We start from the raw sequence: 115,343 nt of genomic DNA, 5'->3' as shown, positions 1-115,343 counted from the left end.
TGTGCCTGTTGCCAGATGGTTCCCGGGTCGAAATTCCTCACCGCTTGCGGGATATGGATCGCCAGGGGTGGCGCCAGTTGGCTGCGCGCCTGATGCTGTCTGTCGTTCGCGTGCCACACCATCATGCCCCCACGGCAATGCCCGTCCGGGCCTTGGCGTCTCATGGATTGGGACAGTGTTTTTATCTCGGGATGCCGGACGCCCCCGAGGCGTTGGTGCGTGTGGCGGTGATTGGCGACGATGGGGTTCTGTCCGCACTGGGTGGCGGACCGGCTCATCCGGACCTGAGGCTGCGGTATGACAGCGATTTTGGCTATCGCGTTGAAGAGCGGGAATAAGGATACGTCGTGACAAACCATTTCAATTTGATCGATGAACCGTGGATCCCGGTGGCTGGTGCCGGGCGGGTCAGCCTGCTGGCCTTGTTTTCCGATCCGGGGTTGGGGACAATCGGGGGAACTCCGATTGAGAAAATAGCCCTGTTCAAGCTGCTGATGGCGATTGCTCAGGCGGCCCAGACCCCCGCCGACGAAGCCGCCTGGCAGGGTCTGACGGCGGCAGGGCTGGCCGCGCAGTGCCGGGAGTATCTGGCGGCTCACCACGATGCCTTCTTTCTGTGCGGAGACCGGCCATTTTTGCAGATGCCGACCATCAAGGGGGCCGCGCTGCAACCATATGGTGCCATTCTTCCTGACGTTTCGACCGGGAACACCACCGTTCTGCTAGCAACACAGATCGAACGCCCACTGTCCGATGCGGAACGAGCGGTCTTGCTGATTACCCAGATGGGGTTCGCTCTGGGGGGAAAAAAGACCGACAACAGTGTGGTTCTGTCTGCGGGGTATCGGCGCAAGCAGAATGACAAGGGAAAACCTTCGACAGGAAAAGCAGGGCCAAGCGTTGAATTTCTGGGGGCTCTTCACTCGTTTATCGAGGGCCCGAGCCTTCAGGATACGGTGCTGCTGAACCTGATGACACATGATGGGATTGCGCGCAGTCAGATGTTCCCGAGGGGCGTGGGTGTCGCTCCGTGGGAAGCCATGCCAACCGGTGAAGATTGTGATGTGGCCCGTGGATTGGTGCAGTCCCTGATGGGGCGGCTGGTTCCGCTGTGCCGGTTTTGTCTGTTGACCGAAAATGGGCTGCATTACTCCGAAGGTGTTCTGCATCCGGGCTACAAGGATGGTGTGACTGATCCGACCACCACCGCGCTGTTGACAGGAAAAAAGCCTGCCATTCTGTGGGTTGATCCACAAAAAAGACCATGGCGCAGCGTGACGGCGTTGCTGGGGTTCATGAACGCCGGGGACGCCATGTTCTGCCGTCAGGTGCAGACCGGCATGGGGCGTGCCGTGCAAGCGGGGATACCAATCCGTTTGTGGTCTGGTGGATTGCGGGTCAGCAGCAATGCAGGCGAGCAGTATGTATCTGGCGCGGACGATTTTGTTGAAAGCGATGTAACCCTGCCGCCCAACGTAAATGATGACGTCGGATTCCAGGAACTGAAAGCCGAAATGGAAGCCCTGGATGCGGTCAGCCGGATTGTTTATTCGTCCGTATCCAGATATTGCACTGAATTGAAGGTTGATGGAAAAAGCCGGGCTGCCAAGGCTTCCGAGCTGTATTGGCAGTTGTGTGAAAGGCATTTTCAGGACTTGCTGTACGCCTGTTATGCGGGCGAAGAAAAAGCACAGGCTCTTTCCTCTCTCCACAGGGTCTTTACCGAATGCGCGCTGCAGTCTTTTGATGGCTTTTGCCCTCAGGACACAGCCCGACAGCTTGATGCATGGGCCAAGGCCCGTCCCAAAGCCCCCCTGTTCAATCGTGAAAAGGCTCGTAAAGGCCGGTGATGGCAAGGGTTGCCGCTACAATGTTGTTTTCTGAAGCTAAAGGGATAACGGGTATGGAACTCCCCCAGCAGCACACCAGTACCGGTGATCAGCCGGTGAAAGACCGCGACAGCAGTTTTGTGCAGGCGGTGTTTGATCTGCGTGCGACAAACAAGGGACTGGCCGCCCGGCTGCGGCGGGCAGACAACCCCGGAACGGAATACCAGTGCTGGGATTTTCTGGTCCGCTTTGGGTGTAATCTGGAACAGGACCGGGACCGTGCTCCTCTGGCCCTGATTGCGGCTGCCATCTGCAAAAGCGATCAGGCTGGAAACGGCAATGCCGGACTGGGGACGGCTTTGCTGTCCTGTTACGACAACGAGCCAGAGGGGGCAGGCAAAGCGCGCCTGCTGCGTTTGCTGTCCTGTGATTCCCTGATCGAGGTCTGCCGCGTTCTGCGCCCTGTTCTGGCCCTGATTGCCAGCAAGGGAGTGGCCCGGCTGGATTTTGCCACCCTGCTGCGGCAATTGCGGTGGTTCGAGGCAGATCGCCAGCGTATCCAGGCCCGCTGGGCGCAGGAATACTACCGGACTGTTCCGTCGGAGGCTGCAGTATGAGCATGATTGCTGCCGTTCTGCGGCTGGACCGCGCCGCTGTTCAGGCGCTGCGGATTACCGATCCCTATTCCTTGCACCGGGTGATTTACAGCCTGTTTCCGGATGTCCGTGATGATGCCGCCAAACAAGGCAGCACCCCCAGCGGTATTCTGTTTGCCGACAAGGGAGGGGACGCGCGGGGACGCAAGATCCTGATCCTGTCTGACCGTTCACCTCAGCCCGAAAAACTGGGCGAATGGGGCGAGCTGGACAGCAAGCCCGTTCCGGCAGGGTTTCTCAATCACTCCCGCTATCGTTTCGAGGTGGTGATCAACCCCACCCGCCGGGACAGTGCCAGTCGCAAACTGGTTCCAGTGCGCCAGCGCCACGACATTGCCGAGTGGTTTTGTCAGGCCGCTGCCCGGTCATGGGGATTTGCGGCGGACGCGGATGGCCTGACGGTCAGCACCGCCGATGTCTTGCAATTTCGAGGTAAGGGGCAGCAGCCAGTCACAATTGCCCGGGCGACCGTGCAGGGCACCTTGACGGTGACCGACGCTGATCTGTTCCAGCAAAGTTTCCAACGCGGAATTGGTCGGGGCCGAGCCTTTGGCTGCGGTCTTCTGCAACTGGTTCCGCTCGCCAACGATCTGTTTTCGTAATCAGGGGAAGCCTTATGGTGTCCAATCCGTATCAGAAAATCCGTATCGAGTACCATATTCTGCAATCATTCCCGGTGACCTGCCTGAACCGCGATGATGTCGGGGCACCCAAGACGGCGGTGGTCGGCGGCGTTACCCGCGCCCGGGTCAGCTCGCAATGCTGGAAACGGCAGGTCCGTCTGGCGCTGCAGGATTTTGGCGTCAAACTGGCCAGCCGCACCAAGCACGTTGCGCCGCTGTTCCGCACCGCCTGCGAACAGGCCGGAGCCTCTGCCGAGCAGGCCGAGGCTTGTGGTACGAAAATCGCTGACCTGCTCAGTGATGATACCCTGCTGTTCATCAGTGACAGCGAGGCCGCCAGTCTGGCAGCCTATGCTGCCGAGGTTGGCTTCGAGGCTGACAAGCTGAAGGATAAAGAGCTGGCCAAGCGGGCGAAAAAGGCGCTCACTCCCGCGACCGACGCACTTGATATCGCGCTGTTTGGCCGCATGGTGGCCAAAGCTGCCGATATGAACATCGAAGCGGCGGCCTGCTTCTCTCACGCCTTGTCGACCCACAAGGTCAGCAACGAAATCGACTTCTTCACCGCGCTGGATGATCAGGCCGAAGAGCCGGGCGCAGCGCACATGGGGACGCTGGAATTCAATTCGGCAACCTACTACCGCTATATCAGCCTTGATCTGGGGCAACTGGCGGCCAGCATGGAGCCGGATGATATCCGCACGGCCATTGCCGCCTTTACATACGCCCTGTATCAAGCCGTTCCGGCGGCTCGCCAGACCACCCAGTCCGGGGCAAGCCCGTGGGACTTTGCCCGTGTTCTGGTCCGGCGGGGGCAGCGTTTGCAGGTGCCGTTCGATGCGCCGGTGAAAGCCAAAGGCGACGGCTATGCCGCGCCCAGCATCGAAGCCCTGACAACCTATCTGGATAAAAAAGAACGCCTGTCCGGCTCGTTGTTTGGCAAGCTCGGCTGCTATGACTGGGGGCTGGATGAGACTTTCAGCATTGATGATCTGGTACAAGCCCTGCAAAACCACGTGCAGTGAAAGGTGACGTAATGGGGGATCCCTACCTTTTGCTATGGCTAGAGGCTCCGTTGCAGTCCTGGGGGCATGACTCCCGTTTCGGACGCCGGGACAGTCTCGACTTCCCGACCAAGTCTGGCGTGCTGGGTCTGCTGGCCTGCGCGCTGGGGGCTGGGGGGGCTCAAACCGAATGGTTGGCCCGCTGGGCAGACAAGGATTTACAGGTGCTGGCCTATACCCCCCGGGATTCCCGGGGGGCCGCGCGTCCCCGCTTGCCGCTGTTGTGTGATTTCCACATGGTCGGCAGCGGGTACGACGATCAAAACCCATGGCAGAACCTGCTGATTCCCAAGAAGAGTGATGGTGGTAAGGCTGTTGGTGGCGGGACCAAAATCACTTACCGCTATTATGTTCAGGACATGGCCTTTGCCGTGCTGCTGCAAGGAACGGCGGCGGATATCGCCGATGCCGCACAGGCCTTGCAGGATCCGGTGTGGGACTTGTATCTGGGGCGGAAAAACTGTCCTCCGACCGAATTCATCTATCAGGGTGTTTTTCCCGATGCCAAGGCTGCCCGCGATGCTGCCGAGGCGTTGGCCACCGACAGGCAACGGGCCTGCTCGTTCCGGGTCGAACAGGGTGAGCAGGAAGGGGATACGGTGATCCGCCTGAACGATGTGCCGCTGCAGTTCGGGCAACAAAAGCGGTACCGTGATCGTCTGGTGACCATTTTTGATCCGCGAGGAGAGGTCTGATGGCTGACGGGCAGCGTTTATTGCTCAAAATCACCCGGGAAACGCTGCCTCAGGTCAAGGACCGCTACCCCTTTCTGTATCTGGAGCGTGGCCGTCTGGAGGTGGATGACAGCAGCGTCAAATGGATTGATGCCACGGGACAGGTTTTGCCCCTGCCCGTGGCAACGCTGAATTGTCTGATGCTGGGGCCGGGAACATCGGTAACGCATGAAGCGGTCAAAACCACCGTGGCGGCGAACTGTTCCTTGAGCTGGGTTGGCGAAGACTGCCTGTTGTTTTATGCTGCAGGTCATTTGCCAACCGCAGACAGCCGGAATCTGAAACAACAGATAGCCCTTGCCAGCAATCCGGCAGATTCACTGGAGGTAGCGCGGGCCATGTACGCCACCCGGTTTCCCGATGCTGACCTTCAGGGGAAAACCCTGAAAGAGATGATGGGGATGGAGGGCTATCGAGTCAAACAACTGTACCAGGCCAAGGCCGAGGAATATAAGGTCGGGTGGGCAGGACGTAATTTCACACCCGGAAATTTCCAGCTGAGCGACGTCACCAACCAGATCCTGACCGCGACCAACGCGGCCCTGTATGGCATCCTGTGCGCTGTCGTTCACAGTATGGGGTACTCTCCCCATATCGGCTTTATCCACTCGGGCAGTCCGTTACCTTTCATTTATGACATGGCGGATTTGTATAAGGAGCATTTGTGCATAGATTTGGCATTCCAGCAAACCAGTGATCTGGCCGGACGGTATGACCGTGCCAAAGTATCTGCGGCGTTCCGCGAACGTGCTGTGGAAATGGACCTGCTGGCTGTTGTTTCCCGTGACATCACAACCTTGCTGTGGCTGGACAATGCTCGTCGTCGTCGCAAATAACCTGCCGCCAGCCGTGCGGGGGCGTATGAAGCTGTGGTTCATTGAACCTCGGGCCAATGTGTTTGTGTCGGGTGTCAAAGATGCCGTGGCACTGGAAATTCTGGACGATTTGTTCCGACATTGTCCACCAGAAGCAGGACTTCTGTGTTTCCGCTCCTTGCCGAAACCTCCGGGTTACGAAATTCGGACTTGGGGGGCGACCAGCAAGGATGTAACCCGACTGTCAGGGTTGCAGTTGGTCGTTGAAACAATATCTATCGACATTCTGCGGTGATGTGAGAAAAGCTGTCTCAGTTTTGCGATACTTTCGCCGTTTTATCCCCAGAAATGCAAAACCCTTGAATACCGGAAAACACAAAATATAGATTGACGTTCGTTGTTCTGACACATTTTATAGGTGTCTTCCCCACGCCCGTGGGGGTGTTTCCTCGATCCAGACCGAGCTAAAGGGTGCTGTCTCGTCTTCCCCACGCCCGTGGGGGTGTTTCTGTCTGCACCGCCGCCTTGGTGGTGGCAGGGGTGTCTTCCCCACGCCCGTGGGGGTGTTTCCAGGAATTGACGCCTCCAGCTCTGATACGGCACGTCTTCCCCACGCCCGTGGGGGTGTTTCCCGGTGTTGCGCAAGTGCGGTTCGATGGGGCCGGTCTTCCCCACGCCCGTGGGGGTGTTTCCCTCGTTCCGGTCGGCACCGATCTTTACACCGAGTCTTCCCCACGCCCGTGGGGGTGTTTCCCGTCGAGAGCAAAGCCGCGCTTGGTTTGTGCGGTCTTCCCCACGCCCGTGGGGGTGTTTCCGTGCCGTCTCTCGGTCGGCGGGTGGTGATCCAGTCTTCCCCACGCCCGTGGGGGTGTTTCCATTTTTCAGGCATCTTTCCCCAAGATGGCAGAGTCTTCCCCACGCCCGTGGGGGTGTTTCCAAGCGTGGGAGGAGGACGTGATGGACATCGAAGTCTTCCCCACGCCCGTGGGGGTGTTTCTAGTCAAAGCCCAGACGATAAAGTTGATGGGCGGTCTTCCCCACGCCCGTGGGGGTGTTTCCGGTACGGGCAGTGATGGAGCGGTCAGATTACAGTCTTCCCCACGCCCGTGGGGGTGTTTCCGGCTTGGCGGGAGCAAAGCGCCCTGGAGAGGGGTCTTCCCCACGCCCGTGGGGGTGTTTCCCGCCCGCTTGATGCCCTCGCCCCACTGATCAAGTCTTCCCCACGCCCGTGGGGGTGTTTCTCGCCGCAATGATCTTTTCCATCTTCTTGTCTTGTCTTCCCCACGCCCGTGGGGGTGTTTCTAGCCCGAGAGGTAGGAGGGGGCCTCCGCGACAGTCTTCCCCACGCCCGTGGGGGTGTTTCTGTTGCGTTGGATCAGCGCAATCAGTTCCTCTTGTCTTCCCCACGCCCGTGGGGGTGTTTCTATCCTCGACATCGGCCCCGCCCCGATCATCACGTCTTCCCCACGCCCGTGGGGGGTGTTTTTCCTGTAAGCCAGTCACGGCATCCTCGACCTTGGCCTTCCTCTCGCCCGTGCAGGCGTGTCTTTTTCTGCTCAGTTTTTTCATAACCCCACCCCCATCCCCTGCTCAGACCCACGCCCCTTTTGCTGCCCGGCTACCTTGCCAGCCCGGCCAGCGATAACCGCCTTCACCCCATCCATTGCCCCGCTCAAGGCTTTGGCCTTTGGCTCGGCGAGCTGGATGTCGGCTTTGGCCGGGACGTGGTGCAGGGTCTGTTTCAGGTCGCGCAGTGTGTACTTGCTGCCGCTGGTCAGAATCACGGCAGTGCTGGCGCGGTCCTCGGGCCTGAGCGTTTTCCAGTGCTCGGCGGCGGTGTGCAGGTCGTAGGCCACCACCACCGTCTTTGCCGTCCGGACGTCACCCAAAACCGCCAACATCGGCCTCTGGCCCTGCACGCGAAAATGGCCGATGCCGGTCATCAGGTTGAAGCCCTTCACCTCTCCCTTGCCGTCCCGCGTTGGCACGATGACGGCGGCGGCGCGGTCGCCGGTGGTGGACAGGTTGGCCAGCCGGATGTGCTCGGCTGCGGGCATGGTGCGCAGCTCGCCAAGGGACAGCGGGCCGATGCGGATGCTGTCCTTGTCGGTCGGGACGGCAGACAGCGGCGTTCCCTGCTCCCAGCCCTGCCGCAGGTCGGTGGCGTCGAGGCGGCGGCGGTCGGCGGCGTGCAGGGTGGCGCGGGGGCTGAGGGCCTGCGCGCTGGCCTCGGCATACAGGCGGCTGGTTTCGGCTTTCACGCTGGCATCGGCGATATCCTTGCCCATCACCGTCGCCACCAGTCGGCGGATGGAGCCGGTTTTTTGGTCCACCATGTCCAGCCAGCGCAGGCCGGTGCCGTTGGCGTCGGTCAGGATGGCGATGTGCGAGGTGGCGGCGCGGTAAATCCGTGCGCCAACGGTGGCGGTGCGCAGGGTCCAGCCGTGGCGCTCGCCAACGCTTTCCATCACCTTGCACGGGTCTACCAGATGCTCCGGCTTGACGGTTCTGGCGCGGTCGCGGCGGCTGGTGATCTGCCGCAACACCTCGCGGGCCTCGTCGCGGTCCTGACGGCGGAGCCAGTCTTCAAAGCTGGCCGGGAACGGGTTGGCCTGCTGCAAGGCCTCGCCGTCGCGGCGGGAGGCTTTGCGGATGGCCGCCCGCTGCGCCTTGGCCGTGCGGTCGGCCCGTGCCTCGGCCTGTCGGCGTTGTGCCGGCGTTTTCTGCCGGCTGGCCTGCTCGCGCTCGCCGGCCAGAGTGGCGTCAACCTCGGCCAATGCCTTGTCGCGGGCGGTGCGCAAGACAGCCATCTCCACCGCCAGTCTGGCCGAGTGGGCCTTTTTGTCGGCCTCGAACTCGGCGTGCAGGCTGGCCTTGCTGTGGGCGGGTTCCCAGTCCTGACGGGGGTCCGGTTGCTCCTTTGCACCGGAAGAGTTGGGAATATGGGGGCCTTTTTGCTTGGGGTTTGGTTTTACGGGTTTCGGTGGCTCTCGTTGGACCTGGGTCTGAAGAGGTTGCGGCTGGTGTGCTTCTTCAGCCAGCCCCAGCGAAGATGCTGCCGTTTTGGTCATTACCCGCGCCATCTGGCGGGCCATCTCGCGCCAGTCGGCGGCGGTTTCGCGGGCGGAGAAGATCACCGCCTCGTGCTTTTGCCGGGTCAGCGCCACATAGGCAGCCGCATCCTTGTTGGCGTTGGTGTGGTGGACATAGACCCGGTCGATGGTCGCGCCCTGGCTTTTGTAGGTGGTCCCGGCATAGCCAGCGGCAAAGCCGCCAAAGCGGGCCTTGCCGGTGAGCGGAATGGCAACGGTGGTGCCGTCCTTCAGGCGGGCATACATCCTGCCGCGTCCCCAGCCGGTCACCGTGCCCCGGCTGCCGTTGGCCACCCCCAGTGTCTTGTTGGTGGCGGTGAACAGAATGTCCGAGCCGATCCCCAGCGTCTGCTCGCCCCGGTCGGTAGCCAGCGGGCGGGCATCGGTTACCGCGCCGGTGCTGATCAGGTGGCGGGTGATCTCGTCGTTGAACCACGCCACATCGGCATTGGCGTAAGTGGCGATGAACTGGTCATGGTCGGGATGGGCGGCGCGGTCGCTCTTCCACCGCTCCAGCAGGGCTTCACGGGCCTCGGCATCGGTGCCGGTGATGTGCAGGCGGCCCGTCTCGGCATAAATCCTCATCCCTTGCTCGAATTCGCCACGGGAAAAGTGGGTGGCGGCCTTGTTCTGCCCGGCCTCTTTCTGGCGGGTGATGACGGTTAATTCACCAGCCGCGTACCGCTGCCCCAGATCGGCGAACAGGCCACCACGCTCGACGGCGGGCAACTGGCGGTCATCGCCGACCATCAGGATTTTCGCCCCGCGCTCGGCAGCAAGCTCCAGCAGGGTCTTCATCCGGTCGTTGGACACCATCCCGGCTTCGTCGAGAATCAAAACGGTGTTGGCGTCCCAGTCCAGCAGGCCCTTTTTGGCCGCATACAGGATGCTGTCCACCGTCTTGCCCTCGGTGAAGCCGTCGGCAATCATCGCCTGAGCCACAATATTGGTCGGAGCCAGCCCGATCACCCGGTGACCGCTGTCCCGGTGAGCCTCCATCCACGCGCTCATCATGTAGCTCTTGCCGGTCCCGGCGCGGCCTTGCACCACCCCGATACCGTTGGCCTGCAACCCGCGCCGGAAAGCGTCGAGCTGGTCCGGTCGCATGGTGCGCTTGGCAATCGCTGCCTCAATGGCGGCAGGGTCCAGCGGTTTGGCCGGTTGGTTGCGCAGCGCGGCGGCGGCGGTCTGGGCCTGCTCCTCTTCGGCCAGCACCTCGCGGCTCGTGAAGCGGGCCAGCGTGCGTTTCCCCGGCAGCCCTTCGGCCACCAGATGAACCGCCTGCCGGAACAGCTCGGTCTTGATCTGGTTCTGCTGGTCGGGAGGAACGTATTCCTTCAGGTAAGCATCAATGTCGCGCTCGGTGAACACTGCCTTGTCGCGGGTCAGCTCTTGCAGGATGGTGGCCACCTCCTGCGCCTGCGCACGGCTGTCCTCCTGATAGGGACCGAGGCGGCTGCTGGCTTCGGTTGCCGACAGGGTGAAGGAGGCTTTGGCGTGGGTGTCGCTGACCGTTTCGCTGATCACAAAGCCTTCGGTACGGCGCTCGGCAGGCTCAAGGCGCAGGCCGACCAGCCGCAGGGTGTCGTGGATCTCCTGCCAGCTTTTGGCCTGATCGAGCCTGTCCTTCAGGGCTTCGTTGTCGCGCAGGTAGCGTTCAAGGGAGACTTCGCCGGTGAAGCGCTCGACCTTTTTCGCGCCCTCGGACAGCGAGCGCAGGAGCTGGCGGTCCTTGACCTCAATGATGAACGCCTCTTCGTTGACGTACTCCACGACGTGCGGCCCACGGTCGTGGGTCCAGCCCTGAGCCAGCTCGATTTCGCGGCAGGTGCGGTCAAGGGTGTAGAAATCGCCGCGTGGGTGGTGGACGCGGAAGGTTTCGGGGTGAACGCGGTTGATCGCCACATGGACATGCATGTCCGGGGTATCGCCGTGGACGGCGGCAATATACTGGTGGCCCTCGAAGCCAAGGGCCTTGAGCTGGGCGCGGACGGCTTCCTCGGCCTGCTCCGGGGTGGGCTTCTCGAACTCCGGCCACGACAGGATCAAATGGTATAACGGGTCATTGGCCCGGCTGTTGACGTCGGCCACCGCCTGCATCTCTTCGGCAGCGGTTTCAAGCGTCGAGACACCGCCGAAGAAGGTGTGGACGGCTTTGTGGGCTTGCTCGATGTACTCTTGCAGGCCGACAAAGCCCCGGCCTCCGCCTTCCGGGGCCGGAACACGTTTGGCAATCATGGGGAATTCCGTTGGATGGTCGGGGGGAATGAAGGGGGTGCAATTTTTGCACCCCCTCTGCTGTTGAAAGGTGATGCCTTACAGCTCGCTTTCCAGCAGCGCCCGGACATGGGCGGCATAAGTCGGGTGGCGCTTGATCGCTGATGCCACGGTTTGATCATCAAGGCCTTGTTTGATCATGCGGATGGCAATGTCCCAATCCTTGCACTGCCGGTCAAAGTCGCGCAGTTCGTTTTGCAACTGGATGTGCTGGTGCTGAAGGTTCGCCAGTTCCTTCAGAAGTTTCTGCTCGCGCTCGCTGGGGCCCTGCTCCGGGCCAGCAGCATATTTCCCGGTCTTGCGGATGGTGGGCAGGACTTCGGATGTCACCCATTTCTTGAACCGCCGTGCCTCCGGCTTGCGACTGCGAAAGATGAGGCTGTAAAGACCGCTCTCGTTGATGATCGTGAGCTGCTGCACTTGGGGTGAAGCGATACCCTCCCTATTGGTTAGGGTATCCTTCTCATCCTCGTCCAGTCGCTCGGCCGCCTTGCTCGGATTGGAAAGTTCCAGTACGCGGCAGACATCGGCGAGGACAAACCATAGTTCCCCTTCCTGATCCAGAATGCGAACCGGGAAGCCTTCAAAATCAAACGGGGTCATGTCGCTCATCAATCTTCTCCTTGTGAGAAAGGTGCGCCAAGCCGCTCGGCCTGGCTGTTGAGGGTGGTGGTTGTCGCCTCCAGAGCGGCAAGGACATCACGCACGGAAGCCAGCTCGCTGCCCATCGGCACGCGGGCAATGGTCAGGTCCTGCCCCTTGCCCTGAAAAACACCGTCGCCAAACTCCATCCATGTTTTCAGCAGGTTGCCGAGGCGAGCGAGGTCGGCGCGGGTCTGTTTGACCTCGGCCAGAGCCTCGGCTGCTGCGCCAATCGCCACCACCGACGGCGGGCGCTTGCGGCGAAGAGCCGCCGTGCGCATCAGTCTGGGGAGTGTCATCCGGGCATTGGCCGATGCCGTGGGCGGGAGCCGCTCGTTCCACTGCTCGGCCTGTTCAGTCAGCGTCGCCCATTCTTCCGGGGACAACCGCACAGACACTTTGTGCGGTCGCGCCCGGCATCCAGAGCGGGGCTTGCCGTCTCCCTTTCGCGCCATGTTGCATCCCTTTTCCTGCCGTATCCAAAAAGCCCCCCGCAGGGGTAACGACAGGGGACGGACGCCAACGGGCCTACCCTGTCGTTATTTTGTTTGACGGCAGGAAGTATAAGGTAAGTAATTTCAGAAATCTCAGGCAAACTTAGGCAAACTCTGGCAAACATCAGCAGTATTAATTGATTTTTTAGACGGGAACTCAGGCAAACTCCGACAAACTTAGGCAAACTCAGACAAACTTAAGCAAACTTCGACAAACTCTGGCAAACTCTGGCACACGCAATAACTACTTGATCGTGGCACCAACTCCATGATCCCTTTAATGACACCATCATTGATATTGATCAGAGATAGACATGACATCCCCCACCATCCGCATTGCTGTGTATGCCCGCTACTCCTCCGACATTCAGTCTCCCACCAGCGTTGCCGACCAGATTGCAGCGTGCAGGGCGTTTATCGAGAGGATATTTCTTACGGAGGCTGTGGAAGTGACCGTGTTCGAGGATGCCGCCTTGTCCGGGGCAACCATGAACCAGCGGGCAGGCATCCAGAGCCTGATCCGTCACGTTCAGGCCGAGCAGATTGATGTGGTGGTGGCCGAGGGCATTGATCGCCTGTCGCGGTCGATTGCCGATATGGCGGCGCTGTTCGATTTGCTGGTACATTCTGGTACGCGCCTGATTACCATCCATGAGATGGAGGTGTCCGACCTGCATGTCGGAATGAAAGGCACGATGAACAAAATGTTTTTGAAAGACCTCAAGGCCCGCATTCGGCGAGGACAAGCCGCCCGCACAGAGCAGGGCCTGGTGATGGGGCCTGCGCCATTCGGCTATCGCGTGGTGAAAGTGGTCGGTGGTGAAGTGGTCAGCGGTGTTAAGGAGATTGACCCGGACGAGGCCGAAATCGTCCGGCACATTTATGAGCGCTTCACCTCTGGAAACACACTCGCCAGCATTGTCAGCGAGATGAATGAACGGAAAATCCCGCGCCGCCGCGCTACCAAATGGCTTGAATCGATGGTGCGGAAAATCCTGAGCGGCCCTATTTACAAGGGGGAGGTTATCTATCAACGCACCACCAAAAGCCGTGATCCCCTGACTGGCAAGCTGCATATCCAGCGGGTGCCCCGATCAGACTGGGTATCCAGCCAGAATGAACAGCTGCGCATCGTCAGCGATGAGCTGTGGCGTGATGCCCAGGTGCGGATGGTTGCGGGCAGAGAGAAGGCTGTCCGTCCTCTCAAGGAGATTGCCAGCCATCAGCGCGTGCTGACCGATTATGTCTTCTGCGGTGCCTGCGGGGCGGTCAAGCATGTCGCCCATGAGGGGCGCTATACCTGCTCCGGCAATCGCTATTATCGGAGCTGCAAGAACGCACGCGGCACCAAGGAGGACGCTGCCCGCGAAGCCCTGTTCGCGGCTTTGGAAAAGACCGTGAAGCGCCTGCCGCCCCTGCGTCCTTCGGTCCTGCAGATCTATGATGCCGATATTCGGCGGCGGCATGATCTCGACCGACGGCGAGCCGAAGTTGCCGACCGCATTGACCGCCTGATGCAAGCCATCGAAGACGGCGTTGATGTTGCTGCTGCGGTCGAGCGCATCAAGGCGCTTCAGTTGGAGCAAACGAAGCTCGCCAAGACGATCAATTTCGAGCAAATCCCGCACATTGGGACTGATCTGGAAATCCGTGATGGCCTGCTGCTCGGTCTCGACCGGCTCCGCTCTGAAATCGAGCGCGAGCCGGTGCGGGAGATGCTGTCGATCCTCAAGCCGCGCATCGTGATGACCCCGATCAGTGGCCAGTATCGGGGCGAGACGATCTCGATTGAGGTGTCAAAAGAGGTCGATCCATGGGCGCGGCTGTGGGTGCAGCTCCAGAAGGGATAACGGACCAGGTGACAGAGCCGGGGAGCAGGCGTACTCCGGCTCTGTCACCTTTCCCCCTGTTTCAATAAGCCTATGTACCCATTATGAGGTACAGTATCCCACAAGAGGAATGGCGTTAGGCCGACAACGCCCTCAGGACGGCGTTTGGATCTTTTTCAATCACCTTCAGTAGAACCCGCGCCGGACCTTCCGGGTGCCGGTGTCCCTGTTCCCAGTTGCGGATGGTTGCGGCAGAAAAGCCGAACTGAGCAGCAAAAGCCTGCTGGCTAAGGCCCAAACGTTCCCGAATGGCCTTCACGTCCACCTCAGCGGGGGTCTTGATGACCGTTTCCCGCACATCCACCGTTTCGCCTCGGGCGTAAGAAACCGCCTCACGCATTCCGGCCAAAATCTTTGATCCAGACATAAGTTACCTCGCTTGTGGACTGGAAACACAGGCATGACAGAGGATTACCCCCCAAAAGCTGCCACATATTCATGAACAAGGCTGCGGAGTTCTTTCTTCTCGTCTTCCGACAGGTCGATTTTCTCGCCTTTGGCATAAATCGCCAGCAAGGCCAGTGGTATTTTTGGGTTGTGAAAATAGTAAATGACCCGCGCGCCACCTCTTTTTCCTTTGCCCTTTTTCTCAAGGCCCACCCGGAGCTTCCTGATCCCACCGGTTCCGGGAATGCGGTCGCCAGCTTCCGGGTTCAGCGCGAGGAAAGATCGCAGGTCGTCAAGCTCTTCTCTGGTAAACAGCTTGTCTGCATCGCTGGCAAAGGCTGGAAACTCCAGGATACTTATCGCTGAGTCTGTACTGAAGAGAGGCATAAGCTGATATCCGCAGAGGAGGCTGATATGGAGAATATACGTCAATGACGCATATTTGGCAAGGCACAATTGCGTCAATGACGTATATAGTCAATGGAAGCTCCACCTTCAGTGCGCAGTTAAGGATTCACCCACACGTCAGCCCCATGCCACGCAAGATATACACCCATGAGAGTTGATGTAATTGATATTACAATCATGAATAATAGCCTCTTGATGGCGGATTTATTGAACGGAGTGTAGCGATAATGGCAAGCGATCATGATTGTGATAAATGCGATGAGCAAAAATATGCAGGAGGAAAGCATGTAACAGAAGAAGAGAAAATTATTTCTGGCTTCAATATCAATTAATTCTGCGACCTGAAGTCGGGCTCGATGCTCTTCCTGCCAGGCAAAAAAGCCAGGAATGAACGCCAGTGCGGCACTGGCGGAGATGGCTGCAATCAGCAGTGCGGCAGAGCTTGTCTTGTTTTTCATGGCTGTTCTCCGGTTTCTTTTGTGTCCAGTGTCCAGTCACCATTGAGCCTGATGGTGACAACGGTTTCCGGCTTGATGGTTTCCATCGGCAGTCCAATGGTTCCCCTGGCGTCGGCAATGGAGCCAAGGCAATGCAGCCCGTTCCTGTCCATAAACGCATTTTTATTCATGGCGAGGGCTACGAATGGCTGAACTCTGGTGACGCAGATCTCTTGCCGCATTGCATCCGGTCTGCTCGGAAAGGCAGTGGCAGAGACAAGGCTGTTAAACGGGAGCCTGATCAGATTGTCCGGGGAACTGACGGTATTGAGTGTCCGCAAGGTCACCTGATTACCCTTAACCGTCTCGATAACGGCAAAGACCTGAGAGGATGCCGGGATCAGGGTACGCCAGCGATCCAGATCACTCTCTCGCCAGGCAAGAGCAATCGGCCCGAGCAGGATCACTCCGACCATGGCCGCCACGCCTGACAGCCGCAGCCCCTTCGCAACACGCTGTCTCGTCATGGCTTCTCTCCCCACAGTCTTTGCACAGCCTGCGAGACGCCTTCACCCTCCTGCAGGGCGGCGAGGATATCTTCGAGTGACGGCGCGGCAGGTTCGGCCTGCTCGCCCCATGCCGCCTTGAAAGCCTCCACTGACACAGCCCCGGACAGCCACCGCTCGGGGTCGGCAATCCGCAGGCGTGGCCCGTCCTTCAGTCCATCGGGCAGGCACAGGGCTTGCCTGATGGTGATCAGGGCGCAAGTGCGCCCGTCGTGGACGGCATGCACGGATGGGCCACGGGTCTTCGACGCATGCACCAGGGCAACCGACGCTCCGGCCCGAAAGTACAGGTCGAAAGCCGCCGCAAGATCGCAGGGTCGGCTGTGATGAGGACGCCAGACATGGACGATATCCCCACGCGGCTGCATGTCCGGCAGCCCGAGAGCGACGAGGAGCTGATCCACCTTGGCCGTAGAAAGAGCGGCGTGCCCCGACAGCCAGCGGCTGAGGTTGCTTGCGTCAACATCAAAGCCAGACTGACGGGCCTGACGGACAAATGGCCGGATACCGCCGAACAGGCCGCACGCAGCCCGCAAGGCATGCCGCCTAGCTCCGGCAATATCCGCGTCCAGCAGGGTGCCACGAGACAGCGCAAGGCGGACCAGCTCGATGAGCTGGGCCTTGCTGAGAGAAGTGAGGTCAAGCATCAAACCTCCCGATCATTTCAGGGCGGGTGTTTGCCGCCACCGCTTGATCCAGACGCACGTTCGCGCCTGCGGCATAGCCAGCATCAAGCGCCCGATGGTCATCCGGCCTGATAGTGTCCGTGCGGGTGACAAGGGCCAGCTCTCCCAAGGCCGGATAACGGCTCTTGATCCAAGCCGTGATGTCTGCCTGACGGTCCTGCCCGGCAAACGACATCACCTTTTCCGAGGCCGAGGCAACCCAGGCCTCTGCAAACAAATCTCCGCGCCGTATCTTGGTGGCACGTTTCAGGTTCTTCGGCAGGGCTGCGACATAGGCGGCTCGTTGAGCCGCTAGCTGCCTCAGCAACACCTGGAATGCATAGCTGGCAATGTCAGGAATGGGGGAGGCGGCAATAAAATGCCACTCTCCCTTCGCACGGCGATAGCCATAGCCCCTCGGCTCATATCCTCCACTGAAGAAAATGGTTTTGCAGCCAAAGGCCCGTGCGACAAGGTCAACAAGATCGCTCTCCCAGCGGTTCGGGCGGTCGGCGACCGATGCTTTGCCCTTTGCTTCAGTGATGTCAGCCAGGCGAATGGCAGTGTCGGAAATTGAATGCTTTTCCATCAGCTCTTTGGCCTTGGAAAGCGCCGCCGCTGCTTCGGCCTCGTTCGGGGAGGCCGCCAGCGCCAGCAGCTTTTTGATTTTGGCAACCATGCGGTCAGTGTCGGACATCATCGCCTCCCACCATCCGGTCGAAGGCAGCATTGAGCGCATCAACCACGGTGTCCCGTTGCTCTCTCAGCCTTTGCCATTCTGCGAACAGACGTTCTTCCTTGTTCATCGCCCTTTTCCATGTTTGCGGGTTGACGTTAGGTTTTCTCGACAGCGCCTCGACCAGCTCGGAAGCGCGGCTGCACGCGAGCCAGGCACGATCCATCCGGCCACGCAGCACCGCTGCCCGCACATCAAGCAAATCCCATTCGGTGATCAGCCGGGCGATGCTCTCATCACACGCCAACAGCTTGCGCACCAACATGGCCAATTCTTCCTTCGACAGGTCTTCGATGGTGATCATCGCTCTTGCTCCTTACGGGCACTTTCCGGGGTGATGTCCTCGACATCACCCGCTGCCGTAGGCATCGGTGGGGAGGGGCGGTCAATGGGCAGGGGCCGGGCGGGGTAGCTCCCGAAAATCGCCAGATTTTTGGGGCATCCCGGCCCCTGACGGCGCTTGCGCCGCTTGCCATTGACGGCACCGGGGCGAAGCCCCTTTCTGTCCGCGAATGCGGGCAGAGCTTTCCCCCATTTCCAGTGATGACACGCGGTTCTGCATTGCAGGGAGATTGCACAATCCATCTCGTCCTCCCTATGCGGCATGCCGGGTGACAGCAGGGTGATGCCCCCTGAAAACAACTTTGGCTCCGGGGCCGACAAGCTGCGTTGCCGCCCGGCTGAATGGCCCGGCAAACCTCTGCTCGATCCAGTCGCAGTGCATGCGACTTGGGGCGGTAACGATGATCCGGTTGTCCGCCTGCGTGACCGAGGTCAGGGTTTCGACCCACAGACGGATGGCCGTCTCGTCCATCTCCAACCCCAGTACATCCCGCAAGGCATCCTTCAGGTCTGTCTGCCCTGACCCTGAGGCTGGCGCGGCCTCCGCCTCGCGTGCGGGCGCGTTAGGTTTGTTTATTTTTTTCTTCTCTAAGTTCGGTGGACAGTTTTGACCGCCTTCCGGGGACAGGTTTGTCCCCCTTTGCGGACAATTCTGACCGCCTTTCTCCGGGCGAAGGGGGACAACCTTGTCCGCCTTCTCGCGAGCTTCGATTGCCCGCGTGATGGATGATTCGGTGGGGGAGTAAACGGTGTTGTGCCTCACCCCGTTCCCGCGCTGCACGTCGAACCAGCCGCGTTCCTCAAGCTCACGCACGGCGCGCTGGATGGTCTTCACGCTTTTGCCGGTCGCATCGGCAATGGTTTGATAGGACGGCCATGCCTGTTCGGTGTGGCCGTTCATGTGGGTGGTGACGATGTACAGGGCGATGGTCTTTGCGCAATCGCTCAGGCTGCCATCGCAGCTCAACGCTTGCAGCCATTGCAGCTTCACTTCCCGGAAGGGGCGACGGTCGCTCATGGCCGACCTCCCATCGGGAGGGAAGCCCGTAATGGTTGAATTTCTTTTTTTTGCGGGAAAATCAGCGTCGAAAGGCCGGGCGTACTTTTTTGAAAAAAGAGCCCTTTCGATTCGCATTTCACCGGGCAACGGATTGCCTGCCCGGATAAATTGCCAATCAGGGACATAACCCCCGAAGATACATAGAGAAATCCCTGTTTCAGGGTTTCGCGACCAACCCCGGTGCTGGTCGATGACAAGTAAACAGCCCCGATCCGAGACTGTATTACAACGCGGTGTAATACAAAAATAGACATGGCAGCCCTCCTTGCGGATGGTTGCGAGGTCAGAAAAAGGCAGCAGAAACCCGTGCGGAAACTTTCATTTCCGTTGACTTGGGCGTCAGTGGCCGGTACAAAAGACTTGCTTATGGTTCTTTTGTTTCCGGCCGCTTTCTTTCGGGAGAGCGGCCTTTTTTATGCCCCGTAACTACTCCTGGGTAGGCTACACCCTATTGCACTGTGCTGAGTGGTGTGGTACCACAATGCTGGATTCGGGGAAAATCCAGCGCACAATGCTCTAAAGCAGTGAGCGCAAACGTGGGCACCGGTTTTGCGCATCATCACTGCGGCAGAACAAAACACGAGAGCTGTGAGCGTCAAGGCTCACAGCCCGAGGGTATCGCCTCTGGCGCGACGGGCGCGCCAGTCATGCTGTCCCATGGTTGGGGTGCGAGAGGTGGCGACTTTACTCTGCCTGATCACGGTACAAAAGGGGAAAAGGCATCAGATCAGCGTGCGTTACATGTGACGCAGTCACGCTGGTCTACCCTTTTGATCTGTCGCAGTGATAGCGCGTAAAACCGGAACCACTTGTGCGCTCACACCTCTAGGCCAGCACCGACACCGAGGTGGGAGCCGACAGGCTGAGGCCGCCAGCCCGGCTGAGGGTGATCTGCTGTCCCAGCGAGTCGAGGGCAGAGGCGGTATGGGCCTGCGAAACGGCGAATTCGCTTTCCAGTTGGTCCATTTCGCGTTTTTTGTCTTCGCTCTGATCCTGCTCTTCGGTAGTTTTGACCGCATGGCGGAACCGTTCGTCGAGGGTGCCGCTGAGCGACTTCATGTCTACCAGCGTCTGATGATCGTCGGCGGCGCTAGACGAGGCCATCGCATAGGCCTGCATCTGCTTTTGCCGGGTACTCGACTCGTTTTGCGCCTGTTCGGCAAGTTTTTTCGCCGCTTTGCTGGCGTCTTCGGTGGTACGGGTGGACGTTGAAGCATCGGTTGCGGGGCTGCTGGTCGCCGTTGCATCACTGGTGCTACTGTTGACGATCGCCTGCAGGTCGGCATTGACCGACAGTTCGGTCAGTGAGGTCGCATCGCCGGACAGTTTGGCCAGCGTCTGGGTGCCGTCGCTGTACGCACCGGCGGCATGTTCCAGCTTTTTGCCCATTTCTGCATACATGCGGGCCGCGCCTTCCGGGTTTACCAGTTCCAGCACGGCCATGTCGGCCATTTGCTGTTTCAGGCGCAGAACATCGTCGAGGGCATCCTGCTTTTTCCGCTGCGCCATGCTGCTCTGAATCTTGTCGGCAATCGACCGGTTGTCACTGTCGTCAGGGGTCGAGGACGCACTGGTGCTGTTGGCTGTATCGTCGGCCTTGCTGCTGCCGGTCCGCGCGGTCAGCGCCGAAAGGTACGACGGACGGCTCGACGAGCCGCTGGATAAAAGACTGCTGACCATGGCTGGTCTCCTGCTTGTGCCAACCCACCAATGCCAGAATACCCGAACCACGGGGGCAGAGAAAGGGTGTACGACCGGCGGGCGCATGGATCAGACGGATGAGGGCATTGCCTTACAACATATCACTTGAGCCGCTGTCCGGCTGTCGCTACGCTTTCCGTTAACGTCAGCTTTATATTCATAAGAACAGGAAACGTCCGGCCATGAATGCTTCGGTGAACGCGCGCGCAACCCATCTGGAAGATTTCAGCCTCGGGCCGTGGTTTACCACCGACCCGATCGAGGTCGATGAACAGGCGATTGTTGACTACGCCCGCCAGTTCGATCCGCAGCCCTTTCATCTGGGCCACGACAGCGCCGCCGGGACCTTTTTTGGCAGTCTGGCCGCCAGCGGCTGGCACACCGCCAGTCTGACCATGCGGCTGATGGTCGGCAGCGGCCATGCCCCCGGCTGGGGCTTTGTCGGGCGGGCGATTGAAAGTCTGGAATGGCCGCGTCCGACCCGCCCCGGTGACCGCCTGCATCTGGAAGCCGAAGTGATCGAAATCCGCCCCTCGCGCAGCCGTCCCGATCTGGGGATGTTGCGGGTGAAGATGATCACCCGCAACCAGAACGGCGACCCGGCGCAGGTGATGACCTGTGCCATCGTGGTGCCGACCCGCAGCGGGGCGTTGCAGACGACGGAAGGCAGTGGGGAATAAGGCCTTACCGTCCGGCCAATTGCCGCATGATGAAGGTTTCAACGGCACCGGTATAGGCGTTGCTTTCGCCGAGGGTGTCGTTGATTTCGGCGTGCGACAGGTTTTGCGGCGAGACGATCATTTCGCGCCCGGCATGGGCGGCCTGCTTCTGGAACTCCTGCGCTTCGGAGCAGGGCTTGTCCGGGCGCTTGCTGGAACAGACCAGCATCATCGGCACCGCCTTGGCAGTCCACTGGTTCATCGGCGAGGCCTTGGTCCAATAGCCGGGATCGCTGCCAAAGGCGGCATCGTAAAAGGGCAGGTGGCTTTTGCGCATCTTTGAGGGGATGTGCAGGGCTGCAGTATCCAGAGCCACCGTTCCGGCCCACGGCTTGCCGACCATCGACGGTTTCGACGACAGCAGGGCCACCAGATGGCCGCCGGAAGAGTGCCCCATCAGGATGATCTTGTCCGATCGGCCACCCCAGTTGCGGGCGTGGCCTTGAATCCATTTCATCGCTTTGGCGAGGTCTTCGGCCTGTTCATAGGCCATCGCCTGCGGCAGCAGGCGGGTGTTGACGCTGATGACGATAAAGCCCTGCGGCAGCCAGCGTTTCAGCTTGTTGACCACCACATGCGGCTCGCCCTTGTCGCCTTCCTTCCAGCCGCCGCCATGGACCATCACCAGAATCGGGGCATCGGTGGCATGGGGGGGAAGGTAAACATCCAGCGCCTGCAACGGGTCTTCGCCATAGGATTCGGTCAGGCGGCGGCTGCCGGGAACCAGCGTTTCCACCTGCACCCGGTGATCTTCCGGCGGTGAGGTCAGCAGGTTGGCAACGCCCTGTTGCAAACGGTCACTCAGCCCGCCCGCCTGAACGGTGAGCGGGACCGAGACGACCGCAAACGTCACCAGCAGCAGGGTAATCCGGGGGGCAGACATCATGCGCATGGTGAGTCCTTTGACGTGATCCGGTGCAAGGAAATCTGGACCAGTGTGCGTTATATCTGAGGCCACAGTGCACGACAGTCGGGCTTAAAGAACGGGCTGCCGCCCGAACCTGCTCGGGGCCTGAGGCCCCGAACCCCCATTTTTTCTTTTATGATCAAAGAAATGGGGGCTGGGGCCAACTGGCCCCAGCGAGGTGTGGAGCAGCGCTCCACGTCCTTGCTTTCCTACTGTCGTGTACTGTGGCGTCACGTTTAACGCTCACGGCTCCGACCCTTGATTGTGCCGCAGTTGCAGCAAAAGAAAAGCCACTTCCGCGCGAGCAGGAAGTGGCTTTCACACCGGACCATCCCGCAAGGATGATCAGGCACTGGCTTTTTCCGGTTCACCCCCGGCGACCTCACCGCTGGCTTCACCCTCGGCGGCCTTGGTGGTGCGGCGGCGGCGCGGCTTTTTCGGGGCCTCTTCGCTGCTGCTGTCGGCGGCGGCCTCAACCACCGGGGCCGGGGCAGCGTCTTCTGCCGGGGCGACCGGCTTGGTGGTGCGGGTGCGGGTGCGCTTCGGCTTGGCATCGGCCACCGGCTCGCTGCTGGCGGGGGCTTCGCTGATCACCGGGGCTGGGGCCGTGATCGGGACCACAACCGGGGCAGCCTGTACGGCGGCCTCGACCGGCACAGCAACGGGAGCAACCTCAACCACCGCAACCGTTACCGGAGCGGCGCTGGTCTGCGGCGCGCTGGTCACGTCAGCGGGGCTATCGCCGTTCTCGTTCCGCTCGTCGGCGCGATCAAACTCGGCACCGTCACGGTTGCGGCCCGAACGGGCCCGGCGGCGCTGGCGGCCACGGCCTCCATCGCGGTCCTGAGCCTGGAAGCGATCCTGCTGATCGCCCCGGTCCTGACGTTCGCCGCGGTCCTGACGTTCGCCGCGATCCGGCCGTTCGACGCGGTCCTGACGCTCGACGCGGTCCGGCCGCTCACCCCGGTCCCGACGGTCGCCCCGATCCTGCCGGTCACCCCGATCAGAACGGTCGCTGCGCTCCTGCCGGTCGTAGCGGTTCTGGCGCTCGTACTGGCGTTCCTGCCGTTCGGCTTCATAGCCGATCGGTTCGACCGTCGCACCGTCCAGATCGTCGATGTCGTCATCATAGCCCTCGCCATCATCAAGATAGTCTTCGGGGCCTTCGGGGTTCAGGGCGTTACCCTGGTCCAAACGGGGCATCCGCACCGGGCTGTGCAGGTTCTGCACCAGAATGATGCGGTAGTAATGTTCGGCGTGCTGAAGATAGTTTTCCATCAGCACACGATCACCAACCGCCGCCGCATCGCGGGCCAGCGCCTGGTATTTTTCGACAACCTGATGGGCGTTGCCACGCACCCGGATGCCGGGGCCGTTGCTGTCATAGGTCTGGTTCCGCGACGGTCCCTTGCCCTTGTTAGGGGATTGGTTGCGTCCGCGCGGCCGACCCTTTCCGTTTGAACCTTGCTTCATGATTCCGTCAACAAACCATTACGGTAAATAACCGGGATGAACCCCGGACGCGGCGAAAACCACCGCATCCCCACACGTCAGTCGTCTTTGGGACCGGCTCAGGCGTACCGGTGGCGCTGTTTCCAGCGTCGGTACGGCCTGGGTGGCCACAAGACGGCTCAGACAATCCATGGTGCATAGTCAGCCAGGGGTGGGAGGGATCGTGTTCGCGCCTTCGCACCAGCGGCAACCGATCAACGGGCTACATCACCCCGGCGCTTCAGCGCCCTCGGCTCAACCCTATGCGGGCCGGGGCTGTGATCCAAGCCTTTTTTGCAATCCGTTACGCTTTTTTATCGTTTTTTTCCGGGTGGTGGCTTTCGGCAACCACGCAACGGGCGATCCCGCCCAGATCCTGCCGGGCCCACGGGGCGTCAAAGCCACTGGCCACCAACAGCGCACTGACCGCTTCTGCCTGTGTATGGCCGACTTCAAGGGCCACCAGACCGCCGGGAGCCAGCAACGCGGGCAGGGCGGGAATCAGGCGCTGATAGTCTTCGAGGCCGCTGGGGCCGCTGACCAGCGCCCGTAGTGGATCATAGCGGGTGACTTCCGGTTCCAGCCCGGCCATTTCGGCATCGGTGATATAAGGCGGATTGGAGACGATCACATCGAACGGGCCGCTCAGGCCCTCGGCCCAGTTGCCACACTGGAATCTGGCCCGCTGGTCCAGCCCGTTACGGCGGGCATTGGCCTCGGCGGCGGCGACCGCGCCGGGGGCAATGTCGATCCCCAGCCCCTGCGCGGCGGGATACTCACTGAGCAGGGCCAGCAGGATGCAGCCGCTGCCGGTGCCAAAGTCGAGCATCCGCAACGGGGCTTGTCGGTCCGGGCGGGCGGCAAGGACAGCTTCGACCAGCGTTTCGGTATCCGGGCGCGGGTCGAGGGTGTCCGGCGTCAGGGTCAGGTCGAGGGTCCAGAACCCCCGCGAGCCGATGATGCGCGACACCGGTTCGCGGGCACAGCGGCGGGTGGCCACCGCTTCCAGCGCCACCAGATCGGCAGAACCGAGGCGGCGGTCGCCGTCGATCAGCAGCCGTTGCGGGTCCAGCCCGAGCGCATGGGCCACCAGCAGGCGGGCATCGCGGCGGGCGTCGGCAATTCCGGCGGCGCTCAGGCGGGCGGCCAGCCAGCGGCAGGCCGAGTCCAGAGTGTCGGGCTGCTGGCTCATTCCAGTTCGGCCAGCAGGGCGGCCTGATCTTCGGCGGTCAGGGCGTCAACCACCTCATCCAGCGCCTCGCCCTGCATCATCCGTTCCAGCGCGTAGAGGGTCAGGTTGATGCGGTGATCGGTGACACGCCCTTGCGGGAAGTTGTAGGTACGGATGCGTTCCGAGCGGTCGCCGGAGCCAACCTGACTCTTGCGGGCAGCGGCGCGTTCGGCATCGGCGGTGCGGCGTTGTTCGTCGTAAATCTTGGCGCGCAGCATGGCCATCGCCTTGGCCTTGTTCTTGTGCTGCGACTTTTCTTCCTGGCAGGCAGCGACCACCCCGGTGGGAATGTGGGTGATGCGCACCGCCGAGTCGGTGGTGTTGACGTGCTGACCACCGGCACCCTGCGACCGGTAGGTGTCGATGCGCAGGTCTTTTTCCTCAATGTGGACATCGACCTCTTCGGCCTCGGGCAACACGGCAACGGTGGCCGCCGAGGTGTGGATGCGGCCACCGCTTTCGGTTTCCGGCACCCGCTGGACGCGGTGAACGCCCGATTCGTACTTCAGCCGTCCGAACACGTTGCGGCCACTGATGCGGGCCGAGGCCTCCTTGTAGCCGCCAATGCCGGTTTCGTTGAGGTCCATCGTCTCGAACCGCCAGCCCTTCAGCCCGGCATAGCGTTGATACAGACGGAACAGTTCGGCGGCGAACAGGGCGGCTTCGTCGCCACCGGTGCCGGCGCGCACTTCGAGGATGGCGTTGCGCTCGTCGGCTTCGTCTTTCGGCAACAGCGACAGCCGGACCTCGGTTTCCAGGTGCGGCAGGCGTTCCTTCAGGGCGTACAGCTCTTCTTCGGCCAGATCGCGCATGTCCGGGTCGGCCAGCATCGCCTGTGCCTCGTCCATCTGCTGTTGGGCAGTCTGCCATTCGGTGATCCGCTCGACCACCGGGGTCAGATCGGACAGTTCCTTCGACAGCTTTGGAATATCGGCCTTCGGGTCGTGGGCCAGCAGGTCACGCACTTCTTCATAGCGCGACACGACGCGACTCAGTTTATCGTTCAGGCTCACGGACCCTTGTCTCCCTTGCATTCGTCAGCGTCGCCGAGGGCGAACACCTGCCGCAGGGCCGTTTCGACCACTGCCAGCTGTTGTTTTGTATCGTGGGCCGCCAGTGCCCGCATCACTTCGGACGGGTGGTGCAGCAAGCGGCCAATCAGTAAGCGCGTTGCCTTTTCGGCATCGCCGTGCGATTCCGCCAGCGCCCGGCTGCGCTCGCTTTCAAACAGGCGGTGCAGGGCGGCGATGGTCGGGACGGCGGACCGTTCCGCCCGTCGTTGCAAAAAGGCGTTCACCTCGGCGGTGACGATTGCCCAGGCATCCTGTCCGGCCTTTTCGCGTTGGGCGCGCCCCTTTTCCGCCAACCGCTCGAGATCGTCAAGATCATAGAGAAAAGCGTTGTCCACCTTGTTGACCGCAGCCTCGGTATCACCGGGAATGCCGACATCAACGAACAGGATCGGCTGCTGACGGCGGCGTTTCAGGGCAGCACGGACGGCTTCCTCGGTGACCGCCCAGGTGCGCCCGCCGATGGCGGTCACCACCACTTCGGCATCACTCAGCGCCGGGGTGAGCTGGTCAAAGGGCACCATGTGGGCATCAAGCGTGCGCGCCAGTTGTTCGGCGCGGGCGGCGCGGCGGGCGGTGACGGTGACGCTTTTGACCCCGTGGCCCTGAAAGGTCTCGGCAATCAGGTCGCCCATGTCACCGCCGCCAGCCAGCAGCAGGCGAACCCGGCTCAGGTCGCCGAAAATGTCGCGCGCCACCTGTGTCGCACAGGCCGCGACCGACACCGGGCCTTCGCCAATGGTGGTTTCGCTGCGTACCCGTTTGGCGGTGGCATAGGCCCCCTGAAACAGGCTGTCGAGGTCGGCGCTGCACATCCCGCCATCGCGGCTGAGGCGATGGGCGGCCTTCATCTGGCCCAGAATGTGCGGTTCGCCAATCATCAGGCTGTCCAGCGCACTGGCCACCGCCATCATGTGGCGCAGGGCGGCGGCGTTGGTCAGGGTATAAAGATGACCGGCAAGGTCATCGGCAGACAGATGGGCCCGCCCGGCGAACAGCGCCGCCGCCACGGCGCTGACCTGAGCCGGGTGATCACCGCAGGCGATGATTTCAACCCGGTCACAGGTGGACAGAATAGCCGCTTCGGTCAGGCCCTGCTGACGCAGGTGTTCAAGGATGCCCGGAATTTCCGGGTCATCAATGAACAGGGCATCGCGCACGGCAAGGGCGCTGGAGCGATGATTCGCCCCAACGATCACCAGCCGTTCGACAGCCTGAGCGCTCATCGTCTGCGGTCCGGCCCGGTCAGCCGAGCGCCGTCAGGGCCTGCACCAGACCATCCAGCGCCACTGCCGACTGTTCGCCGCTGTCCAGATCGCGGACGGTGGCTTCGTTGCGCGCCAACTCGTCATCGCCCAGAATCACCGCCACCCGTGCGTTGACGGTGTTGGCCCGCTTCATGCGCTTTTTCATCGCGCCACCATAGGCCATGTCCACCGGCAGGCCAGCCCGGCGCAGCTGGTTGGCCAGCGGCAGGGCGAGGGCTTCGGCGGCGTCGCCCATCGGGATCAGGGCAATCGGACGCGCCTTGTCCGGCACGCCGTCAACCAGCATCGCCAGCCGTTCGACACCCGCCGCCCAGCCAATGCCCGGTGTCGGCGTGCCGCCCATCGACTGGATCAACCCGTCATAGCGGCCCCCGGCCAGCACCGTCCCCTGAGCCCCAAGGGCGGTGGTGGTGAATTCAAAGGCGGTGTGGCAGTAATAGTCCAGCCCGCGCACCAGACGCGGATTGACGGTATAGGCGATCCCCAGCGCGTCGAGGCCCTGTTTCACCGCCTCGAAGAACGCCAGCGAGGCGTCGTTCAGCGAGTCCGAGAACACCGGCGCGTTGGCAATGATCTTGCGGTCGCCCTCGTCCTTGGAGTCGAGGATGCGCAGCGGGTTCTTTTCCAGCCGGGTCTTGCTGTCTTCTGACAACTGGTCATGGAACGGCATCAGATAGGCCACCAGCGCATCACGGTAGGCGGTGCGGCTGGCGCTGTCGCCCAGAGTGTTGATTTCCAGCGTCACCTGACCCTGCAGGCCCAGAGTGTCGAGGAACTGTGCGGCCAGCGCGAGGACTTCGATGTCGGCCTGCGGGCTTTCGATGCCCAGCAGCTCGACCCCGACCTGATGGAACTGGCGCTGACGGCCCTTTTGCGGCCGTTCATAGCGGAACATCGGTCCCTGATAGAACGCCTTGAACGGCACCTGTTGCGCCAGCCCGTTGGAGATGAAAGCGCGGCAGATTCCGGCGGTGCCTTCGGGGCGCAGGGTGATGTGATCGCCCGAGCGTTCAAAGGTGTACATCTCCTTGCTCACCACGTCCGAGGTCTCCCCCAGCGTGCGCGAGAAGACTTCGGTGAATTCAAAGATCGGCGTTGCCATTTCTTCGAACCCGTACAGCGCAGCACAGCGACGGATGCGGTCAACCACCGTCTGGTGGCGGCGCATGTCGTCGGGTAACAGGTCATGGGTGCCACGCACCGGCTGTAAAGACGCCACGGTAAAACTACTCCCTCTGCGGTACTTATTTCGGCTCGTCGGCCGCTGCCCTGGCGGCGGCCCGTTCGGCTGCCAGCACGGCGGCCTTTTTCTCGACCAGCGCGACCAGATGGTCAACCATTGCCTCGGTGCCGATCTTGTGATCCTGATTGCCAGCCAGATACACCATGTGCGACCCGCCACCGCCGCCGGTCAGGCCGACGTCGGTTTCGCGTGCCTCGCCGGGGCCGTTGACGATGCAGCCAATCACCGACAGGCTGATCGGCTCCTCGATGTGGGCCAGTCGTTCCTCGAGGGTGGCGACGGTCTTGACCACGTCAAAGCCCTGACGGGCGCACGACGGGCACGACACCACCCGCACGCCGCGATGGCGCAGGTCGAGCGATTTCAGGATTTCATAGCCAACGCGCACTTCTTCGACCGGATCAGCCGACAGCGACACGCGGATGGTGTCACCAATGCCGCTCCACAACAGCATCCCCAGCCCGACCGACGACTTGACGGTACCGCCGCGCAGGCCACCGGCTTCGGTGATGCCCAGATGCAGCGGATAGTCGCAGGCATCGGCCAGCGCCTGATAGGCCGCCACCGCCAGAAACACGTCGGACGCCTTGACGCTGATCTTGAAATTGGTGAAGTCGTTGTCTTCCAGAATCCGCATGTGGCGGCGGGCGCTTTCGACCATCGCGTCGGGGCACGGCTCGCCGTACTGTTCCAGCAGGTCACGTTCCAGTGACCCGGCGTTGACGCCAATGCGCATCGAGCAGCCGTAGTCCTTGGCGGCCTTGATCACTTCGCGCACCCGGTCTTCCGAGCCGATGTTGCCCGGATTGATGCGCAGGCAGGCGGCACCGGCTTCGGCGGCTTCGATCGCCCGGCGGTAATGGAAATGGATGTCGGCGACGATCGGCACCGGCGATCCGGCGACGATGTCCTTCAGGGCTTTGGTCGAGTCTTCATCCGGGCAGGAAACGCGCACGATGTCGGCCCCGGCGGCGGCGGAACGGCGGATCTGGTCCAGCGTACCGTCCACGTCGGTGGTCAGGGTGTTGGTCATCGTCTGCACGGAAATCGGGGCATCGCCGCCAACGGCCACCGGGCCGACGTAAATCTTGCGGCTGGGGCGACGGACGATCTGGCGATAGGCGCGGAGGGAACTCATCAACAAGCCTCATCAGGCTGAGCGGGACGACAGAAAACGACCGCAGGCCGTTCATCCTGTGGTCATAGCACGAACTGCCCGCCTGCCAAACCTTAACCGCCAGCGGGGTATCTGCCGCAGCCCTGAAAACCCCGGGCTTAGAGCGTTTTTACACCGAGCGAAAACGCTCTTCCCTTTTAGGGCCGTATTTTCCGAGCCGTTGGTCGGAGACGGTCAACTTGAAAATGCTCTAAAACACAAACCACCCTGCTTGCACAGGGTGGTCTGGAAACGGGTTTGGTTGAGGCGACAGTGTTACCGGCTGCGCATCACCAGATTGTCGGGGTTGAGCGAGACACCGCTGACCACTTCGCCGCTTTTGCCCAGCGGCGGCAGGGTTTCGCCATCAAGGCGGACCACAGTGCCGCCCGCGTTGCCGGTGCGCAGGATCATGTTGCTGCCATCGGGGATCGGATAGGTTTCACCACGGCGGAACAGGCGGGACACCACCAGATCATTGCCCTTGCGGATCTGGATCCAGGCATCAGCCTGCGCATACAGCTCGACACGGGTGGCGCTCACCGGGGCTTCGGTCGCGGGGGTTGCCACGTTGGTTGCCACGTTGGTTGCTACGGGGGGGACCGGTGCCGGAGCAGGGGCGGTTGTCGTTGTCGTTGTCGCCGGGGTCGCTGGGACCGGAGTCACCGGGGTCGGTTCGGTTTTGCTGGCCTCTGGCGTCGCAGCCGGAGCATGGGCAGGCTCGGCGATCGGGGCGGGGGTCGGCGCTACGGGCTCGGCTTTGGGGGCTGGCTGGCTCTCGGGAGTCTTGTGCTCGGGAGACTTGCCATCCGGGGTGCTGGGCAGGGAGGCCAGCACGGCGGGCTCGGGCGTCTTGGCGATTTCTGCCGTCCGCATTCCCTGTGCGTCGGTGGTCGACGCGGTGTGCGGGGTGCTGTCGCTGGAGCTGGGCGAGCCCTTGACCATGCCGTTCAGCCGTTCCGGCACATCCTGAATCAGCTCAGCCAGCGGACGGTCGGCGCTGGAGCTCCAGTACCAGGCCCCGTAGATCAGGCCGGCCAGCAGCAGGGCAATCGCCAGCAGCGCGCCGGACGGAATGCCGCCCTCGGCGGCCGGAACCGGAAAGCTGAGATCGCTTTGCGACGGGATGTGGTTTTCCTCATCCTTGAAGCGGCGGACGATTTCAAGGCCATCCAGCCCCAGATGCTCGGCATAGGCCCGCACGAAGCCAACGGCATAGGTGGCACCGGGCAAATCGTGATAGCGGCCGTCTTCGATGGCCAGCAGATAGACATAGCGGATGCGCAGCACATCGGCGACCGACCGCAGGTCTTGCCCGCTTCGTTCTCGGGTGGAGCGTAACAGGGCACCGACGGCGCCCGTGCGGGGAGCTGCGTCGGAGGAAGCCGGCTGGCGAGAGCTGCTTTTAGCCACGTCGGGGCCTTTCGTTTGTCGCCCGGTGTTGCGGGCGTCTTCTGAAAAGAATGTCCGCCGGAGGCTACCAAAAACAACAGGGAATCTGCAACCATTGCCGGACCGGTCTGGAATATTCAGGCGGCATCATCGAAATGGCCGGTGTGGTGCCTTTTGGTGTTCGGCGCAGTGGAAAAAGCACGCACCGGTTTAGGGAGCGACATAAACTTTGCACTGGGATGTCCCGTCATTGTAAAAATGATAGGTCTTGGCCTCATCTGCTTTGCCGGTCGGGTCGTAAAGATTGTAATTTTTCTTGGCAATACCGAGGATGTTGCGGCTGTCGCCCCCAAAGGCGGTGTAATATTCACCGATGCGGCGTTGATTGAACTGTCCGACCCGGCACAGCTTCGACAGCTCCTGGCTCATGTTGCCGATTTTATAGAACTGGTCGCTGGAATAGCCGTACTGGCGCGGGTTGATGTCCACCGCACCCGCCGGGAGCGTTGCCAGCAGCACCCCACCCGCCACCACAGCAGCGGTGCAAGCCAGAGGCATTCGGCGGAGGAAGGCGGCTGTGGTCATGGTGTGGTTTCCTGTCCGTCCTGCTCGGCACGATATGAGTCAAAAGGACGGAGGCCTCAAGGGGCGCTTGTCTCAGGGGCGCGGATTCTGCCGGAACAGCTCGGCGACCATCTCCAGCCAGCCGGCAATGTCTTCGATGATGTGCTGGCAGTGGCTGAGATCATCGTCAGGGGTCAGGGCCAGCGGCGCGTGATCGGGGCCCGAGCGGACCAGCACGGTGGTCATGCCCAGTGCGGCGGCGGGTTTCAGGTTCAGGTGGCTGTCCTCGAAAAAGGCCGTACACTGTGGAACCAGCCCAAAACGCTCAATCACCTTTTGATAGATGGCCGGTTCCGGCTTGGGGACGAACCCGGCGGCCTTGACATCGAAAATGCCGTCAAAGTGATGCGACAGGCCCAGCGTATTCAGGGTCTGTTCGGCGTGCCGTTCCGAGCCGTTGGTGAAAATCAGCTTGCGGCCCGGCAGGTCAGACAGGGCCTTGTCCAGAACCGGATCGTGTTCCAGCACCGTATGGTCAATGTCGTGGACGTAGGCCAGAAACTCGTCCGGTTCCAGTCCGTTGACCAGCATCAGCCCGCGCAGCGAGGTGCCGTATTCGCGGTAATAGCGTTTCTGGACGGCATAGGCTTCATCCGGGGTGACGTTCAGGAATTTTGCGATGAACGACTTCATCCGGGCGTCGATCTGCGGGAACAGGCTGCTGGTGGCCGGATAGAGGGTGTTGTCGAGGTCAAACAGCCAGCTGTCCAGATGCCCGACATCCTGCCAGCAGACCGTCGTTGCAAGGGGGCCGTTGATGCGGGAAACCATGGCAAGACTCCTGATGGCGGCACTGTTGGGCGGAAACGTCGCGGGATGCGGGCCGTCCTGGCCCGGTGGAGAACATTCTCCACCGGGCGACAGGATCAGTTTTTGTCCAGGCGGATCAGCGTGCCCGCCCCGTGCGGGGTGAACAGTTCGAGCAGCACGGAATGGGGGACGCGACCGTCCATGATCACCGCTGCCTCGACACCGCTTTCGACCGCCTGCAGGCAGGTTTCGACCTTGGGGATCATCCCGCCCGAGATGGTGCCGTCGTTCATCAGGCGGCGGGCCTGTTCAACGGTCATTTCGGGAATCAGGTTCTTGTCCTTGTCCAGCACGCCCGGAACGTCGGTCAGCATCAGCAGGCGGGTGGCATTCATCGCCGAGGCAACCGCACCGGCGGCGGTGTCGGCGTTGATGTTGTACGTTTCGCCGTCTTCGCCGTAACCGATCGGGGCAATCACCGGGATCACGTCGGACTGTTCAAACTGGGCCAACACATGGGTGTTGACGTCGGTCGGTTCCCCGACGAACCCCAGATCGAGCACCGTTTCGATGCTGCTGTCCGGGTCGCGCTTGGTGCGACGCAGTTTGCGGGCCTTGATCAGGTTGCCGTCCTTGCCCGACAGGCCGACGGCAAAGCCGCCAGCGCGGTTGATGGCGGTGACGATTTCGGCGTTGATCGACCCGGCCAGCACCATTTCCACGATATCCACGGTGGCCTTGTCGGTCACGCGCAGGCCATCGATGAATTCGGACTGGATTTTCAGGCGTTCCAGCATCTTTTTGATCTGCGGACCACCACCGTGGACCACCACCGGCTCGATGCCGACCTGGTTCAGCAGTACGATGTCAGAGGCGAACTGTTCGGCCAGCGCGGCGTCGCCCATGGCGTGGCCGCCGTACTTCACCACCACGGTTTGCCCGGCAAACTGGCGCATGAAGGGCAAGGCATCGGACAGGGTTTGTGCCTTGCGCAGCCAGCGGTCACGCTCTTCAGCGGTCGGCGGGGCTTGCACGGCGGGGGAGGAGGTATCGGTCATCGAGGGCGGCTCCCACGGTGAGCAGGGTGAACACAAGGCTTGCGGGGAACGACCTTCCCCGCAAAAACCGGCGCAGTGTAAAGCGACAGGGGGCCAGAGAAAACCGCTTTTCTCCGGCTAGCCCATTCCAGGGGAGAAAAGCGGTTCACATCTTTTTCTGACTGTCGGCCCGGTCGTCAAACCGGCGGCAGGGCCAATGCAGCCATTGCGGCGCGGACCTCGGCCATTCCTTTGCCCTTTTCCGAGCTGGTCAGCAGGATTTCCGGGTGCGAGGCGACATGCTTGACCAGATCCGACGCGGTGCGGGCCAGAACGGCATCGACCTCGGCGGCCTTCAGCTTGTCGATTTTGGTCAGCACCACCTGAAAATTGACTGCCGCTTCGTCGAGCATGGTCATGATGTCGTGGTCGTTGTCCTTGATGCCGTGGCGGCTGTCGATCAACAGCATCACCCGGCGCAGGTTCGGGCGACCGCGCAGATAGGATTTGACCAGCGAGGTCCAGCGCTTGACCCGCTCCTTGGGGGCTTCGGCATAGCCATAGCCCGGCATGTCACAGATCAGCAGGCGGTCGGCCAGCATGAAGAAGTTCAGTTCCTGGGTCCGTCCCGGCGTGTTGGAGGTTCGCGCCAGCCCCTGGGTTCCGGTCAGCGCATTAATCAGGCTGGACTTGCCGACGTTGGACCGCCCGGCAAAGCAGACCTCGGGGACTGCACTATCGGGCAATTGTTCCAGTTTGGCAGCGCCGAGCATGAAGGTGCAGGGACGAGAAAACAATAATCGTCCAGCCTCAAGCTCTTCGTCGTCATGCCGTTGACCGTCACGCACGGGGGGAATCCTTTGTTCAAGTTGTCATGAAGGGCCCGGGGAACCCCGGGAGCCTTTGAACCATCGTGCCTGAAATTTTCTGTCGGCACGATGATTTAAATGAGGGTGAAGGATCAGCGGGGCAAGAGACGGGTCTCTTTCTGTCGCCCCGCTGCGCCGGTAACAGATCAGGCCGACACGCCAGCCTTGCGCATGATGATCCACTGCTGGGCAGACGACAGGGCATTGTTCCACGCCCAGTAGATCACCAGACCAGCCGGGAAGTTGGCCAGCATGAAGGTGAAGATCAGCGGCAGGAAGCCCATGATTTTCGCCTGCATCGGGTCAGCCGGGGCCGGGTTCAGCTTTTGCTGGATCCACATCGTCAGCCCCATGATCAGCGGCCAGACGCCGATGTGCAGGAAGCTCGGCGGGGTGAACGGCAGCAGGCCGAACAGGTTGAACAGGGTGGTCGGGTCAGGCGACGACAGGTCGTGAATCCAGCCAAAGAACGGCGCATGCCGCATTTCGATGGACACGAACAGCACCTTGTACAGCGAGAAGAAGATCGGAATCTGGATCAGCATCGGCAGGCAGCCGGCCACCGGATTGGCGCCTTCCTTTTTGTACAGCGCCATCATTTCCTGATTCAGGCGGGCGCGGTCGTCGGCGTACTTTTCCTGCAAGGACTTCAGCTGCGGCTGCAGCTTCTTCATCTTGCTCATCGACTTGAAGGACTTGTCGGCCAGCGGATACATCAGCAGACGCAGGACGACGGTAAAGCCCAGAATCGCCAGACCAAAGTTACCGAACAGGCCATGCAGGAACTGCAGACCGTAGAAGAACGGCTTGGTCAGGAAATAGAACCAGCCAAAGTCGATCGCCAGATCAAAGCGGTCGATCTGATAGGCTTCGGCGTAATGGTCGAGCAGCTTCACCTGCTTGGCACCGGCGAAGAAGTCGGTCTTCACCGCCACCGACTGGCCCGGCTCGATGGTGCGGGCTTCGCCCAGGAAGTCGGCCTGATAGCGGTCTTTCTGGTCCGAGGTGGTGTACAGGAAGCGCGCCTTGGACGAGGTGTCGTTGTCCAGGTCAATGGCGGTCAGCCAGTACTTGTCGGTAATCCCCAGCCAGCCGCCTTTGGAATCGGTGCTGAACGCCTTTTCTTCCTTCAGGGTCTTGTACTTCAGCTCCTTCAGGGTGCTGTCAAACACCCCCAGCGGGCCTTCGTGCAGGATGTAGAAGTCCTGGGTGTGCGGGGTATAGCCGCGCGCAATCAGGCCATAGGGGTTGAGGGTGACGGCCTTGCCACCGGTGTTTTCCACGCTGTCGGTGATGGTGAACATGAAGTTCTCATCAACCTTCAGGGTGCGCTTGAAGACCAGACCTTCGCCGTTCGACCACAGCAGCATCACCGGCGACTGCGGGGTCAGGACGTCGGCATCGGCCTGCCAGACGGCATCCGGGCCGGGGACCTTCACCGCCGTGTCGCCCGACACCCAGCCGAATTCCGCATAGTACGGTTCCGCGGTGGTCTTGGGCGACAGCAGCGCAATCCGCGGCGAGGCGGTATCCGGGGTTTCGTGGTAGTTGACCAGAGTCAGGTCATCCAGCCGCGAACCAACCAGCGACAGAGACCCGGCAAGCTGCGGGGTTTCGATCTTCAGGCGCTGACCCTGAGCGACAGCCTCGGAACGGTTGAGGGCTGTCTGGGCCGGCGAGCCGGGAACGGTCGGCGCACTGGCGGTGCTGGCGGGTTGAGGGGCTCCGGTCGGGGCGGCAGCCTGCTGGGCCACCGGCACGGGGGCCGGGGCGGGCTTTGCAGGCCACAGGAATTCGAACCCCAAGACAATCGCCAGCGAGATGGCAATGGCGATAATGATGTTCTTTTGATCGGGCATGTCCGTGTCCGCTAGTCAAGCGTGTCGGTGTGGGCCGCCGGCGTGGCAGCGGTGAGTAGAAGAAGGCGTTTCCGTCCCCGTCAACGGGTCGTCGGACCCGGCGGGAGGGGGCGGCGGGGCAGACGACGGAGCGTCTGCCGACATCTGTGTACCGCAATCGGGCACCGGATCATAGCCACTCCCGCCCCAGGGGTGACATCGACCTATCCGGCGAATCGCCAGCCAGCCGCCACGGACAAGGCCGTGACGCTCCAGAGCCTGCAGGGCATAGGTCGAACAGGTGGGCGTATAACGGCAGCTCGGCGGCAGAACCGGGGAGAGGAGCAGCTGGTAGCCCCTGATCAGGCCCCGCACGATGAGCATCAGCGGATTCACGATGGCTTTGCCTGCGGTTGCGGCGGTCGGGAGGGCGCTGAGGCAGGGCTGCTTTCTTTTGCAGGAGGGGCGGTCGAGCGTCCTTTGCCCCGGCCATGGCCCTTGCCGCCCTTGCCGGGCATGGGGGCGCTTTTGCTGGCGGTCAGGACGCGCTTCATGGCGGTCCGGAAATCCTGCAACAGGGCATCATAGGGGCGATCAACGGTATCAACGCGTCCGATCACCACATAGTCGGTCCCCGGAGTCGCCAGTTCGGCCATCAGGGCATCAACCACCGCCCGCAGGCGGCGGCGGGCACGGTTGCGATGAACCGCGTTACCGACCTTTTTGGAAACGGTAAAACCGACCCTCGCCATGGGCGGGGCCGGAACCGGATCCGGTGCAGAGCACAGATGACCCCCAGCCGACTCCGCATCCACACTGCCTGCCTCAAGCCCGGATACCGGGGTCGGGCAGTCAGCCGTATTGCGAAGATCGTTGCGGGGAGTCGTGTGTCCGGCGGCAGGGGCTTTTGCCTTGCGGCTTTTGCCCTTGCGCTGCGCCGTTTCCAGGCTACCCGGCATGGGAGCAGCCTGCAAAATCAGACCAGGAGTTACCCACTTGCGCCGCTCGGCGGCAACACGCAAGAAATCCCGGCGCCGCTTCAGGCGGCTGATGTCCACAGGCGCGGCATCATCCGCCATCACGGCGTCTTCCGTCCTTAAGCCGACAGGCGCTTACGGCCCTGACGACGACGGGCGGCAATGACCTTACGGCCGCCGACGGTCGCCATGCGGGCGCGGAAGCCATGGCGGCGCTTGCGGACCAGCTTGCTCGGCTGATAAGTGCGTTTCACGGTTCCAACTCCTAGTAAACAGGTCGCCATCCCGCCGACAGGACCGGAGGGTTCAGGCAAAATCGAGGGACGGTGTATACCCGTGCCCCGTCGGCGAGTCAATCGTTGTCGCGCCGTTGATGACAGGAAAGTTGCGCTGTTGCCCGCTCTGGCGGGGGCGGGCGGGGTGCGGTACAACGCAACGAGCCCCAGCCGGATGGTGTGAGGCCCGTTGCCACCTTTCTGACCGTGGGGTTGCCCGTTCGATGATTGCCAGACTGCACCTGTGGCGCCGCAGCCTGCCCGCCCGCCTGCTGGCCTTGACCGCCCTGTTCGTGATGCTGGCCGAGGTGCTGATTTTTGCCCCGTCGGTGGGGCGGTTCCGGCTGGATTACCTCGAACGCCGCCTGTCCGATGCCCATCTGGCCCTGCTGGCGGTCGAGGCCCGCCCCGATGGCATGCTGGACATGTCGTTGCAGATGCGTCTGCTGTCGCATGCCGGGGCGATCAGCATGACCGCCTGGCAGCCGGGCAAGCCTGCGCTGGCCTTGCACCCGCTCAGCAGCCGTCCGATGAGCGTGCCGCATGCCTGGGCGCGCTATGACCTGCGTGAGGAGGGTTTCCTTGAGCTGATCGGCGATGCGTTGCGCGGTCTGATCACCACCGAAGACCGCGCCATCGAAGTCATCGGCCTGTCACCGGTCGATGACCGGGTGCTGGTGCAGGTGTTGTTGCCGGAAACGCCGATGCTGATGGAAATGCGCGCCTATGGCATGCGGGTGCTGATCCTGTCGGCGTTCATTTCGCTGATTACCGCCGCGCTGGTGTACATCAGCCTGCTGTGGCTGCTGGTGCGGCCGATGCGCCGTCTGAGTGCCAGCATGCACGCTTTTTGCGAGGCACCGGACGATGCCCGGCGTGTGATCGTGCCCTCGCGGCGCGGGGACGAGGTGGCGCTGGCCGAGCAGGCGCTGTGTACCATGCAGACCCGCCTGCGCGATGCCTTGCGGCAACAGGCCCGGCTGGCGGCGGTTGGTCGTGGGGTGGCCAAGATCAGCCATGACCTGAAAGGGGTGCTGACCACCGCCTTGCTGGAGTCCGACCGGCTGGAAGCCTCGGCGGCGGACCCCGAGGTCAAGGCGGTGACGCAGGGCATTGCCCGCGCGCTGGAACGCGCCGTTACCTTGACCTCTTCGACCTTGCGCTTTGCCACCGAACAGCCGCCGGTGCCGCATCTGGTGGCGGTTGACCTGCGGCCATTGCTGGACGAGGTGGCCGAGGGCTGCGGGCGAGAGTTGCACTGGCAGATCGTGGGGCAGACCGGCGGGCCGGTGCGGGCTGATCCCGAGGCGATCCTGCGCATTCTCGACAATCTGGCCCGCAATGCTACCCAGGCGGGGGCCTCGGTGTTGACGGTGACCTTGCAGGATGGGCGGCCCAGTGAATGGGCGCAGGTGGTGGTGGCCGACAATGGACCCGGACTGCCGCCCAAGGCGCGGGAAAACCTGTTCGTGCCCTTTTCCGGCTCGGCCCGTCCGGGCGGCTCGGGGCTGGGGCTGCCGATTGCCCGCGAACTGGCGGAAAGTCAGGGCGGGCGGCTGTCCCTGCTGCGCAGTGGGGCGGACGGAACCGCCTTTGTGCTGGAAGTGCCGCGTTTGGCATAAAGAAAACCCCCCGGTGAGAGCCGGGGGGTATCTTCAATCAATCAAGCTGGAAGACGATCGACTTGAGGTAAGCGGACTCGGGCAGGGACGGATGGACCGGATGGTCAGGACCGGCGCCATGGCGCCACAGAATCCGGCCCGAGCGGCCCGCCTGTGCAATGCCCCGGCTGACTTCTTCGAGGAAGGTGTCCTCCGGCATGTGGTGCGAGCACGACCCGCACAGCAGGAAACCACCCGGTTCGACCAGCGCTGCTGCCAGTCGGGCCATCTTGCGATAGCCTTTGCTGCCCGCGGCCAGATCCTTGCGGCTTTTGACAAAGGCCGGCGGGTCGGCGACCACCACCCCGAACGTTTCACCCGCAGCGGCCAGATCGGCGGCGACCTTGAACACGTCGCCTTCGTGCTGGCTGAACCGCCCGCTGGCTCCGTTGGCTTCGGCGGCCATCCGGGCCAGACCCAGCGCGTGGGCCGAACGGTCAACAAACACCGCCGAGTCCGCCCCGGCGGCCAGCGCCTGCACCCCAAAGCCACCCGCATAACAATAAAGGTCGATCACCCGCCGTCCCTTTGCCAGCGAGGCGATGAAGGCGCGGTTCGGGCGCTGGTCATAGAACCAGCCGGTCTTCTGGCCGTCGCTGAGGTCGGCAAACAGGCGCACGCCGTTTTCCTCGATTTCCACCGGACCGTCGAGGGTGCCGCTGGCCAGGCGATGGTAGATCTCCAGACCTTCCAGACCGCGCACCGGGCTGTCATTGCGCAGGACAATCGCGCGCGGCTGGAACAGCGCGGTCAGCGCCTGCTCGATCTCGGGCAGCAGGCGGTCCATGCCCGCAGTGTTGGCCTGAACGGTAAACACATCACCATAACGGTCGATGATCAGCCCCGGCAGACCATCAGCCTCGGAATGAACGAGTCGATAGAACGGGCGGGGAAACAGCAGGCTGCGCAGGGCATCGGCCTTGCCGATCAGTCCGGCAAGGAACGACTGGTCAATAACCGAGTGGGGATCACGGCTGATCATGCGGGCGGCGATCAGTGAGTGGGGGTTGAAGGTGGCAATCCCCAGCTGTTCGCTCCCAGCATCAATCACCTGCACCAGCGTACCGGGGGGCAGGGCCTTGGCCTCGGGGGTCATGTCCACTTCGTTGGAAAACAACCACGGGTGCCCCTTCCGGAGGCGCTGGGAGCGCCCCTTGAGGATGGTCAGCGCGGGAAGAGACGGGGTGCTCACAGGGGGTGCTCCTGCACAGGGAAAAAGGAAACGGCCCGGCTGGAATAGACCAAAGGGTAAGGAAAGTCCAACCCGTCAATAGTCGAGCAAACCGCTCTGCCAAATCAAAATGCATTGCGAGTTAGTTGCAACTGCCTGCGAAGACGGGCGTTTTTCCTTAAATGTCTTGGATATTGGGAGTGAATTGATTTAGATCAATGGCTGCTCCCACCGTTCCGGGGCATAGTGCGGCAGCCTGTCACCACCCGCAAGGGGGTGCTGTCTGTTTCAGCACGTCTATCCTTTTGGATGGGGGCAAGCCAAGGTTCATGTCCTATCGCCGGGGAAACGGCGCAAGCCGGGGCGAGGACACACGGACCAAATCGGAGAGCAAGTTTCTGATTGGGAAGATCTTCTGGTCGATACAGGAGGGGTCATGACCCAAGCGACCATGGCGCATGGCGCCCAGGCGGACACCACCGCCTATAATACCGGCGTAATCAAGAGCTTCGTCGTTGCGGCGATGTTCTGGGGTGTCGTCGGCTTTCTGGCGGGCGATTTCATCGCCTGGCAGCTCGCGTTTCCGTTTCTGAACCTGGACCTTGAATGGACCACCTTTGGTCGCATGCGTCCGGTTCACACCTCTGCCGTCATTTTTGCCTTTGGCGGCAACATTCTGATCGGTACCTCGCTGTACATCGTGCAGCGGACCTGCCGTTCCGCCCTGTGGGGTGGCAACGGAACCGGTTATACCATTTTCTGGGGCTATCAGGTTTTCATCGTGATGGCTGCGCTGTCCTACGTTCTGGGCTACTCCCAGGGCCAGGAATACGCCGAGCCGGAATGGTGGATTGACCTGTTCCTGACCGTGATCTGGGTGATCTATCTGGCGACCTTCGTCGGCACCCTGGTCAACCGCAAGGAAAACCACATCTACGTTGCCAACTGGTTCCTGCTGGCGTTCATCATCACCGTCGCCATGCTGCACCTCGGCAACAACATCAGCGTCCCGACCGCCCTGTTCGGCGGTGGCCTGATGAAGTCCTATCCGCTGTTCGCTGGCGTGCAGAACGCCATGGTGCAGTGGTGGTACGGCCACAACGCCGTGGGCTTCTTCCTGACCGCCGGCTTCCTCGGCATGATGTACTACTTCATCCCGAAGCGCGCCAATCGTCCGGTCTACTCGTACCGCCTGTCGATCGTGCACTTCTGGGCCCTGATCTTCCTGTACATCTGGGCCGGTCCGCACCATCTGCACTACACCGCCCTGCCTGACTGGACGCAGACCCTCGGGATGACCTTCTCGGTCATGCTGTGGATGCCGTCCTGGGGTGGCATGATCAACGGCATCATGACCCTGTCCGGTGCCTGGGAAAAGCTGCGCACCGACCCGGTGATGCGTTTCCTGGTGTCCTCGGTCGCCTTCTACGGTATGTCCACCTTCGAAGGTCCGATGATGTCGATCAAGGCAGTGAACTCGCTGTCCCACTACACTGACTGGACCGTTGGTCACGTGCACTCCGGTGCGCTGGGTTGGGTTGCATTCGTGTCCTTTGGCTCGATGTACTACCTGATCCCGGTTCTGTGGCAGCGCAAGTCCCTGTACTCCATGCGTCTGGTTTCCTACCACTTCTGGATCGCCACCATCGGTATCGTGCTCTACATCACCGCGATGTGGATCTCGGGTATCATGCAGGGTCTGATGTGGCGTGCGTATGACGAGCTGGGTTTCCTCCAGTACTCGTTCATCGAAACCGTGGAAGCGATGCACCCGTACTATGTGATCCGTGCAACCGGTGGCGCTCTGTTCGTCCTGGGTGGCCTGATCATGGCGTACAACATGTACCGCACCATCAAGGGGGACATCCGCGAGGAGCAGCCCTTTGAATCGCCCGAGGCCTATCCGGCCGGTGCGCGGCGCTAAGAGGGGGAGTAGCAGACAATGAGTCTCGTCAAAAACCACGAGAAGATGGAGACTAACGTTCTCTTTCTCGTTCTCGGCATCTTCGTCACCGTGATCATCGGTGGCCTGGTCGAAGTGGTTCCCCTGTTCTCGATCGAAAGCACCATCGAAAAGGTTCAGGGCGTTCGTCCCTATACCCCGCTCGAGCAGATGGGCCGTGACATCTATGTGCGTGAAGGTTGCTACAACTGTCACTCGCAGATGATCCGTCCGTTCCGTGACGAAGTCGAGCGCTATGGTCACTACAGCCTGGCGGCTGAGTCCCAGTACGACCACCCGTTCCAGTGGGCTTCCAAGCGCACCGGTCCGGACCTGGCCCGTGTTGGTGGCAAGTACTCCAACGACTGGCACCGCCGCCACCTGATCAACCCGCGCGACGTTGTGCGCGAGTCGATCATGCCCGGCTATCCGCACCTGATGCGGGAACTGAGTTTCGCTGATATCGGCCCCCGCATTAAGACTTTGTCGGTGGTCGGCGTCCCCTATACCCCGGAAGCGCAGGCTGCTGCCGCCGATGACCTGAAAAATCAGGCTGACCCGGCTGCTGACCATACTGCCCTGCTGGCGCGTTACCCGAAGGCCGTGGTTGGTGACTTTGACGGACATCCGGAAAAGATCACCGAAATGGACGCTCTGGTGGCTTACCTGCAGGTTCTGGGCACCATGGTGGACTTCACCGAATTCGATCCCAAGTCTGCCCGTAACTTCCGCTAAGAGGTTGTGATGGAGATGATCAGGGAACTCTCGGACTTCCTCCGTCAGTTCTGGGGTCTGTGGCTGATGATCTGCTTCCTCGGGATCATTGTGTGGGCGTACTGGCCGAAAAACAGGGGCCGGTTCGACAATGACGCAATGATCCCCCTGAGGGACGACGACAAACACGAGGAGCGAACCGATGGCGGGAATCCCTGAAAAGGACGCCATTTCCGGCCAGTCTACGACCGGCCATGAGTGGGACGGTATTAAGGAACTGAACACACCGCTCCCGCGTTGGTGGGTGTATGTGTTCTACATCTGTATCCTGTGGGCGATTGCTTACTGGGTGGCCATGCCGGCCTTCCCGCTGGGCAACGGCTTTACCCCCGGGATGCTGGGCTACAACTCCCGTCTGGGGCTGGAAAAGGACGTCGAAGTCGCCAAGGCTTCGCACGCCACCCAGCTGCAGGCCATTGCTGCCAAGTCGGTGGACGAAATCGCCGCCGACTCCAGCCTGCGTCAGTACGCGATGGCTGGTGGCGCTCTGCTGTTCAAGGAAAACTGCGCTCCGTGTCACCAGTCCGGTGGCGCTGGTGCGGTTGGCTTCCCGACCCTGGCCGACGACGAATGGCTGTGGGGCGGTTCTCTGGCAGACATTCAGACCACCGTCCTGCACGGTATCCGGTCTGAAAAGTCGGCAGATACCCGCGTCTCGGAAATGCCGGCCTTTGGCGACATGCTGAAGCCGGAAGAAGTCACCCAGGTGGCCGAGTACGTCAAGGCCATGTCGCAGGGCAAGGCCAGCGACATGCCGGGCAAGCAGCTCTATCTGGATAACTGCGCTGCCTGCCATAGCTCGGATGGGGCCAATCCGGTCTCTGACGGCAACCCGATGATGGGTGCGCCGGCTCTGGGCAACAATGTGTGGCTGTATGCCGGTCCGGGCGGTGAAATGACCGTCGACATGATCGCGGCTCAGGTGAGCAAGCCGAAGCACGGTGTCATGCCGGCGTGGGCTGGTCGTCTGAAGGACGAGGACATCAAGATGGTCACCATCTTTGTCCACTCGTTGGGCGGCGGTCAGTAAATGGACCATCTGGTGCGGCAGGTTTCGGCCTGCTGTACCAGAGTAAGGTTGGGCCATCACGGGTCAGGATTGGCGCATGATGGTTTAACGGATATTCCGTTTGCCTGAGCGTATCAGGCGCCTGCCCCCATCAGACAGGCTTTCCGGGGACCACCCACGCGACCATGGCGTGGGTGGTCTTCGTTTTTGGGGGTATATAATAAGGACAACGGCATATCCTTATTTATTCCAATAAATAGGCAGTCTTTGTGGTTGCTGAACCGCACTTAAGATATATCTTTATTAATTAGACCAGTGTGCGTTAAATCTGACGCCACAGTACACGACAGTTTGGGAACAAGGACGTGGAGCGCTGCTCCACACCTCGCTGGGGCCGTAAGGCCCCAGGCTCCATTCCTTTTATTATAAAAGGAAAAATGGGGGTTCGGGGCCTCAGGCCCCGAATGGGTCTGGGTGATGGCCCATTCTTTTCCACCAACTGTCGTGTACTGTGATCTGACGCAGGTACGCTGGTCTAGTCTTTTGTATTGCCGCATTGTTGTTGCGAAAACCGGTTCCCACTTTTCGCACAATGCTCTCATGAACGCTTTTCTGTCGCTGCGGACTGCAGAGGTGTATATAACGAGAGTGTGGAAACACTCGTTCGTCTAAAAATGGGCATTGGTTTTGCTCATCAACGATGTGATTGTGAAACAGAGAGACCATCATGTCCGGGATTGGTGTCCTGCACGATGATCTGGTTCTGACAGGAGAGACCGTGCGCGTCCTGATTGCTGACGATCATGAACTGTTTCGCGATGGCCTGCGGCTGGTTTTGAACGAGCTGGGGCCAGACGTCGAGGTGGTCGAAGCCTCGTGCTATGAGGAAATTCTAAGCCGGATTGACAACGGTCCCGTCGTGGATGTGCTGCTGCTTGATCTGGTGATGCCGGGTCGTACCTGGACCGATGTGCTGCGGAGCTTGAAGGAACGGGCACCGTCCTTGCCGGTGGTGATCCTGTCGGCATCGGAAGATCGTCGGTTGGTGCTGGAAGCGGTTCGTTTGGGGGCTGCCGGGTTCATCCCGAAAACGTCCAGCTCGCGGGTGATGCTGTCGGCGTTGCGGCTGGTGCTGTCGGGTGGCGTTTATTTGCCGCCGACGCTGATTGATGAGCCAAGCCCGATGAGCGCCCATGCGCAGGACCCGACAGCGGCTTTGGCTGGTCTGTCGCACCATGGCGTCCCGCTGGCTTCGACGGCGGAGCATGGCGATGTGTCACCGCTGACACCCCGTCAGCGCGAAGTGCTGGCCTTGCTGGGACAGGGAAAGTCGAACAAGGAAATCGCCCGCATCCTTGATCTGTCTGAAGGGACGGTCAAATTGCACGTCACGGCGATTCTCAAGGCGCTGAACGTTTCCAACCGCACCGGGGCGGTGGTGGCTGCGTCCCGTTTGGGGCTGGCGAACCTGAACGGCTAGAGCATTGCGCGAAAAGTGGGAACCGGTTTTCGCAAAAACAATGCGGCAATAGAAAAGGTTAGACCAGCGTGCGTCAGATTTAACGCACGCTGGTCTGAAGCCGTGAGCGCAAAAGTGGGCACAGTACACGACAGTAAGGAAGCAAGGACGTGGAGCGCTGCTCCACACCTCGCTGGGGCCGTCAGGCCCCAGACCCCATTACTTTGATATTGAAAGAAAAAGTGGGGGGCCGGGGGCATCGACACCAAACGGGTTCGTACGGCAGTCCGCCATTCTCCCCCAACTGTTGCGCCGCCCCTTTGTCCTTATACGCGCCGCAGACGGGCGGCAAAGAATCCATCGAGTCCGCCAAGCTGCGGGATGTGACAGGGCAGGGTCCGCAGATCACCGTCCGGGGTGATCATCTCGGCCAGCCCGCCGATTTCTTCCGGGCGGATCGGCTCGCGCACGAAGGGCAGGGTTTCAAGGGCGGCGGCAATCTGGTCTTCGCCTTCGGCCTTTTGCAGTGAACAGGTGCAATAGACCACCAGCCCACCGGGCTTGAGCATCTCGGCGCTGGCCTTCAGCAAATCGGCCTGAGTGGTGGCAAGGTCCAGCACGTCCTGCGGCTTCTTCAGGCGGGCAACGTCGGGATGGCGGCGGATGGTGCCGGTGGCCGAGCAGGGGGCATCCAGCAGGATGGCATCCACCGGGGCCTCTGGCCGCCAAACGATGGCATCGCCGTCCTGCACAGTGGCACTCAGGCCCAGACGGGCCAGATTTTCGCTCACCCGCCGCAGACGGCGGGCCGATCGGTCGATGGCGGTGACGGTGGCCCCGGCGGCGGCAAGCTGGCAGGTTTTGCCACCGGGGGCGGCGCACAGGTCCAGCACCGACAGGCCCTGAACATCACCCAGCAAGCGCACCGGCATGGCGGCGGCGGCATCCTGAATCCACCACACACCGTCGGCAAAGCCGGGAAGATCCTGCACCGCGCCACCAGCAGCCCGGCGCAGCGAGCCGGTCGGCAGCACAACCGCCTCCAGACGCTCGGCCCAAACGGCGGGGTCTTCGCCCGGCTTCAGCGAGATGTCGAGCGGCGCTTCGCCCAGATGAGCCTCACCGATGGCACGGGCAGTGTCTTCGCCATAGGACGCAACCCAGTCGTTCCACAGCCAGCGCGGCGTGTTCAGGCGGCAGGCGTCGATGGCTTCGGCCATTGCCTTGCCATCGCGTGCCACCCGTCGCAGGATGGCATTGGTCAGCCCGGCATAGGGGGCAAACTTGCCATCCTTGACCAGCTGGACGGCGGTATCGACCACCGCATGGGCCGGGGTGTCGAGGAACACCATCTGGGCCACCCCCAGACGCAAGACATCACGCACCATCGCCAGCTTGGCGGGCATCGGGCGATCAAGGCAGCGGTTCAGCACGCCATCAATCTGGCCGATCCGGCGCAGCGTGGTGGCCACCACCATGCGGACAAAGGCCCGGTCACGCGGTTCCAGAGAACGACAAATCTGTTCGGCCTGATCTTCCAGCGGCTTGTGGTCGCGCAGGACGGCGGTGAACAGGGTGAGGGCAGCACGGCGGTTGGCGGGCAAAGAGCTCATTGGATTTGTGCCTTACAGGCGCCACAGGGTGACATTGGCCGGAACGGCGGAACGGTCGAGGATGCCCTTGACGTCGGCAACCATGCCCCGGCCATCGCGCAACAGGGCGACTGGCAGATCCCAGCCTGCGGCACGGAATTCGGCGTGGGACACGGCCAGCACCACCGCATCGGCGGGGCGCAGGTCGGCGCGGGCGGTCAGGGTCAGGCCGTATTCGTGATGGGCTTCGGCGGCATCGGCCACCGGGTCATAAATCTGCACCTGTACGCCAAAGCTTTCCAGCTCGCGCACCACATCGACCACCTTGGTATTGCGCAGGTCGGGGACGTCTTCCTTGAAGGTGAAGCCCAGCACGGTCACCGTGCGGGCCCCGCTGGCGTCGCCACTGGCCGAGGTCATCAGCGAGCGGATCACCTCGCGGGCGATGAAGGCCCCCATGTTGTCGTTGATCCGGCGACCGGCAAGGATGACTTCCGGGTGATAGCCTGCCCGCTGGGCGCGGTGGGTGAGATAATAGGGGTCCACGCCGATGCAGTGCCCGCCGACCAGACCGGGGGTAAACGGCAGGAAGTTCCACTTGGTGCCAGCGGCGGCCAGCACGTCGCGGGTATCGATGTCCAGCCGGTGGAAAATCACCGACAGCTCGTTCATCAGGGCGATGTTCAGGTCGCGCTGGGTGTTTTCGATCACCTTGGCGGCTTCGGCGGCCTTCACCGACGGGGCAGGGTGAATGCCCGCCTCGACCACGCTGCCATAGACGGCGGCCACGATGTCGAGGGTGGCGGCATCCGAGCCGGACACCACCTTTTTGATGGTGGTGAAGCGGTGCTCGCGGTCGCCCGGATTGATGCGTTCGGGGCTGTAGCCAACGGTGAAGTCGCGGCCAAAGGTCAGGCCGCTTTCGGCTTCCAGCACCGGCACACAGTCTTCTTCGGTGGCACCGGGATAGACGGTGCTTTCATAGACGACGATATCGCCCTTTTTCAGCACTTTGCCGATGGTGCGCGAGGCACTGATCAGCGGTCGCAGGTCCGGCAGCATGGCGTCGTCGATCGGGGTCGGCACGGTGATGATGTGGAAATCGGCCTGCGCCAGATCGGCGGGGGAATCGGTCAGGATCAGCGAGGTCGCCGCCAGTTCGTGATCATCGACTTCGCCGGTCCGGTCGTGTCCGGCCTTCAGCTCGGCGATACGCCGGGAGTTGATGTCAAAGGCGACCACTGGCGCCTGTCGCCCAAAGGCGACGGCCACAGGCAGCCCCACATAGCCAAGGCCGATTACCGAGATCTTGCGGGTATGGGCGGTCATTGTGTTGTCCTGACAGGGGATGCCTTCGCAAACGCAGGCAGAAGGATTGGAAGGGCACATGGAGTGCGTTTTTACAAGAGCAGGTGCAGGGCGACAAGAACCGTTCGTCAAAAACCACCGGTGAACAGGGTGGAAAACCGCTGGAATGGGGCGGGATTGCATCACCGGGTTGCCTGACGGGTCAACGACCGCTATAGCAAAGGCTTGGCAGCAGTTGCGAAAGCGAGACGGCGATGTGTGGCATTGCGGGCTTCTTTGGTCCCTCTCTCCCCCTCCAGCAGGCCGAGGCGCTGAGCCGCCGGATGGGAGACCAGTTGCTGCACCGGGGACCGGATGCCGGGGCCATCTGGTGTGACGCGACCGAAGGTCTGGGGCTGGCGCACCGTCGCCTGTCGATTGTGGACTTGTCGCCCGCCGGGGCACAGCCGATGGTCTCGCACTGTGGCCGCTATGTGCTGACCTATAACGGCGAAGTCTATAACAGTGCCGACCTGCGGGCGGCTCTGGCTGCCGAAGGCCATCAACCGGCATGGCACGGGCATTCCGATACCGAAACCATCGTCGAGGCCTGTGCTGTCTGGGGGGTGCGCCAGACGGTCAACCGCCTGATCGGCATGTTTGCCTTTGCCCTGTGGGATCGCCACGAAAAGATATTGGTGCTGGTGCGCGACCGGCTGGGGATCAAGCCGCTGTACTGGGGCCGGGCCGGGCGGACGGTGGTGTTCGGCTCGGAATTGAAAGCCCTGATGGCCCATGATGACTGGGCGCCACGGGTGAACCGGGCGGCGCTGGCCCGCTTCCTGCGCTTTGGCTATGTGCAAGGGTCGGACAGCATTTATGATAGCGTGCGGCATGTGATGCCGGGCTGCATGGTGACCTTTTCCGGCAGTGACCGGGCACCGGTCGAGGCGGCGTACTGGACGCTGGGCGACGTGATTGCTGCCGGGGTACAGGCTCCGCGCCTGTCCGATGCCGAAGCCATCGACCGGCTGGAAACCCTGCTGCGCGACGCGGTTCAGCGGCGGATGGTGGCCGATGTGCCGCTGGGGGCCTTTTTGTCCGGTGGCATTGACAGTTCGCTGGTGGCCCTGCTGATGCAGCAGGCCAGTGACCGGCCGGTGCGGACCTTCTCCATCGGGTTCGAGAGCGCAGATTTTGACGAAAGCCATCACGCGGCGGCGGTCGCCAGGGCTCTGGGCAGCGATCATACCGAGCTGCGGGTGACCGATGCCCATGCCCGTGATGTGGTGCCGCGACTGGCAACCATGTTCGACGAGCCGTTTGCCGATTCTTCGCAGATTCCGACCTATCTGGTATCGGAAATGACCCGCCAGCATGTGACGGTGGCCCTGTCCGGCGATGGTGGAGACGAGCTGTTCGCCGGCTATACCCGCTATCTGGCCGGCCATCGCCTGTGGCAACGCTTTGGCGGTTGGCCGCTGGGAGTGCGGCGGACGCTGGCTGCCGGGCTGGAGGCGGTGCCACCGTCGTGGTGGTCGGCGGCGTTTGGGGTTTTGCCGGTGCGCCACCGCCCGTTTGCTCCGGCGGATCGGGTCAGCAAGGTGGCGTCGTTGCTGCGCTCGGGCAGCCTTGATGATGTGCATCTGGCGCTGGCCTCCCAGTGGCAGGTGCCTCCGACGGCGGATGGTCGCGATTGCGGCTTTGATATCAGCGAACGGGCGCTGCAGGCGGCCCCGAGTGGTGTTCCCCGGATGCAGGCCATCGACCAGTTGAGCTATCTGGCCGACGACATTCTGACCAAGGTTGACCGGGCCAGCATGGCGGTGGCGCTGGAAGCGCGGGTGCCGTTGCTCGATCACCGGGTGGTGGAATTCAGCTGGAGCCTGCCGATGGATCAGAAAATCCGTCACGGGCAAGGCAAATGGTTGCTGCGGCAGGTGCTGCATCGCCATCTGCCGGAAACGCTGTTTGATCGCCCGAAACAGGGCTTTGCCGCCCCGATTGCCGACTGGCTGCGCGGTCCGCTGCGGGAGTGGGCGGAAAGCCTGCTGGACGAACAGCGGCTGCGCGATGGTGGGGCGCTGGATGTGCGGGCGGTGCGGATGGCGTGGGACCAGCACGTTCGCGGCGTGCGCAACCACACGCAGGCCCTGTGGACGGTCTTGATGTGGCAGCAATGGGCCGAGCAGTACAAGCCGGTGTGGTAGGGTCTGTCGCATTGTTTTTGCGAAAAGCGGTTACCACCGTCCGCACAATGCTCTAGGATTTCCCGCAGCAAATATCCCGATGGATCGAGACTGATGAAAATCCTTGTCACTGGTACGGCTGGCTTTATTGGCTTTCACACCGCGCAGGCGCTGATGGCGCGTGGCGACGAAGTGATCGGCGTCGATTGTGTGAATGATTACTATGATGTCCGCCTGAAGGAATCCCGTCTGGCACTGCTGAAGGCCAATCCGGCTTTTACTGAGGCTCGTCTGGATATTTCGGACCGTGATGCTCTGACCGCCGTGTTTGCCAGCCACCGCCCGCAGCGGGTGATCAATCTGGCGGCGCAGGCCGGTGTTCGCTACAGTGTGCAGAACCCCCACGCCTATGTGGACAGCAATCTGGTGGGCTTCCTGAACATTCTGGAATGCTGCCGTCATTATCAGGTTGAACACCTGACCTATGCTTCGACCAGTTCGGTGTATGGCTCCAATGAAACGATGCCGTTCCGGGAAAGCGACGGCGTCGGCCACCAGATGAGCCTGTATGCCGCCACCAAGCGGGCCAACGAACTGATGGCCCACACCTATAGCCATCTGTTTGGTGTGCCGACCACCGGCCTGCGCTTCTTTACCGTCTATGGTCCGTGGGGCCGCCCGGACATGGCGCTGTTCAAGTTCACCAAGGCGATTCTCGAAGGCAAGCCGATCGAGGTCTACAACAACGGCGACATGCAGCGCGACTTTACCTATGTCGCGGATATCGTCGAAGGCGTGGTGCGGGTGTGCGATCGTCCGGCGAGCGTGGATGAACAGTGGACCGCCGCCACCCGCCACCCCGATCCGGGGGCCAGCGGTATCGGGCCGTACCGGGTCTATAACATTGGCCGGGGCGCGCCGGTGCAGTTGATGGATTACGTCCGCACGCTGGAAGCCAAACTGGGCAAGACCGCCGAGCTGATCATGATGCCGATGCAGCCCGGCGACGTGTCGGCGACCTTTGCTGATACCTCGGCACTGGAGCGGGATACCGGGTACCGCCCGACCACCACCGTTGAACACGGGGTCGGGGCCTTTGTTGACTGGTATCGTTCGTACTATCAGGTTTAAAATAACGACCCGTAAGTGTTGTTTGCGCAGAATAATACCTTTTAAAAAAGATGAATCTGGATATTGTGCCTGCCCAATGCCCGGCCCCCCGGTGAGCAACCGGGGGGCCGGGGTGCAAAAGACTTTCACAGTCTGCCAAAGGGGTCGCGGATCATGCTGATGCAATTGCTGGGGCTGCAACCCTATGCGGGTGTTGTCGTCCTTGTCGTCATCGCGCTGTTGTTTGCCGCATTCGTGTGGGAAAAATATCCGCCTGATACCATCGCGGTCGCCTGTGTGGCCTTGCTGCTGACACTGGGGTTGCTTGATACCAATGACCTGCTGAAGGTTTTTTCCAACAGTGCTCCGGCAACCATCGGGGCAATGTTCGTTTTGTCCGGAGTCTTGATGCGTACCGGGGCCATCGAAGCCCTTGGTAAAATGATGAGTGCGGTGGCGGCTGGACGGCCGGCGCTGGCGATGATCGTGATGCTGGTGCTGGTGATGCTGGCCTCGGCCTTCATCAACAACACGCCGGTGGTGATCGTGATGATGCCGGTGGTGATGGGGCTGTGCCGCACCCTGAATCAGGCTCCGTCGAAAATGCTGATCCCGCTCAGCTATGCCACCATTCTGGGGGGCACCTGTACCATGATCGGCACCTCAACCAACCTGCTGGTGGACGGGGTGGCGCGGGCGCAGGGGCTGGAACCGTTCGGGATGTTTGAAATCACCCTGCCCGGCATTGTGATGGGAACGGTGGGCCTGTTGTACCTGTTGCTGGTGGGGCAGCGGCTGTTGCCCGAGCGGGATACCGTGACTTCACTGTTGGGTGACGGGCGGCGCAGCAATTTCCTGACCGAAGTCCTGATTCCGATCAGTTCCCCCCTGATCGGACGCAAGCCGCTGGAGGTGGCGCTGTTCAAGCGGGCCAATGGCCGGGTGATTGACGTTCTGCGCGGCGAAGAATCCATGCGGCGGGTGATGGACAGCGTCGAATTGCAGGGCGGCGACCGGGTGATCCTGAAAACCCGCGTGGCCGAGGTGATGAGTCTGCGCGATGAAGGGCAGGTGGATTTCCCCAAGGGCAACGCCCTGGAGCCGATGGCTGCCCGCGAAACAGTGATCGCCGAAGGTCTGGTGGGGCCATCGTCGCCGCTGGTCGGCAACCGGCTGGGCTCGGTCCGCATTCGCCGTCGCTATGGCGTCTATCCGCTGGCTGTTCACCGGGCGGGGGAAAACCTGCGCGGCAACATGGATGACGTGGTGCTGGAGGTCGGCGACGCCCTGTTACTGGAAGGGACGCCCGATGACATGCGCCGTCTGGCAACCGCTGAACGCCTGATCAATCTGGCCGAGCCGGAAGAACAGCCGCTGCGCCGGTCCAAGGCCCCGATCGTGATGGTCGTGGTGCTGGCGATCATGGTGATTGCCGCCCTTGAGTGGGTTCCGATTGCCGGTCTGGCGGTGATCGGCGTAGCAGTCGTCCTGCTGACGCGCTGTGTGGATGCCGATGAGGCCTATCGTTCGGTTGACTGGCGTATCCTGATCCTGATTTTTGCCATGCTGGGTGTCGGGACGGCGATGGAAAAAGCCGGTTCGGTCGAGATGGTGGTCAGCGGGCTGGTGCCGCTGTTCGATGGCTTGTCGCCATGGGTGATGCTGGCGGCCATTTATGTTCTGACCTCCTTCCTGACCGAAATCGTCAGCAACAATGCGGTCGGGGTGATCATGACCCCGGTGGTCGTGGGGTTGGCCCATCAGTTGGGGGTGGACCCGCGTCCGTTCGTGGTGGCGGTGATGTTCGGAGCGTCGGCCAGTTTTGCCACCCCGATCGGCTATCAGACCAACACCATGGTTTACTCTGCCGGTGGTTATCGCTTCTCTGACTTCCTGCGGGTCGGGATTCCGATGAACATCATTGTCGGTATCGTGGCGGTGTTGGTCATCCCGCTGTTCTGGCCGTTCTGAGGCTAGAGCCGTGCTCCATGACCTTGCTTACTGCTGTCGTGTCTTGCGGCCCTTTTTTGCACTGATTGCTTTCAGGCCGATGCCTTGGCGGTAATGCTGACGCTGACATCCCGTGGCGGGGCAAAGTATGGCCAGGATGTGACCAGCACATCGGCCCCTGCTGCCGCATAGGCTGCTGCGTTGTCAGGGGTTATGCCCCCGGCAGCGGCGACGATGCACTGGGGGGCATGGGTGCTGACCCACTGGGTGACCTCCGCCACATTGGGGGGAGAAAACTTCTCCAGTTGCAAGACATCGGCTCCGGCATGGACCGCCTGCTGGGCGGAAGCAAGGGAACCAACTTCGACCACCACCCGTTTTTCCGGCGCTGCGGCGCGCAGATGGCTGATGGCGGTGATCAGGTCGGTAAAAGGGGTGTGTTCGGGAAACAGCAGGATCGTTTCCGACAGGCCGAGGCGATGCATGATCCCTCCGCCATCGCGGACCGCGCGGGCAGCAAGGGCACGGGTGCCGGGGAAGGTCTTGCGGGTGCAGGCAATCAGCGGGCCACTGCCATCCGGGCGACGGCTGGCCGCAACCAGTGCCGCCGTGGTGCTGGCGATGCCAGCGGTGTATTCCAGCAAGGTCTGGGCCACTTTCCACGCCAGCAGCAAGGCTCCTGCCGGGCCTTCGGCATGCAGGATTTCGTCCTGATCGGCCAGAGTGCTGCCAGAGGGGCGAACGGACAGGATGGTTGCTCCGGCGAGTTCGATCAGGCGGGCGGCGTCTTCACTACAGGATAGCCGTTGCGGGCCACGGGCGCGGAAGGTCATCTGGCCGGGGTGGCCGCTGATGCCGAGGCTGCTGGTGGTCAGATCGCCGTGCGGGGCGTCTTCGTGCAACAGGCGGGTCAGATCGTGATCGGAAAGGGCGCGGGAAGACAGGCTGATGTGCGCAAGAGTCATGGGATGCCCTGCTATCAGAGGAAAGGCCGATGGGGGAGCCTGTCTGAAGCATAAAGCATCGTGCGCAAAAGCGGGAACCGGTTTTGCGCACCATCACTGTGGCACACCAAAAGGTTAGACCAGTGTGCCTCACAGTACACGACAGTAACGTGGAGCGCTGCTCCACACCTCGCCGGGGCCTTGAGGCCCCGGACCCCATTGATTTGATATTGAAAGAAAAAAGGGGCTTGGGGCCTCAGGTCCCAAACGGGTCTGGGCGGTAGCTCATTCTTTTTCAGAAACTGTCGTGTCCTGTGGCGTCAGATTTCACGCACAATACTCTAATTCCCGGCAGGGTCCTGCGCCAGACCTGATTGCATCAGCAGGGCATAGCCATTCTCGCGCTGGGCGTGGATGACGGCTGAAACGTCCGAACTGGCCATGCCAAGGGCGGTCAGAACCTTGTCCCCCAGAATCAGGCTGGCTTCGAGGGTTTCCGGTACCACCTGCAAGGCACCGCTGGAATGCAGGGATTGCGAATGCACCAGATCGCGGGCACGGGCATGGATCGGCAAATCCGGGAACTGCTGGTGGATGCAGGCCACCAGCCGGGTGGTGGTTCCGGGATCATCAAGGGTGACCACCAGCAACGCCGCACGGGCGGCGTGACCGGCGCGCAGCACCTCGGGCCTGCTGGAATCGCCGTAAAAGACCTCAAAGCCCGCAGCCCGCCCGCGTGCGACCCGCTCCAGATCCTTGTCAAAGGCGAGATAGGGTTTGCCCGCCGCTTTCAGCAGAACGGCCACCGTACGACCGACCCGACCGAACCCGGCAATGATGACGTGGGCTTCGTTGGTGCGGGGCTCGGGCGGGGTATCTGCTCGCAACGTGGTGGTGACTGGCGACAACCGGTGGTGCAGACGTTCAGCAGCCAGAACGACCAGCGGGGTCAGCGCCATTGACAGGGAAACCAGCAGCACCAGCATGCTGCCGATCTGGGGCGACAGAACGTTCTGGCTGATGGCGATGCCAAACAGCACAAAGGCAAACTCGCCACCCTGCGACAACAGCAGGCCGACGCGGGTACCGTCGCGCCAGTCCTGTCCGAACAGGCCACACAACGGGATCAGGACCAGTGTCTTGATGGCCATCAGTCCGACCAGCAGGGCGAGAATCAGCGGCCAGTCGGTCAGCAGCAGCCGCAAGTCGATGCTCATGCCGACGCCGATGAAAAACAGGCCCAGCAGCAGGCCGCGGAACGGCTGGATGTCGCCTTCAATCTGGTGGCGGTATTCAGAGTCGGCCAGCAACAAACCGGCCAGAAAGGCCCCCAGAGCCTGCGACAGCCCGGCCTGTTCGCTGATCCACGCCATGCTGAGGACAATCAGCAGGGCGACGGCGGTAAAGATTTCCGAGCTGCGGCTTTGGGCGACCACCCGCAGAACCCGGCGCAGCATCAGGCGGCCAATCAGCAAGGCGGCAAAGATCATCCCGAAGGCTTCGATGGCGGCAAAGGCCAGTTCATCCCCGAATTCATCGGTTTTGTTGGCCATCATCGGCACCATCGCCAGCAAGACCGGCACCATCAGGTCCTGCAGCAGCAGGATGGCAAAGGCGCTGCGGCCATGGGGAGCCGATAGCTCGCGCCGTTCCGCCAGGATTTGCAACCCCATCGCGGTCGATGACAGGGCCAGCCCCAGCCCGATCAGGGACGCCTGTCCCACATTCAGCGGCGAGGGAAACAGGGGCAGAAAGACAATGGCTGAGGCCAGCACCGCACCGGTGATCAGGACCTGACTGCCGCCCAGACCGAAAACCTGCCGTCGCATCAGCCACAGGCGGGATGGTTTCATCTCGATGCCGATGACGAACAACAGAAACACCACCCCGAATTCGGCGAGGTGGCGCACGGCATCGACATTCTGGATCAGCCCCAGCCCCGAGGGCCCGACCAGCGCGCCAGCCCCCAGATAGCCAAGAATGGAGCCGATGTTGAAACGGACAGCAAGCGGTACAAAGACGACGGCGCTGATCAACAGGATCAGCGCCGCTTCAAAACCGCCAATGGCGTGTTCAGGCATTGTCAGGCAACAGCCTCGATCTGTGAGCCGTTCGGCATGCCGTCTTCCAGCCATTCGTGCAGGCCAACGACACGGACCACACCCTGTTCGGCCGAGGTCGACAGGTATTCGGCTTCGCTGATCTGCTCGCCCTGCCAGATCAACAGCGGGTGGCCGTTGGACGGGCGGTGCACGATGTGCCAGGTCCCGCGCATGTACACAGTCTCACCCTGCAGGGTCAGCATGCGGCAGCACAGGTCAACGTTCAGGGTGTTGCCGGTAAAGAAACCGGCGGCCAGCGACTGGTTATAGGCTTCTTCCAGGTCTTCGCTGAAGAACGGGCGATAGTTGACACCACAGGCCTCGCGGGCCGACAGGCGGTGCAGGGCGGCGGCGGTGTCGGACAGGGCCATCACCCGCATGTCCATGTCCAGCAGGGCCATATAGCTCGGCGAACGACGGATCAGGGCGAACAGCGGCGCATCGACCATCCCGCGGTCCTTGCGCGCCAGATCATGAATGCGGCGGCGCATTTCGATGTCCGGGCTGACACGGCCAGCTTCCCAGCGCGAGACGGTGGCCTGGCTGATCCCCAAGCTGGCAGCGAATTCCTGCTGGGTGAACCCAAGGGATTCTCGAATATGTCGGATAAGCCGTTCTTGCACGGTCAAGCCCTCGCACTGGGGCAAAGCACCTGCATCGAATAGACAACGGGTCTGACGCAGTAAAACTGGAGTCAGCCTTTTGTATGAGGCCGCAGGTGTTTGCGAACTGTTACGGAAGGGTTGATCCCCGTGCCCGCCACCTCTGTAGCGATGGGGCAACCCTCTGTCCCATTGAGAATAGGTAGCAGGTGAACGTTGATCAATCCCTTTTATGCGGCAGAGTGCACGATCCTGATGGGGCATAGGTATAGTGCGGCTGTATATACTATTTTATGCAAACCCTTGGTGTGGTCATCGACACTTTTGTTTTGTGGTCTTTGTTCCTGTAGGTGTAATACGTTTGGGTCGTGTCGCGCGACCGGTTCGGACCGGGTGCCCAAAGGCGACTCCCGAACCGGATGCTTCCTTTCGGTGGCCTTGTTTTCTGCCAGGCCGCAAGGGTCGTGAGCGTCAAAAAGGGGGAGGAAGGCTGCCTGCGCACACTGGTCTGGAGCCGTGAGCGCAAAAGTGGTTCCGGTTTTGCGCAAAATCACTGCGACAAAACAAAAGATCAGACCAGCGTTCCTGCGTCAGATGACAGTACACGACAAACAGAAAACAAGATCATGGAGCGCTGCTCCACACCTCGCTGGGGCTGGTCGGCCCCAGACCCCATTACTTTGATAGTCAAAGAAAAATGGGGGTTCGGGGCCTCAGGCCCCGGGCAGGTTCGGGCGGCAGCCCGCTCTTGTTTTCAAACTGTCGTGTACCGTGGCGTCAGGTTTAACGCACACTGGTCTAATACTCTTTCTTGTTCTGCCACATGTCCGAGACAAAGCGGACCACGCGGTTGCGTCCGCTTTCCTTGGCCTGATACAGCGCAACGTCAGCAAATTTGACCGCCTGCCAGAAGGTATCACTGTCGCTGGGGAAATCGGCGACACCGATCGAGATGGTCTTTCGCAGGGTGGTGGCCCCGACATGGGTTTCCATCGCTTCGACCGAGGCGCGAATTTTCTCGGCGACCTGATCGGCGGGGTCTCCGACCGTATTCACCAGAATGATCATGAATTCTTCGCCGCCATAGCGAATGACCATGTCCGACGCCCGCACCGCCTGCCGCAACACTTTGGCCAGCGATTTCAGCACCGCATCGCCCGCGTCGTGGCCGTAGGTGTCGTTGACCATCTTGAAATGGTCAAGGTCGAGCATCATCACCGTCAGGCCCATCTGGTTGCGCTGGCTGTTGGCCACCAGGGTTTCGACATATTCCTCGAGGAAGCGACGGTTGTTCAGGCCGGTCATCGGGTCGCGCAGGCTGGACTCGCGCAGCGAGTCCATCAGGCGTTTGGTTTCCAGCACCGGGGCGGTTTCCCGCAGATAGACGTTGATCAGCGGAATCTTGCTGCGCAGGTCCTCCTCGTCTTCGGGGCGGGCAACCAGTTGCAGGACGTTGCCAACCGCGCCGGATTGCATGATCGGCAGGCAGACATGGACCCGGTCGTTGTTGTGGTCGCCAGCCTTGAAGGCGTAACAGATGCCCGGGTTGCTGATGCCATCGACGGGATGGCCGGTACGACGGGCGCGACAGGCTTCGCTGCGGACCATGATCTGCGGGTCACACCAGCGGCAGGCACCTTCCGCCTCGCCATCGACATAGACCGGGACCATCTGGTTCTTGTTCTGGATGATTTCGTAGAGGGAATATTCCTGCAACTGGAATTCTTCCCGCATCACTTCGGCCAGACGGTGGTGAATTTCGCTCTTGGTTTCGTCTTCTTCGATCGCCTGCTTGAAATGGGCGGCACGGGTCAGACCATCAACCATGTCGATGGTGGCTTCCAGCAGGTTGTCGTCGCTGCTGGTGGTGCGGTTGGTCAGGTGGGCGACATTCTTGCCGATCCGGGTCAGGCCCGCGTCCAGAAAGACCAGCAGGCGGTTCATGTCGGTGGCAATCTGCCCCAGTTCATCGTTGGTGGTCTTGCGGACAACGGCCTTGAAATCGCCGCGCAAGGCCCGCTGAACGGCCTCCTCGACATTCTGGGCGGTGGCGGTCACCGGACGGATCATGCGGCGAATGACAAAGAACGCCAGCGAGGAAAACACCATCACGATGCCGACGATGGCAAACACGGTGATTACCGCCTGGAATTTCAGGTTGTCCACCGACATTGACATGGTGACGGCCCCCAGTACGGCCCCTTCGGGGACTTCGTGGCACTGCAGGCAGTTGGGGGTTCCCCTGGCGGTGGCGACAAAGGGAATGGTGCCGCGAAAGGTCGTGCCGTCGTCGCTTTCGATGACTTCGTACTGCGGCTGACCGTTTTGCAGGACGGATTCTTCAATGGTGTCAAATGCGGTTTCACGGCCACCAAGGCCTGGGCCGAACTGTTTGACCACCTGCGGACCACGGATGACGCGGGCCGAAGACAGACCCTGCACTTCCATCAGGCGGGTGAGGAAGCTTTCACGCTTGTCGATCACCCCGTTGATCATCGCTTCGGTCAGATGGACGCGCACGATTTCGGCAGCCGTCCGGATGTGCTCGGTCGACGCATTGATGGAAAATGACCGGAACGCATACAGGTTGATCACCACCAGCATGGAAACCAGGCACACGGCGATGGCCCCGAAAACGATGGAAATCTTTGTGCTTAGACTCATGGTGTTCCCTGTCCCTGATCCAAACGCGACGATTGGCCCCTGTGGCGAAAAACCCCTGCTTGTATCCTCCGGCCATGCCATGTTTGGCGATGGGGGATAGCCCTTTGGGCGCACAGGCCGTATTTTTGTGTCTGTGCGGTGTTCCCAACGGAGAAAATGCAGGTTGCTTCCGCTGAACAGGACACAACCACAGGCCTTTCCGGTTGGTCAATATCCTTTTCAATATAAAGAGTAAGGTTTTCCGGCCCGGCATATGGCCGCCCCTGTAAATGGCAAGAAAAGATGCCTGCCAGATCAAGGACTGCAAAGGGTACTTTAGAATGAATGCTGACAAGTTGCGCAGTCTGGTGGCTGCCTTGCGGGCGCGGACCGTCGCCAACGGGTGCACCGAAGCCGAAGCGGTGGCGGCGGCAGGGAAGCTGGTGGAATTACTCGATCGTTACCATGCCGATTTTCCGCAGGCGCTGGTCGAGACCTCGGCCTGCCAGCGGCTGGAGCTGGCAACCAATAAAAAGCAACGCCAACCGATTGGCCTGTGCCTGCCTGCCATCGCCGCCCTGTTCGATTGCCGGGTGTGGATGGAACGCGATGCCAGCCGCAAAATCACCCACGTCATTCTGGGTCTGCCCGAAAGCCTGGAGGTGGTAGCGACCCTCGAACAGGTGATCCGGCAGGCGCTGGCCGAGGGCTGGGAACAATTCCGGGCCAGCCAGCGATTCATCCGGCAGGGCGATGATGCCAAGGCATCGTTCCAGTTCGGCATGGCAGCGTCGCTGGCAGAGCGGATTCTTGCGGTGGTGGCTGAACGGGAACAAGCGGCTCCGGCGCTGGCTGATGGGCGGGCGCTGGTGGTGGTGCGGCGATCGCTGGTCGATCAGGCGTTTGGTGATCTGGGGCTGACCCTGCGCGAAAGCGATGGTTCGGGGCGGCGTTTCGATGGGGCTTTGTTCACTCAGGGGCAACAGGCTGCCGATCAGGTCGGTATGGCTTTGCCGGGGCAGGAGGCGTTGTTTGAGGAACGATCCCCGCCGAGGAAAAAGGGCAAAAGAAAAACCCCAGGCTTTTGACCTGGGGTTTAACACTGGTGCGCCCGGAAGGACTCGAACCTCCAACCTCTTGATTCGTAGTCAAGTGCTCTATCCAGTTGAGCTACGGGCGCGGAGGGCGTCACCAGTGAGTGACTTTTTTGTCTCAGCGGTGTGTCCCGCCGAGGAGCGTGTTTCTATAGGCTGTTTTGACCTTTGGCAAGGGAAAAATGCACAGGATCAAAACTTTTTTCAGGCGGGCGCTTTTGCAGGGCGAAAGGCGAAAATCTGTGTCAGATCAAAGCCAAAAAGAAAAACCCCAGGCTTTTGACCTGGGGTTTAACACTGGTGCGCCCGGAAGGACTCGAACCTCCAACCTCTTGATTCGTAGTCAAGTGCTCTATCCAGTTGAGCTACGGGCGCAGAGGGCGTCACCAGTGAGTGACTTTTTTGTCTCAGCGGTGTGTCCCGCCGAGGAGCGTGTTTCTAGTGGCTGTTTTGACGGTTGGCAAGAGAAAAATGCACGGGGAGTGAAAAAAAACTCCCCGTGCCCGATTGGCCTTACCACAGGGCCTCGGCAAACGGCAGGAAATCGACCATATCGCCGGGATGCACCTCGGTGGTATCGATGGTGATATCGACCAGCCCGTCGGCCTTGACCATCGACGACAGGACGCCCGAGCCTTGCGAGGCAAAGCGTTGCACGCTGACCTGTCCGCTGGCATCGTCTTCCAGCCAGCAGCGGATGAATTCCTGTCGCCCGGCCTTTTTGCTGAAGGCAAAGGCGGACGGCAGGCGGTACCGGCGCATCGGCGCGGCGGTGCGTCCCTGCAGGCGGTGAATCACCGCCCGCCCGATCAGCATCAGGGAGACCAGCGCGGCCACCGGATTGCCGGGCAGGCCGAGGAACACGGTGTTTCCCAGACTGCCGAGGGCCAGCGGGCGACCGGGTTTGACCGCCAGTCGCCAGAAATGCAGCGTTCCAATGCGCTCGATGGCTTTTTTGACGTGGTCTTCATCGCCCATCGACACCCCGCCCGAGGTCACCACCAGCTGATGGTCGCGGGCCGCCAGCTCCAGTGCGGCGGTGATGCGCTCGGCATTGTCCGGCAGAGAGCCCAGATCGGTGACTGCGCAGCCCAGCATTTGCAGGCAGCCTGCGACCCCAAAGCGGTTGGAATCATAAATCTGGCCGGGTTCCAGTGCTTCGCCGGGGGCCTTCAGCTCGTTGCCGGTCGAAAACAGCGCCACCTTCAGCGGGCGGTAAACGCTCAGGGTCCGATGACCAACCGAGGCCGCCATTGCCAGATCAGGGCCGCGCAGGCGGCGGCCAGCCGACAGAACCACGGTGCCTGCGGCGACATCTTCCCCGGCCAGACGACGGTTGGCTCCGGCCTTTTGATGGGTAGGCAGGGTGACCAGCGTTTTTCCGTTCGGGCCGACGCTGGTCTGGCAGTCTTCCTGCATGGCGACCGTATCGGCGCCGGGCGGCATCGGGGCGCCGGTGAAAATCCGGATCGCGGTTCCGGCCTCCAGCGCGGCACCCGGCGGGTCGCCAGCAGCAATGCGGCGGGCGACCGGGACGGTGGCCTGTCCGGTCTGAATATCGGCAGCGCGATAGGCATAGCCATCCATTGCCGAATTGTCGTGCGGCGGGACCGTGACCTGCGCCACCACATCGGCCGCGACAACGCGCCCCAGAGCCTCGGAGACGGACAGGTCTTCGGTCTGACAGACCGGCCCCAGACGAGTCTGGAGCAGGGCGATGGCGTCAGACAGGGCCAGCAGGGCGTGGTCGTGGGCAAAGCAGTCGTGGGGGGCAGACATTGATGGAACTCCTGGAGCAGTGCGCGCAACATCCCTGCGGCAAAACAAAATCCTCGAGCCTGGGGCTCACGGCTGTGGGGCCGGGTGCCTGGCAGCGCTGTTGGCAGAGCAAAGATGTAGCATTTTCTTTCCGCTAGAGCATTGTACGAAAAGTGGGAACCGGTTTTCGCAAAAACAATGCGACAGAACAAAAAGTTAGACCAGCATGTCCGCGTCAGATTTATCGCACGCTGGTCTAACGCAAAGCAGCCCCCCCCCGGTTTGGAGGAGGCAAACACGCCCTCTGTTTCACGGTTTTTCCGGCGAGTCGGAACGGCTGGGAAACGCAGGGGTAGGATTGTTCTGGTCTGACACAGGCAGGTTTATGGGTAATATTTGATCAAAATATGGATAGATAATTGTAAGATCATGATATTTCACTGCCCCTTTCATGGGCAGCCTGTGGAGGCCGGAGGAAAAGATGCAAAAAGAGTCCGCAAATGACGGATGGGCCTTGGAGGGGCGTGCGGAATCAGGTATTCCTTATTGTGGTTTCTACCATGCACAAAGGTTCTGTTTCCGCTATGAACACCCGGACTTACCGGCCCTCGACTCCGACGCAGTCGGGAATTAGCGCCACCGTTAAGTGGTTCAATGCCACCAAGGGTTTCGGCTTCGTTGCTCCTCAGGATGGCTCCTCGGATGCCTTCCTTCACGTCTCGGTGCTGCAGCGCTTTGGCATGCAGTCCGTGGCGCAGGGTGCGGTGATCGTCTGTGACCTGGAAGCCGGCCCCAAGGGCCCGCAGGTTTCCGCGATTTTCTCGGTCGATCAGGAAAACTCTGTTCCTGAAGAAGAGAACGCGGTGATCGAAGGCGTGGTGAAGTTCTTCAGCGCCGAAAAGGGCTTCGGCTTTGTCACCCCCGATGGTGGTGGCAAGGACGTCTTCATCGGGATCGGTTCACTGAATCGTTCCGGGATTGCCGCCCTGGAAACCGGACAGCGTGTGCGCCTGAACACGCGCATGGGCAAAAAAGGACCGATGGCCGAAGAAGTCGAACTGATCGGCTAACGACCTTGAAGAAAAAGCGGGCGGACAGCAATGTTGCCCGCTTTTTTCTTGTCCTTCCCGATGCCGCTTCCTCTTTTCCTGAGGTGCGGTCTTGTGGGTGTGCCCAAAGCGTCCTGATTTGGCCCGTTTTGCGCTGTCTGGGGCTATGTGCCTTACGGGTGAACGAGCTTTGCCTCCCCGCGAGCGAACGGCATGGGGAGCTGTGTATTTCCACAGATGCATGAGTTTTCCGCAAAGACAATTCTGCGCGGTCTTTTTTTGTTGAAGACCGTCATTCTTCGTTACGTTAAAGAACGATGATGGTATGGATGCCTTGTTAAAGCAGTTTGATATCATTTTATTCCATCGTATTCTTTCCTGTGCTTACCCGATGTTGGTGCAGAGCGAAATATTCCTTCCCGCTATAGACGGGAGTACCAGTCAACGAGGGGCTTCCTTTTGACGGTGCGGCTTAAAAAGGCTGTGCTTTGAAAAGCGAAGCGGGTACTATGCAACCAGAATCTATGATTGAGTTTCGGGATGTGCGATCTGTCTCTGAACGGATGAGCCTGCGGGCAGCCATAAGGGGGGGATCTTCCGGGCTTGGTCGGGATCAGGGAGGCGGCCTCTTTTGCGCGTCAGGCGCAAGGTGGGGGGATCGTACTCTTGGGAGAATGAATGATGGGTCCGGGGGCATGTCCTTGGGCACAGTTGGATCGTCGGGGGCGATGACGCACCGGTCCATGCCGTGTGTCGCTTGCGCCATGGTGGCTGGTTTTCGCAGGTCGCCTTCGGGCTGGACCTTGCGCGGTGGCTGCCTGCCATGTACAGAAAAACAAGGAACAGACACCTGTGGGCCCATGCAACGGGACTGAGTTTCGCCACTCTGTAAAAAAAGGACGGCAACACAATGCTTAAAAAGGTTTTACTCGTGACCGCAGCAGCCGGTCTTTTGTCTGCGTGCGCTGACCGCTGGGATGTGGACGGTGCGCGTTCGATGGCAAATGGCGGAGGCGCTTTCGAGCAAGCCCTGCAAAAAGAATATGCCGACCTCGCTGCTGCTGAACGGGGCCGCTATGACTGGGGTGATGCCGCTTACTTCATCCGCAAGGCGCGCGCCGCCGCCAGCGGTCAAACCGTCCTGCCGACCGCCCTCGAAGAACGTGATCTGGACGACCGCTTCATCGGCGAAGCCACCACCATGCGTGCCGAGCTGATGGAGGTTCTGAACAGCGGTGCCCGCACCACGATGCCGCAGATGGCTGCCCGTGCTCAGGCTGCCGGTTTCGATTGCTTCCTCGAAGAAGCCGAAGAAGGCCATCAGCCCGACGATATCGCCGCCTGCAAGGCGACCTTCGATGCCGCGATGGCTGCCCTGAAGGGCAAGGCCCCCAAGGCAGCGGTCGCGCCGGTGAACGGCCCGTTCGTTGTCTACTTCAAGACCGGCTCGTTCCAGCTGGACGAAACCGCGATGTCCGTCCTGCAGGCTGCGGCGACCGCCTATAAGTCCAACAAGGACGTGGTGGTGGTGGTGTCCGGCTATACCGACACCGCCGGCAATGCCAACACCAACATCCTGCTGTCGCAAAAGCGCGCCGAAGCTGTGGCAACCGCTCTGGCGAAGCTCGGTGTTTCGGCCAGTGCCATGGCTCTGGAAGCCTATGGCGAGGAAAAGCTGAAGGTGAGTACTCCTAACGACCGGCCGGAATCGCAGAACCGCCGCGTGGAAATCACCTTCAAGCCGGAAGGCAAGTAAGGTGTTTCCCGGACTCCGTTCAGGGCTGAGCCGGGGGCTTTGGTAACGGCTCCGGTCTGACGGGGGACTGCAACAGCAAAGGCGGTTGGGCTGCGTGTTTGTGGCTGACCGCCTTTGTCGTTTGTGCTGGTTTAACGCTTGATCAGGTACTTCATGAGCTCTGCAATCTCCCTTTCTCCCACCGCTTCGGTCCCGTCTTCCTTCCGTCGAGGCTCGTATCTGGCGCCTGATCTGGTGGTGCGTGGGCGGATTCAATGCTCGGGGGTGGTCGAGATCGATGGCGCCATGCAGGGCGACATTCAGGCCGAAACGCTGGTGGTGGGGCCGCAAGGGCGGATTTCTGCTGCCATTGATGCCAACACGGCTGTCGTCGGTGGCAAAGTGGATGGAGTGCTGAAATCGCGGGCGGTGACCTTTGCGCAGGGCTGTGACTTCAACGGTGAAGTCCAGTACGAGGCGCTGGGAGTCGAGCCCGAAGCCAGCGTGCAGGGGGTGTTGGTGCCGGTGGTTGGCAGCAATGCCCGTCATCATGTCGGGCAAACCATCCTGCCGGTCGAACGCCCGGTGTCGCGCATGCCGAATGTTACCACCACCCCCGCCGCGCGTGCGGCCTCTGCAGAGGGGCAGGCGGGGGCGGGCCGTGAACGGGCATCCCCCCGGGGCCGGACAATTCTGTGGGTTGTGACGCTGATGGGCGTGCTGTTGGGCGCGGGGCTGGCGGCTCTGGTCGGCGGTACGCCGGGGGTGGTGCAGTGGTGGACGCTGGTCCGCAGTGAACCGCCGGTCGCGGCCCCTGCCAAGCTCCCTGTGGCAGATGAGCCTGTCGGCACAGCCGGTGCGGGGGCTCCGGTTCCGCCGGTCGCCGCATCAGGTGAACCGCCGGTGGATGCCCAGCCCGCCAAGGTGGCTCCTGCTGTTGACAAGCCCGTTGTTGCGGAGAAGCAGATCAGCGCAAAGGCGCAGGCCGATGCCGAAATCGCTGAAAAGGCGACTGCAGCGGCCCGGATAAAGGCCGATGCAGAAGCAAAAGCAAAGGCCGATGCCCTTGCCGAGAAAGCCGCTGCTGCCAAGGCCAAAGCCGAGCTGGAAGCTGCGGCCAAAGCTGAAGCGGCTGCCAAAGCTGAAGCAAAAGCCATAGCCGAGGCCGAAGCGGCTGCCGCCGCCAAAGCCAAAGCCGAAGCCGAAGCCGCTGCAGCTGCCGAGAAGGCGCGGGCGACGGCAGAGGGCGATGAGACTACAGGGCACAAGGGGGCTTCGGCAACGGACGGTGAGAGCGAAAAGTCCAAGGAGTCGGCGAAGCGCAGTACGAACAAAAAAGATGCGGCTGCGGCCTCTTCTGAGGGCGGTTGTTCCTGGGTCCTGCAGTGCGAAGGGCCGGGTAACAACAAGTGTGTTTCCGTTCGTCAGTGCGCGGGAGACTAGAGCATTGTGCGTTGAACCTGACGCCACAGGACACGACAGTTGGTGGAAAAGAATGGGCTATCGCCCAGACCCATTCGGGGCCTGAGGCCCCGACCATTCACCTGGGGGCGATGCCCCCGGGCCCCCATCTTTTCTTTTATAATCAAATGAATGGGGTCTGGGGCCTAACGGCCCCAGCGAGGTGTGGAGCAGCGCTCCACGGCCCTGTTTTCTGTGTGTCGTGTACTGTGATGTGAACCCACAGTACACGACAGGTGAGGAGCAAATGAGGGAGGGTGCCCTCATTGCAAGACTTCAGGATCAGGCGAGGGCTTCGCCGTTGATGGCCTTGTCCAGCAGGGCAACGGATTCGGTGACCCCGAACAGGGCAAAGAAGCTGCCCATGCGCGGCCCCTGTTCCTGACCCAGCAGGATTTCATACTGCGCCTTGAACCAGTCGCGCAGCGACGGGAAGGTGGCTTCGTGGGCCTTGCCGATGGCATAGACGATGTTCTGCAGGGTTTCGGCGTCGGCATCCGGGCCAGCCTTGGCCAGCTCGGCGCGCAGCTCGCCGAGGGCAACCTTTTCGGCTTCGGTGGCCGGACGGAACACCTTTGACGGCTTCACGAAGTCTTCGTAGTAGACGATCGCGTAGCGCACCAGCTTGTCGAGGATCGGGTTGGCTTCGGGGGTGGCGGTCGGAGCATAGCGGCTGATGTAATGCCACAGCACCGCCGGGTCGTCCGAATGGCAGACACCGACCAGATTCAGCAGGATCGAGAAGGTCAGCGGAGTCTTTTCCGCCGGAATCTTGCCCGCGTGGATATGCCAGGCCGGATTGTCGAACAGCGCCTTGCCGGTCTGTTCGGCACCCTTTTCGGCAAACGACAGGTATTCGTCGGTGGCCTTGGGGATCACGTCAAAATACAGGCGCTTGGCGGCCTTGGGCTTTTGGTACATGAACAGGGCCAGGCTTTCGGCCGGGGCGTACTTCAGCCACTCTTCGACCGACAGGCCGTTGCCCTTCGACTTGCTGATCTTCTGGCCCTGATTGTCGAGAAACAGTTCATAGGTCAGGTTCATCGGCGGGGTGCCGCCCAGAATCCGGCAGATCTTCGACGACAGTTCGACGGACGGGATCAGGTCCTTGCCGGACATTTCGTAATCGACGCCCAGCGCATACCAGCGGGTGCCCCAGTCGGCCTTCCACTGCAGCTTGCACGCCCCGCCGGTGACCGGCACGGTGATGTAGTCGCCGGTTTCCGGGTCTTCATAGACGATCGAGCCGCTGGCGAGGTCGCGCTCAACGACCTTGGCCTGCAGCACCTGCCCGGTGCGCGGACACAGCGGCATGAACGGCGAATAGGTCTGGCGGCGCTCTTCGCCCAGGGTGGGGAGCACGACGTTGCAAACATCGTCATAGCATTCCAGAACGCGCAGCAGGGCCTTGTCAAAGGCACCGCTGGTGTAGCACTCGGTGGCCGAGCGGAATTCGTACTGGAAGCCGAACGAGTCAAGGAAGCCTTGCAGGCGGGCATTGTTGTGCTCGCCAAAGCTGTTGTGGGTGCCGAACGGGTCGGGGACGCGGGTCAGCGGCTTGCCGAGGTGGGCACCGACCAGCTCCTTGTTCGGGATGTTGTCCGGCACCTTGCGCAGGCCGTCCATGTCATCGGAAAAGGCAAACAGGCGGGTCGGAATGTCCGGAGCAATCAGCTCCAGCGCCCGGCGCACCCAGCTGGTGCGGGCGACTTCGCCAAAGGTGCCGATGTGCGGCAGGCCCGACGGGCCATAGCCGGTTTCAAACAACACATAGCCCTTGTCCGGCGTTTTGCCTTTCAGGCGCTTGTCCAGCAGCTCTTTGGCTTCCTGAAAGGGCCAGGCAGAGGACTCGCGGGCGAAGGCAATCAGATCGTCGGACATGATGGGACTCGTGGGTTGAGAACGAAAGACAAAAGGGAGCAGACCTTAAAGCATTTCCCGCCAAAACTTAAGCGGCTTTCGGAGGTCAATGGTGATTGCCATCGGCGGGGGGCCAACCTGTCGGTGATTTGGCCTCCTTTGAACAGAGGACTTTTGGGTCCGATCTCTGCCCAGACCTATACCTTTGTCTAGTTTGTGACTGAAAGGTTGCTATTCCGAAAGGGAAGTGTGTCGGTTTTATGTTGTCATCCCTTCTTGTTTCAGGGGATTATCCGCAAACATAACCAAAAGTGCATGCGTGCACCAAAGGGCATCTGGCTGCGCTGGCAGTGTCGAGGGATGTCAAAAAAGCAAAGGCTGATGTTGTGAGCGATCTTGAGCTGAACGAGCTGAACCGGGTCCGTAATTTTCTGTGGACTCCGGAAGATGCGGCGAATCTTGCCCCCTTGTACAAGGTTGCCGAAGGGTGCCTTGGGCCGTTGGTGGATCACTTTTATGCGACGTTGCAGCAAACCCCGGAGCTGGCCAAGGTGCTGGGGGACAGCAGCCGCATCCCGCAGCTGAAAAAGACGCAGGCCTCTCACTGGCTGGGCCTGCTGCGCGATGGCCCGAATGATGCCTATCAGCAACGGGCGTTGCGGGTCGGGGCTGCCCATGCGCGGATCGGCCTGTCGCCTGCGTGGTACCTGTCGACCTATTCGCTGATCCTGAACGGGTTCAGCAAGGCGGTGATCGAACGCTACTGGTGGAAATCGAATCGTCTGCAAGGCCTGCTGAGCACCCTCAACCGGTTGGTGTTCAATGATATGGCGCTGGCCCTGTCGGCCTATGAAACCGACCATGACGGCATCACCGCCGATATCCGTCACCGTGAACAGTCGGTGGGCAATCTGCGGCAGTTGTCGGCAACCATCATCAGCATGAACGATGCCACGGCCAGTTTGGCCGAGCTGGTGCGCAATTCCCATCTGGTGGCGGAATCAGGGGATTCGATTGCCCGCTCGGCGCAAGAGATGGTCAACGCGGTCGAAGACATTTCACGCAACAGTCAGGCTGCTGCCGTTGATGCCGAAGAAGCCCACATGGTGGTCACCGACGGCACCAACAACGCCGAAGCGGCTCGCAAGGCGATCACCCTGATTTCCGACGCGGTGGCTGATACGGCAGGCAGCGTTGATGATCTGGCGATGGCGTCTGAGCAGATCGGCCAGATTCTGGCGGTGATCGAGAACATCGCCAACCAGACCAACCTGCTGGCGCTGAATGCGACCATCGAAGCCGCCCGGGCGGGGGAAGCCGGCAAGGGCTTTGCGGTGGTGGCCAACGAGGTGAAAAACCTCGCCAACCAGACCAGCAAATCGACCGAAGACATTGCGCAAAAGATCGACGCCCTGCGGCGCGGGATGGACTCGATCCGTCAGACCATGAACCGCTCGCAGGACGCGGTGCAAAGCGGCGAACGGGCCATTGATGCCACGGTTGAGAAAATCAACCAGATGTCGAGCCAGATTACCAACGTCGCGGCCAAGATTCAGGAAATTTCCTACATCCTGCACCAACAACAGGATGCCAGCGAAGTGATCGCCGGGCGGATTGGTTCGGTGGCCGATATGGCGAGCGCAAACAATACGCTGGTGCGCACGGTGTCGCATGCCATCCAGACCAGCAACACACACATCTCCAACAGTGCCACCCAATGGTTCCATGACGGGTCCAGCCGGGGCCTGTGCGAACTGGCAAAGATCGACCATGTGCTGTTCAAAAAGCGGGTGGTTGACGTGCTGATGGGGGATGGTGAATGGCATTCCCACGAGGTTCCCGACGACCATCAGTGCCGGTTGGGCAAATGGTACGACACGGTCAAGGATCCCCGCCTGACCGGCAATCCGCACTTCCGTCGCCTGGAAGTCCCGCACGAGGTGGTGCATGCCAGTGCAAAGGCGGCGCTGGATGCCTATTACCGGCAGGATATGGATGGTGCCCTGGTCCACCTGCGCGAAATGAACGAAGCCAGCAGCAATGTCCTGAGCATTCTGGACGAGCTGTCGCGTTCGATCGACAAGACCGACGCCAATACGCTGGCGGCGCAGTAGAGCATTGTGCGAAAAGTGGGAACCGGTTTTCGCAACAACAATGCGGCAGAACAAAAGGCCAGACCAGCGTGCCTGCGTCCGATCACAGTACACGACAAACAGAAAACAGGGTCATGGAGCGCTGCTCCAAACCTCGCTGGGGCCTTGAGGCCCCAGACCCCATTGACTTGATATTGAAAGAAAAAATGGGGGTTCGGGGCCTCAGGCCCCGAATGGGTTTGGGCGATAGCCCATTCTTTTCCACCAACTGTCGTGTACTGTGGTGTCAGATTTAACGCACGCTGGTCTAAACGGGTTCCGGCAACACCGTCTTCAGGATTCGGTCGGTGGTTCCGGCCAGATGGATTTACCGGAACCCGGCAGGCCCAGCTTGTGCCATTTGGCATTGACCGTCTCGATCACGCTGCGGTCCATGGCCAGCTTTTCACCCCATTCGCGGTGAGTCTCCGGTGGCCACTTGTTGGTGGCATCCAGCCCGACCTTGCCGCCCAGACCGCTTTCCGGGCTGGCAAAATCGAGGTAATCAATCGGGGTGCCTTCGATCATGGTGATGTCGCGCACCGGGTCCATGCGGGTGGAAACGGCCCACATGACGTCTTTCCAGTCGCGGCAGTTGATGTCGTCATCCACCACGATCACGAACTTGGTGTACATGAACTGGCGCAGGAACGACCACACCCCCATCATCACCCGCTTGGCGTGGCCGGGGTAGGCCTTCTTCATGCTGACCACCGCGATGCGATAGGAACAGCCTTCGGGCGGCAGCCAGAAGTCAACGATTTCGGGGAACTGCTGGGTCAGCAGCGGGATGAACACTTCGTTCAGCCCCTCGCCCAGCACGCTTGGCTCATCGGGCGGACGGCCGGTGAAGGTTGACAGGTAAATCGGCTTTTTGCGCATGGTGATGGCGGAAATGCGGAACACCGGGAACGGCTCGACCGAATTGTAATAGCCGGTGTGGTCGCCATAGGGGCCTTCGTCGCCGAACTCGTCGAGCATGACGTGGCCTTCCAGCACGATTTCAGCCTGCGCCGGAACCTTCAGCGGCACGGTCTTGCAATCGACCAGTTCGACCTTCTTGCCGCGCAGCAAACCGGCGAACTGGTATTCCGACAAGGTGTCGGGAACCGGAGTGACGGCAGCCAGAATCGTGCCGGGATCGGCCCCCAGCACCACGGCGGCGGGCATGGCGGTGCCGTGGTCTTTGGCCCAGCGGCGGTAATGCTGGGCACCGCCGCGATGCTTCAGCCAGCGCATCAGGGTGGTATTCCTGCCAGTGACCTGCATACGGTAGATGCCAAGGTTGAAGCCGTCTTCCTTGCCCTTGCCAGGGCCTTTGGTCACCACCAGCGGCCAGGTGATCAGCGGTGCCGGTTCGCCCGGCCAGCATTGCTGGATCGGCAGGCGGGACAGGTCGATCTGGTCACCGGTCAGCACCACTTCCTGACAGGGGGCGCTGCTGATGGTCTTGGGCTTCATCGACAGCACGGTCTTGATCAGCGGCAGCATTTCCCAGGCATCGCGCAAACCGGCTGGCGGTTCGGGCTGCTTGAGGAAGGCCAGCGTCTCGCCGACGCCGCGCAACTGGTGCGGTTCGCGGTCCATCCCCCAGGCGACCCGCTCGACGGTGCCGAACAGGTTGACCAGCACCGGCATGCCATAGGGCGTCCCGTCGGCACGGACCGGGTTTTCAAACAGGACTGCCGGACCCTTTTCGGCCAGCAGGCGGGTCTGGATTTCGGTCATTTCCAGATCGGTGCAGACCGGTTCCTTGACGCGGACCAGACGGCCCTCGCGCTCCAGTCGCTCCATAAAGTCCCGCAGGGAAGCATAGGGCATGGAAAAGTACCTTCATTGCATCATGATGGGCGGTGTTATACCGCCGGGGTCGGGGCGGTGCCAAGGTGGGTTGCGGCAAACGGTGTGACCGCGGCGACCAGCTCGGCCCAGCGGGCGGCTCCGCGCTCTTCATACAGCAGGGGGCCGGGATGCGGGCGATCCTGAATCCGCTCCAGCGAGACCGGTTGCAGGTCCTGCGTTCCCTGAACCAGCAGGTGCAGGCCGACAAACGGCAGCAACCCGAGCCAGCTTTTCCATTGCGAGGGATAACCGCAGCACAGGCGCAGATAGCGCAGGCGGCTGGCCCATGGCAGGCGGGTCCGGTCGCAAGGGCCGTTGGCGGCCAGCGGGGCCAGCACCCGGAACAGCCCGTGACGCAGGCCTGCGCCATGATAGAGGGCAAACTGTCGGGTCCGGGGCAGCAGGTCGAGGGAGTGGGCGACGGCCAGCCCCAGCAGGTGGGCGGCATCATGATCCTGATGGCCGCCTTCCCAGGCGTGGATCAGCAGGCGGGCAACGGGAGCCTGACAGGCCAGCAGGCACTGCTGTACGGCGGCGAAGGCAGCGGGCAGGTGCCCGGCAAGGCCACCATCGGGCAGACGCTCGCTGATGCCGGGGAAATGGATGTCCTCTGCGGCGACGCCCAGCGACAGCAGCACCCGGCGGCTTTCGTCACAGCGGGCCTGCGGGCTGGCGCGTCCGCCGCCGCCATCGGTCAGGTACAGGCAAACCGGGCGCAGTCCATCGGCGCGGGCGGCTTCGATGGCGGCAAAGCAGCCGAATTCATCATCCTGATGGGCAAACAGAAAAACGGCCAGGGGTGGCACGGGCATGGCAGCCTCAGAACGCATCAAAATCAAGGAAACCGAGCAGGGTTGACCCCGGGTCCAGGGTCTCGGGACCAGCCCCCAGACGGCGATAGATCAGATTCAGCGGCGATGGTTTCAAGACTGCCGGAAGGGGGACAAAGCGACCATAGGCCGCCAGCGCCGGAGGCATCAGCCCAAGAAACACCCGCAGGCCCAGCGGACTGCGGGAGGACGGCAGGTCGGGACCATGGTCAGGCTGCTCCAGCCAGCTTTCACCATAGGCGACCACGCCGGGGCGGCCAGTGCGGGCGGTAAAGCCCCACTGCTGTCCGTTCAGGTGGCGGGCCTGTACCGGGTTGAGGGGATTGCTCATCCGCCAGCGCAACGACGCGGCTGTCCAGCGGCGACGGAACATGCTGCTGGCGCAGACGTCGGGCCATGCGCGCTTGTGCGAGACACCGCCGATGCCGATCCGGGCTTCCAGCGGGGCGACGGCCTGAAACGCCAGCTTGCGCAAAAAGCCGGGGGTACTGTTGGCATTGGCAACGCCATAGACGGCGGCATAGCCATCGGCGGTCGCCATCTCATAGGTGGCCTGGGCCAGACGGGTGAACAACCCTTGTCCCTGCCATGCCGGATGGGTGGCGGTGTTCAGCGACAGCAGGCACCGGCAGGGGATGCCAGCCAGCATCGTTTCCACCGGCACGCACACATAATGCGCGGCCAGTGTATCACCGGCCCAGGCGTCAAAGCCGACCACCGGGCCGGAGGGATTTTCCGCGTACAGCCAGTTGAGATAGGCCGGATTGGCGATGGCGGCACCGGGAAAGCAGGTGCGGAACAGGCTGGCATAGGCGGGCAATGTCGTTGGCGAGGCCAGCGAGGGGCGCAGGGTCAGGCCGGGGCCGTCAGGGCGGCGAAGAAAGGCTGACGATGGCATGATGCTCCTTGCTCCTTGCTCCGGGCGCACTGCTCCGGGCGGACTGCTCCGGGCGGACTGCTCCGGGGATCTGTCTGACGGGAAAAGAGACGACTTCCCTGCACCATACGCTGTTTCCCGGGGCTGTCGCCAGCGGCTTTTCCCGCCGGAGTGCGGGGGAGTGACAGGCATATGGGTCTTTTTATGCAATCCCAGTATTCAGGTTGGTCTTGCGGTCTTCTGCCAATAGTGTAGAACGTCGCGGGAGGCCGATACTTGTGACATCCTGGACATATTCATCGGCGTGACCAATTTCTTGCGTCCCCTTTTTAGGGGGGAGTGTTAGACTGCCTCCAAGTCTGTCCCATCCGGCCGGGTCTGTCTGTAGGCCAACGGGAACGGTATCAAGGCTTGCCAGAGGGGATGCAACCGTGGATGCGACCATGACCGAACACACAGATTCATCTTCTCAGGTTCACTCGGCAGCCGGAGTCGCTTCGGCAGACCTGCAGCGCCTGATCGAAGTCGGCATTGCCCTGTCAGCCGAACGCAACCACGACCGGCTGACCGAGCTGATTTTGCTGGAAGCCAAAGCTTTTGCCAACGCCGATGGCGGGACGCTGTATCTGGTCAGCGACGACGGGCGGTCGCTGGCGTTCAAGATCCTGCGCAATGACACCCTGAAAACGGCGATGGGCGGGACCACCGGCACGGCGATCCCCTTTCCGGCCCTGCCGCTTTATAATCCACAGACCGGCGAACCGAACCACAACAACGTGGCGACCCATGTGGCGCTGAACGGGCAGTCGATCAATATCGAGGATGCCTATACCGCGCAGGGGTTCGACTTTTCGGGCACCAAGAAGTTTGATGCCGGCACCGGCTATCGCTCCAAATCATTCCTGACCATTCCGCTGAAGAATACTCACGACGAAGTGATCGGGGTTCTGCAGCTGATCAATGCCCAGAACGACAGCGGCGAAGTGATCGCCTTTTCTTCGACCGTTCAGCCGCTGGTCGAGGCTCTGGCCAGTCAGGCGGCGGTGGCCATTGACAACCAGCGCCTGCTGCAGGCGCAGCGCGACCTGATGGACAGCTTCATCAAGGTGCTGGCGCGGGCCATTGACGCCAAGTCCCCCTACACCGGCGGCCATTGCGAACGGGTGCCGGTGATTGCCAAAATGCTGGCCAGGGCGGCGTGTGAGCAGACCGAGGGTCCGTTTGCCGACTATCAGTTGTCGGAAGACGACTGGTATGAACTGCATCTGGCGGCATGGTTGCATGATTGCGGCAAGGTGACGACGCCGGAATATGTGGTCGACAAGGCGACCAAGCTGGAAACGATCTATGACCGCATCCACGAAGTGCGGACCCGGTTCGAGGTGATGCGCCGGGATGCCGAGATCGCCATGCTGCGCCGCCAGTTGGCTGGCGAAGATGCCGCCCTGTGCGAGCAGGATTTTGCCGAACAGGTGGCGGCGCTGGAAGCGGACTTTGCCTTTATTGCCGAAAGCAATATTGGCGGCGAATTCATGGCCCCCGACAAGGTGGAGCGCTGCAAGCAGATCGCCGAGCGGACCTGGACCCGTTACTTTGACCGCACCCTCGGACTGTCGTGGGAAGAAACCCAGCGTCTGCAGGCCGCACCGCCGCCGCCCGCGCCTGCGGTGGAAAAGCTGCTGGAAGACCGCGCCGAACACATCGTTGGCGTCTATAACCGTGGCGAGTTGTACAACATGTGCATCCAGCGCGGCACGCTGACCAACGAAGAGCGCAAGGTGATCAACGATCACATCGTGCTGACCCAGGAAATGCTGCGGCAGTTGCCGTTCCCCAAGAGCCTGAAGCGCATTCCGGCCATTGCGGGAAACCACCACGAAAAGATCGACGGCACCGGCTATCCGCATGGCCTGACCGGTGACCAGATGACGGTGTCGGACAAGATCATGGCCATTGCCGACGTGTTCGAGGCCTTGACCGCCGCCGACCGGCCCTATAAGACCCCCAAGAAGGTATCCGAGTGCGTCAAGATCCTGAACTTCATGAAGAAGGATCGCCACATTGACGCCGACCTGTTTGAATTGTTCCTGACCTCGGGGGTCCATGACGAGTATGCCCAGTCGTACCTGCGGCCTGATCAGTGCGATACGGTGGATGTCGGCCAGTATGTCGCGCCCCGTCCTGTGGCTCCGCCCCTGTCCTGAGGCCGGTTCGCCGGGGGAGGCTGGCCGGTGAGCGGGCGTCCCGATGAGGATGATTTCGAGGATGATCTCGACGAGGTTGGGGATGAAGACGACGGTGTAACCGTCACCTCCCCGGCCCCAGTGCCGTCAATGCCGGTCAGCCGCTATCCGCGCGGACCGCAGCCTGCGGTTCTGGCGGTGGTGGTGCGTGAGGAACGGCTGTTGCTGGTTCAGCGCAAAAATCCCCCCGATGCCGGATGCTGGGGCTTTCCCGGTGGTCGCCTGATGCTGGGCGAGACGCTGGCCGCCGGAGCGGTGCGGGAACTGCGCGAAGAAACCGCCGTCGAGGCGGTGGCCCGCCATGGCACACTCCCCGCCGCCTTTGCCAGTCTGGACGTCATCGAACGCGACATCGTCGGGGCGGTTCGCTATCACTTTGTGCTGACAGCGGTGCTGTGTCAGTGGCAAAGCGGCGATGGCGTTGCCGGAGATGATGCCGCCGACTGTGCCTGGCGGACCTTGCCCGAAATCCTTGCCCTTGATCAGGCCGGACAGACCAGCGCCCATGTGGCGGATCTGGCCCGGATGGCGCTGGCCATAGACCGCCGCCTGCCCGATGCCGAGGCCTCCCTTTGACGTGTGGATACCGCCCCGATGCAGTCCTATAGCCGAGACCCTGCCGATATTTACCGCCAGTCGTTCGCCATTATTCGTGCCGAGGCCGATCTGGCGCGCATTCCTGCCGATCTGGAAAAGGTGGCGGTGCGGGTGGCCCATGCCTGTGGCATGCCCGACGTGATTGACGATCTGCGCTTTTCCCCGGCGGCGGGCAACGCCGGGCGGGCAGCGCTGGCGGCGGGGGCGGCCCTGCTGTGTGATTGCGAGATGGTCAGCCACGGCATCACCCGCGCCCGCCTGCCTGCGGCCAATCCGGTGCTGTGTACCCTGAATGATCCGCAGGTCCGCCCGTTGGCGGCCCGACTGGATACCACCCGCTCGGCGGCGGCGGTTGAACTGTGGCGGCCCCATCTGGACGGCGCGGTGGTGGTGATCGGTAATGCCCCGACCTGCCTGTTTCACCTGTTGAGCCTGATTGATCAGGGGGGACCGCGTCCGGCGCTGATCATCGGCTTTCCGGTTGGCTATGTCGGGGCGGTGGAATCCAAGGACGAGCTGATTGCCAACAGCCGTGGCGTGCCCTTTATAGCCCTGCACGGACGGCGTGGCGGCAGTGCCATGGCCGCTGCGGTGGTCAATGCGCTGGCACAGGAACAGGAAGCGTAACCGATGGACTTTCGCGACGACCAGATTCATCGCTATGCCCGCCACATCCTGCTGCCCGAGGTGGGGGGCACCGGGCAGGAAAAACTGCTGAAGGCGCGGGTGCTGATCATCGGGGCGGGGGGGCTGGGCTCGCCGCTGGCCCTGTATCTGGCCGCTGCCGGGGTGGGCACCATCGGGATCGTTGATGATGACACGGTGGACCTGTCCAACCTGCAACGGCAGATCGCCCATACCACCGACCGCATCGGGCATCCGAAGGTGGACAGTGCGCTGGTCAGTCTGACGGCGCTGAACCCCGACGTGCAGGTGATCCCCTACCGGCAACGGCTGACTGCTGCCAATGCACTGGAGATCATCGGCCAGTACGATGTGGTGGCCGATGGAACCGACAGCTTTGGCAGCCGCTTCCTGATCAACGACGCCTGCTATTTTGCCAGAAAGACTCTGGTCAGCGCCGCCATTCTGCGCTTTGACGGCCAGTTGGCGACCTACAAGCCCCATGCCGGAGGCCCGTGCTATCGCTGCATCTTCCACGGCCCGCCGCCGGACGGCCAGATTCCCACCTGCGCCCAGGCCGGGGTGTTGGGGGCGGTGGCAGGCACGATGGGCACCTTACAGGCCACCGAAGTGGTGAAGGAGCTGCTGGGAATCGGCACCAGCATGGTCGGAAGACTGATGATTTATGACGCGCTGGAGGCCAGCTTCCGCACCATCAAGGCGCGGCGTGATCCCGGCTGCCCGCTGTGCGGAGATCACCCGACGATTACGACTTTGGGTGAGGATATTCAGCCGGAGGTGTGTGGACGATAACGTTTTTCTGTCATTAAGGCGCTATCGGACATGTTCTGCACAGATGTCGTGCGGTACTATGACCGTCGGGCGTACACCTGACAGAGCAGAAAGCCGACCATGCAGAGTTCCGAGAGACCGCTTCCCAATGGCATGCTGGCCCAGATGTCCAGCGTTGTGCTGACGGCCCGCACGGTCGAGCAACTGACCCGGCCGCTGCTGGAGTTGCTTGAGCTGGTGACCGGTCTGGAAAGTACCTATCTCACCCACGTCGATGTGGCGGGAGGGGTGCAGGAAATCCTCTATGCCCGCAACAGCCAGCAGATGGAAATCCCGGAAGGCGGTATTTTCCCGTGGGAAGATACCCTGTGTCAGCGGGCCTTGCAGGAAAAGCGCTTCTACACCGATGAGGTCAACGTCTGTTGGGGAGAATCCGATGCCGCCCGGCTGTTGGGGATTCGAACCTATCTCAGCGCCCCGGTGATGCTGGACGGTGGCGAAGTGTTTGGCACCCTGTGTGGCGCCAGCACCCGTCAGCAGCCGGTTTCCGAACAGGGATTGCAGGTGCTGACACTGTTTGCCGGCCTGATTGCCCAGCATTTACAGCGGGAACGACTGGTCGAACAGTTGCAGATGGCCAATGCCACGCTGGAAAATTATTCCTTCACCGATGCCTTGACCGGCCTGCCCAACCGGCGCTTCATTCTGGCCGAGCTGGACCGCTTGTTTGCGCAGGGGCAACGCCATGGCCAGCGGGTGATGGTGGCGTTCATCGACCTCGACGGCTTTAAAAAGATCAACGACACCTATGGTCATGATGCGGGCGATGAGTTCCTGCAGGCCATTGCCCAGCGGTTGCGGCAGGGTGTTCGGCAGGGCGATGTGGCCGGACGACTGGGCGGTGATGAGTTTGTGGTGGTGGGGCTGGTGGATGGCGTCGAGCAGACGCATGAGGCCATCACCGCCGCCACCCGCGCCCGCCTGGCTCCGCTGATTCAGGGCGACTATGCCCTGCGCCATGCGGCGTTCCACTATCCGGGTGGTAGTTTCGGGATTCTGTGTGTCGATCCCGCATCCTGTTCGGCGGAACAGGCGTTGGTGCAGGCCGATGCGGCGATGTACCGCGACAAACAGGCCCGCCGTCAGGTGGAGATGGCCTGACGCGCCGGGTCGGCCTGTGGCCGGTCGGGGGCGTAGGTGGTGAGGATCATCGTCACCAGTTCGTCGATGATCACCCGGTCGGGATAGTTGCTGATGCAGGTTCCCAGAGCCCGTCCCTGTCCTTCGCCCTTGACCGTATGCAGAAAGATGGTGGCCATCAGCAGCGGGTCGGCAATTTTCAGCCGCCCCCGCTCGCTCTGCACGCGGAAATAATGGGCGATGGCCGGGATGATCCGCCGCGGGCCGGCATCGCGGAAGGCTTCGACCATTTCGGGAAAATCCTGCCCCTGATTGATCAGGGTGCGGTAAATGGTGACCGACTCTGGCTTGGTGACCATTTCCAGAAAGCGCAGGGCGATGGTGGTCAGGCCTTCGCGCAGGGGGGCATCCAGCAAATCCTCGGACAGTTTGATGTAGGCGTCGGTGACATGCGACACGACTTCGCAGAACAGATGCTGTTTGGAAGAAAAGTGCGCATAGACGGTGGCCTTGGAAACCTGGGCGTGGGCGGCGATGGCGTCCATGCTGGTGCTGACAAAGCCTTCCTGACAGAACAGGGTGCGGGCACTGGCCAGAATGGCCTCGCGCTTTTTCGAGCGGCGCGGTGCAGGGCAGGCAGAAGTCTCGACAGGGTCCATCATAAGTCCGTAACCATAAAGTAGCCCACAGAGAGGATAAACTTTCTCGGGAAGGTCAGTCGCACGCCGGGACCGTCGCTGTACAGTACAAAAAATTAAACTTGTGAGTCTGGTTTTGCGCTTGACGGTCGGTGCTAATGAGCATAGTTCATTTCTGAACTGAACGGTTCAGTTTAGCGTAGCCTACGTCCAAAGCGATACATAAGGCAAGGATTATGAAAAAGAAGATTCTCCGTGGTGCGATCCTCGCCGTTGTCGCTGCTGGTGCCGTTGCGGGTGGCATGCACTGGTACGATCATCGCTTTGAACAAAGCACCGACAACGCCTATGTCCATGGTGATCTGACTGCGATTGCGCCAAAAATTTCCGGCTATGTCAGCGAGGTGCTGGTCAGCAACAACGTGGTGGTCAAGGCCGGGGAGGTGCTGGTCCGGCTGGATGACCGCGATTATCGCGCCCGTCTGGAGCAAGCGAATGCCGCTGTGCAGGCTGCCGAGGCGGCCTTGCAGGTGATTGACCGACAGGTCGAAGCGCAACGGGCCAGCATCACCGAAGCGCGGGCCGGAATTGATACCTGGAAGGCCGAACGGGCACGGGCCGGGCGCGAGCTGGGCCGCACCTCTTCGTTGGTACACAACGATTTTGCCTCGCGCCAGAGCCTTGATACCGCACGGGCGGACTCGGACAAGGCCGACGCCGGGATGAAGCAGGCCGAAGCCAGGGTGCAGTCGGCTGAAAGTCAGGTGGCGGTTCTGCAGGCCAACCGCACCGCCAGCGAAGCCTCGCTGGCGCAGGCGCGGGCGGCCCGTGATCTGGCCCAACTGGACCTTGAGCACACGGTGATCACCGCCCCCCGCGACGGCGTGATTGGCAACAGCGCCGTGCGTCTGGGGGAATATGTCGCACCGGGCAGCCAGATGATGGTGGTGGTGCCGCTGCAAGGGCTGTGGGTCGAGGCCAATTACAAGGAAACCCAGATCACCCGCATGCATGTCGGGCAGCCGGTGCGGCTGGTGGTCGATGCCTTCCCCGACCAGCCGCTGGCCGTCAGCGTATCCAGCCTGTCACCAGCGTCAGGGGCGCAGTTCAGCCTGTTGCCGCCGGAAAATGCCACCGGCAACTTCACCAAGATCGTGCAGCGGGTGCCGGTGCGGATCAACATTCCCGATGACTCGCCGCTGGCCGGACGTCTGCGGCCCGGATTGTCGGTGGTTGTCGATGTCGATACCGCCTCGCAGGGGGATAAGGAATGACCTCGCGGCGTGAGGACGGGGAGTCTTCTCCTGCCGAGCCGCTCCCCGCCATGGCAGAGTATGCCCCGGACGAAATCGTCGTGCCCGCCCATGAGTCCGAGGTTGCCGACGAATTGCCGGACGATGGCGAACAGCCGGTGTCGTTCTTCAATCCAGGTCGCCCCGCTCTCAGCGAGGGGCGGTCCTATGACATGCTCGACAAGATCGGCTTTCTGGCGATGATCATCGGCATGTTCATGGCGATCCTCGACATTCAGATCGTCTCCAGTTCGCTGGGAGAATTGCAGGCCGGCCTGTCGGCCTCGCACGATGAAATTTCATGGGTGCAGACCAGCTATCTGATTGCCGAAGTGATCATGATCCCGATTTCGGGCTGGCTGTCGCACCTTTTGTCCACCCGCATCCTGTTCTTCATTTCCGCCACCACCTTTACCATCGCCTCGGCGGCCTGTGCCTTTGCGTGGAATCTGGAAAGCATGATCGTGTTCCGTGCGTTGCAGGGGTTTCTGGGCGGGGCGATGATTCCCACCGTCTTTGCCACCTCGTATTCCATGTTCCCGCGCTCGAAACAGGCCGGGGTGACAGTGGTGATCGGTCTGGTGGCGACCATGGCCCCGACGCTGGGGCCGACGCTGGGCGGCTATCTGACTGCCAGCCTGTCGTGGCACTGGCTGTTCCTGATCAACGTGCTGCCGGGGGCGCTGGTGGCGGCGACGGTCTTTCTGGCGGTCAACGTTGACCGGCCAAACTTTGCCTTGCTGAAGGGCTTTGACCTGAAAGGCGTCATTCTGGTGGCGCTGTTTCTGGGCAGCATGGAATACGTGCTGGAAGAAGGCCCGCGTGATGACTGGTTCGATGACCGCACCATCAGCGCCCTGTTTGCCTTGTGTTCGGTGTCCGGGGTGTTGTTCCTGTGGCACGAACTGACCACCGCTGCCCCGATCATCAATCTGCGCGCCTTTGGCAACCGCAACTTTACGCTGGGCTGTGTGTACAGCTTCATCATCGGGATCGGGCTGTATGGGTCGGTCTATGTCATCCCGCAGTTTCTGGGGCAGGTGAAGGGTTATAACTCGCTGCAGATCGGCGAGCTGATCATGGTCACCGGGGTGTTTCAGTTCTGCTCGGCGCCGCTGGCCGGGGCACTGTCGAAAAAGATGGACCTGCGGCTGATGCTGGCGGTCGGGCTGGTCTGCTTTGCTCTGGGGCTGTACCTGAACTCGTCGCTGACCGCCGACTGGGGCTGGTGGGACTTTTTCCTGCCTCAGGCCATTCGCGGCATTTCGCTGATGTTCCTGTTCATCCCGGTCAATGCGCTGGCGCTGGGAACCCTGCCGCCGGAAATGCTGAAAGGCGGATCAGGGCTGTACAACCTGATGCGCAATCTGGGCGGAGCCATCGGTCTGGCGGTGATCAATACCCAGCTGTCCGACGAGCTGAACCGTCACCTGCTGTACCTGAAGGAATCGGTGACGCTGGCCCGGCTGGGGGTGCTGAACGAGATTCAGGGCCTGACAGCGGCGCTGACTCCGGCGATGGGGCCGCTGGCCGAAAAGGCGGCGCTGTCAAAGCTGGGGGCGATGGTCTATCAACAGGCGACGGTGCTGGCCTTTTCCGATGTGCTGGTGATGATGGCCAGCGTCTTTTTGTTCGGCTTCCTGTTCATGCCGCTGATGCGCAAGGTCAATCCGGGCGGTGGTGGCGGGGACGCGCATTAAGCTCGCCCGCCGGTTCCTTCAGGCGGTGAACACCGGCAACGGGGTGCTGATCCCTTTCAGGGCGATGGTGCCGACTTCGCGGCAGGCAATCCCGGTCCCGGCAGCAGCGACCGTTTCGGCGCTGCACAGCAGGGCCGGCAGGGGCGTGCGGGCGGCGGACTCCAGTCGGGCGGCGGTGTTGACGGTGGACCCGATGACGGTGAATTCCATCCGCTGGGCGCTGCCGATGGTTCCGGCGACCACCGGGCCGCTGTGGATGCCAACCCCCAGCGCCAGCGGCGCGGCCAACATCGGGTGGTCCTGATTGAAACGGGTCATTTCATCCAGCAACGCCTGCCCGCAGCGAATGGCCTGTTCGGCGGGTGATCCCGCCGTGTCGGCATTTGGGCGGTCATAGAGGCCAAACACCACCATCACCGCATCACCGATGAATTTGTCCACCAGTCCGCCGTGCTGTTCGATCACCCGCACCGCCCGGCTGAGCCAGTCATTCAGCAGCGTGGTCAACTCCGCCGGAGCCAGCGTTTCCGACAGCGGGGTAAAGCCGCGCAAGTCGGCCATCAGCACGGTCACATCCCGCTGTTGCCCTTGCAGAACGCGATCCTGCTGGCTGTTTTCCCATTCTTCCAGCAGGGTGCGGGCCACGTCGGGGCTGACCATCCGCCCGAACAGGTCGCGCATCTGCTCGCGCTGGCGCAGCCCGGCGGCCATCTCTCGGATGCCCAGAGCAATCCGGCCCATTTCATCCGGGCGCGGCACCGCCGGGGACACATCGAGGCTGCCGACGGTGATTTTCTCCAGACTGTTGACGATGGTTTCGGCGTCGGCATGCAGCAGGTGGCCATAGTGCCAGGCGACATAGATCGCCCCGCCGGTGAAGGTCAGGATGATGAAGGCCAGCTCACCGGCCACACCGGGGATGATATAGCCTTCCTGCTCAAAGCGCAGGGTCAGCAGGATCAGCGCCAGCGCCGGAGCAACGGTAAAGGCGGCAAAGCTTTCCAGCAAGCGCCGCCCCAGCCGGTCGCGCATTGCCTGCGCCTGCTCCAGCAGGCAATCACTGTGCCGCAGGCTGCGTTCGATCAGCGAATATTCCAGTTGCGCCAGAATCCCCGCCCCCAGCACCCAATAGCCGAGCAACAGCTTCAGCGGGCTGGAGATGTGGAAATCGGGGTAGCGCAGCAGGTGCAGTGCCACGCCAAACAGACCGGCCCCCAGCCAGCTTGCCACCGCGATGCGGTACCCATGACGGCTGAGACTGCGGGTGGGCGAGTGCGGCAGCCAGCGCAGCAGGGCTTCGCGCAGCAGGATGTGAAAGACCGCCACGTAGCCCAGTCCGATCAGCAGGCGCAGCGGGGCGGTCTGGTCCATGAACGGACAGACCAACCGGTCATACAGGTACAGGAACACCAGCGCGACCAGCGGCACGACATGCAGGCGGCGGATGACGGGATGCAGGGGAGAGGCCATGATCGGTCCTTGGTATTTGGCGGTATGTCCGTGTATGCAGCCTATCAGGTTTATCCCGGCGGGCAGGTGACGTTTGCGTGAGATGGTAAAGCGAAAACGAAACGGCCCCCCGATCCGTGACAGGACAGGGGGGCCGAAGCGTCAGGGGATGCCGGGCAGGCTCAGGCCGGAGCCAGAGCCTTGGCCCGCAGCTCGACCACTTTGTCGGCGGTCTTGCCGGTGACTTCACGCAGGTGGTCAAAGCGCCACGAGAAGGTGCCAACCCCCATGGTGAGCGACCGCAGTTCAGTGATCAGGTCGTGCATTTCGGCCTGAGGAACATGGGCCTGCACGCAGTCCCAGCCGTGCCAGCCATCGCGGGGCAGGAAGCCGAGAATCTGCCCGCGCCGCCCGCTCAGCGCCCGCTGGGCCTTGCTGGTGGCATCGGCGGGAACACAGGCTTCGACCCACAGGATCGGCTCCAGCAGAACCGGATCGCATTGTGCCACCCCGTCGCGCAGGGCCACTCCGGCGGCGGACTTGAAGGCCGCTTCCGAGCTGTCAACCACATGATACGAGCCATCGGTCAGTGCCACCGCGAAATCAACCACCGGAAAGCCCAGTGGTCCGCGTTGGGCCCACTCGTACACCCCGGCCTCGACGGCGGGAATGTACTGGCGGGGAATGACGCCGCCGGTGATCTGGTCTTCAAAACGCACGCCCGATCCGCGCGGCAGGGGGGCAATGGTCAGGTGGACATCGCCAAACTGGCCGTGGCCGCCGCTCTGGCGTTTGAAACGGCCCTGAACCACGGTGCCCTTGCGGATGGTTTCCTTATAGGCGACCAGCGGCTGTTCCGCCTGCACGTCGATATGAAACAACCGTTCGAGGCGGGCGAGGGAGACTTGCAGGTGAATGTCACCCTGACCCCACAGGCGCAGTTCGCTGGTGTCAGCGTTGTGCTCGACACTGAGCGACGGGTCTTCTTCGCACAGGCGGGCGAGGGCGGTGGTCAGCTTGACATCATCGCCCTGCCGGGTGGGACGCAGGGCGAGGGCAAACAGCGGTGGCAGCGGCGTCGGCCAGTCCGGGGCGTTGCTGGCAGCAAAACCGACCGGGGTGCCGATCAGGGTGCCGGTGGGAATGTCTTCCAGTCGTCCGGCAGCGCCGATGCCGCCGGCGGGCAGGCTGGTGATCTTGCTGACCTCCTGCCCCTGAATGGCATACAGGCCCGACACCTTGCCACTCTCGCCATTCGAGGCCTTCAGGCTGGTGCCGTCCTTCAGTTCGCCGGACCACAGGCGCAGCAGGCTCAGCTTGCCGGTGTGGCGGCCATGCCAGCTTTTGAACACACTGGCCCGCACGCCGCTGTCGGCGATGCCCAGACGGGCAGCGGTGATGTCGTGGGTGGGGGCCTCGTGGCGCAGGGCTTTCCACAGGCGGCGCACGCCTTCGTCCTTTTCCGCCGCGCCAAAGAACACCGGCACCAGCAGGTCGGCGGCCAGATCGCGTTTCAGGTCCTGATAGACGGCATCCTTCGGCGGGGACAGATCGTTCAGCAGGTCTTCCAGCAACTGGTCGTCATAGTCGGCCAGATGCTCCAGCAGGCCCTGCCGGGCTTCGCTTTCGCGTTCGATCAGGGGGGGCGGAATCTCGATCAGGTCCGACGCCTGCCCGGCCTTGTAGTGATAGGCCCGCTCGGACACCAGATCGACATAGCCGGTGATCTGGCCGCTGTCCCGGATCGGGACTTCGCGCAGGATCAGTGGCCGGTCAGAATAAAGCTGCAGGGCTTCGAGGCAGGCGCGGATGGAAATGCCGGTGCCGTCCCGATCGACCTTGTTGATGAAGATCATGTGCGGGATGGCGTGGGTGTTGAGGAATTTCAGCAGCGGTGCGGCCATCACCGCCCGCTCCGGTTCGGGATCGACCACCACCACCGCCACATCGGCGACCATCAGCGCGTCGCGGGTGTCCTGCTGGAATTCGACCGAGCCGGGACAGTCGAGGATGGTCCAGGCTTCGTCGAGAAAGGTGGTACTGGCAATGTTGACCTCGACTCCCATCAGGCGGGAGCGGGCTTCCGGGCTGCCATCGCCCAGTGAAGACTGGTCGGCAACCGCACCCCGGCGGTGCAGCGTCCCCGCCGTAAACAGCAACGATTCAAGCAAGGTGGTTTTGCCCGTGGTGTACGGGCCAACCAGAGCAACGGCCCTGGACGTAGCAATGTTTCCGCCCATGACTTACCCCTTTTTCCGGTTGTCTGTCATTGTCCATGGTTCTCCTGTTCCGGTCGCTTGGCAAGGAAAACCCACTTGGACAAACGGGATATGGCTGCGCGGGGAAATAGGGGTATGGCGTGAAAACAAACACGGCTAAACTGAAAGCAAGCAGAATTACCCCGTGGGAGTGGTCGAATGGACATCGTGAGTATTTTTGCCATTGCGGTTCTGGGTCTGGCGGTTGCCCTGGTGTACATGGGGGCCAAGATCGTGCCGCAGGGGATGGAGTACACCGTCGAGACCTTTGGCCGTTACACCCGCACCCTCAAGCCGGGGCTGCACCTGATTGTGCCGTTTGTCCACATGGTCGGGGCGCGTATCAACATGCGCGAACAGGTTCTCGATGTGCCGGAACAGGAAGTGATCACCCGCGACAATGCGATGGTGCAGGTGGACGGGGTGGTGTTCTTTCAGGTGCTGGATGCCTCGCGGGCGGCCTACGAGGTTGATAACCTGACGCTGGCAATCCTGAACCTGATCATGACCAACCTGCGCACGGTGATGGGGTCGATGGACCTCGACGAGCTGCTCAGCCAGCGCGACGTGATCAGCGCCAAGCTGCTGGGGGTGGTTGATCACGCCACCAGCCCGTGGGGGATCAAGGTCACGCGCGTTGAGATCCGCGACATCACCCCGCCGCGCGATCTGGTCGACTCGATGGCCCGCCAGATGAAGGCCGAGCGCGACAAGCGCGCCAACATTCTGGAAGCCGAAGGGTTGCGGCAGGCTTCCATCCTGCGGGCCGAAGGGGAAAAGCAGTCGGCGATTCTCGAAGCCGAAGGCCGCAAGGCAGCGGTGATTCTGAACGCCGAAGCCCGCCGCGAGGCGGCGTTCCGCGATGCCGAGGCGCGCGAACGCGAAGCTGCCGCCGAAGCCACCGCCACCCGGCTGGTGTCCGAGGCGATTGCCGATGGCGACGTGGCGGCAATCAACTATTTCGTTGCCCAGCGTTATGTCGATGCGCTGGGGAAAATTGCCAGTGCGCCGAACCAGAAACTGGTGCTGATGCCGCTGGAGGCATCGGGGGTGATCGGGGCGCTGGGCGGCATTGCCGAACTGGCCCGCGACGCACTGGGGGGGGCTCCGGTGAAGGAAGGACGCAAGGGCCACGCTGCTGGGTCGGTACCGGTGAGCCACCCGACTGAGAGCGGCTCTTCTGCGGCTAACCCGTGGACGCAAGGACCGTCTTCATGAGCTGGGACGGCCTGTGGTCAACGGGCTTTGGCCCATGGGGCTGGCTGGCGCTGGGCGTCGCCCTGCTGGCACTGGAAGCCGCCGTTTCGGGCTTTTTCCTGCTGTGGTTTGCCATCGGGGCTTTGTTGACCGCCGGAGTCGCCGCAGTGCTGCCCGGCGGCCTGAGCCTGCAGATCACCGTGTTCTCGGTGGTGTCGGTGCTGGCTCTGCTGGTCGGGCGTCCGCTGGTGGCGCGACGGCAGGATGCCGCCGCTGCTGCCGCCAATGGTCTTAACCGCCGCAGTGATGCGGTGATTGGTCTGACGGTGGTGCTGGTGACGCCCTTGCTCCATGGTCAGGGGCGGGTGCAGGTGGGCGATGGCGAATGGTCGGCCCGCTGTGTTGACGGCGGCGACCTGCCTGCCGGGGCAACGGTGGTGATCGACGGTGTGGACGGCAACACCCTGCTGGTGCGCCCACACGGTTGAGGGAGCTGTCAGATTAAATTCTTGCCCCGACTGGCGTTCAAGGCTGGTTCATCCTTTTTATCTATTGTATGCCTTGCCCGAGCAGACTCTGCCCACCCGTGGGGCGAGCTGCGATTCTGACAGAAGCAAGGTGTAGAGTGATGACGTTTGGCCTGCGAACGGTGGCAATCATGGCGATTGCGTCGGCGGCAATGGTGGCAACCGGGGCGGTGATTGGTGTCTACAGCCGTCAGTCGCTGATTGAAACCCTGACCGCCCAGCAGATCGCCGCCCAGCGGGATGCCCAGCGTCTGGACGAAGAAGGCCAGGGGCTGGCCAAACAGATCGAGCAGTTGCAGGTCGAACTGGGCAACAGCCGCCGCCAACTGGACAGCACCTATGCGGCGGTCGAAGTCGGCGGCGCGGTGGACTTTCCGGTGCTGCGCGGCATGGCCCGACCGGGGGACACCCTGAAGAGCTTTGCCGCCCGTGAAGGGGTGTCGGTCGAGGTGATCCGGGCGCTGAACCCGTGGATCAAAAGCGACCAGATGACCCTGACCGACCGCCAGACCATCTGGATTCCCAAATCTGCCCCGGCCACGGCAGCCAAATCCGGCAAGTAGGGCTTACGGTTCCAGACCAGCGTGCGGTAAACCTGACGCCATAGTACACAACAGTTGGGAAGTAAGGTGCAGGCTGCTGCCTGGACCGCCCGGGGCCTCCGGCCCCGAACGTTCACTTGTGCCTCCGGCCCCGAACCCCCATTTTTTCTTTGAATATCAAATCAATGGGGTCTGGGGCCGACTGGCCCCAGCGAGGTTTGGAGCAGCGCTCCATGATTTTTTGGTTTTCCCCTCACTGCTCCAGAACCTCGATCTGTCCGGCAACGCTGACCTCGTGGCAATTGTTGCCACTGCCGCCGCGATCGACCACCACAAAGGTCTCCAGATCCAGACTGCTCAGCGGCAGATGCCAGACGCCACGGGCATAATTGACCCCCTGACGGCCATCGCTGAGGAAGCAGTGTAGCTGTGATAGGTCCGGCTGCGGCGCTGGGGGGGCCACCAGCACCAGAAAACGGGCGAAATGGCGCGGCAGGAACGCCTGACTGCCCAGCGGATGGCATTCCATCACTGTCGGCTGGTGCGGCAGGCTGATGCTCTGGCGGCAGACAAACAGATTGAACAGCACCCGCCCATCCTCGCCGGGATCAAGGCGGGCGAGGTCGTTCAGGCGCAGGCTGGTGCCGCCATTGATCGCAAAGCCCGAAGCCGCCTGTTCGTCGATCACCTCGCCAAAGGGGGCGAAGGCGGCAGCGGTCAATGGCTGCGGGGTCAGGCGGATCATTGTCCCTGTTCCTGCTCTGGCACCACCTGCGGCAACGGACGGCCAAACAGGCGCAGGCGGTTGACCCCGCCATCGGGGAAGACGTTGAAGCGCACATGGCTGACTGGGCCGAGGGCGGCAATCTGGTCGCTGAAGCTGTGCAGGCTGTGCGGTGACAGCTTTTGTGACGGCAGCAATTCCTGCCAGAACAGGCTTTGCGGCACCAGTGCGGCGGCGGGCAGGTCGGGGGCAAAGGCCGCTTGCAGCGAACAGGAGTCCGGGTAATTGCCCTTGAACTGGTGGGTATCGACCTCGATCCGCTCGATGATCCCGGCCTGTCCCAGCGCGATGATCGCCCAGTCGTTGCCCGGTTCGCGGCGGCGGGCGGTTTCCCAGCCGTCTTCCATGCGGGCACCGACGCCGGGCAGCAGCAGGTTGCGGGCATCACCAAAATGGGCATCGTTGCACACCAGCGCCCGCCCGCCATTGAGGGCGGCGGCCAGATCAACCACGCCATCACCACCGTTGCGCACCGGCCGGGGAGTCCCGAACAGGCGCAGGCGGGCAACGCCGCCATCGGGGTAGATGTTCAGGCGGATATGGGTCACCACACCGCAATCGGGCAGGCTGTGGATGTTGTGGCTGTTACCGGTAAGCTCGACCGGGTGCAGCAGCGGCATCCACACCGTTGCCTCGTCGGGATCGCCGCTCAGGCAGGCGGCTTCGAGGCCAGCGGCCTTGGGGTAATTGCCGGTAAAGTGGCTGGTGTCGATGTCGGCCCGCTGGAGCCGGGCCGGGCAGGCCAGACGGACGATGCACCAGTCGTGACCGGGGCCACGCTTGCGGCGGCTTTCCCAGCCATCCATCCATTTGCCGTTGTCGTCGTACTTGCCGGGGATGAACACCGGGTCAATGTGCGACAGCAGGCGGTCGCGGCTGCCAAAGAATTCATCACTGGCAGACAGGGCCACGGCCCCCATGGCGGCAGAGGCAACATTCAGGGCGGAGTCATAGACAATCACGGCAACAGTCCCTTTCGGTCAGGGGCGCAAAAAGGTGACGCCCGCCCGGCGGGCGGCGCCCAGCACGTGGCGATGCATGGCATCATGGGCGCCAGAGGGGTTCCGGCGGCGGATGTGGTCGAGGATCGCTTCGTGTTCCAGCAGCGGCTCGAACAGCTTGGCGCGGTTGGCAAACGGCAGCATGCGGCTTTCCTGCAAGGTGGCCGAAGCCGGACGCAGGGCTTCGACGAACAGCGGGTTGCCCGAGGCGACCAGCAGGCTTTGATGGAAATCGAAATCGGTACGGGCGGCATCGACCAGATCGCCAGCGGTCAACGCCTGCCGCATCTGGTTGACCGACTCGGCCAGCGCCGCCAGTTGCGGCGCGCTGGCGTACTGGGCGGCCAGCCCGGCAACGAACGGCTCGATGGCCAGACGGAACTGATAGGCCGCTCCGGCGGTACCGCCATGCAGGGCGGCGGCGGGAATGGCGCGCGGGTCTTCCGGGCCATCGAGCACGAACACGCCCTTTCCGGCCTGCACCCGCACCATGCCCAGCGTTTCCAGCGCAATCAGGGCTTCGCGCAGGCTGGCCCGGCTGACGCCCAGCCGCTCCGCCAGCTCCCGCTGGGCTGGCAGGGCCGAGCCGGGGGGAAACTCGCCGGACTGGATCATCGTCTGGATCTGTTTGGCGGCATAGTCGGGGATCGAGGACGTTTGACGGGTCATGGTGGCCTAACTGGTCTGACCGGACGGACCGGGAATTTCGCAAGGTAATTCGTAGGATAATGGGCATCTTCCCGTAGAAAGTGGCGTTTTATGCGCCATCTGTCAACATCTGTCGCTTGACATAAGCTCAAAAAGTGTTCATGCCTTAAAAAGAGGCTGAATTAAAGATCTGGTCTGATCGGAACGGATCGCCCCCATCTCACCCACAGGAGAGCCCTGATGAAGACGATGCTGAACTCTGCGCTGAAATCTGCTGTTGTTGCCCTGTCGCTGCTCTGCCTGCCGGTGGTTGCCCATGCGCAGGATGCCTTGGAGTCGATCACCAAGGCCGGGGTGCTGAAGGTGGCGGTGCCGCAGGACTTCCCGCCGTTCGGCAGCGTCGGCCCGGACATGAAGCCGCGCGGCTATGACATCGACATGGCCGAACTGATCGCCAAAGGGCTGGGCGTGAAAACCGAACTGGTGCCGGTGACCAGCGCCAACCGCATTCCGTACCTGACCACCGGCAAGGTCGATCTGGTGATTTCCAGCCTGGGCAAGAACCCCGACCGTGAAAAGGTGATCGACTTCTCGTTGCCCTACGCCCCGTTCTACAACGGCGTGTTCGGCCCCGAGGGCCTCTCGATCTCTGGCCCCGAGCAACTGGCGGGCAAGGTGGTCGGGGTGACGCGCGGGTCAATCGAAGACCTGGAGCTGACCAAGGTCGCCCCGGCCACCGCAGACGTCAAACGCTATGAAGACAACAACGGCACCATCTCGGCCTTCCTGTCCGGGCAGGTCGAACTGGTCGCCACCGGCAACGTCGTTGCCGCCGCCATTCTGGAAAAGAATCCGCCGAAGAAGCCGCTGCTGAAGTTCCTGATCAAGAACTCGCCGAACTATGTCGGCATCAACAAGGGTGAAACGGCGCTGACCGAAAAGGTCAATGCGATCATCACCGCCGCCCGTGCCGATGGCTCGCTGGATGCCATCTCGAAGACATGGCTGGGGGCTCCGCTGCCTGCCTCGTTCTAATCTTTTGATTTGTCGCAGTGATTTTGCGCAAAACCGGTTCCCACTTTTGCGCTCACTGCTCTGTACAGGACCCCTGTCGATGGCCTATCAGTTTGATTTCAGCAGTTTGTCCGGCTATGGCGACCTGCTGGCCAAAGGTGCCGGGCTGACGGTTTCGCTGACCGTGGTTGGCGGGCTGGCCGGTGTGGCCATCGGCATTGCCGGGGCGTGGGCACGCTCCCGCCCGGTGCCGGTTCTGGCGCCGGTGGTGGCGGCCTATGTGGAAGTCATCCGCAATACGCCGTTTCTGGTGCAGTTGTTCTTTCTGTTTTTCGGCCTGCCCGCGCTGGGGATCAAGCTGGGCGAGTTTCAGGCCGCCGCACTGGCGATGGTGGTCAATCTGGGGGCCTATTCGACCGAGATCATCCGCGCCGGGGTGCAATCCATCCCGCGCGGCCAGATCGAGGCGGCGATGAGCCTGGCGATGACGCCGTTGCAGATTTTCCGCCATGTGGTGCTGATCCCGGCGCTGAAAAAAATCTGGCCGGCGCTGTCCAGTCAGGTGGTGATCGTGATGCTGGGTTCGTCGGTCTGTTCGCAGATTGCCGCCGAAGAACTGACCTTTGCCGCCAACTTCATCCAGTCGCGCAACTTCCGCGCCTTTGAAGTCTATTTCGTGGTGACGGCGCTGTATCTGGCGTTGTCAATCCTGTTGCGCTGGCTGTTGAGCCGTCTGGGGCAGGCTTTGTTTGAAAGGCGTCGCCATGGTTGAGTTCGCATTTTCCGACATCGTGTGGAACCTGCTGCTGGCCCTGCGCTGGACCGCCCTGCTGTCGGTGGTCGCTTTTATTGGTGGCGGAGCGGTGGGCTTGCTGGTGCTGCTGGCCCGCCTGTCGTCGCGGCGGTGGCTGCGCCGTCTGACCCGGGGCTACATCGAGGTCTTTCAGGGTACGCCACTGTTGATGCAGTTGTTCCTGACCTTCTTTGGCCTGTCGCTGGTGGGGCTGGATGTCCCGGCCTGGCTGGCCGCCGGGCTGGCGCTGACCCTGTTCACCAGTGCCTTTCTGGCTGAAATCTGGCGCGGCTGCGTCGAAGCGGTGCCGCGTGGTCAGTGGGAAGCCTCCAGCAGTCTGGCGCTGACCTACCTTGAGCAAATGCGCTGGGTGATCCTGCCGCAGGCCCTGCGGCTGGCGGTGGCACCGACGATCGGCTTTTCGGTGCAGGTGGTCAAGGGAACCGCCGTCACCTCGATCATCGGTTTTGTCGAACTGACCAAGGCCGGGACGATGATCACCAACGCCACCTTCCAGCCGTTCCTCGTCTATGGGCTGGTGGCGCTGTTCTATTTCCTGCTGTGTTTCCCGCTGTCGCTGTGCGCCAAAAGCCTGGAAAGGAAGTTCCATGCCGCTCGTTGACCTTATCGGCATTCACAAGAGTTTCGGCACCAACCCGGTGCTGCGCGGCATCGACCTGTCGGTTCACGAAGGCCAGGTGGTGGCGCTGATCGGGCGCAGCGGCTCGGGGAAAAGCACCCTGCTGCGCACCATCAACGGCCTTGAGCACATCGACGACGGGGTGATCTCGGTCGATGGCGAAAAGATTGATGCCCGTGACACCGATCTGCGCGCCCTGCGGCTGAAGGTCGGGATGGTGTTCCAGCAGTTCAACCTGTTCCCGCACCTGACGGCGGCGGAAAACGTCATGCTGGCCCCGAAGGTGGTCAAAAAGGCACCGCAGGCCGAGCTGCGGGCGCTGGCCGTCGAGATGCTGGAAAAGGTCGGGCTGGGTGACCGCCTCGACCACTACCCGGACCAGCTTTCCGGTGGCCAGCAACAGCGGGTGGCGATTGCCCGTTCGCTGGCGATGCGGCCTCGGGTGCTGTTGTGCGATGAAGTCACCTCGGCCCTTGACCCGGAACTGGTCGCCGAGGTGCTGGCCGTGGTACGCAAGCTGGCGGACGACGGCATGACCCTGATCATGGTGACGCACGAAATGCGGTTCGCCCGCGAGGTTTGTGACCAGTTGGTGTTCATGCATCAGGGCCGCATCCATGAAAGCGGTCCGCCGGAGCAGGTGTTCTCGGCACCGCAAACAGAAGAACTCCGCCAGTTTCTCGGCGGGATCGGGTGAGGAAAAAGGACAGCATGAGCTATCGTTCGATGGGTGGGTTGCAGGTGGCCGAGGTGCTGGCCGCCTTTCTGGAAACGCAGGTGTTCCCGGCGGTCGAGCTGGAGGCCGCGGCCTTCTGGCGTGGACTGGAACAGGTGGCGGTCGAATTGACCCCGCTCAACCGCGCCCTGCTGGCCGAACGCGACCGTTTGCAGGCCGAACTGGATGACTGGCACCGCCAGCGGCGCGGTCAGCCGTGGGATGCGGTGGCCTATCAGGCCTTTCTGCGCCAGATTGGCTATCTGTTGCCGGACGGGCCGCAGGAGGCCATCCGCACCGCTGCCGTTGATGCTGAAATCAGTACCCTGTGCGGGCCGCAACTGGTGGTGCCGGTCAGCAATGCCCGCTATGCCCTGAATGCCGCCAATGCCCGCTGGGGCAGCCTGTATGATGCGCTCTATGGCACCGATGCCATCCCTGAACGCGATGGCGCAGAGCGCGGGCGCGGTTATAACCCGCAGCGCGGGGCGCAGGTGATTGCGTGGGGGCGGCAGTTCCTCGACCGGATTGCGCCGCTTGCCGATGCCTCGCACAGTGCGGTGGTGGCCTATGTGGTGGCCGATGGCGCATTGCAGGCGACCCTGAACGATGGCCGGGTGGTCGGGCTGGCAACCCCGGCCCTGCTGCGTGGCTGGCAGGGCGAGGCCGGGGCACCGGGCTGCCTGCTGTTCTGTCATCATGGCCTGCATGTGGAACTGCACATCGACCGCGCCGGTCTGATTGGAGCCTCCGACCCCGCCGGGGTCAATGATCTGCTGCTGGAAGCGGCGCTGACCACCATCGTTGACTTTGAAGACTCGGTGGCGGCAGTCGATGCCGAAGACAAGGTCGCCTGTTACGCCAACTGGCTGGGCTTGATGCAGGGGAACCTGACCGCCCGCTTTGACAAGGGCGGGCATACCGTCGAACGCGGCCTGAACCCCGATCGCCAGTATCAGGCGGTGGGCGGTGGTGTGCTGACCCTGCCGGGGCGGTCGCTGATGCTGGTGCGCAACGTTGGCCACCTGATGACCAGTGACGCGGTGCTGTTGCCCGATGGCAGCCCGATTTACGAGGGGATGCTGGATGGCTTTGTGTCGGCAGCCATCGCGCTGGCCGACCTGCGCGGCCCGTCGGCCGGGCGCAACAGTCGCACCGGCTCGGTGTACATCGTCAAGCCGAAGATGCACGGCCCGGCGGAGGTGGCCTTTGCCAATACCCTGTTCAGCCGCATTGAAACGGTGCTCGGTTTGCCTGCCCATACCCTGAAGATGGGGATCATGGACGAGGAACGGCGGACCACCGTCACTCTGGCCGCCTGTATTGCCGCCGCCGCTGATCGGGTGGTGTTCATCAACACCGGCTTCCTCGACCGCACCGGCGACGAAATGCACACCTCGATGGAAGCCGGGCCGATGCTGCCGAAGGCCGAGATCAAGGGCACCCGCTGGATTGCCGCCTACGAAGACCAGAACGTTGATCTCGGGCTGCGCTGTGGTCTGGCCGGACGGGCGCAGATCGGGAAAGGGATGTGGGCGATGCCTGACCGGATGGCCGACATGCTGGCGGCCAAGGTCGGCCATCCGCAGGCCGGGGCCTCCACCGCCTGGGTGCCGTCACCGACCGCCGCCGTGCTGCACGCCACCCATTACCATCAGGTCGATGTGCCCGCCCGGCAGGCGGCGCTGAGCGAGCGGCCCTGTGCGTCGCTGGACGATATCCTGACCCCGCCGCTGGCCGACTCTCCGGCCTGGACGCCCGAGCAGATCGAGCGCGAGCTGGAAAACAATCTGCAAGGCATCCTTGGCTATGTGGTGCGCTGGATTGATCAGGGTATCGGCTGTTCCAAGGTGCCGGACATCAACGGCATCGGCATGATGGAAGACCGTGCCACCCTGCGCATTTCCAGCCAGCATGTCGCCAACTGGCTGTATCATGGGGTCTGTTCGGCGGAACAGGTGGAGCAGGTGTTGCAGCGGATGGCCGGAGTGGTTGACCAGCAGAACAGCGACGACCCGGCCTATCGCCCGATGCTGCCCACCTTTGCCGACAACGCGGCGGTGGCGACCGCCCGCGCCCTGATTTTCGAGGGCCGCGCCCAGCCGAATGGCTACACTGAGCCGTTGATGCACGCCTGGCGGCGGCGGGTGAAGGCGGCGGCTGGCTGAGCTTACACCAGAATGTTGAGATAGGTCCCGCGCGGCGCATCAAGGTCAAAGGCCCGGCCTTCCCAGCGAACGTAATTGCGTTCGTTGGGATCGCGCGGGCCGACGCCGGTTTTTTCCCGCACTGGTTCCACCGCCTGCGAGGTTGGGCGGTTGGTCTGGCCACTGACACCGGAAACCGATGTGGGGCTGGTGCGTGACGAGCCAACGCCTGAAATCGAAGACCCGGCCATGGGGTTCTGTCTTCCTTCTGAACGAGCGCAAACCCCTTGCAGGTGATCTCACCTGTAACCGGGGCCTTGCGGCAACAGTCTGCTGTCTGTCGCCTTATGGTAAGGGTCCGAGGGGCGGAGGGCAACCCTGCTGGGAAGGATCACCCCCGGGCAAGGGCTTTCTTCAGCTCACGCATCGCCACGCCACGGTAATACCACACCAGCTTCAGGTTCTCGCGGAAATCCCGCCAGTGGGTCAGGCTGCGCCAGACGAACACTTTCAGCTTTTGCCGCTGGAACTGGCGATAGCGCACGGCGATGTCCTGCGGGCTGAACTCGTCGGTGGTGATCTGGTTGGCGGCATAGGGCAGCGACGGGTCGCGCAACTGCTCGCGCACGGTGATGTCGTGCAGTTCGGTGCCGGGCAGGGCGGTGGCGAGGTTCATCCCCGGCCAGACGCCAAAGCGGCGATAGCGGCTGATGGCGAACTCAAAGGTGGTCTCGATCTCTTTCAGCGTCTCGCCCGGCAGGCCGACGACGTAAAAGGCCATCAGGCGCAGGCCGACGGTGTTGGCGTAGTCCATCAGGTTGTCAACCTGCGACAGGTCCAGCCGTTTGCGCACCACATGGTCCAGCACCCGCTGGACGGCGGACTCGATGGCGACGGCCAGATACTGACAACCGGACTCCCTGGCCCGGCGGACCCGCTCCAGCGTCCAGGTGTCGCCGCGCACGCCGTTGGGGGTGTCCCACGGCAGGCGGGGCGACTGTTCCAGCAGCATGTCGAGCAATTCGTCAAAGCGCGCCGGGTCGTGGGTCAGGTTGTCGTCTTCAAAGTGCAGGTAATCGACGCGATAGGTGGTGCGCAGCAGGTCGAGATGACGGCGCACATAGTCCGGCGAATGGGCGCGCCAGCGATAGCCCATGGTGGCGTGGATCGAGCAGAAGGTGCAGCGGTGCGGACAGCCCCGGCTGGTGATCACCGTCACCGCCCGCTTGCCCCATTCGCGAGTACGCGGAGAAAAGCCTGCGGCCTGCAAGGCGAAATAGCGATCCACGTCCACCATGTCATAGGCGGGCAACGGCAGGTCATCGACCGACTTGATGAAGTCCACTTTGACTTTGGCGTGCTGGCGCAGCAGGCGGGTGTCTTCCGGGCGGCCCAGCACACCGGGGATTTCCGGCACTTCCCCCTGTTCGATGCTTTGCAGCAGGGCGTACAGACGTTCTTCACCTTCGCCGACCACCACGTAATCAAAGGCCGGATGGGCCAGTGTCTGTTCCGGGAACACCGACACATGCGGCCCGCCGACCACGGTGATCGCCTGCGGACAGACCTCGCGGACGATTTCGGCCAGTCGTTCCGAGCGACTGAACTGGGCGGAAAACATGTTGGAAATGCCGACCACATCCGGCTGGGCGGCGCGAATGCGCTCGGCCATCGTCTGTTCGTCATCGCCGAACACGGTGATCGGGCCATCGGGGGTGTGCTGCTCGTGGATGGTCGCACTCAGGCGGGCGTCGTAAATGTCGATCTCGCCCGGCCAGTTCTGCTCCCGCAGATAGGCGGCCATCGACAAAATACCGAGCGGCAGGCTGATTTGCGCCCGCGCATTGACGCCCGCGAACTGGATCTGCTGATGGGGGATGCAGAGCAGGAGTTTCATGAATGGCCCGCGTTTTCAGAACACTTTATACGAGTGCAGAAGACCACAGGCCGGACTGTTGTGCAAACACAAACCCCGCCTCTGTCGGTGGACAGCGGCGGGGTGTGCAGGCGATTGACAGGTACGGGCTTAATGCGCCAGCAGCACCGGCAGATGGGCGTTGTCCAGCACATGGCGGGTGACGCCGCCGATGATCAACTGGCGCAGGCGGGAATGGGTGTAGGCCCCCATCACCAGCAGCGACGCCTGGACATCATCACAGGTGCGCAGCAGGGCCGGCCCGACATCGCCCGCACCGCTGACAGTCAGGGTGCGCAGCTCGGCATCAATACCATGCCAGGCGAGGTAGCTTTGCAGTTCGCTGGCCGAAACCTGCAGGTTTTCTGCCGATCCGGCGACAGCGATCACCACCCGCGACGACTTCAGCAGCAACGGGATGGCACCGGCAACGGCGCGCACCGCCTCGATGCTGCCGTTCCAGGCGATGACGGCGGCGGACAGGACGTTGGAGACCTGTTGGCGCGGGGCAACGATCACCGGACGGCCGGTTTCCATCAGCACCGCGTTCAGGGTTGCCTGCAGGGCCGGTTCGTCGTCGCCATCCTGCGGGCGGCCAATCACCACCACGTCGGCCATCCGGCCATAGGAGACAGCGGCTTCGTCTTCCTGCCCGATCAATTCGATATAGGCGGCAGACATTTCGCTCGGGCCCGGCGGTTCGTCGGTCTGCGGAATGTCATAGCGGGCGATCAACTGGTCAAAGATGCCGCGCACGCGCACCGCTCGGGCGGTGCCTTCCTTTTCACAGGTGGCCATCATCTGGTCGATCATCGCGCCGGACATCGCTTCGCCCATCAGCGGCAGGGCGCTGGACGGGTCGGGACGAACGTGCAGAACGCGCACATGACAGGCCAGGTCGCGGCCAATGATGCAGGCGGTTTCCAGGGTCGGCAGACCGCCTTCGACATCGGGGACGACCGCCAGGAGGGTTTTGACGCCGGTCATTGCTGGAGTTCCCTAACTGTTTGTCTTTGTTGAAGTATGAACCCCTTTTAGTCGTGGGGAAACCCCCTTTGTCGTCTGGGGGGCTCCCTCTTTTTTGCAGACTTACTGCACCGGGCGGGCCCCGAGATCAAGCTCGCACAACTGGTCCGGCGGGAGTGAGGCGGCGCTTTTTTCCATCTTTTGCAGCTGGTTGGCCAGCACCCCGACATCGTGGATCTGCAACGGGCTGGCGAGGCTGCCGAGGTCGATCACATAGCGTTGGCCGAGAATGATGCTGTCCCCGGCCAGCGACAGCGCCGCCACCGGGTCAACATTTGATCCGCTGCGGGAAATGTAGGTGGTGGTGCGCTCGCCCGCCTGAATGATGTCGCTGTCCGACAGGCCGTTAAAGGCGGCGCGTGACAAACCGGCGGGGTTGAAGGTGACGGCGGGCAGGCGGTTTTTCAGCCCGGCATACATCGCCAGACCGCCGCCGAGCGAATGGCCGGACAGGATCAGCGGTGCGCCGTTCAGCTCGCGGGCCGCCTGTGCTGCCAGCGACGCCGCCCAGATGTATTTCGGCGGGATCGAGCCGGTGAACTGGGCGATGTTGGCCATGATGTCATTGGCTGAGGTGATCTGGGTGCCGCGAAAGATCAGCACCGCCGCATGGCCGTTCAGCGGCGGATACAGCTCGGCATAACCATCCGAGGCCGGATCACGGTAGACGGTGATGCGCAGGCCGGGCTGAATCTCGGCGCTGTCGATGGTCACCCCCTTTTGCCACATCTGGCCATCAAAGGAATGAAAGTACAGATCGCGGTTGAGGTCGGCCAGACGGGCGGCATCGGGCAGGGCCAGTTGCAGGGCTTCGGCGCGCATGTCGCAGGTGCCATAGCCGCGTTCGTTGGCCAGTGCCGCCCGCGAACCGGACTCGATGCGCTGGTACTGGCTGGCGGCAAAGCGGGCCAGTTCCTGCAGGCCCGAGGTGGTGGCGTCACCGCCCCACTGGATTTGCTGGGCTGTTGCGGTGGATGTAACGGCCACAAGCCCGGCCAGCAGGCAGGGAATGGCAACGCGGCGCACCACAGAAAAAACCATTGCTGTACTCGCAGAAAAACGAAAGGGAGACGCGACCGCCGGAGTGTAGCGGTATCGTCCCCCTTTCGCCAAGCATCCCCACGCCAGCCGCGCCGTTGATGCGGGGATGCGGGTCAGGCGATGTTACTCGATGTCGAACTTCACACCCTGTGCCAGCGGCAGGCTGCGGCCATAGTTGATGGTGTTGGTCGCGCGGCGCATGTAGGCCTTCCACGAGTCCGAGCCGGACTCACGGCCACCGCCGGTTTCCTTTTCACCGCCAAAGGCGCCGCCGATTTCGGCACCCGACGGGCCGATGTTGACGTTGGCAATGCCGCAATCCGAGCCTCGGGCCGACAGGAACAGTTCGGCTTCGCGCAGGTCGTTGGTGAAGATCGACGACGACAGGCCCTGCGGCACGGCGTTGTGCAGCTCCAGCACCTGTTCAAAGTCGCTGTACTTCATCACGTACAGGATCGGGGCAAAGGTTTCGTGTTCGACCGGGCCGGTCTGGGCGGGCATTTCCACCAGCGCCGGACGGACGTAATAGCCGTTGGGGGCCTCGGCCACTTCGGTCCGGTCGCCACCGTGGATCACCCCACCGGCGGCCTTGGCAGCGGCCAGCGACGACTGCATGGCGTCAAAGGCGGCCTGATCAATCAGCGGACCGATCAGGGTGGACGGCTGCAGCGGGCTGCCGATGCTGACCGAGCCATAGGCCTTGATCAGGCGCGGCACCAGCGTGTCATAGACGCTGTCATGGACGAACAGGCGGCGCAGGGTGGTGCAACGCTGACCGGCGGTGCCCATGGCGGCAAAGGCCACGCCCCGCAGGGTCAGGTCAAGGTCGGCGGTCGGGCAGATGATGGCAGCGTTGTTGCCACCCAGTTCGAGGATCGAACGGCCAAAACGCTGCGCCACACGCGGCCCGACGGCGCGGCCCATGACGGTCGAGCCGGTGGCCGACACCAGCGGGACCAGCGGGTTGTCAACCAGTGCTTCGCCCAGTGCACGCCCACCGATCAGCACCGCCGACAGGTTGGCCGGAGCCTTGCCACCGGCCGCGATGAAGCGGTCCAGCGAGCGCTGGAACAGGGCTTCGGTGGCCAGCGCGGTCAGCGGGGTCTTTTCCGACGGCTTCCAGACGATGCTGTTGCCGCACACCAGCGCCAGCGCGGCGTTCCACGCCCACACCGCCACCGGGAAGTTGAAGGCGGAAATGATGCCGGTCACCCCCAGCGGGTGCCAGGTTTCCATCATCCGGTGCTCGCCGCGTTCGGTGGCGATGGTCAGGCCGTACAGCTGGCGGGACAGACCGACGGCGAAATCGCAGATGTCGATCATTTCCTGCACTTCGCCGAGGCCTTCGGACAGGATCTTCCCGGCTTCGATCGACACCAGACGACCCAGATCGGCCTTGGCCGCCCGCAGGTCTTCGCCAAACAGGCGGATCAGTTCGCCGCGCTGCGGTGCCGGAACCGAGCGCCAGGCGCGGAAGGCGGTGTGGGCGTCAGCGATCAGGGAGGTGGCCTGTTCCGCAGTGTGTTCCGGCAGCAGGGCGAGGGTTTCACCGGTGATCGGGCTGCGCGCCGCCAGCGTCCCGCCGCTCAGGCGTTCGGGAGCAACGCCCAGAGAGGACAGCAGCGACGAGGCTTCGGCAGCAAGGCTGAGGGGAGTGGCAGCGGTCATGGGAGGGGAGTTCCTGTATTCTGTCGAAAGACGGATGCGAGAGGCTTTTGAGGGGACGCGGGATCGCCTTCAAAGTGCCGGGTTTTTTCTTGTCTCACAAACGACAGTTGCTCAACAGATCATTCTTTGGCGGAATGACTTGCCGACCTCCCATAACCAAAGTGTGGGGGTTCAGGAGAAATCCCCCTGATATCCCGCCTGCCGCATCGCCGCTTGCAGGGCAGAGATTACCTGTTGGCGGTGGGCCTGTTGCTGGCGGTGGCGGGCTTCGCCGCTGGCCACGTCGCCGCCACAGAACGGGCAGGCGACTTCATCGGGGTGGATGTAATGTGAACAATGGCGGCACAGCGACAACTGCTGTGGTGTCTGGCCGGGACCATCGGCGGCGCTGTGAGGACCGGGCAGGTGCAGCGACAGGTCTTCGTCGCTGGTGATCACCGAGTGGATCACCGTGCCATCGTCGATCCGTTCCAGCAGCAGGTCGAACTGCCCGATGGCAAAGGACTCCGGCGGGGCGTCCTTGACCTTGACGATCCGCTCGCGCAGGCCCTGCTGTTGCAGGGTCAGCACCCGGTGGTGGCAATAGGGGTTGTTACCCGGCTTGCCAAACAGCGAATGGGCGGTCCAGGTGCAGCCCGCCCGGCAGGTGTCGTTGTAATAGCAGGTGCGGCAGAAGCCCCACAGGTCTGCGACCGAGCGCAGGCGGCCAAAATGGATTTCCGGGCTGGTCTGCCACAGCTCGGGCAGGGAGTGATCACGCACCGAGCCGCCGGAGAACCCCTGCGTTGCCAGCGACGGACAGCCCTTGACCGTGCCGTCGGCTTCCAGCGCCATCACCGTGCGGCCCGCCCCGCAGCCCGCCCAGTGAATCCGCTCATCGCCAAAGCCGCGCCACAGAGCTTCGTAGGGACCGAAGTAGCCAATATTATTCCCTACCGTCATCAACAGCCCTTGGTCCAGACCTTTACGGTACAGGTCGGCCAGCACCGGCATCACCTCGGCCAGTTGCCACGGTTGCAGCAGAAGCTCGGGGTTATCGACCGCGTTGCCCATCGCCACCGTCAACTGGATCTGCCAGTGGCTGGCCCCCAGCGCCAGAACGTGCTCCATCAGGGCAGGCAGGTCGGCCAGCGTTTCTGCCCCGATCTGGGTGTTGACGCTGATTTTCAGCCCGGCCTCTTTTGCCCGCACCAGGGCCGCGCTGCCCAGTTCAAACGAGCCGGGGACATTGCGCAGGCGGTCGTGCAACGGAGCCAGTCCGTCCAGCGACACCCCGATGCCGCGCAGCCCGGCATCAATGGCCGCTTGCAGGCGCTCGCGGGTCAGGGTGCGGCCACCGCTCTGGATCGAACAGATCATGCCGTGGTCGGTGATCGCCCGGATCAGGGTGGTCCAGTCCTTGCGCATATAGGCTTCGCCGCCGATCAGGGTGACTTCGCGGGTGCCCATGCCCGCCAACGTGCGGATTACCTCCAGACATTCGTCGGTGCTGAGTTCATCCTGTCGCCGGTGTCCGGCCCGCGAGCCGCAGTGCAGGCATTTCTGGTCGCAGGCAAGGGTGATCTCCCACACCACATGCACAGGCACATAAGAGCGAAAGTCCGTCTCGCGCAGATAGCGTGCCGGAACGGTGGAGGGCTGATCCTGCATCGGGAAACCTCGTGGTGGGGCGCAGAGGGGAAAAAGATGGCAAGGGCAGGCAGGCCGCCCTTGCCATGTCACAGGCTTTTACTTCGCTTCCAGCCGGGCAATTTCGGCCTTCAGGGCGGGCAGGGCCGCTTCGACGGCCTCGAACGCCTTCAGCTGCTCTTCGGCGGCGCTGATGGTGGCGCTGAGGCGGGCAGTGTCACCGCTGACCTGGGCATCCTGCAGGGCGACGGCATACAGCGCGTGGATCGGCTGATACTTGACCGCAGCCTGTTCGACCGGGGCACTGCTCTGGAAGACCTTGCAGTCGACATAGCTGGCGCTGTCATAGCGGAAGCTGGCGGTGCCGCTGGTCCAGCCGTCAAGGACTGCGACCAGATAGAACGTCGGCGCCAGCGTGCTGTCCGGGCCAGCCGGGCTGCCGACCAGATGCAGGGTGTTCACCTGCTTGCCGCCAACGGTGACCGTGCCATAGCTGCCCCACACCGGGATGGTCTCGGTGGGACTGCCCCAGATGCCGGGCTGGCTGATGATGGCAACACCGGAAAGGTGTTTGGAAACCACGTTGACCGTCAGGTGCAGGTTGACGACATAGGCTCCGAGTTCCTGCGGAGCGACGGTCAAATCGAGAAGAAACAAGCCGACCATGCTGTGTAGTCCTTTTGTCAATGTCTGGGCGAAAAGGGTGCCGGAGCACCATGATGGTTGGCTGTCTGCTCAGCCCTGCGGACCGAGCGCGGCCTTGGCAGCCTGCAGGGCGGTGCTCAGGTCGTTTTTCTTTGCCAGCTGGGTTTCGGCTTCGCTGGCCAGAACCTTCATGGCCGCCAGATCGCCGCTGCTCTGGGCCTGCTGCATGGCGCCACCGTACAGGACCACCGGGCCGGTGCGCAGGGCCGGCGGGATGACCGGACCGGGTTCCAGCGGCAGGGTCAGGTGGACCGGGGCGTTGTCAACGGAATGCCACACCCCGTCGATCTCGTACTGGTACGAGGCGCTGATCGGCGTCCAGTCCAGCGCGAACAGAATCCGCACGGTCAGCGGCATGCCAGCGACGCTGTGCAGGGTCATCAGCAGATGGCTGGCCGAAACGGGAATGATTGTCAGCTGGGTATAGCTGCCCGCCACCGCCACGGTTTCATTCAGCGGCGGCGAAATGGCCTGGGTCAGATGGGCCATCCCGGTAACGGTGCTGGTCGGTGTGGCAACAGCCAGAGTCAGGGCCAGGGTTTGCGCCCCATCGGCACCGGTGCCGATGGTCAGGGCCAGAGGGAACAGCCCAACGGAAGAAACAGTCATGATGCCTCCAGAAGCGGAAAGACGAGGGTGAACCGCGTGCCTGTCATCCCCGGCAATCGACAAGACAAGGGTGCTTGCATCTTTGGTCCGGAAAGATGCAATGGGCCGCATGTCACGCAGACGGCGTTGAATGGAAGGATTTCAGGGGAGCTGATGTTGTGTTTCAGCTCATCTGTCGCGGGTGTTGCAGGGCATTGTTTTGTTCCTGCCCCTTATGCACGCCATGAGTTTATTTTTTGTATGGTCGTTATTTCAAGTTCTGTTTTTGTGGCTTTGTTTTATTTCATCAGCATGTCGTGTTCCGCCATAGCCAGCCCTGTTCGTCCGGGCATATCCAGACAAACGTTATCGAGGACGACAGGGCATCTCCAGCGGCCCCTCACGCAGGATCAGGACGAGAGAGGATATATAAAAAGGATATATCTCTGATAATATCCCTTATAGGTAGTGTTATCGGGTTTCGTGCAGCCTGTCATCCGTGCGCCTGAAGATGTGGCTCAAAGGTCATGAACACGGCCATCAGGACATGAAAAAGCGGCCATCCCGAGTCGCCCGGGATGGCCGCTGATGTTTGTCCTGTCTGGGGGGTATTATCCCTACCGGCTGGCCACCCACGCACCAACCCCGACCAGCAACGCCCCCGAGGCCCGATTCAGCCGTCGCATGGCCTGCGGCGACTGCAACACCCGCCGCGCCCGGCTGGCCAGAAAGGCATAGGCGGCGCAGACCAGCGTCAGCACCACCGCCACCACCGCCCCGGCCAGCACCAGCCCGGTGGGGGTGATGGTGTCGAGGTCAAGCAGGGTCGGCAGGATCGCCATGTAAAACAGGATCGCTTTCGGGTTGCTGAGGGTGACCGCCAGCCCGCTGGCCAGCGTCCCGAGGGCGCTGGGCCGTTGCAGGGCGCTGACCTCGTCATCGGACAGGCCAACTGCCGGGGCACGCCAGGCCTTCACCCCCATCCATGCCAGATACAGGCCACCGCCGATTTTCAGCACGATAAAGAAGTCGCCCATCATCTCGGCCACCATCCCCAGCCCGGAGGCAGCCAGCGTCAGCCATAGCAAGTCACCGGCCACCAGACCGACGGTCAGCAGCATGGCGCTGCCAAAGCCGGTTGACAGGGCGCGGCTGACCACGGCGAAGATGCCCGGCCCCGGCGAGGCTCCGAACAGGGCCATGGCAACCGCCAGTGATAGCAGGGTGGTGAAGGTCATGGTGTAAAACTCCGCAATTCCGGGCCAGAGCCCCAGGTGCGGGCTTTGGCCGTTTTTTAGAGCATTGTGCGAAAAGTGGGCACCGGTTTTCGCAAAAACAATGCGACAGAACAAAAGATTAGAGCAGCGTGCCTGCGTCAGGTCATAGGACACGACACAAAACAAAAAGATCATGGAGCGCTGCTCCAAACCTCGCCGGGGCCTTTAGGCCCCGGACCCCATTCCTTTGATCATAAAAGAAAAAATGGGGGCTTGGGGCCTCAGGCCCCAAACGGGCTCGGGCGGTAGCCCGCTCTTGTTTCCTTACTGTCGTGTACTCTGGCGTCCGGTTTAACGCACGCTGCTCTGGTCTGTCAGGTCATCAGTTCGGGACGGTCGCGGAACAACTCCAGCGCCTCGGGGTTGGCGAGGGCTTCGATGTTCTTGACCGGACGATTATGCACCACTTCGCGCACCGCCAGTTCAACAATCTTGCCCGACTTGGTGCGGGGGATGTCGCCGACCGCGATGATTTTGGCCGGGACGTGGCGCGGGGTGGTGTTGTCCCGAATGGTCTTTTTGATCGCATCGCACAGGGCGGCATCGAGTGTGATACCATCTTTCAGGCGGACGAACAGCACCACCCGGGTATCGGCATCCCAGTCCTGCCCGACCACCAGCGCCTCGACCACCTGCTCCAGCTTTTCCACCTGTCGATAGATTTCCGCTGTCCCGATGCGGACCCCGCCGGGGTTGAGGGTGGCATCCGAGCGGCCATAGACCACCACGCCCTGATGCTCGGTGATTTCCACCAGATCGCCGTGGGTCCAGATGTTGGGGAACCGGGCGAAGTAGGCCTCGAAGAACTTCTTGTCGCCGTCATCCTTCCAGAATCCGATCGGCATTGACGGAAAGGCTTTGGTGCATACCAGCTCGCCCTTGTCGCCGCGCACCGGCTGGCCTTGATCGTCAAAGGCGTCAACCGCCATCCCGAGGCCGCGCTTCTGGATTTCGCCGCGATAGACCGGGCTGATCGGGCTGCCCAGCATGAAGCAGGAAATAATGTCGGTGCCGCCGGAAATCGAGGCCAGTTGCATGTCGGCCTTGATCGCCTGATAGACGTAATCAAAGCTTTCCGGCACCAGCGGCGAGCCGGTGGAGGCCATCGCCCGCACGCTGGTCAGCAGGTGGGTTTTCTTCGGCTCGAGTCCGGCCTTTTTGATCGCGTCGATCCACTTGGCCGAGGTGCCAAGGAAGGTGATGCGTTCTTCGTCGGCATAGTCAAACAGCACCGACCCCGACGGATAGAACGGCGAGCCGTCGTACAGCATCAGGGTTTCCCCGGCGGCGAGGCCCGCCACCAGCCAGTTCCACATCATCCAGCCGCAGGTGGTGAAGAAAAACACCCGGTCGCCTGGCTGGCAATCGCTGTGCAGGACATGTTCCTTGACCTGCTGGATCAGGGTGCCGCCGTGGCCGTGGACGATGCACTTCGGCACCCCGGTGGTGCCAGAGGAAAACATGATGAACAGCGGGTGATCAAACGGCAGATCGGCATAGTGAATGTCGCCTGCGCTATGGGCGGCGGTGAAGGCCGCGTGGCTGACGCCGTGGGCAATGCCGTTCAGGGCGTCGGGCTGGTCGGCCACCCCGATGTAGGGCACCACCACCACCTGCTCCAGCGTTGGCATCTGGGCGGCAATCTCGCGCACCTTGTCGCGGATATCGTGGGTCTTGCCGTTATAGTAATAGCCATCAACCGTCACCATCAGGCGCGGTTCGATCTGGCCAAAGCGGTCGAGCACCCCCTGCACGCCAAAATCCGGCGAGGCCGACGACCAGATCGCCCCCAGCGCGGTGGTGGCCAGCATGTAGATGATGGTCTCCGGCATGTTCGGCATATAGCCGCACACCCGGTCGCCTGCGCCAATGCCCAGCGCCTGCAACCCTTGCTGCACGCGCGAGACTTCGGCGCTCAGTTCACCAAAGCTGACCCGGCGGCGCACCTTGTCTTCGCCCCAGAACACCAGCGCTTCGCTGTCGTCGGGGCGGGGCGCCAGCAGGTTGCGGGCATAGTTCACCCGCCCGTCGGGGAACCAGCGGGCGCCGGGGAGCCTGTCGGCATCGTGCAGGTCACGGGCCCCCAGATCGCCGGTCAGGCCACAGAATTCCCACAGCAGCCGCCAGAACGCCGCACTGTCGCTCACCGACCACGACCACAGGTCGTCAAAGTCCGCAAGCTGCAGGCCATGGCGATGATTGGCCGCCTGAATGAAGGCGTGGAGATTGGTCCGGCTGATCTGCGCCTGCGACGGTTGCCAAAGAAGAGCTGTCACGAAAGGGGCCTCCCTGATGAGGATGGTGCGTCGGTCTGTGCCGACCTCTGCCCAGTGTGCCCGAGACGCGGGTTGTTTCAAACAGAAACAGGGGGGGGGGAGCCCCCTTCTTGGGGAGGTGTGCTTTAATTTTTTCGCCAGAAGGCTTGCCGCTTGGGGGGAGGCAGGTCCTCTAGTGCGTGTTTATAAGTGTGAAATATGCATAAGTACATGCTATTGTGTGTCTTGTTTGGTATTTTTCTCTTCATGAGAGTGATTTTGCGTGTATCTTAATTACTGTAGAGGGTTTTCTGAGGCCATGTATGCGCCTTGAGGTCGTTTTGGAAATTTGGCTATGGAATACCTTCAAGAGTGTTTTTTTATGTTGCAAATGTATATTAATAATTGTATTTTGTTGCATTCAATTTTCCCATTCACTCGAGAGATAACTAAGAATTATCGAAGATGGATATTTTGCTACTTACCCTTACTGATGACCCTTTCGACCCACCAGGTGCAGGGCGATTCGGAGGCTCACATGCCTTCTTTTTCGACCTATCTCGGCAATTCGTGCGGCGCGGTCATGACCTGACCATTGTCACTCGGTTGAATAGCTCGTGTAAGCCGCGGATACAGGAGCTAGGCCCCCTTTGCCGTCTATATCGGCTGGAAGTGGGCAGCCCGACGGAAATGGACCACCATTCAATGGGAAATTTGCGGGACGAACTTGCCGATGCGCTTACCGGTCTGCTTTCAGGGAAGACCTTCGATATCGTTCAAACCAGCAACTGGCTGTCTGGTGCTGTTGGCATCGGACTGGTCCCCGTTATTGCGCGACGCCATGTCCACCACTTGCTTTCACTGGGGCGGACCCGCATCGAGCTGGGAGAGGAAGCCTCTTGTTTCGATGACGTCAGGGATGTTTGGGAGCGGCGTGTTTTCAACGAGGCCGACACCCTCATATGCGTGAGCAGTAACGAGAAAGATGCGTTAGAGAGGCTGTATCCTGATGTCAGACCACAATCAGTTTCAATCATCCCCTACGGAATCGACTCCCAGATATTCAGCCGTCGTCCGGAAAGTGCCGACGATTTCATACGTCGGACGACTGGCAGATTCCCGTAAGGGCTTGAATGTTTTCATTGATGCGATGGAGCTTTTGCTATCGGTGGATCTTCCGCCATTCCGCGTGCGCATTGTCGGCGGAACGGCAGAAGAGGCGGCCAATCTTGAGATCACCTTGCTGCGTTCTACGGAAAATATACGTTATGCCATCGAAGCCGGCCGATTTGAGATATGGAGCCGGATCGATGGTTATTCCCTGCCCGAAATCTACAGCCGCAGTACCGTCGTCTGCCTTCCCTCCTTGCGCGAACAGTTTGGAATGGTCGCCGTTGAGGCGATGATGTGCGGAACACCCGTGGTCGCCACTAGGACGGGAGGGCTTCAGGACATCATTGCCCATGACGTGAACGGTTACTTGGTGGATCGGCTGAATGCGCCAGGACTTGCTGCCGCCCTAGCACAGTTTGTCAGAAACGACCGTTTGGGCCGCTGGATGGGAAACAACGCCGCGCTGTGGAGTCGGGATCGTTTTTCTCTCGATGCGGTGGCGGAACGCTATCTCGGGCTTTACGGGGAACTTCTGGCGCCGTCGAACAGCGATCCCTCGCTTCCCGGGGCAACCTTATCCATCAATGATAACCTGATAGAGGCTCGCCGGCCTTTAGTGGAGAGATTGTTGGGAGGGCGGATCGAGAGTTGGAAAGATGTCTCGTCCAGTCCGACGCCCAGTTTCCTCATCTCATCGCAGAAAGGCGAATTCTTCCTCAAGATTCATCAAGAGCGCCCTCCCTCCCTGACCTGTCTGGTGCCCAGCCCGCTTGAGATGGATGCCCCCCCCATCGCTCCGGAGCGGGTGAAGATGGCTTGCCTTCTGACGGCAGTGCCGGTTGCTCCACGTGTTGTCGCCGCGGATGAGGAAGCAGGTTTGCTGGTCCAGGAAAAACTGCTGGAAGATCATGAATCAGACCCGGCTGTAGCCGAGGAACTCATGATGGCCGCTTCCCGGCAGTTCCAGACTCTGTTCGTGGTGAAGGATGATCAGGCAACGGCTTACCTGTCCGCCCTGGACAACATGTCGGTAGCCAGCGATATGCAGGAGGCCGTGCAGCAGTTCGACCGGGCAGCCGCACAGTTAAGTGCTCAATGCTTAAAAGGGGTGCGGCTGCGCTTGCGCAAATGCCATCCGCAGGTGGAATTATTCCGCCTTGAGGAAACATTGAAGCGGGATGCGTGGTCGTTTCCGCCCGAGTTCGCCCTGCGCGCGAAGGGGCTTGTGCGCTTTCTTGCCCATTGCCGGGCATTGTCGCGTGTCTTGCCACGTCTCCAGCACGGCAGCATGAAACGCGAACATCTGATGCGTCGTCTTGATGGCAGTCCGGCTGTTTGCGATCTTGATCATGCCGGTTTCTATGCAGGGCCGCACGATCTTGCGCATTGGTTCCACGACCAGCATGCCCACCAGTCATCCCCATCCCCCTATGCCATGCTTTGCCGCTTGGCCGAATTGGCGAAAAGCGATGAGGACCTGTTCCTGGGGGCTCTGTGGATGGCGATTTTTCCCTTGTTCAACGCTCAATGGCGGTTTGCCCGCGGGGATTGGCGTATCCGGTCATGGGATATGCAACTGCTCGCCAGCTACCAAGAGGCTTTCTGCAAAGTCGTCATTCGGTGATTAGGAAACGGTGACGCCCATAGATCGGGACACGATACTTCAGATTGACGGGGGATAAGACGGTGGCCTGACCATCTTCCAGGTTTTGCGCCAGCAGAAGCAACTCGTCACGGCATGCGGGATTCATCAGCGCCAATGCAGCCCCATAAGTGTCGGGGTTTGCTTGAGTGCGGGACGCAAGATTGATCAATGCCAGAAGCTCGCGCCCCTGACGGGCAAGCCTGTCCGCTTCCCAATTGGTCGCATCCAGGCAGGTCAGTGTCTGGATGTCATGCGCGACCGCCTTGGCGTCATCACCCAGTATCTCCCAGGTGGTGGCAAGATTGGCATATACCCGCCAGAGACGGCGACCGACATTATGCCGCAAAGCAATGGTTTCCGCTTCGCCCAAGCATTGCAGTGCCGCTTCGGCATTGCCCTCCATCAGCCAGGCGACCGAAAGGTTGAGATCACACCGCAGCGCGGTGTTTTCCATCTCGTGTCGGCGGGCGATCAGAAGACTTTCCTCTGCCTGCCGGCGGCCTTCGGCTAAACGCCCGTCAAACAGGTTGATAAAGGATAGGCTGGCAAGGGCATGAGCTTGGCGCGACAGCAGGCCGTGGACCCTGGCAGAGCGGAACTGCCGTTCCCAGTGATAGCGTACGACGGTCCAGTCTGATCGCAGATAAATGGCTCCCAGGTTCGAGCGGACCTTGTTCAGCAGCGACCAGGCGGCTTTCGGCCGATGACTGATTGCCTGGCCAAGGGCGTTCAAGGAATCCTCCGTGCGCCCGTTCTGTCGAAGGCAGATCGCCAATCGGATCAGATTTTCAGCACGCTCAATATTTCGCATCAGCCCCTGTTCGTTGAAAATCCGCTCGGCCTCTTCATGGTGAGCCAAGGCCTTGGCGACGTCATTTTGCTCGAACAGCATTCGCCCCTGCATGGCCATGAGAGCGGCAATGCTTCCATGGTCTTGCAGCCGTTCGGCGACCATTCTCGCTTCGCTGAGGATGGCATCGCTCAATCGTCCACTTCCCGACGAGACGCTTCCCAGGCTTTGAAGATTATCCAGCAAGATTGCCAGCGCCTCACGGTCGCGTACCTGCCAATTGTCGAAGTCGCGGCGAGCCGGAGTTGCGACCTGAATCGCGAGATCAATCCAGCTGTCATCCCCCTCATTCTGGCCCGCCCATGCCGGATCGAGTGTCAGTAGTGCAATGTAGTTGGCGCGCAATGCATCCGCAGGACGCCCCCGTTCGCTGCCAGCCTTGGCAGCCGTTCTGGCGAAGGTGAAGGCCTTTTCCGCCTGACCTGCCTGATAAGCAAGCGACGACAGCAGCAAAGCGCCAGCGTCAGCTTCCAACTCGGTCAGCAATCCACTGGCCAGTCGTTGATGCTTGGGCGGAGCCAATCCGCTCAGCAGGGCTGCGCGGACCAGATCATGGTCGAATTCGATCAGCTCAGCGCAGCCAGGCACCGGAAGGACGATGCTCCAACGAGCGCATTCATCCAAAGCGTCCAGTGCGTCTTCGCTGTCCGGCATGAGAGCGACGGCGGCGGTCTGCCGGAATGGAAACTGACGACCATAACAAGCGCCTGCCTCAACCATCCTTTGCAGCCATGAGGGTTGGTTCTTAAAGAACACCTGTAGTCTTTTCTGCGTGGTGGTTTTCAACCCGTCATGACCAAGCAGCGCGTTTAACTTGTCCGGTCGCAAAAGAACCGGAATCTGCCCGGTTCCGACATATCCCAAAAGCCCCAACAGCTTCAGATAAAGAACCGTTTCTCGAAGATTGAACGGCGATGTCCCCACTTGCTGGAGAATGCTTTCAGTCTGCGCCTCCGACAGAGTGGGCACCGTGCTGCGCAGAAGCTGCCGGGCTTCATCGTCTTGAAGGGGGGACAAATGCAGCAGCGCATCCTCGGCTAGAGCCGAGATTTTTTGAAGCCGCTTTAGCCAGTCGCGAGCAAGATCGTGGGTGCTGCTGTCAGAGAATGGACGCGATGTCAGTAAAAGGAAGATGCTGCCCATTCCGGTTGAGCGGAGTTGGCGTAGCGTGTCCGCCAGCAGGGACAAAACAGAGGGAGGAGCCTTGTGAAGGTCTTCGAAAATGAAAACCAAGCCCCGTGCAGCTCCGGCCTCGGCGAGAAGTGCCGCCAATAATTGAGCTCGAATAGCCGGATTATAATTATCGGCACATAACCTGCCGGAATCACACAGATCATCGGCAACGAGCCGGCGTAGCTGCGGCGACAGATCCAAGCATTCCAGCCAGCGGAGCAGGGCTGGTTTCAGCCCAGGCTCGAAAGAGTTGCGTGCAAACGGAAACAACGCGGTGAAGCTAGCCGTTATCAGTGCCGTATCCGACTCGATGGCTTCCCCATCAAGCATCAACGTCCTGATACACCATGACTGGATATCCCGCCTCAGGCATCCGATCAGAAACGATTTTCCTAAACCGCCGGGGGAAAGCAATACGCGAAGGGCGCTTCCACCAGTGTTGCGCCAAGTATTCAATGCGGATTTGAGCTGTTTGTAGGCGGTCTTCTGACCACCGACCATCATCGGCTGAAGGCCGATTTCAGAGACCTGGAAGGAATTGATGGTCGACAGCCGTAACGGGCCAGGGAAACCTTCCTGGTCGATGTTGAAATCACAGCCGTTCCAGTGTCCGGCCCGGCCCGGCCAAATGGAGAAAACCCAGCGCCGACGTGTGCCCGGAGACAGGAGAATTGGCTGTGACTGCGTGTCATTTATACCGAATATCGAGGCCGCGTCCTCATCGATCAGCCTCATGGATAATTTGGCGTAGAACGGCGCCACGTCTTCACCGATGGCGACATCAATAATGGCAAAAACTGGCCGATCAGGCCGTACCATGCATTTGGCACTGCTCGGAAGCGCATCGGTTGGAGAAAGCGAGAAGGTCACCTTGCCGATGATCTGATCATCGACGGTCCTATCTAGAACTTGTGGATTTCCAAGCTCGCTGTTTAATAGCTGAATAAGACGGTTGCCATTAATCAAGCTGAATTGAATGTTAAGTGGGGTGCAAAACTCACCAATCCATAAAGGTAAATTCTCAGAAAAATCACGGTTAGTGACAAAAATTATCTTTGTTACGTTGTTGGCGAAGGCATCTATAAGGTGGGATCCAATATCACCTTTACCAACATTTTCGGTCGCTCTTTTCTTCACCTCGAGAAATACTCTTACGCTTACAGAAAGGTCTTCACCAAGTCCGATCGCCAGTACATGATGGGACTCTGCATCCCGGCCGCCATCATGGCTAAGCGACGTTTGCTCGGTCGAAATCTGGTATTGGCCGTATAATTGACGGACCGTATCAACGACCAGCGTCTCAAAACAGTCCCACCGCATATCCAGTAGGTCCTGAGGACTGTAAATGCGACCTTCCATCTTCGATAATTCTTAGTTATC

99 protein-coding genes, 2 tRNA genes, 1 pseudogene and 1 CRISPR repeat array (1 of these 103 running past the window's edge) are annotated in these 115,343 nt (G+C 61.8%); of the genes and pseudogenes, 41 read left to right on the top strand and 61 right to left on the bottom strand.

Features of this window, described 5'->3' with window-relative positions; all coding sequences use genetic code 11:
- The 8 genes in view from cas3 to cas2e are tightly spaced (at most 53 nt apart) and all read left to right on the top strand, a layout consistent with a single transcriptional unit that may run on beyond the window.
- Positions 1-338: the final stretch of a CRISPR-associated helicase Cas3' gene (cas3, locus tag BW995_RS11530; protein WP_139332908.1), read on the top strand. 2,068 nt of this gene lie to the left of the window's left edge; the window shows 338 of its 2,406 coding nt (coding positions 2,069-2,406); its start codon lies beyond the left edge, outside the window; it ends in the stop codon at positions 336-338.
- 9 nt (positions 339-347) lie between these two features.
- Complete coding sequence (gene casA / locus BW995_RS11525) at positions 348-1,850, top strand: type I-E CRISPR-associated protein Cse1/CasA (protein ID WP_076400555.1); 1,503 nt, start codon at positions 348-350, stop codon at positions 1,848-1,850.
- A 53-nt stretch (positions 1,851-1,903) separates the two neighbouring features.
- Entirely contained in the window at positions 1,904-2,446 is a 543-nt protein-coding gene (gene casB / locus BW995_RS11520; protein ID WP_076400554.1) for a type I-E CRISPR-associated protein Cse2/CasB, read from the top strand.
- The gene (gene cas6e, locus BW995_RS11515; protein ID WP_217696074.1) at positions 2,443-3,087 is read left to right on the top strand and encodes a type I-E CRISPR-associated protein Cas6/Cse3/CasE; all 645 of its coding nucleotides are present in this window, start codon (positions 2,443-2,445) and stop codon (positions 3,085-3,087) included. The genes casB and cas6e overlap by 4 nt, the downstream gene beginning before the upstream one ends.
- A gap of 14 nt (positions 3,088-3,101) precedes the next feature.
- Positions 3,102-4,133 (top strand): type I-E CRISPR-associated protein Cas7/Cse4/CasC, encoded by a 1,032-nt coding sequence (gene cas7e / locus BW995_RS11510; RefSeq protein ID WP_217696073.1) that lies wholly within the window; start codon positions 3,102-3,104, stop codon positions 4,131-4,133.
- 11 nt (positions 4,134-4,144) lie between these two features.
- Positions 4,145-4,867 (top strand): type I-E CRISPR-associated protein Cas5/CasD, encoded by a 723-nt coding sequence (cas5e, locus tag BW995_RS11505; RefSeq protein WP_076400553.1) that lies wholly within the window; start codon positions 4,145-4,147, stop codon positions 4,865-4,867.
- The gene (gene cas1e / locus BW995_RS11500; protein WP_076400552.1) at positions 4,867-5,742 is read left to right on the top strand and encodes a type I-E CRISPR-associated endonuclease Cas1e; all 876 of its coding nucleotides are present in this window, start codon (positions 4,867-4,869) and stop codon (positions 5,740-5,742) included. Before cas5e ends, cas1e begins: the two co-directional genes overlap by 1 nt.
- The gene (gene cas2e / locus BW995_RS21360) at positions 5,720-6,016 is read left to right on the top strand and encodes a type I-E CRISPR-associated endoribonuclease Cas2e (protein WP_076400551.1); all 297 of its coding nucleotides are present in this window, start codon (positions 5,720-5,722) and stop codon (positions 6,014-6,016) included. Before cas1e ends, cas2e begins: the two co-directional genes overlap by 23 nt.
- Before the next feature lie 125 nt (positions 6,017-6,141).
- A CRISPR array of direct repeats spans positions 6,142-7,206; the repeat unit is 28 nt; unit sequence GTCTTCCCCACGCCCGTGGGGGTGTTTC.
- Positions 7,207-7,286: 80 nt separating this feature from the next.
- Here the strand turns inward: cas2e and BW995_RS11490 are convergent.
- The 3 genes from BW995_RS11490 to BW995_RS20495 form a co-directional block, all read right to left on the bottom strand.
- On the bottom strand, positions 7,287-11,051 hold the full coding sequence (locus BW995_RS11490; RefSeq protein ID WP_076400550.1) for an AAA family ATPase: 3,765 nt from the start codon (positions 11,049-11,051) through the stop codon (positions 7,287-7,289).
- A 78-nt stretch (positions 11,052-11,129) separates the two neighbouring features.
- Complete coding sequence (locus tag BW995_RS11485; RefSeq protein ID WP_076400549.1) at positions 11,130-11,702, bottom strand: BRO-N domain-containing protein; 573 nt, start codon at positions 11,700-11,702, stop codon at positions 11,130-11,132.
- Complete coding sequence (locus BW995_RS20495) at positions 11,702-12,187, bottom strand: hypothetical protein (protein ID WP_139332873.1); 486 nt, start codon at positions 12,185-12,187, stop codon at positions 11,702-11,704. The genes BW995_RS11485 and BW995_RS20495 overlap by 1 nt, the downstream gene beginning before the upstream one ends.
- 353 nt (positions 12,188-12,540) lie before the next feature.
- Here BW995_RS20495 and BW995_RS11475 point away from each other — a divergent pair, with 353 nt between their 5' ends.
- Positions 12,541-14,076, top strand: coding sequence for a recombinase family protein (locus tag BW995_RS11475; protein WP_076400547.1), 1,536 nt, complete (start codon positions 12,541-12,543; stop codon positions 14,074-14,076).
- Between the two features lie 115 nt (positions 14,077-14,191).
- On the opposite strand, the gene BW995_RS11470 is transcribed toward BW995_RS11475, so the two are convergent.
- The 10 genes from BW995_RS11470 to BW995_RS11430 form a co-directional block, all read right to left on the bottom strand.
- Entirely contained in the window at positions 14,192-14,455 is a 264-nt protein-coding gene (locus tag BW995_RS11470) for a helix-turn-helix domain-containing protein (RefSeq protein ID WP_245821423.1), read from the bottom strand.
- Between the two features lie 71 nt (positions 14,456-14,526).
- A complete protein-coding gene (locus tag BW995_RS11465) occupies positions 14,527-14,889 on the bottom strand; it encodes a hypothetical protein (RefSeq protein WP_076400545.1) in 363 nt (120 codons plus the stop codon).
- Positions 14,890-15,008: 119 nt separating this feature from the next.
- Positions 15,009-15,368, bottom strand: coding sequence for a hypothetical protein (locus tag BW995_RS11460; RefSeq protein WP_076400544.1), 360 nt, complete (start codon positions 15,366-15,368; stop codon positions 15,009-15,011).
- Positions 15,365-15,874, bottom strand: a complete 510-nt coding sequence (locus BW995_RS11455; protein WP_076400543.1) for a hypothetical protein — start codon at positions 15,872-15,874, stop codon at positions 15,365-15,367. Before BW995_RS11455 ends, BW995_RS11460 begins: the two co-directional genes overlap by 4 nt.
- Positions 15,871-16,560 carry a hypothetical protein gene (locus BW995_RS11450; RefSeq protein ID WP_076400542.1) on the bottom strand — a complete coding sequence of 230 codons (690 nt, stop codon included), beginning with the start codon at positions 16,558-16,560 and terminating at the stop codon, positions 15,871-15,873. Before BW995_RS11450 ends, BW995_RS11455 begins: the two co-directional genes overlap by 4 nt.
- Positions 16,553-17,275, bottom strand: coding sequence for a DUF7168 domain-containing protein (locus tag BW995_RS11445; RefSeq protein ID WP_175617055.1), 723 nt, complete (start codon positions 17,273-17,275; stop codon positions 16,553-16,555). Before BW995_RS11445 ends, BW995_RS11450 begins: the two co-directional genes overlap by 8 nt.
- On the bottom strand, positions 17,262-17,618 hold the full coding sequence (locus tag BW995_RS11440; RefSeq protein WP_076400540.1) for a hypothetical protein: 357 nt from the start codon (positions 17,616-17,618) through the stop codon (positions 17,262-17,264). Before BW995_RS11440 ends, BW995_RS11445 begins: the two co-directional genes overlap by 14 nt.
- Positions 17,619-17,909: 291 nt before the next feature.
- Entirely contained in the window at positions 17,910-18,674 is a 765-nt protein-coding gene (locus tag BW995_RS20285) for a helix-turn-helix domain-containing protein (protein ID WP_084194786.1), read from the bottom strand.
- Positions 18,671-18,970: a hypothetical protein gene (locus BW995_RS20490; protein ID WP_139332872.1), complete on the bottom strand. Its 300-nt coding sequence runs from the start codon at positions 18,968-18,970 to the stop codon at positions 18,671-18,673. The genes BW995_RS20285 and BW995_RS20490 overlap by 4 nt, the downstream gene beginning before the upstream one ends.
- A 571-nt stretch (positions 18,971-19,541) precedes the next feature.
- The gene (locus BW995_RS11430; RefSeq protein ID WP_076400539.1) at positions 19,542-20,396 is read right to left on the bottom strand and encodes a hypothetical protein; all 855 of its coding nucleotides are present in this window, start codon (positions 20,394-20,396) and stop codon (positions 19,542-19,544) included.
- 203 nt (positions 20,397-20,599) lie between these two features.
- Here BW995_RS11430 and BW995_RS11425 point away from each other — a divergent pair, with 203 nt between their 5' ends.
- Positions 20,600-21,097: a MaoC family dehydratase gene (locus BW995_RS11425; RefSeq protein ID WP_076400538.1), complete on the top strand. Its 498-nt coding sequence runs from the start codon at positions 20,600-20,602 to the stop codon at positions 21,095-21,097.
- Between the two features lie 4 nt (positions 21,098-21,101).
- Here BW995_RS11425 and BW995_RS11420 read toward each other — a convergent pair whose 3' ends face one another.
- From BW995_RS11420 to rpmH, 17 genes and pseudogenes are all read right to left on the bottom strand, one after another.
- Positions 21,102-22,022: an alpha/beta hydrolase gene (locus tag BW995_RS11420; protein WP_217696072.1), complete on the bottom strand. Its 921-nt coding sequence runs from the start codon at positions 22,020-22,022 to the stop codon at positions 21,102-21,104.
- Between the two features lie 366 nt (positions 22,023-22,388).
- The gene (locus BW995_RS21290; protein WP_076400537.1) at positions 22,389-23,516 is read right to left on the bottom strand and encodes a DUF4167 domain-containing protein; all 1,128 of its coding nucleotides are present in this window, start codon (positions 23,514-23,516) and stop codon (positions 22,389-22,391) included.
- Between the two features lie 322 nt (positions 23,517-23,838).
- Positions 23,839-24,726, bottom strand: a complete 888-nt coding sequence (gene prmC, locus BW995_RS11410; protein WP_076400536.1) for a peptide chain release factor N(5)-glutamine methyltransferase — start codon at positions 24,724-24,726, stop codon at positions 23,839-23,841.
- Positions 24,723-25,778, bottom strand: a complete 1,056-nt coding sequence (prfA, locus tag BW995_RS11405) for a peptide chain release factor 1 (protein ID WP_076400535.1) — start codon at positions 25,776-25,778, stop codon at positions 24,723-24,725. Before prfA ends, prmC begins: the two co-directional genes overlap by 4 nt.
- Entirely contained in the window at positions 25,775-27,061 is a 1,287-nt protein-coding gene (hemA, locus tag BW995_RS11400; RefSeq protein WP_076400534.1) for a glutamyl-tRNA reductase, read from the bottom strand. The genes prfA and hemA overlap by 4 nt, the downstream gene beginning before the upstream one ends.
- Before the next feature lie 19 nt (positions 27,062-27,080).
- Positions 27,081-28,322, bottom strand: a complete 1,242-nt coding sequence (gene hisS / locus BW995_RS11395; RefSeq protein WP_076400533.1) for a histidine--tRNA ligase — start codon at positions 28,320-28,322, stop codon at positions 27,081-27,083.
- 25 nt (positions 28,323-28,347) lie between these two features.
- Complete coding sequence (ispG, locus tag BW995_RS11390; RefSeq protein ID WP_076400532.1) at positions 28,348-29,484, bottom strand: flavodoxin-dependent (E)-4-hydroxy-3-methylbut-2-enyl-diphosphate synthase; 1,137 nt, start codon at positions 29,482-29,484, stop codon at positions 28,348-28,350.
- 294 nt (positions 29,485-29,778) lie between these two features.
- Positions 29,779-30,705, bottom strand: coding sequence for a DUF4115 domain-containing protein (locus BW995_RS11385; RefSeq protein WP_407656321.1), 927 nt, complete (start codon positions 30,703-30,705; stop codon positions 29,779-29,781).
- Positions 30,679-30,915 (bottom strand): annotated as a pseudogene (locus tag BW995_RS21355) (helix-turn-helix domain-containing protein); the annotation flags it as partial. The pseudogene BW995_RS21355 and the gene BW995_RS11385, both read right to left, overlap by 27 nt.
- A gap of 189 nt (positions 30,916-31,104) precedes the next feature.
- The gene (locus tag BW995_RS11380; protein ID WP_076400530.1) at positions 31,105-31,479 is read right to left on the bottom strand and encodes a hypothetical protein; all 375 of its coding nucleotides are present in this window, start codon (positions 31,477-31,479) and stop codon (positions 31,105-31,107) included.
- A gap of 72 nt (positions 31,480-31,551) precedes the next feature.
- Positions 31,552-32,289 (bottom strand): pyrimidine 5'-nucleotidase, encoded by a 738-nt coding sequence (locus tag BW995_RS11375; RefSeq protein WP_084194785.1) that lies wholly within the window; start codon positions 32,287-32,289, stop codon positions 31,552-31,554.
- Positions 32,290-32,384: 95 nt separating this feature from the next.
- Positions 32,385-33,326 carry an acetylglutamate kinase gene (gene argB / locus BW995_RS11370; protein ID WP_076400529.1) on the bottom strand — a complete coding sequence of 314 codons (942 nt, stop codon included), beginning with the start codon at positions 33,324-33,326 and terminating at the stop codon, positions 32,385-32,387.
- 176 nt (positions 33,327-33,502) lie between these two features.
- A complete protein-coding gene (gene yihA, locus BW995_RS11365) occupies positions 33,503-34,078 on the bottom strand; it encodes a ribosome biogenesis GTP-binding protein YihA/YsxC (protein WP_217696085.1) in 576 nt (191 codons plus the stop codon).
- A 242-nt stretch (positions 34,079-34,320) separates the two neighbouring features.
- On the bottom strand, positions 34,321-36,033 hold the full coding sequence (gene yidC, locus BW995_RS11360) for a membrane protein insertase YidC (protein ID WP_076400527.1): 1,713 nt from the start codon (positions 36,031-36,033) through the stop codon (positions 34,321-34,323).
- A gap of 15 nt (positions 36,034-36,048) precedes the next feature.
- Complete coding sequence (gene yidD, locus BW995_RS20280) at positions 36,049-36,396, bottom strand: membrane protein insertion efficiency factor YidD (protein ID WP_217696084.1); 348 nt, start codon at positions 36,394-36,396, stop codon at positions 36,049-36,051.
- A gap of 8 nt (positions 36,397-36,404) precedes the next feature.
- A complete protein-coding gene (gene rnpA / locus BW995_RS11350) occupies positions 36,405-37,091 on the bottom strand; it encodes a ribonuclease P protein component (protein WP_076400526.1) in 687 nt (228 codons plus the stop codon).
- A gap of 17 nt (positions 37,092-37,108) precedes the next feature.
- The gene (gene rpmH, locus BW995_RS11345; protein WP_076400525.1) at positions 37,109-37,243 is read right to left on the bottom strand and encodes a 50S ribosomal protein L34; all 135 of its coding nucleotides are present in this window, start codon (positions 37,241-37,243) and stop codon (positions 37,109-37,111) included.
- A gap of 245 nt (positions 37,244-37,488) precedes the next feature.
- Here rpmH and BW995_RS11340 point away from each other — a divergent pair, with 245 nt between their 5' ends.
- Positions 37,489-38,886, top strand: a complete 1,398-nt coding sequence (locus BW995_RS11340; protein WP_076400524.1) for a sensor histidine kinase — start codon at positions 37,489-37,491, stop codon at positions 38,884-38,886.
- 37 nt (positions 38,887-38,923) lie between these two features.
- Here the strand turns inward: BW995_RS11340 and BW995_RS11335 are convergent, their stop codons facing one another.
- On the bottom strand, positions 38,924-40,117 hold the full coding sequence (locus BW995_RS11335; RefSeq protein ID WP_076400523.1) for a class I SAM-dependent rRNA methyltransferase: 1,194 nt from the start codon (positions 40,115-40,117) through the stop codon (positions 38,924-38,926).
- A gap of 415 nt (positions 40,118-40,532) precedes the next feature.
- Here BW995_RS11335 and ccoN point away from each other — a divergent pair, with 415 nt between their 5' ends.
- From ccoN to BW995_RS11310, 5 genes are all read left to right on the top strand, one after another.
- Positions 40,533-42,020 carry a cytochrome-c oxidase, cbb3-type subunit I gene (gene ccoN / locus BW995_RS11330; RefSeq protein ID WP_076400522.1) on the top strand — a complete coding sequence of 496 codons (1,488 nt, stop codon included), beginning with the start codon at positions 40,533-40,535 and terminating at the stop codon, positions 42,018-42,020.
- A gap of 18 nt (positions 42,021-42,038) precedes the next feature.
- Entirely contained in the window at positions 42,039-42,773 is a 735-nt protein-coding gene (ccoO, locus tag BW995_RS11325) for a cytochrome-c oxidase, cbb3-type subunit II (RefSeq protein ID WP_076400521.1), read from the top strand.
- 9 nt (positions 42,774-42,782) lie between these two features.
- A complete protein-coding gene (locus BW995_RS11320) occupies positions 42,783-42,971 on the top strand; it encodes a cbb3-type cytochrome oxidase subunit 3 (protein ID WP_076400520.1) in 189 nt (62 codons plus the stop codon).
- Positions 42,955-43,842, top strand: coding sequence for a cytochrome-c oxidase, cbb3-type subunit III (ccoP, locus tag BW995_RS11315; protein WP_076400519.1), 888 nt, complete (start codon positions 42,955-42,957; stop codon positions 43,840-43,842). Before BW995_RS11320 ends, ccoP begins: the two co-directional genes overlap by 17 nt.
- A gap of 757 nt (positions 43,843-44,599) precedes the next feature.
- Entirely contained in the window at positions 44,600-45,301 is a 702-nt protein-coding gene (locus tag BW995_RS11310; protein ID WP_076400907.1) for a response regulator, read from the top strand.
- Positions 45,302-45,606: 305 nt separating this feature from the next.
- Here the strand turns inward: BW995_RS11310 and BW995_RS11305 are convergent, their stop codons facing one another.
- Both BW995_RS11305 and BW995_RS11300 read right to left on the bottom strand, forming a co-directional pair.
- The gene (locus BW995_RS11305) at positions 45,607-46,893 is read right to left on the bottom strand and encodes an RsmB/NOP family class I SAM-dependent RNA methyltransferase (RefSeq protein WP_076400518.1); all 1,287 of its coding nucleotides are present in this window, start codon (positions 46,891-46,893) and stop codon (positions 45,607-45,609) included.
- 12 nt (positions 46,894-46,905) lie between these two features.
- The gene (locus BW995_RS11300) at positions 46,906-48,201 is read right to left on the bottom strand and encodes a nucleotide sugar dehydrogenase (protein ID WP_076400517.1); all 1,296 of its coding nucleotides are present in this window, start codon (positions 48,199-48,201) and stop codon (positions 46,906-46,908) included.
- 233 nt (positions 48,202-48,434) lie between these two features.
- Between BW995_RS11300 and asnB the strand changes: the two genes are divergently transcribed.
- The 3 genes from asnB (at position 48,435) to BW995_RS11285 (ending at position 53,429) form a co-directional block, all read left to right on the top strand.
- Positions 48,435-50,369 (top strand): asparagine synthase (glutamine-hydrolyzing), encoded by a 1,935-nt coding sequence (gene asnB / locus BW995_RS11295; protein WP_076400516.1) that lies wholly within the window; start codon positions 48,435-48,437, stop codon positions 50,367-50,369.
- A 93-nt stretch (positions 50,370-50,462) separates the two neighbouring features.
- Positions 50,463-51,479 (top strand): NAD-dependent epimerase, encoded by a 1,017-nt coding sequence (locus tag BW995_RS11290; RefSeq protein ID WP_076400515.1) that lies wholly within the window; start codon positions 50,463-50,465, stop codon positions 51,477-51,479.
- Positions 51,480-51,632: 153 nt separating this feature from the next.
- Positions 51,633-53,429, top strand: coding sequence for an SLC13 family permease (locus BW995_RS11285; RefSeq protein ID WP_076400514.1), 1,797 nt, complete (start codon positions 51,633-51,635; stop codon positions 53,427-53,429).
- 71 nt (positions 53,430-53,500) lie between these two features.
- Here BW995_RS11285 and modD read toward each other — a convergent pair whose 3' ends face one another.
- The 4 genes from modD to BW995_RS11265 all read right to left on the bottom strand — a co-directional run bounded on the left by modD (position 53,501) and on the right by BW995_RS11265 (position 59,720).
- A complete protein-coding gene (modD, locus tag BW995_RS11280; protein WP_076400513.1) occupies positions 53,501-54,373 on the bottom strand; it encodes a ModD protein in 873 nt (290 codons plus the stop codon).
- A 320-nt stretch (positions 54,374-54,693) separates the two neighbouring features.
- The gene (locus BW995_RS11275) at positions 54,694-56,433 is read right to left on the bottom strand and encodes a monovalent cation:proton antiporter-2 (CPA2) family protein (protein WP_076400512.1); all 1,740 of its coding nucleotides are present in this window, start codon (positions 56,431-56,433) and stop codon (positions 54,694-54,696) included.
- Positions 56,434-56,435: 2 nt separating this feature from the next.
- Positions 56,436-57,320 carry a helix-turn-helix domain-containing protein gene (locus tag BW995_RS21235; protein WP_084194780.1) on the bottom strand — a complete coding sequence of 295 codons (885 nt, stop codon included), beginning with the start codon at positions 57,318-57,320 and terminating at the stop codon, positions 56,436-56,438.
- Positions 57,321-57,854: 534 nt separating this feature from the next.
- Complete coding sequence (locus BW995_RS11265) at positions 57,855-59,720, bottom strand: GGDEF domain-containing protein (protein WP_076400510.1); 1,866 nt, start codon at positions 59,718-59,720, stop codon at positions 57,855-57,857.
- Positions 59,721-60,040: 320 nt separating this feature from the next.
- Between BW995_RS11265 and BW995_RS11260 the strand changes: the two genes are divergently transcribed.
- Complete coding sequence (locus BW995_RS11260) at positions 60,041-60,787, top strand: DUF7168 domain-containing protein (protein ID WP_076400509.1); 747 nt, start codon at positions 60,041-60,043, stop codon at positions 60,785-60,787.
- A 15-nt stretch (positions 60,788-60,802) separates the two neighbouring features.
- Here BW995_RS11260 and BW995_RS11255 read toward each other — a convergent pair.
- From BW995_RS11255 to moeA, 3 genes are all read right to left on the bottom strand, one after another.
- A tRNA-Arg gene (locus BW995_RS11255) sits at positions 60,803-60,879 on the bottom strand.
- A 212-nt stretch (positions 60,880-61,091) separates the two neighbouring features.
- Positions 61,092-61,168 (bottom strand) — tRNA-Arg (locus BW995_RS11250).
- A 138-nt stretch (positions 61,169-61,306) separates the two neighbouring features.
- A complete protein-coding gene (moeA, locus tag BW995_RS11245) occupies positions 61,307-62,572 on the bottom strand; it encodes a molybdopterin molybdotransferase MoeA (protein WP_076400508.1) in 1,266 nt (421 codons plus the stop codon).
- A gap of 563 nt (positions 62,573-63,135) precedes the next feature.
- Between moeA and BW995_RS11240 the strand changes: the two genes are divergently transcribed.
- From BW995_RS11240 to BW995_RS11230, 3 genes are all read left to right on the top strand, one after another.
- On the top strand, positions 63,136-63,621 hold the full coding sequence (locus tag BW995_RS11240) for a cold-shock protein (protein WP_076400507.1): 486 nt from the start codon (positions 63,136-63,138) through the stop codon (positions 63,619-63,621).
- Positions 63,622-64,597: 976 nt separating this feature from the next.
- Positions 64,598-65,356: an OmpA family protein gene (locus BW995_RS11235; RefSeq protein WP_175617054.1), complete on the top strand. Its 759-nt coding sequence runs from the start codon at positions 64,598-64,600 to the stop codon at positions 65,354-65,356.
- A 153-nt stretch (positions 65,357-65,509) separates the two neighbouring features.
- Positions 65,510-66,778, top strand: a complete 1,269-nt coding sequence (locus BW995_RS11230; protein ID WP_076400505.1) for a bactofilin family protein — start codon at positions 65,510-65,512, stop codon at positions 66,776-66,778.
- A 300-nt stretch (positions 66,779-67,078) separates the two neighbouring features.
- On the opposite strand, the gene BW995_RS11225 is transcribed toward BW995_RS11230, so the two are convergent.
- Complete coding sequence (locus BW995_RS11225; RefSeq protein WP_076400504.1) at positions 67,079-68,677, bottom strand: lysine--tRNA ligase; 1,599 nt, start codon at positions 68,675-68,677, stop codon at positions 67,079-67,081.
- Between the two features lie 365 nt (positions 68,678-69,042).
- Here BW995_RS11225 and BW995_RS11220 point away from each other — a divergent pair, with 365 nt between their 5' ends.
- The gene (locus tag BW995_RS11220; protein ID WP_175617053.1) at positions 69,043-70,770 is read left to right on the top strand and encodes a methyl-accepting chemotaxis protein; all 1,728 of its coding nucleotides are present in this window, start codon (positions 69,043-69,045) and stop codon (positions 70,768-70,770) included.
- A 312-nt stretch (positions 70,771-71,082) separates the two neighbouring features.
- On the opposite strand, the gene BW995_RS11215 is transcribed toward BW995_RS11220, so the two are convergent.
- From BW995_RS11215 to BW995_RS11205, 3 genes are read right to left on the bottom strand one after another with little or no spacing between them, the layout of a single operon-like run.
- Complete coding sequence (locus BW995_RS11215) at positions 71,083-72,609, bottom strand: UbiD family decarboxylase (protein ID WP_076400502.1); 1,527 nt, start codon at positions 72,607-72,609, stop codon at positions 71,083-71,085.
- 35 nt (positions 72,610-72,644) lie between these two features.
- Positions 72,645-73,442 carry a PIG-L deacetylase family protein gene (locus BW995_RS11210; protein WP_076400906.1) on the bottom strand — a complete coding sequence of 266 codons (798 nt, stop codon included), beginning with the start codon at positions 73,440-73,442 and terminating at the stop codon, positions 72,645-72,647.
- Positions 73,443-73,449: 7 nt separating this feature from the next.
- Entirely contained in the window at positions 73,450-74,358 is a 909-nt protein-coding gene (locus BW995_RS11205) for a GNAT family N-acetyltransferase (RefSeq protein WP_084194779.1), read from the bottom strand.
- A 422-nt stretch (positions 74,359-74,780) separates the two neighbouring features.
- Between BW995_RS11205 and BW995_RS11200 the strand changes: the two genes are divergently transcribed.
- The 5 genes from BW995_RS11200 (at position 74,781) to BW995_RS11180 (ending at position 79,754) form a co-directional block, all read left to right on the top strand.
- Complete coding sequence (locus BW995_RS11200) at positions 74,781-76,541, top strand: HD family phosphohydrolase (RefSeq protein ID WP_084194832.1); 1,761 nt, start codon at positions 74,781-74,783, stop codon at positions 76,539-76,541.
- Between the two features lie 27 nt (positions 76,542-76,568).
- Positions 76,569-77,156 (top strand): NUDIX hydrolase, encoded by a 588-nt coding sequence (locus tag BW995_RS11195; RefSeq protein ID WP_245821419.1) that lies wholly within the window; start codon positions 76,569-76,571, stop codon positions 77,154-77,156.
- Positions 77,157-77,174: 18 nt separating this feature from the next.
- Positions 77,175-77,804 carry a precorrin-8X methylmutase gene (locus BW995_RS11190; protein WP_076400501.1) on the top strand — a complete coding sequence of 210 codons (630 nt, stop codon included), beginning with the start codon at positions 77,175-77,177 and terminating at the stop codon, positions 77,802-77,804.
- Positions 77,805-77,807: 3 nt separating this feature from the next.
- On the top strand, positions 77,808-78,614 hold the full coding sequence (locus tag BW995_RS11185) for a HesA/MoeB/ThiF family protein (RefSeq protein ID WP_076400500.1): 807 nt from the start codon (positions 77,808-77,810) through the stop codon (positions 78,612-78,614).
- A gap of 99 nt (positions 78,615-78,713) precedes the next feature.
- Positions 78,714-79,754, top strand: a complete 1,041-nt coding sequence (locus BW995_RS11180) for a sensor domain-containing diguanylate cyclase (protein ID WP_175617052.1) — start codon at positions 78,714-78,716, stop codon at positions 79,752-79,754.
- Here BW995_RS11180 and BW995_RS11175 read toward each other — a convergent pair.
- Positions 79,736-80,395, bottom strand: coding sequence for a TetR/AcrR family transcriptional regulator (locus BW995_RS11175; RefSeq protein ID WP_084194778.1), 660 nt, complete (start codon positions 80,393-80,395; stop codon positions 79,736-79,738). The genes BW995_RS11180 and BW995_RS11175 overlap by 19 nt on opposite strands.
- 212 nt (positions 80,396-80,607) lie before the next feature.
- Between BW995_RS11175 and BW995_RS11170 the strand changes: the two genes are divergently transcribed.
- The gene (locus BW995_RS11170) at positions 80,608-81,645 is read left to right on the top strand and encodes an HlyD family secretion protein (protein ID WP_076400497.1); all 1,038 of its coding nucleotides are present in this window, start codon (positions 80,608-80,610) and stop codon (positions 81,643-81,645) included.
- Positions 81,642-83,363: a DHA2 family efflux MFS transporter permease subunit gene (locus BW995_RS11165; RefSeq protein ID WP_322099122.1), complete on the top strand. Its 1,722-nt coding sequence runs from the start codon at positions 81,642-81,644 to the stop codon at positions 83,361-83,363. Before BW995_RS11170 ends, BW995_RS11165 begins: the two co-directional genes overlap by 4 nt.
- An 18-nt stretch (positions 83,364-83,381) precedes the next feature.
- Here BW995_RS11165 and BW995_RS11160 read toward each other — a convergent pair whose 3' ends face one another.
- Both BW995_RS11160 and BW995_RS11155 read right to left on the bottom strand, forming a co-directional pair.
- Positions 83,382-84,833 carry an adenylate/guanylate cyclase domain-containing protein gene (locus tag BW995_RS11160; protein WP_076400496.1) on the bottom strand — a complete coding sequence of 484 codons (1,452 nt, stop codon included), beginning with the start codon at positions 84,831-84,833 and terminating at the stop codon, positions 83,382-83,384.
- 161 nt (positions 84,834-84,994) lie between these two features.
- Entirely contained in the window at positions 84,995-87,052 is a 2,058-nt protein-coding gene (locus tag BW995_RS11155; protein ID WP_076400495.1) for an elongation factor G, read from the bottom strand.
- Between the two features lie 177 nt (positions 87,053-87,229).
- Between BW995_RS11155 and BW995_RS11150 the strand changes: the two genes are divergently transcribed.
- The 3 genes from BW995_RS11150 to BW995_RS11140 all read left to right on the top strand — a co-directional run bounded on the left by BW995_RS11150 (position 87,230) and on the right by BW995_RS11140 (position 89,357).
- A complete protein-coding gene (locus tag BW995_RS11150; RefSeq protein ID WP_084194777.1) occupies positions 87,230-88,288 on the top strand; it encodes an SPFH domain-containing protein in 1,059 nt (352 codons plus the stop codon).
- A complete protein-coding gene (locus BW995_RS11145; RefSeq protein ID WP_076400494.1) occupies positions 88,285-88,755 on the top strand; it encodes an NfeD family protein in 471 nt (156 codons plus the stop codon). The genes BW995_RS11150 and BW995_RS11145 overlap by 4 nt, the downstream gene beginning before the upstream one ends.
- A gap of 140 nt (positions 88,756-88,895) precedes the next feature.
- Positions 88,896-89,357 (top strand): LysM peptidoglycan-binding domain-containing protein, encoded by a 462-nt coding sequence (locus BW995_RS11140; protein WP_076400493.1) that lies wholly within the window; start codon positions 88,896-88,898, stop codon positions 89,355-89,357.
- A 232-nt stretch (positions 89,358-89,589) separates the two neighbouring features.
- On the opposite strand, the gene BW995_RS11135 is transcribed toward BW995_RS11140, so the two are convergent.
- The 3 genes from BW995_RS11135 to BW995_RS11125 are packed head-to-tail and all read right to left on the bottom strand — an operon-like array spanning position 89,590 to position 91,790.
- Entirely contained in the window at positions 89,590-90,081 is a 492-nt protein-coding gene (locus BW995_RS11135) for an ureidoglycolate lyase (protein WP_076400492.1), read from the bottom strand.
- Positions 90,078-91,082 carry an allantoicase gene (gene alc / locus BW995_RS11130; protein WP_076400491.1) on the bottom strand — a complete coding sequence of 335 codons (1,005 nt, stop codon included), beginning with the start codon at positions 91,080-91,082 and terminating at the stop codon, positions 90,078-90,080. The genes BW995_RS11135 and alc overlap by 4 nt, the downstream gene beginning before the upstream one ends.
- Before the next feature lie 18 nt (positions 91,083-91,100).
- Positions 91,101-91,790, bottom strand: a complete 690-nt coding sequence (locus tag BW995_RS11125; RefSeq protein ID WP_076400490.1) for a FadR/GntR family transcriptional regulator — start codon at positions 91,788-91,790, stop codon at positions 91,101-91,103.
- 219 nt (positions 91,791-92,009) lie between these two features.
- Between BW995_RS11125 and BW995_RS11120 the strand changes: the two genes are divergently transcribed.
- The 5 genes from BW995_RS11120 to BW995_RS11100 all read left to right on the top strand — a co-directional run bounded on the left by BW995_RS11120 (position 92,010) and on the right by BW995_RS11100 (position 97,099).
- Positions 92,010-92,804 carry a transporter substrate-binding domain-containing protein gene (locus BW995_RS11120; protein WP_245821417.1) on the top strand — a complete coding sequence of 265 codons (795 nt, stop codon included), beginning with the start codon at positions 92,010-92,012 and terminating at the stop codon, positions 92,802-92,804.
- Positions 92,805-92,883: 79 nt separating this feature from the next.
- On the top strand, positions 92,884-93,555 hold the full coding sequence (locus tag BW995_RS11115; RefSeq protein WP_076400489.1) for an amino acid ABC transporter permease: 672 nt from the start codon (positions 92,884-92,886) through the stop codon (positions 93,553-93,555).
- Positions 93,548-94,198, top strand: a complete 651-nt coding sequence (locus BW995_RS11110) for an amino acid ABC transporter permease (RefSeq protein WP_076400488.1) — start codon at positions 93,548-93,550, stop codon at positions 94,196-94,198. Before BW995_RS11115 ends, BW995_RS11110 begins: the two co-directional genes overlap by 8 nt.
- Positions 94,185-94,913 (top strand): amino acid ABC transporter ATP-binding protein, encoded by a 729-nt coding sequence (locus BW995_RS11105; RefSeq protein WP_076400487.1) that lies wholly within the window; start codon positions 94,185-94,187, stop codon positions 94,911-94,913. Before BW995_RS11110 ends, BW995_RS11105 begins: the two co-directional genes overlap by 14 nt.
- Before the next feature lie 14 nt (positions 94,914-94,927).
- Positions 94,928-97,099: a malate synthase G gene (locus tag BW995_RS11100; RefSeq protein ID WP_076400486.1), complete on the top strand. Its 2,172-nt coding sequence runs from the start codon at positions 94,928-94,930 to the stop codon at positions 97,097-97,099.
- A 2-nt stretch (positions 97,100-97,101) separates the two neighbouring features.
- Here BW995_RS11100 and BW995_RS11095 read toward each other — a convergent pair whose 3' ends face one another.
- From BW995_RS11095 to BW995_RS11050, 10 genes are all read right to left on the bottom strand, one after another.
- Positions 97,102-97,329, bottom strand: a complete 228-nt coding sequence (locus tag BW995_RS11095; RefSeq protein ID WP_076400485.1) for a hypothetical protein — start codon at positions 97,327-97,329, stop codon at positions 97,102-97,104.
- A gap of 140 nt (positions 97,330-97,469) precedes the next feature.
- The gene (locus BW995_RS11090; protein WP_076400484.1) at positions 97,470-98,975 is read right to left on the bottom strand and encodes a B12-binding domain-containing radical SAM protein; all 1,506 of its coding nucleotides are present in this window, start codon (positions 98,973-98,975) and stop codon (positions 97,470-97,472) included.
- A 129-nt stretch (positions 98,976-99,104) separates the two neighbouring features.
- Positions 99,105-99,980, bottom strand: a complete 876-nt coding sequence (locus BW995_RS11085) for a universal stress protein (RefSeq protein ID WP_076400483.1) — start codon at positions 99,978-99,980, stop codon at positions 99,105-99,107.
- 102 nt (positions 99,981-100,082) lie between these two features.
- On the bottom strand, positions 100,083-101,060 hold the full coding sequence (locus tag BW995_RS11080) for an alpha/beta hydrolase family protein (protein ID WP_076400482.1): 978 nt from the start codon (positions 101,058-101,060) through the stop codon (positions 100,083-100,085).
- 123 nt (positions 101,061-101,183) lie between these two features.
- Complete coding sequence (gene amaB / locus BW995_RS11075) at positions 101,184-102,728, bottom strand: L-piperidine-6-carboxylate dehydrogenase (protein WP_076400481.1); 1,545 nt, start codon at positions 102,726-102,728, stop codon at positions 101,184-101,186.
- Positions 102,729-102,899: 171 nt separating this feature from the next.
- Entirely contained in the window at positions 102,900-104,378 is a 1,479-nt protein-coding gene (locus BW995_RS11070; RefSeq protein WP_076400480.1) for a GDL motif peptide-associated radical SAM/SPASM maturase, read from the bottom strand.
- A 78-nt stretch (positions 104,379-104,456) separates the two neighbouring features.
- A complete protein-coding gene (locus BW995_RS11065) occupies positions 104,457-105,023 on the bottom strand; it encodes a DUF1842 domain-containing protein (protein ID WP_076400479.1) in 567 nt (188 codons plus the stop codon).
- A gap of 69 nt (positions 105,024-105,092) precedes the next feature.
- A complete protein-coding gene (locus BW995_RS11060) occupies positions 105,093-105,671 on the bottom strand; it encodes a DUF1842 domain-containing protein (protein ID WP_076400478.1) in 579 nt (192 codons plus the stop codon).
- Between the two features lie 596 nt (positions 105,672-106,267).
- On the bottom strand, positions 106,268-106,888 hold the full coding sequence (locus BW995_RS11055) for a LysE family translocator (protein ID WP_076400900.1): 621 nt from the start codon (positions 106,886-106,888) through the stop codon (positions 106,268-106,270).
- A 353-nt stretch (positions 106,889-107,241) separates the two neighbouring features.
- Positions 107,242-109,203, bottom strand: coding sequence for an acetoacetate--CoA ligase (locus BW995_RS11050; protein ID WP_084194774.1), 1,962 nt, complete (start codon positions 109,201-109,203; stop codon positions 107,242-107,244).
- Positions 109,204-109,647: 444 nt separating this feature from the next.
- On the opposite strand from BW995_RS11050, the gene BW995_RS11045 reads away from it, so the two are divergent.
- Both BW995_RS11045 and BW995_RS11040 read left to right on the top strand, forming a co-directional pair.
- Positions 109,648-110,307: a glycosyltransferase gene (locus BW995_RS11045; protein WP_076400477.1), complete on the top strand. Its 660-nt coding sequence runs from the start codon at positions 109,648-109,650 to the stop codon at positions 110,305-110,307.
- A gap of 4 nt (positions 110,308-110,311) precedes the next feature.
- Entirely contained in the window at positions 110,312-111,919 is a 1,608-nt protein-coding gene (locus BW995_RS11040) for a glycosyltransferase family 4 protein (RefSeq protein ID WP_245821415.1), read from the top strand.
- Here the strand turns inward: BW995_RS11040 and BW995_RS11035 are convergent.
- On the bottom strand, positions 111,909-115,322 hold the full coding sequence (locus BW995_RS11035) for a restriction endonuclease (protein WP_076400475.1): 3,414 nt from the start codon (positions 115,320-115,322) through the stop codon (positions 111,909-111,911). The genes BW995_RS11040 and BW995_RS11035 overlap by 11 nt on opposite strands.
- Positions 115,323-115,343: the final 21 nt, after the last annotated feature.

It is taken from the genome of Insolitispirillum peregrinum (genome assembly GCF_900156605.1).
GTDB lineage: Bacteria > Pseudomonadota > Alphaproteobacteria > Rhodospirillales > Rhodospirillaceae > Insolitispirillum > Insolitispirillum peregrinum.
Note: the sequence above shows the minus strand (reverse complement) of the source record. Positions and strands in the feature narration are given on the sequence as shown.

Excerpts from the sequence above, each read along its gene's own strand:
- casB (WP_076400554.1), top strand. The coding sequence starts at position 1,904 with ATGGAACTCCCCCAGCAGCACACCAGTACCGGTGATCAGCCGGTGAAA.
- cas6e (WP_217696074.1), top strand. The coding sequence starts at position 2,443 with ATGAGCATGATTGCTGCCGTTCTGCGGCTGGACCGCGCCGCTGTTCAG.
- cas7e (WP_217696073.1), top strand. The coding sequence starts at position 3,102 with ATGGTGTCCAATCCGTATCAGAAAATCCGTATCGAGTACCATATTCTG.
- cas5e (WP_076400553.1), top strand. The coding sequence starts at position 4,145 with ATGGGGGATCCCTACCTTTTGCTATGGCTAGAGGCTCCGTTGCAGTCC.
- cas1e (WP_076400552.1), top strand. The coding sequence starts at position 4,867 with ATGGCTGACGGGCAGCGTTTATTGCTCAAAATCACCCGGGAAACGCTG.
- cas2e (WP_076400551.1), top strand. The coding sequence starts at position 5,720 with ATGCTCGTCGTCGTCGCAAATAACCTGCCGCCAGCCGTGCGGGGGCGT.
- BW995_RS11490 (WP_076400550.1), bottom strand. The coding sequence starts at position 11,051 with ATGATTGCCAAACGTGTTCCGGCCCCGGAAGGCGGAGGCCGGGGCTTT.
- BW995_RS11485 (WP_076400549.1), bottom strand. The coding sequence starts at position 11,702 with ATGAGCGACATGACCCCGTTTGATTTTGAAGGCTTCCCGGTTCGCATT.
- BW995_RS20495 (WP_139332873.1), bottom strand. The coding sequence starts at position 12,187 with ATGGCGCGAAAGGGAGACGGCAAGCCCCGCTCTGGATGCCGGGCGCGA.
- BW995_RS11475 (WP_076400547.1), top strand. The coding sequence starts at position 12,541 with ATGACATCCCCCACCATCCGCATTGCTGTGTATGCCCGCTACTCCTCC.
- BW995_RS11470 (WP_245821423.1), bottom strand. The coding sequence starts at position 14,455 with ATGCGTGAGGCGGTTTCTTACGCCCGAGGCGAAACGGTGGATGTGCGG.
- BW995_RS11465 (WP_076400545.1), bottom strand. The coding sequence starts at position 14,889 with ATGCCTCTCTTCAGTACAGACTCAGCGATAAGTATCCTGGAGTTTCCA.
- BW995_RS11460 (WP_076400544.1), bottom strand. The coding sequence starts at position 15,368 with ATGAAAAACAAGACAAGCTCTGCCGCACTGCTGATTGCAGCCATCTCC.
- BW995_RS11455 (WP_076400543.1), bottom strand. The coding sequence starts at position 15,874 with ATGACGAGACAGCGTGTTGCGAAGGGGCTGCGGCTGTCAGGCGTGGCG.
- BW995_RS11450 (WP_076400542.1), bottom strand. The coding sequence starts at position 16,560 with ATGCTTGACCTCACTTCTCTCAGCAAGGCCCAGCTCATCGAGCTGGTC.
- BW995_RS11445 (WP_175617055.1), bottom strand. The coding sequence starts at position 17,275 with ATGTCCGACACTGACCGCATGGTTGCCAAAATCAAAAAGCTGCTGGCG.
- BW995_RS11440 (WP_076400540.1), bottom strand. The coding sequence starts at position 17,618 with ATGATCACCATCGAAGACCTGTCGAAGGAAGAATTGGCCATGTTGGTG.
- BW995_RS20285 (WP_084194786.1), bottom strand. The coding sequence starts at position 18,674 with ATGAGCGACCGTCGCCCCTTCCGGGAAGTGAAGCTGCAATGGCTGCAA.
- BW995_RS20490 (WP_139332872.1), bottom strand. The coding sequence starts at position 18,970 with ATGTCTATTTTTGTATTACACCGCGTTGTAATACAGTCTCGGATCGGG.
- BW995_RS11430 (WP_076400539.1), bottom strand. The coding sequence starts at position 20,396 with ATGGTCAGCAGTCTTTTATCCAGCGGCTCGTCGAGCCGTCCGTCGTAC.
- BW995_RS11425 (WP_076400538.1), top strand. The coding sequence starts at position 20,600 with ATGAATGCTTCGGTGAACGCGCGCGCAACCCATCTGGAAGATTTCAGC.
- BW995_RS11420 (WP_217696072.1), bottom strand. The coding sequence starts at position 22,022 with ATGATGTCTGCCCCCCGGATTACCCTGCTGCTGGTGACGTTTGCGGTC.
- BW995_RS21290 (WP_076400537.1), bottom strand. The coding sequence starts at position 23,516 with ATGAAGCAAGGTTCAAACGGAAAGGGTCGGCCGCGCGGACGCAACCAA.
- prmC (WP_076400536.1), bottom strand. The coding sequence starts at position 24,726 with ATGAGCCAGCAGCCCGACACTCTGGACTCGGCCTGCCGCTGGCTGGCC.
- hemA (WP_076400534.1), bottom strand. The coding sequence starts at position 27,061 with ATGAGCGCTCAGGCTGTCGAACGGCTGGTGATCGTTGGGGCGAATCAT.
- ispG (WP_076400532.1), bottom strand. The coding sequence starts at position 29,484 with ATGAGTTCCCTCCGCGCCTATCGCCAGATCGTCCGTCGCCCCAGCCGC.
- BW995_RS11380 (WP_076400530.1), bottom strand. The coding sequence starts at position 31,479 with ATGACCACAGCCGCCTTCCTCCGCCGAATGCCTCTGGCTTGCACCGCT.
- BW995_RS11375 (WP_084194785.1), bottom strand. The coding sequence starts at position 32,289 with ATGGTTTCCCGCATCAACGGCCCCCTTGCAACGACGGTCTGCTGGCAG.
- argB (WP_076400529.1), bottom strand. The coding sequence starts at position 33,326 with ATGACCGATACCTCCTCCCCCGCCGTGCAAGCCCCGCCGACCGCTGAA.
- yihA (WP_217696085.1), bottom strand. The coding sequence starts at position 34,078 with ATGCTCGGCGCTGCCAAACTGGAACAATTGCCCGATAGTGCAGTCCCC.
- yidC (WP_076400527.1), bottom strand. The coding sequence starts at position 36,033 with ATGCCCGATCAAAAGAACATCATTATCGCCATTGCCATCTCGCTGGCG.
- yidD (WP_217696084.1), bottom strand. The coding sequence starts at position 36,396 with ATGCTCATCGTGCGGGGCCTGATCAGGGGCTACCAGCTGCTCCTCTCC.
- rnpA (WP_076400526.1), bottom strand. The coding sequence starts at position 37,091 with ATGGCGGATGATGCCGCGCCTGTGGACATCAGCCGCCTGAAGCGGCGC.
- BW995_RS11340 (WP_076400524.1), top strand. The coding sequence starts at position 37,489 with ATGATTGCCAGACTGCACCTGTGGCGCCGCAGCCTGCCCGCCCGCCTG.
- ccoN (WP_076400522.1), top strand. The coding sequence starts at position 40,533 with ATGACCCAAGCGACCATGGCGCATGGCGCCCAGGCGGACACCACCGCC.
- ccoO (WP_076400521.1), top strand. The coding sequence starts at position 42,039 with ATGAGTCTCGTCAAAAACCACGAGAAGATGGAGACTAACGTTCTCTTT.
- BW995_RS11320 (WP_076400520.1), top strand. The coding sequence starts at position 42,783 with ATGGAGATGATCAGGGAACTCTCGGACTTCCTCCGTCAGTTCTGGGGT.
- ccoP (WP_076400519.1), top strand. The coding sequence starts at position 42,955 with ATGGCGGGAATCCCTGAAAAGGACGCCATTTCCGGCCAGTCTACGACC.
- BW995_RS11305 (WP_076400518.1), bottom strand. The coding sequence starts at position 46,893 with ATGAGCTCTTTGCCCGCCAACCGCCGTGCTGCCCTCACCCTGTTCACC.
- BW995_RS11300 (WP_076400517.1), bottom strand. The coding sequence starts at position 48,201 with ATGACCGCCCATACCCGCAAGATCTCGGTAATCGGCCTTGGCTATGTG.
- asnB (WP_076400516.1), top strand. The coding sequence starts at position 48,435 with ATGTGTGGCATTGCGGGCTTCTTTGGTCCCTCTCTCCCCCTCCAGCAG.
- BW995_RS11290 (WP_076400515.1), top strand. The coding sequence starts at position 50,463 with ATGAAAATCCTTGTCACTGGTACGGCTGGCTTTATTGGCTTTCACACC.
- BW995_RS11285 (WP_076400514.1), top strand. The coding sequence starts at position 51,633 with ATGCTGATGCAATTGCTGGGGCTGCAACCCTATGCGGGTGTTGTCGTC.
- modD (WP_076400513.1), bottom strand. The coding sequence starts at position 54,373 with ATGACTCTTGCGCACATCAGCCTGTCTTCCCGCGCCCTTTCCGATCAC.
- BW995_RS11275 (WP_076400512.1), bottom strand. The coding sequence starts at position 56,433 with ATGCCTGAACACGCCATTGGCGGTTTTGAAGCGGCGCTGATCCTGTTG.
- BW995_RS21235 (WP_084194780.1), bottom strand. The coding sequence starts at position 57,320 with ATGCCCCATCAGGATCGTGCACTCTGCCGCATAAAAGGGATTGATCAA.
- BW995_RS11265 (WP_076400510.1), bottom strand. The coding sequence starts at position 59,720 with ATGAGTCTAAGCACAAAGATTTCCATCGTTTTCGGGGCCATCGCCGTG.
- BW995_RS11260 (WP_076400509.1), top strand. The coding sequence starts at position 60,041 with ATGAATGCTGACAAGTTGCGCAGTCTGGTGGCTGCCTTGCGGGCGCGG.
- moeA (WP_076400508.1), bottom strand. The coding sequence starts at position 62,572 with ATGTCTGCCCCCCACGACTGCTTTGCCCACGACCACGCCCTGCTGGCC.
- BW995_RS11240 (WP_076400507.1), top strand. The coding sequence starts at position 63,136 with ATGAACACCCGGACTTACCGGCCCTCGACTCCGACGCAGTCGGGAATT.
- BW995_RS11235 (WP_175617054.1), top strand. The coding sequence starts at position 64,598 with ATGGCAAATGGCGGAGGCGCTTTCGAGCAAGCCCTGCAAAAAGAATAT.
- BW995_RS11230 (WP_076400505.1), top strand. The coding sequence starts at position 65,510 with ATGAGCTCTGCAATCTCCCTTTCTCCCACCGCTTCGGTCCCGTCTTCC.
- BW995_RS11225 (WP_076400504.1), bottom strand. The coding sequence starts at position 68,677 with ATGTCCGACGATCTGATTGCCTTCGCCCGCGAGTCCTCTGCCTGGCCC.
- BW995_RS11215 (WP_076400502.1), bottom strand. The coding sequence starts at position 72,609 with ATGCCCTATGCTTCCCTGCGGGACTTTATGGAGCGACTGGAGCGCGAG.
- BW995_RS11210 (WP_076400906.1), bottom strand. The coding sequence starts at position 73,442 with ATGCCCGTGCCACCCCTGGCCGTTTTTCTGTTTGCCCATCAGGATGAT.
- BW995_RS11205 (WP_084194779.1), bottom strand. The coding sequence starts at position 74,358 with ATGCCATCGTCAGCCTTTCTTCGCCGCCCTGACGGCCCCGGCCTGACC.
- BW995_RS11200 (WP_084194832.1), top strand. The coding sequence starts at position 74,781 with ATGACCGAACACACAGATTCATCTTCTCAGGTTCACTCGGCAGCCGGA.
- BW995_RS11190 (WP_076400501.1), top strand. The coding sequence starts at position 77,175 with ATGCAGTCCTATAGCCGAGACCCTGCCGATATTTACCGCCAGTCGTTC.
- BW995_RS11185 (WP_076400500.1), top strand. The coding sequence starts at position 77,808 with ATGGACTTTCGCGACGACCAGATTCATCGCTATGCCCGCCACATCCTG.
- BW995_RS11180 (WP_175617052.1), top strand. The coding sequence starts at position 78,714 with ATGCAGAGTTCCGAGAGACCGCTTCCCAATGGCATGCTGGCCCAGATG.
- BW995_RS11175 (WP_084194778.1), bottom strand. The coding sequence starts at position 80,395 with ATGATGGACCCTGTCGAGACTTCTGCCTGCCCTGCACCGCGCCGCTCG.
- BW995_RS11170 (WP_076400497.1), top strand. The coding sequence starts at position 80,608 with ATGAAAAAGAAGATTCTCCGTGGTGCGATCCTCGCCGTTGTCGCTGCT.
- BW995_RS11165 (WP_322099122.1), top strand. The coding sequence starts at position 81,642 with ATGACCTCGCGGCGTGAGGACGGGGAGTCTTCTCCTGCCGAGCCGCTC.
- BW995_RS11160 (WP_076400496.1), bottom strand. The coding sequence starts at position 84,833 with ATGGCCTCTCCCCTGCATCCCGTCATCCGCCGCCTGCATGTCGTGCCG.
- BW995_RS11155 (WP_076400495.1), bottom strand. The coding sequence starts at position 87,052 with ATGGGCGGAAACATTGCTACGTCCAGGGCCGTTGCTCTGGTTGGCCCG.
- BW995_RS11150 (WP_084194777.1), top strand. The coding sequence starts at position 87,230 with ATGGACATCGTGAGTATTTTTGCCATTGCGGTTCTGGGTCTGGCGGTT.
- BW995_RS11145 (WP_076400494.1), top strand. The coding sequence starts at position 88,285 with ATGAGCTGGGACGGCCTGTGGTCAACGGGCTTTGGCCCATGGGGCTGG.
- BW995_RS11140 (WP_076400493.1), top strand. The coding sequence starts at position 88,896 with ATGACGTTTGGCCTGCGAACGGTGGCAATCATGGCGATTGCGTCGGCG.
- BW995_RS11135 (WP_076400492.1), bottom strand. The coding sequence starts at position 90,081 with ATGATCCGCCTGACCCCGCAGCCATTGACCGCTGCCGCCTTCGCCCCC.
- BW995_RS11125 (WP_076400490.1), bottom strand. The coding sequence starts at position 91,790 with ATGACCCGTCAAACGTCCTCGATCCCCGACTATGCCGCCAAACAGATC.
- BW995_RS11120 (WP_245821417.1), top strand. The coding sequence starts at position 92,010 with ATGAAGACGATGCTGAACTCTGCGCTGAAATCTGCTGTTGTTGCCCTG.
- BW995_RS11115 (WP_076400489.1), top strand. The coding sequence starts at position 92,884 with ATGGCCTATCAGTTTGATTTCAGCAGTTTGTCCGGCTATGGCGACCTG.
- BW995_RS11110 (WP_076400488.1), top strand. The coding sequence starts at position 93,548 with ATGGTTGAGTTCGCATTTTCCGACATCGTGTGGAACCTGCTGCTGGCC.
- BW995_RS11105 (WP_076400487.1), top strand. The coding sequence starts at position 94,185 with ATGCCGCTCGTTGACCTTATCGGCATTCACAAGAGTTTCGGCACCAAC.
- BW995_RS11100 (WP_076400486.1), top strand. The coding sequence starts at position 94,928 with ATGAGCTATCGTTCGATGGGTGGGTTGCAGGTGGCCGAGGTGCTGGCC.
- BW995_RS11095 (WP_076400485.1), bottom strand. The coding sequence starts at position 97,329 with ATGGCCGGGTCTTCGATTTCAGGCGTTGGCTCGTCACGCACCAGCCCC.
- BW995_RS11090 (WP_076400484.1), bottom strand. The coding sequence starts at position 98,975 with ATGAAACTCCTGCTCTGCATCCCCCATCAGCAGATCCAGTTCGCGGGC.
- BW995_RS11085 (WP_076400483.1), bottom strand. The coding sequence starts at position 99,980 with ATGACCGGCGTCAAAACCCTCCTGGCGGTCGTCCCCGATGTCGAAGGC.
- BW995_RS11080 (WP_076400482.1), bottom strand. The coding sequence starts at position 101,060 with ATGGTTTTTTCTGTGGTGCGCCGCGTTGCCATTCCCTGCCTGCTGGCC.
- amaB (WP_076400481.1), bottom strand. The coding sequence starts at position 102,728 with ATGACCGCTGCCACTCCCCTCAGCCTTGCTGCCGAAGCCTCGTCGCTG.
- BW995_RS11070 (WP_076400480.1), bottom strand. The coding sequence starts at position 104,378 with ATGCAGGATCAGCCCTCCACCGTTCCGGCACGCTATCTGCGCGAGACG.
- BW995_RS11065 (WP_076400479.1), bottom strand. The coding sequence starts at position 105,023 with ATGGTCGGCTTGTTTCTTCTCGATTTGACCGTCGCTCCGCAGGAACTC.
- BW995_RS11060 (WP_076400478.1), bottom strand. The coding sequence starts at position 105,671 with ATGACTGTTTCTTCCGTTGGGCTGTTCCCTCTGGCCCTGACCATCGGC.
- BW995_RS11055 (WP_076400900.1), bottom strand. The coding sequence starts at position 106,888 with ATGACCTTCACCACCCTGCTATCACTGGCGGTTGCCATGGCCCTGTTC.
- BW995_RS11045 (WP_076400477.1), top strand. The coding sequence starts at position 109,648 with ATGGATATTTTGCTACTTACCCTTACTGATGACCCTTTCGACCCACCA.
- BW995_RS11035 (WP_076400475.1), bottom strand. The coding sequence starts at position 115,322 with ATGGAAGGTCGCATTTACAGTCCTCAGGACCTACTGGATATGCGGTGG.